We start from the raw sequence: 101,474 nt of genomic DNA, 5'->3' as shown, positions 1-101,474 counted from the left end.
GGGAAAGAACCCGGACCACCAGCTAAGGTCCCCAAGTGTATACTAAGTTGAACTAAGGTAGTTCAGTTGCCGAGACAGCCAGGATGTTGGCTTGGAAGCAGCCATTCATTTAAAGAGTGCGTAACAGCTCACTGGTCGAGCGACAGAGCATCGATGATAATCGGGCATTAAGTATACCACCGAAGCTGTGGACTGAATTTATTCAGTGGTAGGGGAGCATTCTATTGGCGGCGAAGCAGTAAGGTAACTTATTGTGGAGCAAATAGAAAAGCAAATGTAGGCATAAGTAACGATAAGGCGGGTGAGAAACCCGCCCACCGATAGACTAAGGTTTCCTGATCAACGCTAATCGGATCAGGGTTAGTCGGGACCTAAGGCGAACCCGAAGGGGGTAGTCGATGGACCATGGGTTAATATTCCCATACTACCGATACCAGTGATGGGGTGACGGAGTAGTGAAAGGCACGCGTGCTGACGGAATAGCACGTTAAAGGGTGTAGGTATTGGGACCGTAGGCAAATCCGCGGACCTAGCTGAACCTGATAGTACCACAATCCTTCGGGAGCGTGGATAGTTGCCCTAATCAGACTTCCAAGAAAAACCTCTAAACTTATGGTATTGGTACCCGTACCGCAAACCGACACAGGTAGTCAAGGAGAGAATCCTGAGGTGCTCGAGTGATTCATGGCTAAGGAACTAGGCAAAATGGCCCTGTAACTTCGGGAGAAGGGGCGCTTACTCTGCAATAGTAGAGAAGCCGCAGTGAAAAGATCCAGGCGACTGTTTAGCAAAAACACATGGCTATGCGAAATCGAAAGATGATGTATATGGCCTGACACCTGCCCGGTGCTGGAAGGTTAAGGGGGGGATGTTATCCTTCGGGAGAAGCATTGAACTGAAGCCCCAGTAAACGGCGGCCGTAACTATAACGGTCCTAAGGTAGCGAAATTCCTTGTCGGGTAAGTTCCGACCTGCACGAATGGTGCAACGATCTGGATACTGTCTCGGCCATGAGCTCGGTGAAATTGTAGTAGCGGTGAAGATGCCGCTTACCCGCAACGGGACGGAAAGACCCCATGAACCTTTACTATAGCTTAACATTGACATTGTGTAAATGATGTGTAGGATAGGTGGGAGACTATGAAGCGGCCTCGCCAGGGGTTGTGGAGTCATTGTTGAAATACCACCCTTCATTTACGTGATGCCTAATCCCAACCATGGGAGACATTGTTTGGTGGGTAGTTTGACTGGGGTGGTCGCCTCCAAAAGAGTAACGGAGGCTTCCAAAGGTTCCCTCAGCACGCTTGGTAACCGTGCGAAGAGCGCAATAGCATAAGGGAGCTTGACTGTGAGGCCAACAAGCCGAGCAGGGACGAAAGTCGGGTATAGTGATCCGGTGGTTCCGCATGGAAGGGCCATCGCTCAAAGGATAAAAGGTACTCTGGGGATAACAGGCTGATCTCCCCCAAGAGCTCACATCGACGGGGAGGTTTGGCACCTCGATGTCGGCTCGTCACATCCTGGGGCTGGAGAAGGTCCCAAGGGTTGGGCTGTTCGCCCATTAAAGTGGCACGCGAGCTGGGTTCAGAACGTCGTGAGACAGTTCGGTCCCTATCTGTTGTGGGCGTAAGAAATTTGAGAGGATCTGTCCTTAGTACGAGAGGACCGGGATGGACTGACCTCTGGTGTACCGGTTGTAGTGCCCGCTGCACCGCCGGGTAGCTATGTCAGGAAGGGATAAGCGCTGAAAGCATCTAAGCGCGAAACCCACCTCAAGATGAGATTTCTTTATAAGGGACGTTATAGACGATGACGTTGATAGGCTGCAGGTGTAAAGACAGAGATGTCAAAGCTGAGCAGTACTAATTACCCGTAAACTTTCTCTAGGGCCTATGCCCGTTATTCTTTCACAACAATATGTCATGATTAGTCGATGAGACTAAAAGAAATAAGGGTGTTGTTGAAAATGTTCAGCATTCACCGGGTAGAGATACCGAAGCTTTTATGGTGATCCCGATATTATCGGGACAGGCTAACAGGCCAGCCATTACGATTTTATGGTGACTATAGCGTAGGGGTCCACCTCTTTCCATTCCGAACAGAGAAGTTAAGCCCTACAGCGCCAATGGTACTGCAATAACATGTGGGAGAGTAGGTCGTTGCCAGACTTTATCAACTAAACCCTGTCTATATCAGACAGGGTTTTTTGTTTTATATACCTATTAATGTTTTTCAATTCTGCATTTAAGCCTTTTTTATATTACTTTGCGGGAAAATAAGAACTTTGTGAGAAAAACAGCAATAGTCATCACCATCGGAATAATTTTACTCATAGCGGGTTATTTGCTTTATGAGAAATGGTACAGCAGTGAATCCACAGGTTTATGGAATAATGTGCCGGGTAATGCAGTGTTGGTTTTTGAATCTAAGAACGCGGTTGCATCCTGGAATGACCTTCTTGAAACTTCTTTATGGAACTCTCTGAAGAGTATAGAAGCATTTAAAAACATACAAGCGGATCTTGCTGCCTTGGATAGCGTTGAGTCGGGTAGTGTTGCCAATCTCTTGCAACAGAATAACCTGATATCCATGCACGTTACTGAAAAAAATGACTTTGATTTTATATTTTATATAGATTTTAGCGAGGAGAAGAATCAGCGCACGGCTGGCAAATTATTAGATTATTTCAAGGATAATCCCAATGTCAGGTTTTCAGAAAGAACTTATCAGGATTTTAAGATATCAGAGTTAATATCAAAAGATCACACGTTTACTTACTTCATTAATAAAAACGTTTTTGTAGGAAGTTTTACTTCCTTTTTGGTAGAGGACGTTGTTCGTTTGGTAAATGATGGCTTTAAGAGTGGTTTTAAACTTAACAATGCCCTACTTTATGATATGCCGAAATTGGCTAATGACGATGGGAATATTTATATAAATATGGAATCAGCTTCCCTGTGGCTGAGTTCATTTATGGGCGCTGAACATAGAAAATCTATAAAAGAATTGGGGGCATTCAGTAAATCCACTTTTTTTGATTTGGATGTTTCAGATGCTAAAATATTGTTGAATGGGTTTACCCTTTCAGATGCAAGATCTGATTTTTTAAGTACTTTTAAAGCACAGACGCCCATAAAGAGCAGTCTTAAATATTACATTCCTAACAGGGCCGCAACTGTTTATCGTTTTGGGGTTTCGGATGGTGAGCAGTGGCATAAAGAATTGGTTAATTACTGGAAGAACAGTGCTCCCAACTTTTTGTCCGCTCGAAATAAATTTGAACAACAGTACAGTTTTAGTTTTTCTGATTTGTATGGCTGGATGGGGAATGGTCTCAGTTTGGTTCAGTTAGAAGCTTTTAGGGGTTCCGGTGAAGAGAAACTGGCATTTATTCATACAAGCGATGCTCAGGAGGCTCTAAATCAGTTTAACACATTCTCGGAGTCTTTGGCTCAGGCAAATGGGGATTCTGTTTACGTAGAGTACTTTTCTACTTATGAGATTAGGGAATTAGAGGTAGTTGATTTTCCAAAACAGGCTTTTGGATCCTTATTCGATGGGTTTAACGAATGCTATTTTATGTTATTAGGAGACTATATTGTGATAGGTAATAGTATGTTAACGCTCAAAAGCCTTATAGAAGATATAGAGAATGAAAACACGTGGGGACGTTCAGTTGCATTCAATAAGTTTTTAGAAGGTAATCTTGAAGAGTCGAATGTTTCTGTGATCTTCAATACAAGAAGGATTTGGGAGGATATTGTTGATGAGCTTGATCCCAGATGGAAGGAATTTGCTATAAAGTATACAGGTCAGATTAAAAGCTTTGATTTGGGATCTATTCAGTTTAGTAAGCTTGATGAAAGTTTTTACACGAGTATTGCAATTCAGTACGAGGAGCAACCTGTAATAAAAGAGAAGCAATCATATGAGGCATTGAAAAGTGCATCATTAAACAACAAGATTGTTACAAAACCATATGTAGTGAAAAATCATGTTGATGGTAGTCTGGAGGTTGCTGTTCAGGATTCCGCATATAATTTTATACTTATAGCTCAGGATGGAAATGTGCTATGGAAAGATTCATTAGGGCAGCCTATTATATCTGATATTGAACAAGTTGATTACTATAAAAATGGTAAACTTCAGTATTTCTTTGCAACCAGGTCCGCGCTGCATATTGTTGACAGACTGGGTAACTATATTGATGGTTATCCTGTAACGGTTGATGCAAATCTTAAATATGCTTCGGTTGTAGACTATGATAAAAGTAAGAGATATCGATTTTTCCTGGCTGATGAACGTGGTAATTTGTACTTATATAATAAAGATGGCGTTAGTCTGGAAGGCTGGAACCCCAGAGAACTTACAGGCAAACTGGCGGTAAAACCTTTTCATCTCAGGGTAAGAGCGAAAGACTGTATGGTAGCGATACAACAGGATGGTGTGATAAACATAATGAATAGGAGAGGGGAGATGATGCCTGGGTTTCCGCTACAACTCGATGCGCGTATAGGCACCAATCCTTTTATTAATATTGGCTCTGATTTTGAAAAAACAATAATTACTGTACTCAGTAAGGAAGGTAGATTAATTAACTTTAACCTCAATGGAAAAGTTTTAAGTACGGAGCAGCTTTATAAACCCGCAAAGGATACCAGATTTCAATTAGTCCCGGATGCGCTTGGAAAAAATTATATAATCTCACGGCAGGATCTGACCAGGCTTGTATTGCTTACCCCGGATAGCCAGGAAATATTAGCTAAGGATTACCTGAGCTCCGATCACCTTAACGTTCAGTATTATGACTTGGGATCAGATCATAAAATATATGCTGTTACGGATGTGGCCCAGAGCTTTACCTACATTTATAATAAAGAAGGACAGCTTATTAACTCCAGACCATTCGATAGTGAGCAGGAGATTGCACTTATTTATTTTGATACTACCAAAAAGCATCATGTATATACAATTTCCGGTGATACCTTTAAAGTGATAACATTCTAATTATCTGTAATGAAAATCTCAACTACCTTTATACTATTCCTTTTTCTCATTTTTAATTCTGCGTACGGTCAGGAAAATACCCGGGATACTTTAGAGTATAGTTTAGTTACGCCATATAATACAATACTTACTCATTTAGGCTATTTGCAGGATGATAACTACCATCCTGGCATAGCGGCCAAAGCGCTTAACCCTGAATATGCAAAAGGTGAGAAGGCGGAAGAACTTGCAATAATGCTGAAACAGATCCTTGATGGCAGAGGAATAATGATAGATCTGGACGAGGTGCCTCGAAAAAGCGACTTTGTCGATACCGTTACAAATAAAAGGAGATATTATTTAACTAAGCAATTTCCGGAGCTTTATGTTGAAAAGGCAGGTAAGAGATGGTATTTCTCGGGTAGGACAATTAAAAGCATACCAAAATGGCATAAGGAAGTTTATCCCTTTGGTACAGACAAATTATTAAAACTTTTGCCATCTCTGGGGACAACAAAAATATTGGGACTATATGTTTGGCAACTCATGGGAGTCCTTATTTTGATTCTTCTATCGTTCTTGCTCCATAAGTTATTTACATTTCTTTTTGAAAAGCTTATCATTCAGCTACTCTTAAAATTAGGATACCAAAAGCTGGCAGATGAAGTAGTTATACCCATTGCCAAACCTATAAGCTTTCTGGTAATATTTCCGTTTCTCATCGTGTTAGTTCCTGTCTTACAGCTTCCTATTACTATGAGTGAGTATGTGATATTAACACTTAGAGCGGTATGGCCAATATTTGCAATAGTATTTTTCTACAGACTTGTAGATATAATCAGCATTTATTTAAGTAAGCTGGCAGATAAAACCGAAAGCACACTGGATGATCAATTAGTGCCACTGCTAAGAAAAGTCTTGAAAACTTTTGTAGTAGTCGTTGGCGGTCTATTTATCCTGGATAATCTGGAGTTTGATATTACCGGATTAATCGCCGGTTTATCCATAGGAGGTTTGGCATTTGCGCTGGCTGCTCAGGATACAATAAAGAATTTCTTTGGGTCATTAATGATCTTTGTAGACAGACCCTTTCAGGTAGGTGATTGGATTACGTCAGGTGACGTTGATGGATCCGTAGAAGAAGTAGGTTTTCGATCAACCAGAATCAGAACCTTTAGAAACTCTCTTATGTATATACCAAATGGGGTTATTACCAACCAAATGATCGATAACCACGGGTTAAGAGTTTACCGCAGGTTTATGACCACTATTGCTTTAACGTATGATACACCTCCTGATCTTATCGAAGTTTTTGTAGAGGGATTAAAAGAAATAGTGAAGAACCACCCAAATACCAGGAAGGATTATTATGAAATCCATTTTAATGATATGGGGGATTCATCCCTGAACATATTGTTTTATATATTCTTTCAGGTACCTTCCTGGACTGAGGAACTCAGGTCAAGGCATGAAGTCTTGCTTGACATTATCAGACTGGCGGAGAGAATAGGGGTGAACTTTGCATTCCCTACTCAAACTTTACATGTAGAAACTTTTCCTGAAAAGAAGGGTAACTCACCTGTATACACTAAAAATACAGCCGAACTGAAAAAGACTGTTGAAGATTTTTTAGCCTCGAAAAAAGCAAAAAACTAAAGCGTACTGAAGAATTCCTCTATCGCAGTATAAACTTTAGTGAGATCATCGTCACTTATGATATACGGTGGGATTACATATATGAGATTGCCTAATGGCCTTAGAAGTATGTTCCTTTCCAGGAAGAACGGATAAAGGCGATTTCTCATTTCACTGAAGTAAGAACTGTCGCTTTGGGTTTCGAACTCAATGGCCAGGATGGTTCCAAGGGAACGGATGTCTTTTAATTTAGGTGTTTGCCTGTGCTTTTGCCTGAAGCATTCGTGTTGTTCAGTGATACGTTGAATATTGCCCTGGCATTCGGGTGTGACCAGTAATTCGAAACTTGCGTTTGCTGAAGCGCAGGCTATGGGATTGGCTGTAAATGAGTGGCCATGAAGAAAGGTTTTATGTAAGTCTTTCGACATAAAGGCATCAACTATAGCATCGGTACACGAAGTAACACCAAGTGCCATAGTACCACCGGTTAAGCCCTTTGAAAGGCATATGATGTCAGGCTTATGTGTTAGGTAGTCTGATGCAAATAATTTACCTGTTCGTCCAAAGCCGGTCATTACCTCATCTGCAATACATACGACATTATGATTCTGAGCATATTGTATCATTTTATCGAGAAGGGAAGCATTGTAAATGCGCATTCCGGAGGCTCCCTGAATGATAGGTTCAAAAATGAATGAAGCAACGTCATCTGAATCTATCAAGTCTTTAAATCGATCAAATACGGATGATTCATTGGTCGTTGTTGGAAAATCCACAAACTCTACTTCGAATAGGTGCTCCGCAAATGGTTTAGTGAAATCACTTCTTTCTCCAACTGACATAGAGCCGAATGTATCACCGTGGTATGCTCCATCAATAGCGATAACCCTTTTTTTATTCTGACCCTGATTATACCAAAACTGAAATGCCATTTTTAATGCCACTTCAACAGCAGTGCTTCCATTATCCGAGTAGAATATTTTTGACAGATTTTCTGGCAATATGGAGAGTAAATTTTCAGCAAGCTCTATCGCGGGTTTATGGGTAAAGCCTGCAAAGATCACATGTTCCAATGTTTTAGCCTGTTCTGCTACTCTTTCCGCAATGTACGGATGTGCATGCCCATGCAAGTTTACCCACCAGGATGAATTAGCATCAATGATCTTTCTTCCGTCTTCAGTGTGCAAATATACTCCGCTGGCAGCTATGATGCAGAGGGGATCATCAACACCGAGAAGCGGAGTAAACGGATGCCAAATATACGCCTTGTCTTTATCCTGCCATGTCATTCCAGTTTGTCCTAAGCTCCTTTGCATACTCATTAATCACTTCTTTAGTTATATCTTTTTCATTCTTAATATGAAGAAGGCATTTTACACCTGCATAATTCTCAATGATCCGCTTGGTTTCATAGTTCTCAGGACCATTGAAAATCAGGCCCTTTAAAGTGTACCCTCGGGATTTTATAAATTCTAATGACAACAAACTATGGTTAATGCTACCTAAATATATATTGCTGACTAATATAATTTCAGCGTGAAAGCAGGGGATCATATCAGCAATTATTTCCCTGTCATTAACAGGGACCATCAGTCCACCGGCTCCTTCAATAATCAAAGGCCTGTCAGTTTTGGGAATTGATAAATTCTTTATTTTGATTTCTATATTGTCAATTTTAGCCGCTGCATGCGGAGACATAGGTGATTTTAACAGGTACTGCTCAGGGTGAACGATTCGATGAGAAGAAACTAATTCCCGAATAGTATTACTGTCCGTTGGTGTTCCTGCCTGAACAGGCTTCCAGTAATCGGCCCCCAGAGCTTCTATTAAAATAGCTGAGGCAATCGTTTTTCCGCTGTCCGTTCCTATCGCCGTTACAAAATATCTCATATCAGATTTGCTAAGCTATTGATCAATCCTGAAATATCATCGTCAGAATTGAAAGTATGGAGGCAAATTCTTAATCTTTCCTCACCGACCTTTACCGTAGGGGATAAAATAGGTCTTACGTCATAACCAGATAACTGCAGATGCCGGGCCGCGGCTTTAACCTGATCATTGCCGGGGATAATTATAGCCTGAATGGGATGATCACATGCAGGTCTTTTTAATTGATCTCCAATTTTATTGGTGAATAATTTATTGAACAATTTAACCTGATCTTCAATTCTTCGTTGAAGACTTTCATGCTTCTCTAAATACGAAAAGGCGTTGCTGATCGAAAGTATGCTGTGAGGTGATAGTGCCGTAGTATAGATAAATGGTCTTGCGAAATTTATAAGGTATTCTTTTAAATAATTATCACATGCTACGCAGGCTCCATGTATACCCATAGCCTTACCAAAAGTGTAAATACGAACAAGAACATCTTTTTCAAGGCCAAGTTTTACAGCAAGCCCCCCGCCTGATGCTCCAATTAAACCGGTTGTGTGTGCTTCATCAAGAATAATATGTGAATCGTATTTTTGGGAGAGTTGCACCAGCTCTTGCAAAGGGCAAAAATCCCCATCCATGGAGTATGCCGATTCTACGGCTATAAATACATTGCCCTCTGCAGATATTATCTTCTGTTCCAGATCCTTGAGGTTGTTATGCCTGAAGGATAACCTTTTTGCCAGACTTAACCGGATACCATCTTTAATGCTGGCGTGTGCGAGTTCATCATATATAATAGTATCACCTCGCTGAGGGATACTTGAAAGTACAGCCAGGTTAGCGCTATAACCGGAGTTAAAGATTAGTGATCCTTCAGATGCGAATATTTTACAAAGTTGTGCCTCCGTTGATTCTGTGAGAGCTGAGTTACCAGACAGTAAACGAGATCCGGTAGAGCCGTTTTTGTGAGTCCTTTCATTTTGCGAATTTATTAAATAAGCTAACTCAGGAGACCTTGCAAGCCCAAGATAATCATTGGAAATAAAATCAATCAGGTTTTCTGATAATGTAAGCGTCCTATAGGATTGATTTTGCTTTCTTGCTTCAAGCTGTTTGTCAAGCCTTTCCTTCAAATTCATTCTGCTTTAATTTAATGGCTAAGTTAATGAGAAATGATTGTGAACAATGAAATTACTGAGTGTTTGGAACGGTGGTATTACCTTTTTAGGGAGCCGACAAGTAAAAAAATAAAGACAATCAGGTTCTCAAGCTTGCTGTTTGAAGTGAATATGAAAAGTAAGGGAGAAGCTTTACCATATCAATTAAACAGGCAAAGCTCCTTGTGGTTTAATAGTTGATTAACCTAACACGGTCATTCTTCTATTCTATATTTACTTTTTTCCTCTCATTTTTTCCAGTTCATCCCACATCTCATAAGGAACTTCCTCTAAGGCATTAAATTCTCCAGCTCCTTTAATCCACTCTCCGCCATCTATCGTTACCACCTCTCCATTGATGTAAGCGGCATAGTCCGACATAAGGTAGCCGGCCAGATTGGCCAATTCCTGGTGTTCGCCAAAACGGCCAAGAGGTATTCTTTTTAGCGGATCTATTTTTTCTGCCACTTCACCGGGAAATAATCGTTTCCATGCTCCTTCAGTGGGGAATGGCCCCGGAGCTATCGCATTTGAGCGGATTTTATATTTGGCCCATTCTGCGGCCAGAGACCTCGTCAGCGCTAGTACACCGGCTTTGGCACAGGATGAAGGAACAACATAACCTGATCCTGTCCATGCATAAGTTGTAACTATATTTAAGAATGTGCCAGGTTGTTTTTTGTCGATCCAGTTTTTGCCGGTAGCCAGTGTGAAGTTGTAGGTGCCGCGAAGTACAATGTCTACCACAATATCAAAAGCCCGGTGTGAGAGCCTTTCTGTAGGACTGATAAAATTTCCTGCAGCATTGTTCAATACTCCATGAATTTGGCCAAATTTACCTTCTGCCTCCTGGAGTACATTCTCTATTTCTTCATATTTTCTGATATCACAAGCAACGGGTAATACCTGTCCTCCTGTTTCTTGTTCCAGTTCTTTGGCGGCTTTTTCAAGTACATCCATTTTTCGACTCGATATCACAAGGTTGGCACCCAACTCAAGGAAATACTTGCCCATGGAACGACCAAGGCCTGTGCCTCCTCCGGTTACTATGATTGTTTTATCTTTTAAGGCATTTTCTTTGAGCATTCCTTCCATGGTTTTTTTATGTTTTTGATATGATGTTAAAGATAGAGATTCCTGAAAAAATATAAATAGATTTGAAATTATATCCTCATATAAATTAAGCAACTGAAAAAGTAAACATGATGAAATATTTAGTAGCATTATTTATTCTTGTTGTTGCCATCTCGTGTGTGACTCAGAAGAAGTATGATGACTTGCTGTCGGAAAAAATTCAACTGGAGTCGGATTTAGCAAATTGTAAAGATAGTTTGGAGTCTGCCACCGCCAGGTCAGCCAGGCTAAGTTCCACTATTGAGAAGCTGGAGGCTGATACCATGGCTCTCGGGCAGAAAATAAGAACCACTGAAAAATCTTTATCAGATTTGAAAAAAGAGCATGAACAATTGGAAACTTATTATAACAATTTATTAAATAACAGTGGGAAGCTGACCCGTGATCTGGCCCGGCAACAGGAGCACTTACTAACGCTGAAAGAAAATCTTGAACAAACTAAAAGGCTTAATGAAAGCTTAAGTGCGGATTTGTCTGAACGCGAGAAAAAAGTGAAAGAGCTTGAAACTATACTTGAAAATAAGGACAAGGCGGTTCAAGAACTCAAAAAGAAAATTACCAACGCTCTTTTAAGCTTTAAAGAAAATGATCTTACAGTAGAAGTTAAGAATGGCAAAGTTTACGTGTCATTGGCAGAGCAGCTTCTTTTCAAGTCCGGTAGTACCGTGGTTGATGTCAAGGGTGTGACAGCCCTGCAGCAACTAGCAAAAGCGCTTAAGGATCAGAAGGATATACACGTAATGGTGGAAGGGCATACGGATAATGTACCAATATCACGCACCAGCCAGTATATGAAGGATAACTGGGACTTAAGTGTGCTAAGAGCTACTTCTATAATCAGGATATTAACGGAAGCAGGAGTGGTGTCAAGCCAGATAACGGCTGCGGGAAGAGGAGAGTTTTCTCCCGTAGAAAGTAATGATTCTGCCGGTGGCCGGCAAAAGAACCGGAGAACAGAAATTATTATAACTCCGAACCTTGACGAGCTATTTAAAATACTGGAAGCAAATTAAAACAAAGAGGGCCGATATCAGCCCTCTTTGTTAATTTTAGTTACTGCGCCTTACCAGGGTGCCACTGCCACTGCTATTGCTGCGTCCTTTTTTTTCTGATCTTCCTTTATAACTTCCGTGTCCATTGCTTCTTCCTCTGTCGTTATCACGTTTCTCTTCATGATAGGTACCCCTTCGTTCTCTATAGTTAGTTCCAGAGTTATGATTTGATCTGGAATCGTAACGGTCTCGCTTGTGATTATCATGCTTATGATACGAATCTCCCTTATACACATAATGAGTTGTATGTTTATGACTATGCCCATGACAGTTACTATGTCCGTGCCCATGTACAACTACCGGACGATTTACATATACTACGTGATTATGTCCATGGTGACTATGGCTATGGCAGGCCCTGTAGTGCGTACGATAGTAAGTAGCATGGTACCCGCAGTAGTTACTGCAGATATGGTCATGCAAAGGGTAGTAGTCATGATGAACCCTTTTCATGATATAGCCATCATGCCTTACGTTTACTTCAACAAAGATATCACCTCTTTGAAGGACAACATCAAAAAATAATCCACCCCCTCTTCTTATTTGTGTAGCGTGAACTACATCATACCCGTAATAATCATGGCTGATTACTCTGGTTACATGTACAGGTACATCCCAACTATGGGTAACTCCGAATGATGCTGTAAAATGTTGTGCCTCGCCCTTCAATGAAACCACAACAATTAATGTTAAAATTAGTAATATCTTTTTCATGGCACTTAAAAATTTGGTTATGTAAGTGGAATATCAAGGATAGTGCCAATTCTTATTTTTAATATTAACTTACTGATTTTTAGTTGTTTATGATTCTATTTCGGGGCGATGATTAATTTTTGTGTTTGGAGCAAGCCGTTAGTATTTGATTGAAGGTAATAAATACCCGGAGGAATACCGTTGGTGTCAAGAACAGTTCTGTGTCTATCAGCTTTGGATACAGAATACTTCCTGACAGCCAGTCCTGAACTATTTATCAGCACCAGGTCCATATTGGATTCGCCGATTCTGTTCTCATAGATAAATGAATTGTTTACAACCGGGTTGGGATATATTTTGCTGTTACAATCATTATTCACGCGGTTTAAGTTAATGATTTTGGATAAATCCTGTTTTCCGTCAAAGTCAATACTTCGAAGCTGATAATAGAGTTTTCCGCAAGGTGCGCCTTCAACGGAGTATGTATAATAGTTGATCTCCTGCTGATCTTTTACCGGGGGTACCTCTGCTATCTTGTGCATTGATTTTGCATGTCCGATTCCCTGATAAATTTCAAAGTGGCTATTATTAACCTCTTCAGATGTAATCCAACTTAGAATCACTTTGTCGTTAGCTATAGAAGCTGAAAAATCCAGAAGGTTTATGGGTAGAGGGCCGTTGGAGTAGGTTAAAGTTACTTCGTAAGAGATACCCTGATCCAGTTCATTCCGATCTCCATATGCAGTAGCAGTTATTGTGTGTTGACCTGGAGTGGGTACGTACGACTTGTGATTGTTATTACCTATAGAATAGTTAGTATTTATATTGTTGTCATTCAGCGAGGTGAAATTATGATTATTATTGAGGCTGAAGCGGACGCTTGCTCTTGAGTTTAGGTTATTGGTTGTTGCTATTATGTCCAGCAGCGTGGCATCATAGCTATCTAGGTTTACTACCTGGTTATTGGTTATTGGCCCTAAGTCGGTATCGCCATGATACAACCTTAATCCGGTGATTTGAGGAGTTGAGCCTGAACTACTCAAGACATTTACTTCCATCTGGTCACTATTCATGTTACCTTCATTATCAGTAACTGTCAGGGTAACGATATAATTGCCAGGAGTACTGAGGTTAACCGTTAAGTTAGGCTGCCCGCTGAGTGTGGTTTGGGCAGGGCCATCAACATCCCAATCATAATTAACAATTGTTCCGTTTGGGTCATAGGTAAAGCTTTTGATGCTGAAAGAATGAGGTGGGTTTACGAAGGATTTATCCGGTCCCAGATTCACTAAGGGAGTATAATCGGTTGATATATTCCTTTTTAGACCTAATAACCATTCATAAATATTATATCCGCTGCTGAGGTCATAAACCTGATCCCATCCATTATGACCTTTTGATGTTAACAAAGTAATGTATGCGGGGATATATGGTTCATCATCACAACTGTTCAACTCATCAACTAAGGTTTGAGAACCTTTGCGATCGGTTCCTCCTGTAGGCGGAATAGTGCCATCTACTTCGCCATGGAAAGCCCACACAGCCACTTCGTCAAGTGTGCAAATATTTTCAATCGGAGCATTGCCACTGAATGGGACAATACCGGCCATTCTATCAGGGTGTGCCAGTACGTAATCCCAAAGACCTTTGGCTCCAAGGCTGATACCACTGCCGAATATTCGACTTTCGTCTATATTATAATTGCTTATGATATGATCAATGACATTATTGACCATATCAGTATTCCATTCATAATCATTATTTGCCAAATTACTGCATCCTCCTGCCTTTTTAACATGCGGTGCAACTATAATCATGGGAATGTTATTGAAAAAATTGTTATTCTTTATAGCCCCCGGGAGCCCCTTGCCCACGGAGCATGATATATCTGGCCCGATTGCCTGGGCACCATGAAGATAAACTAGCAGTGGATATGCCTCAGAACCGTTATAGCCGGGAGGGGTAAAAATGAGATATTCTACCGTATCGGCAGATTCAACATCCATATTTAAGGCAAAGGATGAAGAATATGCCAGTGTAAAACAGATGGTTAGTTTAATAAATAGCTGCATAATCGTAGTTGGTTTATTTATAACAGATTGATTATGCCAATGTTTAGGTAAGTTTTGGTTATTTTGGCTGAATAAGTTTACCTGTCACAAGGGTTAGTAAATATAAATAATTTTATATTAAAAATTCATATTCTAAATCTTAACTTTCATTCAACTAGTCGATTTATAAATTTGCACTTTAAATATTCTTAGCTTAATTTTTTGCAATGTTTAGGAAATAACTTACATGGCAGAACTTTCGTTCCATATTTTTTAGAAATCTATGGTGCTTATTTATAACAGATTGTGGTTATCGTATTTGTCCTTTAAATGTGTTTTTACTGGTATTTTGACAATAAAAGGAAGTTATTGGTGATGATTGAAACATAGGCAAATAGAGTTTGACTCATATTCTCTTTTAGCTCTTTAGAGTATTTGTATTGTAATATTTTTAATAAAAAATGAATAAAATCTAATGACTTTAGGTTTTTAGGGTATTTAGTTGAATAAATATTGAGAACTGAGCATAACCTTTTTTATATTTAATATAGTGCTAAACATTGTGTAGAGTTGGTTTTTTGTTAGATGAAGAGACTTATCATTATTATCGCCCTTTCTTTGTCAACCATTCCCGGCGTGATTGGTCAGAATATTTCGCAAATAGATAGCCTTTATTCTGTATTGAAAAAAGTTAAGGGTGTTGATCAAATTGACATTTATAATGCTCTTGCCTGGGAGTATAGAAAATCTCATCCCGATAGTACTCTTTACTTTAGCGGCAAGGCCATTGATTTAACCAGGACTTTAAAAATTGAGGGAAGAATAGCCCAATCTCTTAATTATATGGGTGTGGCATATCATTATAAGGGAGATCAGGTAAAATCTTTTGATTACTACAATATGGCTATGGAGGCAGCCATCAAGCACAATGATTCATCTCAATATGCACATTCACTCAATAGCCTGGGGCGCTTATTTGCCGCGCAGGGAGACTTTGTTAAATCCTACGACTATTATTTCACCGCGCTCGAAATTTTTGAAAAACTTAACGACAAAGAAGGGCTGAGTTACTGTTATAAAAGTTTGTCAGAGCTTTACCAGACACAGAATAATTATAAAAAGGCTCTGGAAATGTCTCAGCGGGCCCTTGATATCAGACTGGCTACTGATAATATTCCGGGGCAGGTTTCTATGCTGCTGGAGATGGCCCAAATTCAGGAGCACAACAGGAACTATGAAAAGGTTTTTGATTATTACCTTCAGGCAAAAGTAAAAGCAGAGTCTATAGATGATGTCATCAACATTGCAAATATCAATATAGGCATATCTAACTTATATTATATTCAGGATAAATTTCCAGAAGCATTGATTTTTGCTCAGAAAGCTTCGAATATGGCTGGTAATACAGGTAATCTTAATCTGCTTAGCAGAATAGATACCCAATTGGGTAAGATATATTTTGTGGAAAAGGATTTTGATAAAGCCAGGTATTATTTCAACAAGGTGTTGAATACGGCCTCGCGCTCCAGAGAACTGATGCTTCAGGAGGACGCCTACTTTTACCTTGCAGAGATTTGCGAGGTAAAGGGTAATATTAATTGTGCATATGAAAATTTTCAACGCTTTGCAGAGGTAAGGCAGGCACTGAATAATGCAGAGATGGCCCGCGCCATTGAACGTTCCGAAGCAAGGCTTGAGATTGAGAAAAAGGATAAGGAAAATGAGTTGCTGCTGGCTAACCAGGCTCGTGATCAGGCAGTAATAGACAGACAACGAACTTATAATACGGCTCTTGCCATAATCGTAGGAGCCGTATTGATATTAGTTGTTAATCTCTGGTTTACGAGCAGGAGGAGGCGGAAAGCAAATGAAAAACTACAACAGAAAAATGCTTACATCGCTAAACAGCAGGAAGAGATCAGTGAGCAAAATGATATGATCAACGCTCAAAATAAAGTTTTGCACAAGCATAATGTGGATTTGGCGGAGCTCAATAATGAAAAGGATACTTTAATGAATATTGTTGCTCATGATCTTAAGTCCCCTTTTAACAGAATTAAAGGTATTGGGGAGCTTTTGCTGCTCTCTGGCCTTGCCGAAGAACAGCGAAACTATGTATCCCTGTTAAAGAGTATTTCGCAGAGCGGTATTGACCTGATCCGTGATTTACTTGATGTGAATGCTTTTGAGTATGACAAGCGTAAACCGGAGATATCAAAGGTTGACATCTACAGCTTACTGCTAGATAAAGTAAAGGGCTTTTATGCAGATGCCAAATCAAAGCAAATTGAGTTGCGGCTTGAGGGAGGTGAGTCCCATATATTCATTAATTCGGATAAGGTTTATTTGTCGAGAATTCTTGATAACCTAATATCCAATGCTATAAAATTCTCAGACCCGGGTAATCCGGTTATTCTGAAAGTAGGCAGAACAGAGAGTTATACATTTATTTCCGTAAAGGATTTTGGACAGGGATTTACGGAAGAGGATATACAAAATATTTACAAAAAATTTACAAAACTTAGTGCCCAACCAACCGCCGGAGAGAGCTCTAATGGGCTTGGGCTTGCCATCGTAAAAACTTTGGTAGGTAGGTTAGAGGCAGAGATAGAATTGGAGACGGAAATGGACAAGGGAAGTGAGTTTGTAATTAAATTTCCTTTGAAAGTTACAGTTACTTCTGAAAAAATCACTTCATAATTTTTAGCAGTTAAACCTAAGTTTTCTGACGTCAAAGTATTGAAAATTTTAAATGCTACTTTTATGAAAAAGATGATTTTCTTCTCAGCTATACTTTTTATGTTTCACTTTGGCATGTATGGCTCAAACCAATACCGGAAAAGGTTGATGCCAGACAGTCTGTTCAACATGTGAGAATAGCGGAGGATAAAGCTTCCGGAGAGCTAACAAAGAAAGAAACCAGGCGCTTAGAGCAGCTCCATATTAGAAAGGCAGAGCGTAAAGCAAAAGCAGATGGCGAAGTAACACCTAAGTAAAAATTGAGGTTCAATAAAACGCAAATTCGAGCCAATCGTCATATACGGCAGAAAAACGATGCTCAGGACAGAGATAATAACTATTGAGATTGTGTACATATATACTCCTCAACCCCCTCTTCCAAATCATGAAATTTCTTTGAATATCCAATCCCTCTCAACTTATCCATATTGGCTTCAGTAAAATACTGGTATTTGTCCCTTATATCTTCTGGGGTATCAATGAAGCTGATGTTTTCCTCTTTACCCATGGCTTTGAATACAGCCTTTGTCAAGTCAAGAAACGTTCTGGCTTTACCGCTTCCCAGGTTATAAATGCCTGAATCTTTTCTGTGATGCATAAGCCAGTAGCACACATCAACAACATCCTTCACATATACAAAGTCACGCATCTGCTCTCCATCTTTGTATTGAGCATTGTGAGAACGGAATAACTTCATTGCACCTGTATCCTTTATTTGGTTATAAGCATGCCAAACAACAGACGCCATTCGTCCTTTATGGTATTCATTTGGACCATACACATTGAAGAACTTTAACCCTGCCCAGTAAAATGGTTTTTCTGACTGTTTCAGAGCCCATGTATCAAAATCTTGCTTCGATTGACCGTAAGGATTAAGAGGTTTGAGGCTTGGGATATGTTTTTCATCGTCATTATAGCCATGCTCGCCTAAGCCATAGGTAGCGGCAGAGGAGGCATAAACAATTGGGATTTGGTATTTTACGCACCTTAACCAGAGGTCCTTTGTGTATTGAGTGTTTAGCCTGTTTAGAAGTTCTTCATCAAATAAGGTAGTATCTGTTTTGGCCCCAATGTGAAAAATAAACTCTACTTCTTCGTAATTAACTTCAAGCCACTGGAGGAATACATCCCGATCTACTTTCTCAAGTATTTTTAGGCCCTCGATATTCTTGTTTTTAATCGGGTTGTCAAACTTGTCAACAGCAATAACATTGTTGAAATTTTCAGAATTTAGTTTTTCAATAAGCTGGCTTCCTATAAACCCGACGGCTCCGGTTACTACTATCATATATGTGAATTTTGAGCAAATTAACCCAATGATTTCTTTAAAACGAAGTAGTACCCTCAAAATCTGTTCTCTTTCGTATATTTGCAAAAGATTTTAATGAGCTGAAAATGGTTTTTTTAAGTAGACAGGAACATTTTAATGCAGCACACAAGCTGTATAACCCCAACTGGTCTGAGGAGAAGAATATTGAGGTGTTTGGCCCATGTGCGAATGCAAACTGGCACGGACATAACTTTGAAATGATTGTCACTGTAAAAGGTGATCCCGACCCAGATACAGGATTTGTTGTCGATCTTAAAAAGCTAAGTATATTGATTCGTAAAGAGATAGTAGATAAGGTTGACCATAAAAACCTCAACCTTGACGTTGATTTTATGCAGGGAAAAATGGCCAGCACTGAAAACCTTGTCATAGAGTTTTGGAGGATACTAAGTGAAAAGCTTCCTAAGATCACTTCATCGGCTCAAATGCATTGCATAAAGCTTTATGAAACACCCAGAAACTATGTTGAATACTATGGTTAAACTGGGCTGATGAAATACTTTGTAATTGCAGGTGAGCGGTCGGGCGATTTGCACGCAGGAAATCTAATTAAGGCCCTTAAAGCATATGATACTGAAGCTTCTGTCAGGGGATTCGGTGGGGATTATATGACAGCAGCAGGAGCCGAGATACTGGTGCATTATCGTGAGCTGGCCTTCATGGGTTTTTTAGAGGTGGTGAAGAACCTCAAAACTATAAAAGGACTGCTAAAGCGCTGCAAAGAAGAAATTGATCAGTTCAAGCCGGATGTCATCATTCTAATAGATTATGCAGGGTTTAATCTGAAAATAGCAAAGTACGCAAAGGAAAAGGGAATTGCGGTATACTACTATATTTCTCCTAAGGTTTGGGCATGGAATCAAAAACGAGCTTTGAAGATCAAAAGAAGAGTGGATCACATGTTTGTTATAATGCCCTTTGAAGAGGAGTTTTATAGGAAATATGATTGGAAAGTTGATTATGTAGGTAATCCCGTACTTGATGCGGTTAATGATTATCGGCCAGATATAAAACGTACCAGGCTTGAGGGAGATTACGTAGCTATTTTGCCGGGTAGTCGTCAACAGGAACTACTTAATGTTTTTCCCGTCATAAATCAAACGATAAGGCAATTTCCTGACCAAAAATTTGCCGTTGCAGCGGTAGATAACCTTCCGGGAGAGCTTTATGAGTCAATTAAGAGTAATCGTAATGTTGAACTGGTTTTTGGATATACTTACGATCTGTTGGCGCATGCTAAGGCTGCAATAGTAACTTCGGGAACTGCTACACTGGAAACGGCCATGTGGGAGGTGCCTCAGGTAGTTGTTTATAAGACCAGTGGTATTTCTTATAAAATAGCAAAATGGTTAATTAAGGTGCCTTATATATCCCTTGTGAACCTAATAGCCAATAAGGAAGTAATTAAAGAACTCATTCAGGATGATCTTAATCTTAAGAATCTCTCAGCTGAGTTGACGAAGATTATAAATAACAAGAACTATAGGAGTGGCATCATTGAAGAGTATCGGCTAATGAAGCAACAACTTGACATAGGCCGCGCTTCTGATAATGCTGCAAGGCTTATGGTTAAATATTTGGAAGGAGCAAAAAGAGAAACTGGAAATACTATGAAAAGAGATCTATAAATTCCTTCAAACCATTGATCCAACAAAAAAAAAAGCCCGTTTTTCATTTCACGGGCTTTCACTTTCTACATCTTCGCTAAACTCTCTTCCAATACCTTCAGCTTAGCTTCGGCATCGGCTTTTTTCTTCTTTTCCATCTCCACTACCTGGGGAGGAGCGTTGTTTACAAAGCGCTCATTCCTAAGCTTCTTGTCGACAGAAGTAAGGAAGCCACGGGTGTATTCCAGCTCCTTTTGCAGTTCTTCTCGCTCCTTGTCCAGGTCAATGCTACCTGCCAGGGGAATGAAAAATTCATCACCTTTTAAAACGAAGCTGGCTGCATTGTCTTCTTTTTGGTCAGTAGACTCTATAGCCTCAAGGTTGGCCAGTTTGAGTATTACCGGGGTAAAGGTGCTGAACTGCTCGAAGTTCTCAGACTTTATTTTAAGTGTAAGTAAGTCCTTTGGAGAGATCTGCTTTGAGTTTCTGATATTTCTGATGTTTGTGATGATCTCAAAAGCCTGCTCGGCCGAAGCCAGTATTTTTTCATCGTACTTGCCGGCTTTTGGCCATTCGGCTACGATAATGCAGTCTTTGCTATCCCTTTCCTTTAGCTCGTGCCATAGCTCTTCTGATATGAATGGCATGAACGGATGAAGCATCTTCATCAGTTTCTCAAAGAAGTTAATCGTGCTTTCCAGCGTTTTAGGGTCTATCGGCTTTTGATATTCCGGCTTTATCATTTCCAGGTACCATGAACAGAAGTCGTTCCAGATCAACTTATAAATTGACATCAGGGCATCAGAGATCCTGAATTTTGAGAAGTGGTCTTCAACTTCCATTAAAGTCTGGTCGAAACGGGCCTGGAACCAGGCAATAGGAGCCTCATTTTGGACGCCACCAAGGTTTTCATCTACTTCCCAGCTCTTTACCAGCCTGAATGCATTCCAGATCTTGTTGGCAAAGTTTCTGCCCTGCTCGCAAAGCTTCACGTCAAACGGTAGGTCGTTACCGGCAGGAGAACTAAACAGCATACCAGTTCTAACGCCATCAGCACCATACTCTTTAATAAGATCAATCGGGTCTGGTGAGTTACCTAACGATTTGGACATTTTTCTGCCCTGCTTGTCTCTTACTATACCGGTAAGATAAACATTTTTGAAAGGCTTCTCACCTTTATACTCATACCCGGCTATGATCATTCGGGCAACCCAGAAGAACAATATTTCAGGGGCTGTCACCAGGTCATTGGTAGGGTAATAGTAGTTAATGTCCGGATTATCCGGATTTTTGAACCCATCAAATACCGAAATGGGCCATAGCCATGAAGAAAACCAGGTGTCCAGTACATCTTCATCCTGAGTAAGCTGTTCTATGGTTATATTCGGGTCAAGTTCTTTGGCCTTCTCCAATGCCTTCTCTTTGCTTACGCCTACTACATATTTGCCATTAGGCAGGTAATAAGCCGGGATTTGGTGGCCCCACCAGAGCTGGCGCGAAATACACCAGTCACGAACGTTCTCCATCCAGTGGCTGTAGGTATTCTTAAATTTCGGTGGAATAAGCTGAATTTCATCATTCATCACGTTTTCCAATGCGGGCTTTGTGATGTCTTCCATTTTCAGGAACCACTGCATGGAAAGTTTCGGCTCTATTACCGCATTAGTCCTTTCAGAGAAGCCAACATTATTGGTGTAGTCTTCAACTTTCGAAAGCTGACCAACGGCATCAAGTTCCTTGGATATTTTCTTTCTTACTACAAACCTGTCCTCACCTACAAAAATCTGGGCCTTTTCATTAAGCGTACCATCGTCATTGAGGATGTCGATTGACTCCAGGTTGTGCTTAATGCCGAGTTCGTAGTCATTGATATCATGGGCAGGGGTTACTTTCAGGCAACCGGTACCAAACTCCATGGATACGTATTCATCTTCTATAATAGGAATAGACCTGTTGATCAAGGGCACCAAAGCTCTTTTTCCTTTCAGGTGCTGGTGCCTTGGGTCATTAGGATTAATACATATGGCAGTATCACCCAGTATAGTTTCAGGACGGGTGGTGGCCACGGTTAAGAAGGTGTCCTCGCCTTCTATTTTATAATTTACATAGTACAGTTTCGACTGTACCTCCTTATGGATTACCTCATCGTCAGACAATGCAGTCTTTCCCTGTGGGTCCCAGTTTACCATTCTTACGCCACGGTAAATGAGGCCTTTGTTATGCAGGTCAACAAATACTTCGATTACAGCCTCAGACAGGCTTTCCTCCATGGTGAAGCGTGTCCTATCCCAATCGCATGAAGCACCAAGCTTTTTCAATTGCTCCAGGATGATGCCTCCATACTTCTCTTTCCATTCCCAGGCATATTTCAGAAACTCTTCTCTTGTAAGGTCTTTTTTGTTAATACCCTTTTCCTTCAACATAGCCACTACCTTGGCTTCCGTAGCAATCGAAGCGTGGTCTGTTCCGGGTACCCAGCAGGCTTCTTTACCTTCCATACGGGCTTTTCGGATCAGTACATCCTGAATGGTATTGTTAAGCATGTGGCCCATGTGCAGCACACCGGTGACGTTCGGTGGAGGGATGACAATGGTGTATGGTTCTTTATCAGGGTTTGGTTCCGAATGGAAAAATTTGTTGTCCATCCAGTGCTTGTACCATTTGTCTTCTACCGCAGACGGGTCATACTTAGTTGAAAGTGACATATGTTTTTCTGGTTGCTTTAAAAATTTTAAGTCTGCAAAATTATGAAATTAAACCTAATTGAAGGCCTTTAGAGGTCAAAAATAAGACAGCTAAGGGTGCTACACCCCGGGCTTATTTCCTTACTCTTAGCGCCGTGGAATGCTTGCTTCTGGACAGCACAAAAGAGCTTTGTACATGGGCAATATTGGTGTTGACGGATAGTTTGGTCAATAAAAAAGCTTCATAGGCTTCCATGTCTTTGATGATTACCTTGAGAAAAAAATCAAATCCCCCGGCCACGTGGTAGCATTCTGTTACTTCATCAAATTTATTCATTTCATCAATAAAGCTTTCCAGGTATGAGCGGGTATGGTTTTTCAGGCTGATGAAAATAAAAACCGTCAGTTTGATGTCGAGCTTCTTCTGATTGAGCAACGCTACATACTTATCAATGATCTTCTCACGCTCCAGACGTTTGATCCTTTCATAGACCGGTGTAGTGGAAAGCTTGAGCCGGTCAGCAAGAGCTTTGGTGGTGATCCGTCCTTCCTTTTGAAGGATTTCCAGGATCTTAATGTCTGTTTCGTCTAATTTAATGTCCATCGAAATGCTCTTTTTCTGTATTTGAGATGAAATTTATTATTAAAAAGAAAAATCATCTACAAATCTATGTTTAAAAATGTGAAAACACCAGAATAGGGAAAAATTGCAGGACTTCATGATGTAAATCATTGTCAACATGCGACATTTGATATTAGAGTATAAAAATTACCAGAAAACATAGATGAAAGAATTACTTGAGAAGTTTGAAAATAAAAGGCCTGAAGTGGTTTTTGAATGGTACGATGATGAAACCGGCGCAGAAGGCTGGGTGGTGATCAACTCACTGCGTGGCGGTGCAGCCGGAGGAGGTACCCGGATGCGAAAGGGACTGGATAAGCGTGAAGTGGAATCCCTTGCCAAAACCATGGAAGTAAAATTTACTGTTTCCGGGCCTGCCATTGGCGGAGCAAAATCCGGAATAAACTTCGATCCTAACGACCCTAGAAAACCTCAGGTTTTAAAAAAATGGTTTGCTGCAGTTAAGCCGCTTTTAAAAAATTACTATGGTACAGGTGGAGACCTGAATGTGGATGAGATCCATGAAGTGATCCCTATTACCGAAAACAATGGTGTATGGCACCCGCAGGAAGGTGTATTTTCAGGTCATTTTAAGCCTTCGGAGGCCCAGACCATTAATCGAATCGGCCAACTCAGGCATGGTGTGATCAAGGTGCTGGAAGATGAAAAATATACGCCTTCACTGGCCAGAAAGTATACCGTAGCGGATATGATCACTGGCTATGGTGTTGCAGAGGCTCTAAGGCACTACTACGACATCTGGGGCGGTGATATTGCTACCAAAAAAGCTGTGATACAAGGCTGGGGCAATGTAGGTGCGGCCGCAGGTTTTTATCTGGCTCAAATGGGTGTGAAAGTAGTTGGAATTATAGACCGTGAAGGCGGTGTTATTAACGAAGATGGTTTCTCATTTGATGAGATAAAGGCCTTTTTCCTGAACAGAAAGGGCAATCAACTCGTTGCTGATAATATAATCCCTTTTGATGAGATTAATGAAAAGATCTGGGACATGGACTATGAAATTTTCGTTCCCGCCGCAGCTTCAAGGCTGATCACCAGAGATCAGGTGGACAGAATGATTGCTTCTAACCTGGAGGTATTCTCTTGTGGTGCCAATGTGCCTTTTGCAGACAAAGAAATATTCTTCGGTCCGATCGGTCTTTTTGCAGACCAGAGGTGTTCGGTTATTCCTGATTTTATCGCCAACTGCGGTATGGCGAGAGTCTTTGCTTATCTGATGAGTGATGAGGTGAGCCTGGAAGATGAGGCTATTTTTAATGATACCTCAAACATCATTCGCAAGGCTTTGGAGAAGGCGCATGCCGCCAATAAGGAGAAAACCAACATTGCCAGCACTTCTTTTGAAATAGCCTTAGAACAGTTAGTTTAACCTAAACAACAAAGCGTTATGCCAATATATCACCAACTAGGAAAAATTCCCCACAAGCGGCACACGACTTTCAAGAAGCCGGATGGGTCGTACTATTACGAAGAGCTGTTTGGTACCATAGGGTTCGACGGCATGTCGTCTCTGTTATACCATGAGCACCGGCCTACTCAGGTAAAGGAGATAATGAACAAAAGGTCAGTCGCTCCTAAAATAGCCAGAGAGAACAACATCCAATCTTACAGGCTTCGCGGTTTTCAGATCAGGCCGGAAGATGACTACCTGGACAGCAGGAAACCTGTGCTGGTCAACAGCGATGTGTCCATTATCCTGGCTGCCCCGAGAAAATCGGTAAGGGATTATTTCTATAAAAATACGGATGCAGACGAGCTGATCTTTGTGCATAAAGGCTCGGGCAAATTGAGGACTTTTATGGGCAACATTGACTTTAAGTATGGTGACTATCTTCTGGTGCCAAGGGGGATGATCTATATCATGGATTTTGATACCGAGGATAACAGACTGTTTATTGTAGAGTCGAAAAGACCTATTTATACGCCTAAGAAATACCGCAACTGGTTTGGACAGCTTTTGGAGCATTCGCCATTTTGCGAGCGCGATATCAGAAGGCCGTCTGAGCTGGAAACATATGACAACAAAGGCGACTTCATTGTGAAGGTGAAAAAACAGGGCGACCTTTTTGATATGGTGTATGCCCGTCACCCTTTCAGTGTAGTAGGTTGGGATGGTTATAACTATCCTTATGCCTTCTCAATCCATGACTTCGAGCCCATTACCGGCCGCGTTCATCAGCCACCGCCGGTACACCAGACTTTTGAGACTGATGCTTTCGTAGTTTGCTCATTTGTGCCCAGAATTTACGATTACCACCCTGAATCTATACCTGCTCCATACAACCACAGCAACATAGACTCAGACGAGGTGCTTTACTACGTAGACGGCGACTTCATGAGCAGAAACGACATCGAAGCAGGACATATTTCACTACACCCTGCAGGAATCCCCCACGGCCCGCATCCCGGAGCCATGGAAAGAAGCCTCGGTAAAAAAGACACCCAGGAACTCGCCGTAATGGTCGACACCTTTAAACCCCTGATGGTGACTGAGGAAGCCATGGCTATCGCCGATGAGAGTTATTATAGGTCGTGGCTGGAATAATTTAAGCAGGAAGTCAGAAGACCGAAGTCGGAAGGTATGGATATTATATAAAAAATAATGGGATTTAAGTTTGAGAACCTGATAATATGGCAGAGAGCAATGGAATTAGGTGAAAATATAAATGGATTATGTGGCAAGTTCCCTAAAGAGGAAATTTATAACCTTTCATCTCAATTGAGGAGAGCAGGTGACTCTGTTGCTTTTAATATTTCTGAAGGTGCAATCGGTCAATCCAATGCAGAGTTTAAGAAATTCATGGGCTATGCCATACGTTCACTTGCTGAGGTCGTTACCTGTCTTCATAAAGCCGAAAGGCGGGAATATATAACAAAAGAAGAGTTTAAAATACATTATGACTATTCGTACAACCTGATGAATATGATGGTTGCTTTTAAAGAAAAAATACGTTGAGATAGCTGAATTGAAAAGCGGAGTCTATTCTGGATCTGTATCCCACTTCGGGCTTCCGTCTTCGGACTTCGGACTCAACTACAAAATAAGTTGGAATATTAAACCTCGAAAAAATGTCACAAGTAGAAAACACTGAAATAAAGAAGATTTTCAAAGACGCAGAAGACTTCCTCCCACTTAATGGTACAGACTATGTCGAACTGATAGTAGGCAATGCCAAACAGGCAGCGCATTTTTACAAGACGGCTTTTGGCTTTCAGTCGCTGGCTTATTCAGGGCTGGAGACTGGTGTGAAGGACAAAGCTTCATATGTGCTGGTGCAGGATAAGATCCGTCTGGTATTGACCACTCCTTTGGGACAGGGGGGCGAGTATAACAAGCATCTGGACCAGCATGGCGATGGTGTAAAGGTTGTCGCCCTTTGGGTAGATGATGCTACCAAATCATGGAAAGAGACTACTGCCAGAGGCGCTAAGTCATATATGGAGCCTACAAAAGTGGAGGATGAAAACGGGCACATCATCAAATCCGGTATTCATACTTATGGTGACACCATACATATTTTCATTGAGCGCAAAAACTACAATGGCGTGTTTTTGCCCGGCTATAAGAAGTGGGAAACTGTCTACAACCCTGAGCCTGTAGGGCTTCGCTATATAGACCATATGGTAGGTAATGTAGGCTGGAATGAAATGAATAAATGGGTAAACTTTTATAAGGATGTCATGGGGTTTGCCCAGTTGGTATCTTTTGATGATAAAGATATTTCTACTGACTACACTGCCTTGATGAGTAAGGTAATGACCAACGGCAACGGTAGGATCAAATTCCCAATCAATGAGCCGGCTGAGGGCAAGAAAAAATCCCAGATTGAAGAATACCTTGACTTCTATAATGGTTCCGGTGTGCAGCACATTGCCGTAGCCACCAACAACATTATAGAAACAGTAACAGCATTGAGAGACAGAGGGGTAGAGTTTCTTAGAGTGCCAACTACATACTACGATACTGTGCTGGACAGGGTAGGAGAGATCGATGAGGATCTGGATCCGCTAAAAGAGCTTGGAATACTGATTGACAGGGATGATGAAGGTTATCTGCTGCAAATCTTTACCAAGCCGGTATGTGACAGGCCTACTTTGTTTTTTGAAATTATCCAGCGAAAGGGTGCTAAGTCTTTTGGAAAAGGTAATTTTAAGGCCTTGTTTGAAGCCATAGAAAGAGAGCAGGAGCTGAGAGGTACACTGTAATTTATAACTGTAATAAACACCCTCGATCCCCTTTCCTTAACAAAGAAGGGGATTTTGGTTGTTTTGTTGAATTCAAAAAAACCGTTTTAATAAATATGATAAAAGCGAACGACCCATCTCTGAAATCGTGGGTGGAAGTACCGGAAAATTCTGATTTTCCTATACAAAACCTACCTTTTGGTATTTTTAAAACCGATTATATGGAGGCGGGTGCAGGAGTCGCCATTGGCGATTATATCCTCGACCTTACATACTTGCATGAAAATGGCTTTTTAGATGGGCTTGGATTGCCTTCGGGTGTGTTCAATCACCATTATCTCAATCATTTTATTGGCCTGGGCAAGGAGAAGACCCGCGAGGTCCGCAACAGGATCTCCGAACTGCTTGAGGCTGGTAACGATGAATTGCGTGACAATAAGCCAGCCAGGGAAATAGCACTTGTGCCTATGGATGAGGCTGAAATGCTGATGCCGGTGAAGGTGCCCAACTATACTGACTTTTATAGCAGTGAAGAGCATGCGACTAATGTCGGTACCATGTTCCGTGATCCGGACAATGCTTTGCTGCCAAACTGGAAGCACATCCCAGTAGGCTATCATGGCCGGGCTTCTTCTATTGTAGCTTCGGGTGTGGATATTCATCGTCCGAAAGGGCAAACCAAAGCCCCGGATGCAGATAAGCCGTCTTTTGGTCCGTGTAAAAGACTTGATTTTGAACTTGAAATGGCCTTCATTACCTGCAAGGAAAATGGCCTCGGCAACAGTATACCTACAGGCAAAGCTGAAGATTTTATATTTGGTTTTGTGCTGTTCAACGACTGGTCAGCGCGTGACATCCAGGTATGGGAATATGTGCCATTAGGCCCCTTCCTAGCTAAAAACTTTGCTTCATCTATTTCTCCATGGATTGTTACCATGGATGCCCTTGAACCTTTCAGGACCAAAGGCCCTGAGCAGAAGCCGGAAGTACTTCCATACCTTGAAGTAAAAGGTGCTAAAAACTTTGATATCAACCTCCAGGTGTTGTTACAACCGGAGGGTGGTGAAGAAAATGCGATCTGTAACAGTAATTTCAAATACATGTACTGGAATGTGAACCAACAACTGGCACATCATACCATAAATGGTTGCAACATCCAGGTAGGTGATATGTATGCCTCAGGTACTATCAGCGGGCCTACACCGGACTCATACGGATCAATGCTTGAACTGGCCTGGAAGGGTACAAAGCCTATTAAACTTTCTGATGGCTCAGAGAGGAAGTTTCTCGAAGATGGTGATACCATTATCATGAGAGGATATGCCGAAAAAGATGGCTTGAGAATAGGTTTTGGAGAAGTGAAATCAAAAGTTTTACCTGCAAAATAATATGTTGAGAATAGATCCTAAAGAAGTATCTGTTGGAAAAATGCATGGCTATTTGCTAGGCGCCGTGGCACCCAGACCGATTGCATTTGCCAGCACCATAGATAAAGAAGGCAATGTAAACCTCAGTCCCTTTAGCTTTTTCAATTGCTTTAGTGCCAACCCGCCCATATTGGTATTTTCTCCGGCCAGAAGAGGTCGTGACAATACCACCAAGCATACCTATGAAAATGTGCTTGAAGTAAAAGAGGTTGTGATCAACATTGTTAACTATGACATGGTGGAGCAGATGTCCCTGGCCAGTACGGAGTATGGTAAAGGGGTTAATGAGTTTGAAAAAGCTGGCCTTACTCCTGTAGCTTCTGAGATCGTAGGGCCTCCGAGAGTGGGCGAAGCCCCTGCAGCTTTTGAGTGTAAAGTAATAGAAGTGAAGCCATTGGGTAGCGAAGGTGGCGCAGGTAATCTAGTAATCTGTGAAGTACTGCTGGCCCATATTAAAGATGAAATACTTGACGAAAATCAGGTAATAGACCCCTTTAAGCTGGATGCAGTGGCCCGAATGGGGGGTAACTGGTACTGCAGGGCACAGGGCGAATCTATTTTTGAAATCCCAAAACCATTGACTACTCTTGGTATGGGTGTAGATCAGATCCCTGAGCGGATCAGGTATAGCAAAGTGCTTACCGGTAACAACCTGGGACGCCTGGGCAATACCGAAGTGCTGCCTACTGACGATGAAGTGAAGGCTTATGCGGTTAATGAAGAAGTAGGAAAGATATTGACAGGTTCATCAGATGTTGAAGGTGATTTACACAGGTTGGCTCAACAACATCTGGAAAATGGAAATGTCAAAACTGCCTGGAAAATTTTACTCCAGGACTATTAGACCTAAGGTCTGTTAAATCAAGACTTCTGAGGTTTTGGACTTCGGAAGTCTTTTTTTATGCAATTCTATTTTTCTGGTTTACTGCACTCTCGGTCTCTACATCCGGAGCGGCGATCTACATATGGTTTCGGGTCAGTTATTTGGACTTGCTCTTCATATTTTTCTTTACCCGGACATAGATCAGTTTGGTGCGTCCACCCGCTGTCTCTCGTTGCTCAACCTCAAAGTTTTTAATAGACTTAATAAGCGGTGTTAATTTCTGGAACCCGTAATTCCTCGAATCAAAATTTGGTTGCTTTTTTTGCAAAAGTCCACCAACATCACCTAAAAATGCCCATCCGTCTTCGTCTTCAAGATCAGAAATGGTGGAAGATATAAGCCGGATCTCTTTTTGGGTTATCTTATCTACATTACTTTTCTTCTGCGATGTTGTTTCAGAAACATCCGATGAACTTTCTTCCTGTTGGTTTTTAAGTATTTCTATGTATATAAATTTGTCGCAAGCTACAATGAAAGGATTCGGGGTCTTTTTTTCTCCTATGCCGAACACTTGCATTCCTGCTTCGCGTAACCTTGTAGCCAGCCGTGTGAAATCACTGTCGCTGGATACCAGGCAAAAACCATTGACCTTGCCCGAGTATAGGATATCCATGGCATCGATGATCATGGCAGAGTCTGTCGCATTTTTGCCCGTTGTATAACCATATTGTTGAATAGGAGTAATGGCATTCTCCAGAAGCAGATTTTTCCATCTGGAAAGGTTGGGTTTTGTCCAGTCCCCATAGATCCTTTTGATGGTTGGGTTACCATATTTGGCTATCTCCTCCATCATTTCTTTCAGGTAGGCAGAGGGTATGTTATCGCCATCAATAAGTACTGCAAGGTTTAGGTTCATAGTTTTTAATGTTCTGTCCCTTTTTGATGAAGAGGCACAAAATTAACGGTGTTTGCCTGGTTTAGTTATAGCATCTCATACATTTGCGGGCTCTATCAGGTCCCATAAGTTTCCATACAGGTCCTCAAATACAGCCACCGTACCATAGAGTTCTTTTGAAGGCCCTCTCACGATTTTAATATCATTTGTTAAAAGGTTCTGATAGTCCCTTTCAAAATCATCGGTATGCAGGAAAAGGAAAACCCGTCCACCGGTTTGGTTACCGATTCTTGATCTTTGTTCGTCATCAGCGCCCTTCGCCAGCAATAAGCTGCAATTGCCGGAGCCTTTTGGTTTTACAACTACCCATCTCTTGGTTTCACTCATTTTTGTGTCTTCGATCAGGTCGAAATGAAGCTTCCTGGTATAGAACTCAATGGCGGCATCATAATCTTCTACGACCAGAGCAATTTGAACAAGTCTTTGATTCATTTTATGGAAAGTTAATAGCTAATTCTCCCAAAGGTATCCGCTTTGATGAAAAAACCATTTTTAATGAGCATTTTAAATTCTTTCAGGGTTGGGTTGATCAGGTACTCGTCCTCACCAATTTTAATAAATTCAGTGATTTTGTAAAAATCTTTTAGTTCAGCTTGATATTTGATCTTCCCGTCACGGTTAGTTTCAGTTTTAAAGTTTCCCACAGACCAAATACAGATATCCCCGTTTTCAAACTTCTCTATGAGATAGGTGTTCCAAACTTCTTTGTTGTCCTCCCTTTCATTGAGTACCCAAAAGCGATCGTAGGCTTTGAGCACCAGCGAATCTGAGAGCACCTGCGATACACGGAGCATAACCTTGTAATGGAGCGTATCCTTGGTTATGTGATACTTAAATCCCGTTTTATATAGTGAAGACTTATCGTAAATAAGGCTGTCCTTTACTGTAACGGAAGAGGAAGAGTTGATTTCGGCCTGAGTAATAGATCTATCAAAGAGATCAGTATAAGTAAATTCAAGCTCCTTAATATAGAAGGTGTCATTGTCAGCCAGATAAGCACCCCTGATATCTTTCGGGAAAGCTGTTAACGCTTTAGCCCCCAGAGGCTGAGGTTGCTCAAAATATATTCTGGTGCAACTACAGGTGAGTATAATTGCGAATAGAAAAAGACATGGTTTCATATCAGGTCATTAAATAAGGGCACATTACAAGATACGGTTTTTATTTCAGAGTAAGTATCAGGCCGTTTTAATCGTCATTGCGACGACGGTAGGAGGAAGCAATCCCCTGTTCCGAAGGGTGAACTGATCGATAATTCGGATTGAGTTTGTCATTCATAATAAGGGTATTGCTTCTTCGCTTCCCGATAGCTTTCGGGACAAGCTGTACCTCGCTTATCGCAATGACGGTCAATTTGAACGGTTTGCTCAGATCACAACACCAGCAACTGCAATCACTACATTAGTCATCCGATGAATTTACCTAAATATGAAATGCTATCTGAACGGTTATTACATACTAACCTCGAAATTCAACAGATGACTTTAGTCACAATTCACCGATTACCAAAACACCGACCACCGATAACTTCTGCGGTGACCCGTAAGGCATGCTAACCGCTGTCACCCTCAGCGACAACCTCATCAAATAGCCTCTTCACCTGCAGGTCTCCATAGCCATAAATGCTTTCTCGTTTGCAAAACTCCTGGAAAATGGTTCCAAAATTATTTGTTTGCAGCTCAGTCATTATTGTTTTTAATGAAGCTTTTGGCCTTCCGGGAAAATCACCCTGAGGTTGCCGGTCGATGTGGGCTTGTACGGCATTTTTAATAAAAGGATATTTTGATTCCAGCTCCCCGGCTAATTGTAACAGGTTCGTGGAGTCATTAGCTTTATAAGCCTCCCAAAGCTGTGCTATTTTACCGGTCTCCGTAATAGTGAACCTTTCTTTAAAAGCCACCTTTAGGGCAGCGGTGTCCAGCCCTCCAAAGCCATACCGGTTGTGGTGTGGAGGCCTGACCAAGAAAAGCTGAATGTTCTTCTGAAACAACAGGCTGGTAGCAAACCAAAAATTTACCTGACAAAACAGGTCATCTTCAAACCACAAGGTTACGTCACTATTATCGGGTATTGCCGGTATTTTTTCCAGCTCAGGCACTGTTTTGTCATAATAAGCACTTTCTGAGATGTCGGAATCGAGCTTGGATATAAATTTTGCTCTGACAGTGTAAAATTCATCAGGAGTCTTGCCATGAACAGGACCATCCATAAGACATTCCCTTAGTACAATGATATCTCCCGGTAAGTCGGCAGGAAATTGCTCTTTTAGAGAGTCACCGTTGAGTATGTGGTATCTTTTTAGCATTTAGACATGTATTCTTGATTAACTCTCTCAATTCTCGTGTAATTGGGTGAGTCGAAAATATAGAAGTTGGGTCGGTTGAAGGCATAAACATAACTACTTTGCCAAACGGGGTTTCCGTTCTGAAGGTTATCCAAATAGGATGATAGTTTAATAACCAGGTATCATCTACCTCTTGCAAATCTGTAATTGGTACCTGAATGGTTTTAATATAATTCGATATGTAAATGTATTGATTGTCAATGGATACTCTTTTTAATCGCACTAATCCCATATAGATAAGCGGACTGAAAACTAATAATGCCAGAAAAGCGCCAAGTACTCCATCATATTGTCCGCTTGATGTCAGCCCGATAATAGCACCTGTAATACCTGTAACGAAGAGTCCGGGTAATATTACTTTGGCAATGAATGTCAGATTAGAGGATAGTTGTTTTTTATACATTGATCAGAAGGGATAATAACAAAACTACTGATAATCTGTTGATTATGGTCTTGTTGCTATAGAATTCCATTACTCTTTCTAAATCAGGTAAACGGTTTATATTCAAAAAATACTCCAACTGCCATTTTTGGGTCTGCTTTGCTTGTTCGCTTTTCACTTCGTCCCAGGGTGGATAAACCCTGATAGCCCTTTTACCTTCTTTCGCGTCTGTTGAAACCATTCCTTTTTTGATCAGCACCGATTTTGGGAACACAAATTGCCCCAACTTACCTTCGTATTCAACATTCACCATATAAAAATCGAAGGCATCGGTTTCATGGAAAGGTTCGATAGGTCCATTGTCCTTTCTTTTCCAAAAGGTAACGAATTGCCCGGTTTTTTTTGGTGCTACCTTCGCACTTCTGCAAATGATGCTTAGCCCATTAAGTTTAAACCGGCAGGCATCGTACTCTTTGCTTTCCGGTTCGTCACGATAACCGGTCACCTGTAGTGAGCATTGGTCATAAACCTTGTTTTTGAGATCAGTGAGCAGTCTGTTCAAACCTGGATCATTTTAATTCTTTTCCTGATAACTCTTCAAGCTTCTTCCTTTCCCGGGCAGTTAATGAGTCTATTCCCTGACTGCTTATTTTATCCAGCAAATCATTAAGCTCTTCCTCCGGGCTCTTATGAGGTTCAAAAGCCTTTTTTTTCGTTTTTATAAATGGCTTTAAAGATGCACTTTCAACCAGCAAATATTCAGGGTTCCTGTAAACAAATATGAGAAAAATGAGACAGGGAGCCATCAATAGAATAAATATCCAGTAGTTGATAGACAATAGCTCAGGGTCAATGACTATGGTGGTGACCATGCCTGAAATGGCACCTCCCAGATGTGCATCATGGCCAATGTTATCGCTACCCTTTTTAATGCCCCAGACAGTATATGCAACGAAGGCAATGCCAAATGCCCATGCGGGGAAGCCGTAAGGGATAAATAGAAGGGATACTTCAGAAGTGGGAGAGATCAATATGGTGGAGAAAACAATTCCGGAAATAGCTCCGGAAGCACCCAGGGCGCGGTAATCGCTGTGGTTTCGATGAAAATACAAACTGAGTAATCCACCTCCAATTAAGCTGATAAGGTATATTGAAATGAAGTTTTTGATACCATAGACTACCAATATAAACCCACCAAAAGATGACAGAGCCAGCATGTTAAATATCAAATGATACCAGTCGCCATGCAAAAAGGCAGAAGTAAAAACCCTGTAGTACTCCTTGTGTATGAGGATGTGATCAACATCAAAAATGTACTTTTCCCGAAAAGTCGTATCTCTAAAGCCCTGATAAGTAACCAGAAATATGATAGCAATCAAAAGGTAAATAACTGATTCCATTCGGGAGCGGATTAAAAAATCAATTTAATACTTTTTTGTGATAAAAATGTTGCTTTTGTAGAGCTATGATGAACAACCTTCTTATTTTATTTTTTACGTATCAGTAGTGAATGCTTATCAAGGAGAGTCAACTGCAATACAATTCTTTTTCAACCACCATTTCCGGGTGGAGTCTCTTGGCAAAGGACTCCGGGTCAATACGGACACGCTAAAAGTAGGAAACAGATATTTTTGTCGTGGTGAATCTGCTATAAAAGTCATCTTTTAAACCATGATCTGCTTAAGATGATACTCCAGGTGATCAATATAATCATCGATCAGAAATCTCAAATCATTCTCTTCTCCATTGGGCAATAAGAGCGAATAATTTAATGATACTTCTGTTTGCTGTTTTATTATTTCTTTTATCCTTGTATTTAAGGCTAGCCAAACATTAAGCAACTCACTAATATCAGCACTTTGGTATGCATTGGCTTTGACTAGCAGGTCTTGCTCGTAAGGCCTTACCTGATAAGGCTGTTTTGAGAACTGGATTTCAGTAAAGCGCTGTAAATTATTAATAGCGGAATCTATGAGGTGCCCCAGTATTTCTTTTTTTGACCACTTAACAGGAGAGGGTTTGATATCAAATTGTGAAAGCGAATTACTTGTGATGTAATTGGAGGCTTCGGTTAGCAGTTGCTCAAGTCGGAGTGTCGTCTGGTGCATATTTTAAAATTATTAAGAAAGGTTGAATGTAAACTATGAAATTATGGGGAAAGCAAAAATAGCCAAAGATTTTAGAAAGGAGTGAACTCCTTGGCTTTTACGGAGGATCATATTGCTTCACTTTCCGACGGACCTATTGCAAACGCCTTCGTGTCAAATTTTACTTCCCAGCGGAGTCGCTTGGCAAAGACTTCGCGTCAATCCTGGTACCGTAGAATTAGGAGAGACTGAGTTACTGTTAGAAATGAAGGTCATCCGATGAGTTTACCTGGTAGTGGGTGATATAGCACTGGCACACTCTGTTTGCACGCTCACCGGACGACTTATTCAGAACTTATACTATATCCGCCGGTACCGTTTTTGCAATTTCAGAAAAATAATCACGAAGCTCTGCGGCAAATGCTTCTGGTTGCTCCATGGCTGCAAAGTGGCCACCTTTGTTCATTATTTTGAAATTTTGAACATTAGCCATACGCTCCGCCCATGCTTTAGGGAACTGAGCTTCCTTAGGAAAAAGAGATACACCTGTAGGTACTTCAACATGCTGAGATGACTGTAGACCGCCCATGTATCCGGCACGGGCATTTTCTGCGTAAGTTCTTATCGATGAGTTGACAGACTGACTTACCCAATAGATCATAATATTTGTGATTAACTCATCTTTGGTAAAGCAGTTTTCAAGGTCACCGTCATTGTCGCTCCATGCGTAGAATTTTTCGATGATCCATGAAGCCAGACCCACCGGGCTATCGTTGAGCCCGTAACCTAAGGTTTGAGGTTTTGTGGACTGGATCATGTTAAACGCCCCCTCAGTAAAGAACCACTGTTGGATCTGTTGCCCGAATTGTTGCTCGGCAGCAGTCATTGTGCTCCAGTCTTCGCTGCCATTCGGATAACCTACATCGGTTAAATGTATAGCCTTAACCCTTTCCGGGAATTGTACTGCCAGGGATTTAGTGATCAAGGTTCCCATATCACCACCGGCTGCAAAATAGTTGTTGTACCCCAGTACGTCAGTCATCAGCTTATTGAAAAGTTCTGCCGTTTTATCGCTGTTTAAAGCAGTTTGTTGCGAAAACCCAAATCCTGGTATTGAAGGGATTACAAGGTCAAAAGCCTGTCCTCCGGCTGTGGGATTAGTTAGTAGCGGTATAATTTTCAAAAAACGATAAAATGAATCAGGCCACCCATGGCTCAGTATCAGTGGCGTGTTTTTCTCACCTTTCCCTTTTATGTGAATGAAGTGAATGGTTACACCTTCAATATCGGTTTTGTATTGAGGGAATTGGTTGATCTCAGCTTCATGCTTTCTCCAGTCATACTCATTTTGCCAATATGTTACCAGGCTTCGGAGGTATTGTGGGTTGGTACCGAAATTCCAGCCTGCATTATCAGGCTCGTCAGTCCATCGGGTTTGCTTTAATCTAACTGATAGATCATTTAATACTTCCTGGGGTACGTTAATTTTAAAAGCTTTCATATCTGTTTTGATTATTTGTTTGATACAAAGCTAGTGACGCCATGGCAGCGGTCATTGTAAAAAATTTACCTCTCGCCACTGCCCGGTTTATCTTCCGGCGGGTTCAGGATCATATCAGATACTAAATTGTTTTCTTCCAGCATTTGCTGTGATTTAAGGTACTCCATCGGCTTTAAACCTGTAAAATGCGAGAAATCTTTAATCAGGTGAGCCTGGTCATAATAACCATGCCTATGTACTATGGTAAACCAGTCAATGCTGTCTTTGTGTTTCTGGATCTCATTTACCACCTGGTGGAACCGATAGATCCTTTGCAGGTATTTCGGAGAGAAGCCAGTATGTTTTTTCAGTAGGTGGATTACATGCTTTTGAGAGAAGCCTGACTTATGCATCAGCCAATCAATCGGCTTATCGATGTTCTGGCCTATAAACCTGACAATGTCATGTTCCATACTCTCGTCTACCGAATACTGCAAAAAGTACTGCTCTATCAGGTCAAATTTTGATGCGATGTCTGGCACACTCAGAAGTTGCTGATAAAAATCGCGGAAGGAGTTGCCCAAGATAGCTTCTGCTTCAATGCCCGCATGACCTATGGCGGTAACGGGTATTTTGGTGAGGGAAAAGAAACCTCCTGTAGTAAAGCGGATGCTGATAATTGTTGAGTTCAAATTGTTTTTGTACACTATTGCCTGCTTTTGTACCCCTGAGATCCAAGCGTGTTTCATTTCAATTTTGCTCCCTTTCTTGTCTGGAAATACCGTATTTAAAGTTTTGTCATTAAGCTCTATAACCAGGTTAATACCACCTTCCGGAAGTTCTTTGATATAAGGTACGGGTATTGATCCGCTTACATAAACGATATGTTGGATGAAATTTGATAATGGAAATTCAGGAATACGTTGGTGTACAAGCATAAATAGCAATTGGGCTTTGGTGCCGAAAACTTTAGCACCGGGCTTTTCATTTTTACGTTAAGAGACCTTGAGAGGTTCAAATTACCCATACTTTCACCTCATCAGGCAGAGTTACCAGCAAATAGTAACCAATTGCCACATTACCACAATTTGCGCTCTTCCCGAAAATACCTACTTTTAGCGGTTATAAGCTAAAAATAATATTGTTGAAACTACACAACCCATATCTTGTCTCAGTTCTTTTTGTTATTGTGGTGTTAACCACTTCACTGCCCTCAATGGGGCAGCAGTCCGATACTGTGCGGCGCCAGAAAAAACTGAAGATAACACCTCTTCCGGCCTTATTTTATACTCCAGAAACCCGGTTAGGTTTTGGAGGACTGGTGTCGGGTGTGTTTAACCTGGGAGACCGTAAGACAACCCGCAACTCCAATGCGGAAGTACTGGCGGCTTATACATTGAATAATCAGATTATTCTGCGTACCAGAAACAATCTCTTTACGAAAGATGAAAAGTATGCCCTTTCCGGAGAGCTGAGCTTTTACGACTTCCCGATACTTTACTACGGCGTGGGTAACGATACTGACAAAGACCTTGAAGAAGAGTTGGGCTATAAAGTCTTCATATTTCAGGAGCGTGTACTTCGGCAAGTCAGGAAATCTTTATTTATCGGTCCCCAGTACCGTTACAATTATCTGTATGACATCGAGTATGAGCCAGAAAACCTTGTTGATGATTCACCTTTCATCTACAGCGGAGCCGGCACCAATTCAGGTTTAGGGTTTTCCACAATATATGATACTCGTAATAATGTACTTAATGCTTCCAAAGGAGTTTTCCTCCAGTTTTCAACCTTCTTTCATGGAGAAGCTTTAGGAGGTGATTTTAATTTCAACAGATATACGGTAGACCTGCGAAGATACTGGATGCTTAAAAACGGAGATGTCATTGCGGCCCAGTACTTTGGTGAATTTAATACCGGGAAAATTCCTTTCCGTGAAATGGCGCAATTGGGCGGAGAGAATATTATGAGGGGTTACTATAATGGTCGTTTTCGCGATGACGAGCAAATGGCCGTGCAGGTTGAATATAGAAAACAGGTCATCCCCTGGCTTGGTTTTACGGCTTTTGGTGCTTATGGAGACGTATCAGACGATATAGGAAATTTCGAAATTGGCGACTTTAAGTATGCTGTTGGAGCCGGACTGCGCATTATGGTCAATAAAGCCGACAGACTCAATATCAGGATAGATTATGGTCTTGGGGATGACACCAGTGGGTTTTATTTTGCTATAGCCGAGGCTTTTTAATATACAAATAGTGAATATAACGTAACCTTTACATTTGTATGTCGTTTATTACTAATGGTTTACAGGTTGAAATTAAATGCTGATTATTGAAAATGCCGGACAAGTTCCCGGCATTTTCTTTTTAGCCTCTTATGCTCATTTCAAACTCAGGCTTGCAACATGAACCTCGCCATTGAAATCAGTAATTTCGGGATCAAACCTAAAGCCTGTGGAGTAAATGGATTGGAAAGTAAAACAAGTAATGTGAAACTTGCTGCTGAAAATCAGTAAACCGCGCTTATTGTTATATTATTTCCCTTTGCCTACTGCTATTAAAAATTGCCTGTTAGCAAAGATGCGAAAATTTTAAGGTCTTCCCGGAAATTCCGTTTGAACCCAATTTCGTTCCTATTGCCGGTTTAGTAGGTCGCTAACTGCTATTAAACAGCTTCAAAATGTCGTATATCATCATTAGTTCGACCTGGCCCGGTCTCTTCCCAACATTTTTCAACCGGACAACGTTAATCAGGTACATATTTTAACTAAATAACACATCATGAAAAAATACAACCTAACTTTCTTATTGGCTGTTATAGCCTTAATAGCTTCACCGCAGCTATTTGCACAAAAAAAGATGAAAAGTCCTCCGGCCCAGGCAAAAGGCCAGATCAGTGGGGCTAATGTAGTTATTGATTACCATCAGCCATCAGCCAATGGCAGGACAATATTGGGGGATTTGGTGCCATATGATGAGGTATGGAGAACGGGAGCCAACAATGCCACTACATTCGAAGTAGACAAAGATGTGAAAATAGAAGGGCAGACATTGCCAAAAGGTAAATATGCATTGTTTACTATACCGGGAAAGGATGAGTGGACGATCATCTTCAATAAAAACCATAACCAGTGGGGTTCTTCCAACTATGACGAAGCAGAAGATGCACTGAGAGTTAACGTGAAACCAACAAAAACCAGCAAGTTTGTAGAAACATTCACGATCAATCCCGAACAGGATGGAGTAGTCTTGTCATGGGAAAACACCAAAGTGAAGTTTAAAGTAGCAGATTAAATTCTTTCACCGATATTCGCAGCCGGATCAACCTTTGTTCCGGCTTTTTTTATTATATTTTTTTAGCACTATATTACCTGTTTATTCATATTGTTTTAAAATGAGGGAAAAACAAATTATCGGCCGCTATGATAAAATTGACCTGCCAGATCTGCATCTTTTTGAACTGGATGCGAAAATAGATACAGGAGCATATTCATCGGCCATTCATTATCATCATGCGGAGGTTATCGAGAAAGACGGGAAAAAAGTATTGCACTTTACACTTCTGGACCCTACCCATCCGGACTACAATGATAAGAGCTTCTATTTTGATAAATTTGAGGAAAGAAATATTAAAAACTCGTTTGGTGATTCGGAGAGGAGGTTTGTGATCAAAGCGACCATTACAATTTTCGGCAAGAATTATGAAACAGATTTTTCACTGAGTGACAGAGGCAGTCTTAAATTTCCTATTTTGCTGGGGAGAAAACTATTGCAGAAGGGGTTTGTTGTTGATGTAGCCAAGTCTAACCTATCATACAAATTAAAAAACAAGAAATAATGCAAATTGGCATACTATCTAGAAACTCTGACCTGTACTCTACCAAAAGGCTTGTGGAGGCATCTGAGCAAAGGGGGCATCAAGTTGAAGTAATAGATCATTTAAAATGCACCATTGTAATGGAGCAAAATAAGCCCTCCATTCTTTATCACGGGCGTTCATTGGATTATATTGATGCTATTGTTCCGAGAATAGGTGCTTCGGTGACGTTTTATGGCTCGGCGGTAGTCCGGCAGTTTGAAATGATGAAGGTTTTTACTGCTGTGGAATCGCAGGCACTCATCCGTTCGAGAGATAAGCTTAGGAGTTTGCAGATCCTTTCCAGGGCAGGGCTGGGGTTGCCCAAAACCGTGTTTACCAACTATTCTCGTGATACTGACGATATCCTGAATGCTGTAGGTGGAGCGCCGGTAATTATTAAACTTCTGGAAGGCACTCAAGGTTTAGGCGTGGTATTAGCAGATAACAGAAAATCTGCTGCATCTGTAATAGAAGCATTTCATGGACTGAAAGCGCGGGTGATCGTACAGGAATTTGTAAAAGAAGCAGGAGGGGCCGATATTCGGGCCTTTATAGTAGACGGGCAGGTTGTTGGAGCTATGAAAAGACAGGCTAAGGAAGGCGAGTTCAGGTCTAATCTGCATCGTGGAGGTACCTCAAGTATAATTAAACTCTCCAGGAAAGAAAAAAGCACAGCTATCGAAGCTGCAAAAAAAATGGGGCTGGGTGTAGCAGGTGTGGATATGCTGCAATCATCACGTGGACCACTTATTCTTGAGGTAAATTCATCTCCGGGCCTTGAGGGTATTGAGAATGCGACGGGGGTAGATATTGCCGGAAAGATAGTAGAATACCTGGAACGCAATGCAGGAAAGAAAAAAGGTAAAATACAAAAGGATAAAGTGAATGCCTGAAATTGTCATAGATGGACATAAAGTTGCCAGGGGCGAAGAACTGCAGATCAACGCTCTGATTGCTCGTTTACCTACAAGAACGCCCATAAACATACCAGTGTTTGTAAGCAGAGCCAAAAAGGCGGGGCCTACACTGCTCGTTATGGCTGGCGTTCATGGAGACGAAACCAACGGTATAGAGATCATGCGGAGGATCATCCGCAATAAATATTATAAACCCACATGTGGTACGGTGATAGCCATACCGGTTTTTAACGTTTACGGGTTTATTAACCATTCCCGGGGATTACCCGATGGTAAGGATCTTAACCGCTCATTTCCCGGATCTAAAAACGGCTCACTGGCAAGCAGAGTGGCCTATTTTATGACGAATGAAATACTGCCCCAGGTAGATTTTGGAATAGACTTCCATACCGGAGGTGCCAGTCACAATAACTACCCTCAGATCAGGGCACATTTTCAGTCAGAAGTAGAGTTTGAAATGGCCAAGGCCTTTGGCGCTCCTTTTATTATTGAGTCTCCGTTCAGAGATAAATCACTAAGGAAAACTGCGGCACGTGCAGGAAAACCAATATTGGTTTATGAGGGAGGGGAAACACTGAGACTCAGGAAGCAGGTACTGGACGTGGGAGTATCAGGTATGCTGAGGGTAATGAAGCACTTAGGCATGCGCGATGATGCACCTGAACCTGTTCATGATCCCATATTTATAAAATCATCGGTTTGGGTGCGCGCCAAACATGCAGGGCTACACCACGCCCATGTGCGTAATGGCAATAAAATTGAAAGAAACCAGAACCTGGGGCTAATAACAGATCCATACGGACAATTTGAAAAAATTATAAAATCGCCGGTCAACGGCTATGTAATAGGTATCAATAATTACCCTGTAGTAAACATGGGTGATGCTTTGCTCCATATCGGAAGCGAATAACGGGCACAAGGAATGAATACTGAGCTAAAAGATCAATATAATAAGTTTAAGCTTATCGTTGAGGACGACTTTGTGGCAGTACTCCATGCGAAGATCGAAGCTCAGGTTAGTTTTCTTGAAAAGGTTGAAGCACTGCAAAGAAAAATTGCAGGAGAAAGACTAAAGGCAGATCTGATTTCCGATGGCCTCAGAAAAACCTGTACCTACAAGCGTGCCCTGCTGGACCTTGTGGAACAAAGGTTTGAATTACCGGAGAGGGCCAATTTTGATAGCGATTTTACTTCTTTTAACCTCCACGCCGAAGAATATACAGACCAACTTGCAGAGGTGGTCGATCTACCTCAGAACATAAAGCGATTTGAGCCTCAGCAAGGTGATTCAGCACTGCTCAGGTTTGGTAAATGGTGGAAAAGATTCTTTTACACTATTTCAAAATGGCCGGAAAAAACACGTAATGGCTTTCGAAGGCTTTTCAAAAAGCAAACCGTTCCGTTAAGGCCTTGGCGTCATCGGGTGAGGCTGAGAAACCTAACCACATACTACTTAAAGGAGAAACTGCCAACAGAATTGCAGGTACTTCTCACCAGGATGTACCAGGACTTTTCCATATCGTCAAAAGTTTGCTGGGAGGTTGACAGTAAAATAGATAGAGCCTTTGAAGCTTATTTACATGGGGAGGAGCATGCCTATATAGTAGATGAGACAATCGTTGCACGCATCCATGATGTAGTGGCTCACCTTCGTAAGCTGAAAAATGAACTACAGGAAGAGGCAGACGCTATATACACCCGTATTTTTGAACAGTACTCGACGGCCTATGAAAAAACAGGGACTATTGAGATATCCAACGGAAGATTCCGTTCACGGAAGATAAAAAAACAGCACAGATCGCTGAAAAGCCACTATAGGTCGCTGGTTAATGGATGGAATAACACACTGCTGGTCTTGTCTGATGATTGGGAAATAGACCTTGAGATTTATGTTATCATTTATACCAGCCTGGAGGTATACTACAACACCCGGGAAAACCTGAAAACAAGGCTTGAAATAGTTACTTCCCGCAAACTGAATGAAATTAAATCGGTACTTGAAGATACAAGAATGCACCTTCGAGACCATCAGAAAGGTGAGGACTTAAAAGAGCTAATTAAAAGTGAGCTGGGTAACCTCAGAGAACGGTTAACACCCTCTCTTCTGCCCGAGGCCAACGATCTCATACTTGCCCAGGATTTCCCTGCGTTAGTAAATAATCTGGAATCGGAAACAGATCGGCTCATCCAGGGTATCTCTACCCGCAGGTCCGTAATGAAGGGTGAGGCTTATGACCAACCCATAAGAACGAACGCATTAAACTTCGTGTCTCCGTATGAGTTGATCAATTTTGAGTCATGGCCACTATTCCAAAAAATACTCAAATCAGTTAAACTGTCGATTACAGACAACCTCAATGAGGTCCAGAATGATATTATAGATGTAGGGCAGATAGCTGAATTTAACCTGGAGTCGGCGCTGTCACTATTTGATGACGATGCGAGGTCTGACGACCCGGCCCGGATAGCAGCAGAGGGGATCGAACGGACTATTGAAAAAGTAGAGACAATCTCGGATAAACTAAAAGGGCTACAGCAATCCATTGATGACGATCTTTACAGAGGACTTGAAAAGTTTAATGGCAGCCTCATCAAGTTTACCAACAATGAGAATATTTATGACATACGCGTACGGATAGCTAAGGGCAAGGCCCTGGATCGCAGTACGCGGTTTAAGGAAAAGCTGGTACATAACATCAGGAATTTCCTTCCCACGGTTATGATCTATATCAGGACCAGGTACAGAAAAGTGGCTGCTTTTGTGATGGAGACGTCCAAAAAGATTGGTATAACTGGTCAGCAAAAGGATATTTCCACCGAGCTGGCAGACTTCCTCGCCGAAACTGAAAAATCCATAGGAAAACTTCCCTTTGTTTATCAAAGACTCTTCAGAACTGACCCGCTGACGGATGTTAACTTCTTTGAGGGGAGAAAAACGGAGATGCTGCAACTCAACAATGCGTATAACAACTGGACCAAAGGACGTTTTGCTTCGGTAGTAATAACCGGAGAAAAGGGTAGTGGAGTTACAACCCTGCTGAATTTTTTTCTCAATGACCTGACCACCAGTAGTAAGGTATACCGTTTTTCTGTTGAAGGTCATGTGGAGACTCCCACTGAAATGCTCAGCTTCTTTTCCTTGCAGTTCGATAGCAAGTTTGATACGTTCGATAAATTGATCGTTTTCCTTAACCAGCAAAAGCGCGTGGTAGTACTTGAGAATATTCAAAAGCTTTACCTGAAGCGAGTAAGTGGTTTTGCTGCATTAAGGCTATTTTCCGAGTTGATCTCCCATACCAGCAAATATACCTTTTGGGTGGTGGGTGGAACCCGGTATGCCTGGGAATACCTACACAAAACAATTAATTTATCTGACCATTTCAGTTACCATATACCGCTTAAGGATTTTGATAACCAGGCAATTGTTAACATGATCAATAAACGACACAAAGTAAGCGGTTATAACATACGGTTTGAGCCGGCACCATCAGACCTTAACCAGAGAAAGTTTAAAAAACTAAGTGATACCGAACAGCAGGCGGGTTTACGTGACAGCTACTTCAATAATTTGAATAAAATAGCCAAGAGCAATGTAAGCCTCGCTTTAATATACTGGCTAAGGTCTGCCAAGGAGATTACGGGAAACACTATAGTGATAGGCTCCATGAAGGACAAAGACTTTTCGTTTATGAATAATCTGCCTGCCAATAAGGTTTTCGCTCTGGCCAGCCTGTTGTTTCATGATGGCATGAGTGAAGAAGGGTTTTGTAAGGTTACTGGCTATTCGCCAGGGAAAGCCAGAGCTGTTTTGCAGCCCATGTTTGAAGATGGGATTATAGTACTGAATAAAAACGAATATCAGATTAACCCATTGCTTTACAGACAAACAGTGTCGATGTTAAAAATGAAAAACATAATTCATTAGCAACGTGAAAAGATTGATCATACTATACTTTCTGCTGATTGCATTCGGCATTAGCGGATTTGCCCAGGAAGAGAATGATACTGTTTCCAGGGCTTTGGTTGTGGTGCCGGTTGATAGTGTGGAAGTGAAAATTGTAAAGGCTGATTCTTCTGAATTAGACCAGGTAGAGAGGGATGTGGTTGAAGGTGTAAAAGATGACCTGCCACAGATCTCAAAAATTATCTCTTTGGGGAAAGTATTCTGGACCATCATATTTATCCTCATCGGTTTTGTCTTTGTAAGGTTTTTAGGCTCTATACTGGAAAAGCTTGCCGAGAAAAGCACTAATTACAGAATTACAATCAAAGGGCTGATCCCGGTGGTGAAGATATCGATCTGGCTTTTCGTAATCTTTATTGTTATTGCAGGCATCTTCAGGCCTAAAATTGCTACTGTTCTGGCTGTTACCGCATCTATCGGTATTGCTGTTGGCTTTGCCGCTCAGGATATTCTGAAAAATGTATTTGGAGGCATTATGATCCTTTTTGACAGACCCTTTCAGGTAGGAGATAAAATTGAAGCAGGGGAATATTATGGCGAAGTAGTGGAAATAGGGCTGAGGTCAACCCGGATAGTAACGCCGGATGATTCGCTGGTGAGCATACCGAACGGGGAGCTGATGAACAAGTCAGTATCCAACTCCAATAGCGGTGCTGCAGACTGCCAGGTAGTGGCGGAGATATATTTGCCGATAACGGTAGATACCGAAAGTGTGCGCCAGATAGCTATAGAAGCAGCCCAGGTTTCCAGGTTCATATATCTAAATAAACCTATCGTAGTACTCTTTTTTAACGAGGTAAAAGAGCGCAGGTCATACCTGAAAATGAGATTAAAAGCCTATGTTTCTGATATTAGAAACGAATTTGCTTTCAAAAGTGATATGACGGAGATCGTAATGCGGGAACTGCTGCGCAATAAACTCGTAGACCCTGATGACCTGAAATAAGTGTCGTCACACGTTTTTATCCTCCGGAAGCACAACCTATTATCAGTGGCCAGGCCTCCATTTGCTCCCCGCAAAAAATATTATTACAGGATGTTACTACATACCGGCCCTAGTGTATTCATGAGCATATCTTTTGAGTTTTTTGAAATATTTTTTGCAAATGGAAATTATTTTTCCTTTGCTGTCGTTGCAGTCAAGGTTGGCGGATCGTTTCAAATTAAGTACTATTAAAGTTGTATTCCTCTATGAAGAAAGTTTTAGTTCTCACCGGCTTGGTGCTCCTGCTAGCGGGCAATTCTTTTTCCAACAGTATCAAACTTGATGAAAACATCTCCTCTTTAAGCAGTTTTATTCAAAACAGCTACAGCAAACTTCAGTTTGAAGGTAAAAAACCAGACTTCGATATTTACAAAAAAGGGCTTATAGGTTACCTGAACCTGAAAAAGCAAAACAGGCTTTCCAATTCGGGATTGCTTACACTTATTGATTTTCGCTTATCTTCCAACAAAAAGCGTCTTTGGATCATAGATCTGAAGCAAAGCAAAGTGATCCATCATTCACTGGTAGCGCACGGACGAAATACCGGAAATGAATTCGCAACCAAGTTTTCCAATGTGCCTAATTCCAACAGTTCCAGTCTCGGCTTTTACATTACAGGAGAGACCTATTATGGTAAGCATGGTCTTTCTTTAAGGCTTGACGGTATTGAGCCGGGCTTCAATAATAATGCACGTGAGAGAGCGGTGGTCATGCACGGTGCTGACTACGTTGACCCATCATATACCAAGAGCTATGGAAGAATAGGGAGAAGTTTCGGATGCCCTTCCATACCTATGAAAGGGCATAAGGAGATCATTAAAAAGCTGGCTAATAAAAGCTGCATGTTCATTTATTATCCGGACAAAAATTACCTGGCAAATTCAAAGCTGGCCAACGAGGCCTCTGCTTATGATGTACTAAGCCAGGCTGATTTTTCGCTATAATATTAAATGGAAGGCGGGCCTTGCTGCATGGCCTTCCACAATACACCATCTCGTTCATAAATATCTTTCCTGAAATTTATCCGGTCATGTTCGTCTACAAATGATGTCCAGTAAAGCAGATGGACATAGATCTCCTCGGAGAGCATAACGGTAAGGTTTTTCTCTTTGCCGACTGTTTTGTCGATTTTTTCCCTCGTCCATCCCGCAGGATGGTGTTTCAGCACATACTCTGCCATATCGATAGGTTTTGATAACCTTATACAACCGGAGCTCAGGGCCCTGTCTGTTTTGCTGAATAATTCGCGGTGATTGGTGTCATGCATGTAAACGTTGTAAGCATTAGGGAATATAAACTTTACCTGTCCCAGGGCATTGTTAGGCCCGGGGTCCTGCCTGATCTGGTAAGGAAAATTTTTGGGGGTTACCTCTGCCCAGGCAATCGAAGAAGGGTCAATTTCAGTGTCTCCGCTAATAACTTTCATATTCTGTGTTCTGAGATAGCCTACATTTTTCCTGATAGCCGGCAGCACATCGTTGGCAAAAATGGTGGGTGGTACCGTCCAGTAAGGATTAAATACGAGGTACATCATTTTATTGCTAAAAACAGGTGTTTTGCGATAGGGTTTACCAACTACCACCGACATTTCCATTTCCAGTTTGCCATTTTTAATTACTTCCAGCTCATAGTTGGCAATATTTACCAAAATATAATGTTCACCAAGGTCAAGGGGTAACCAGCGGCAGCGCTCCATATTTAAAATAATCTGCTCTATTCTTTTTTCTACAGGCTCATTGAGTATGGCCAGAGAACTTTTGCCAACAGCTCCATCAGGCTCCAGGCCGTGCCTTCTCTGAAATGTTTTAATGGCTTCCTCAATAGTGCTGTCAAACAAATTAACGCTATCGGTATGGGTAGTGCTGATATCGCCGGTGACAAAAAGGCGATTCCTTATTTGCTCAACTCTGGGGTCTGTCATACCTGTCCGCAATGTTTCTCCTCCCTCTATTACGGGCCATCCGCCTTTTGTCTCAATTTCCCGATACAGCCTGAGGGCTCTTTTTAACCTGACGTATGTTTTGTACTTAGGTTTTAAACCGTTCAGGCTTCTGGCAATTTCAATATTTTCAAGAGACCCGCTTAAGAGAATCTTGAGGTCTGTCTCTTTCCTGTTTACCTGCCATTCCGCAACGATTTTTTCGGGATTAACCTTACCGGAAAGCAGGTGAGAGGCATACAGCAGATAAGCATCAGTAAGCAACACATCCAGAGCCGGGGTCATGCTTTTCAGGCCTTTGAAGTTCTCCTTAAGATACTCGTAATGATAATCCTCGGTTTGTAACCCCTCCTCCGAAGCCAGCTTGATCTGTTCTATTAGCTCATTAATGTTATCTTCATGTGTCCATGCACGCTCAAAGCCTCGGCTATAGTAAAATTCAGGCAGGGTCTTTTTGCAAAACAATGGCTGTCCATCGATGTTGTATTCTTTGTTCTCGATGATTTTACGCAGGCCTTCGTCTGGCTGGGCCTGAGTATGAAAGGGCAAGAGTAAATAAATGGCAATAAATAAAAGGGTGTAAATACCAGTTTGTTTCATTTCTATTATTGATAAACGTCACCTATGAAATTAATCATCACAGGTTTACGGTGAAAGGGATATTGACAATAATGTTTAATAGGCAAAGGTTTGCTATTCGGTAATGCTGATTACACGGAAGAGAGAGTAACAGCCAAAATCTATTTGGATTGATCTACTATAAAATAAACCTCCTGAATCTTTCCTTCACTTACCTTATATATAGCAATAGCTCTCATGGCCGGTTTAGACTTATCGAAAATCACATTTTCGTGGTCTATTACCGTATGGCCTTCCACTATCCGGTTGACCAGCTCACAGTGTAGGTCTGGCATCTTGTCAAACATATCACTGTATCTTTTTTGCATATTTTCCTTCCCTGTATAAAGTAGTGTAGCCGGGAAGTTGTAGACTTTTACAGAGTCGCTGTAAGCAGAAAGAAAGGTCTCAATATCACGGTTGTTATATCCATCCAGTTGGAGGTCTGCAAGTTCTTCAGGAGTCTGTCCGTAGGTTAAGGTAGCGGCCGTGAGGACAACGATAAGGATAAGGATTGATTTCATCTAATCTTTACGGCTAAAGCCATTTTTTACGTTTAAAATAAATGATCATGGCGATGCTTGTGGCAATCATAATGCCCCAGACTGCCGGGTAGCCGTATTTCCAGTTTAGCTCAGGCATATGCTGGAAGTTCATGCCATAAACACCGGCTATAAAAGTGAGCGGAATGAAGATTGTAGCCATGATGGTCAAAACCTTCATAACTTCATTCATTTTATTGCTTATGCTGGTCATGTACATATCTGTAAGGTTGGTGACCAGGTCTCGATAAGTTTCAAGGGTTTCGATAACATGTATCGTGTGATCATAAACATCGGAGAAGAAAGGCAAGGTGTCTTTTTTGATGAGGTGGTATTCTCCCTTTGTGATCTTGCTCAATGCTTCCCTCAATGGGTATACGCTTTTTCTCAAAAAGATCAGCTCTCTTTTCAATTGCTGGATATCGTGGAGAGTCTTTTTGGTAGGCTCATCATACACCTCATCCTCCAGGATGTCTATACGCTCTCCAACCTTCTCCAGTATGATATAGTAGCTGTCTACAATCGTATCTATGAGCCTGTAAAATAAATAATCGGCGCCTCTGCTGCGGGCCCTGTTTTTGCCTGTGCCCGTTTGTCTCAAGCGGTCCCGGAAACCTTCGAAAAGGTCACCTTCCTTTTCCTGAAAGGATAAGAGGTAATCTTTGCCCAATACAAAGCTGATCTGCTCGTATGTAATATTCTCGTCAGTTAAATTATAAAGGGTTTTTAGTGTAAAAAATATCTGTTCCTGATATTCTTCAGCTTTAGGGCGGTGTTCCGTATTAAGTACATCTTCCATCAAGAGAGGGTGGAGTTTAAAATGTTCACCAATCTCCTCTATTAATTTCACATTGTGAAGGCCGTCAATGTTTACCCAGTTTACCTTGCCGGAGTTAAGCTGTTCCAGTACATCTTCCGAGCTTTTACTGCAGAACTCTATAATGTCCTGGCTATCGTAGGATATCAGGTCTACCTGCGATTTTTCAGTGAGCTTATCGCCCATGAAAATGAGAGTGCCCGGAGGCATTCCTGCTTTTGCCTTAGGGTTTTTAATACCTATGAGTTTGGTAAGCTTGTTTATTCGTGGAAGTTGCATCAGCTTTCTTTTTTCTCTTTGTAAACAATAGTACGATGCGGAAAGGGTATTTCTATCCCTTCTCTGTCGAACCGCTCTTTAATGGATTTGTGCAGGTCACACTTCATAGCAAAACCATCGGAAGGGTGGTTTGCCCATACAGAAGCCCGAAGATTAACGGAACTGTCTCCGAAGCTTAGTAACCTGACCACCACATCGGGATTGTTGTTGTCAATCTCCTCCTGCGTTCGGTTATCAATATGTAAGGGGTGTGCCATGGCTTCCTCCTGCATTATTTTTATAGCCAGGTCAATGTCAGAATCATAGCTGATGCTCATTAAAATAAACATGCAGGTCTTGTCATCTGTAAGTGTTGAATTGGTAATGGTCTGCTCACTGATAATGGAGTTGGGGATCACTATCCGGCGATTTTCAAAATTTCTGATTATGGTATGCCTCAACGTGATGTCCTCTACAGTGCCGGCATGTGTCTCCCCGATGTTGATGAGATCGCCAACACGAAAAGGTTTGAAAATGACAATGAATATACCACTGATAATATTAGAAAAGGCTGATTGTGAGGCAAAACCTACAATGGCAGCCAATATACCGGCACTGGCAAAGAGCGTAACTCCGTAGGCACGCAGGGCAGGGATGGTTTGGAATATTACCACCACCGCGAGCGTAAAGATTACAAAACTGACGGCGTTTTTAAGGAAATTGTATTTTGTAGGGTCTACATTGAGCTTAGATGAAGCTCCTGTAACGAATCTGTTTAATAACGCTCTCAATATCTTTGATAAGATGAAAGCGATCACAAGTATTAAAAAAGGAATGACAACATATTCTATTAATTTAGAATCGCTGTCCAGTAGTAGAGTTTTTATGTTCATATATTTCTTAAGGATTCAAAAAAATCAAGCGTGCGATCAAACGCCAGTTGAGCATGATAAGGTAGTTTATCTTCATTAAAAGGATGACTTGCCCCAAATACATGGTTTGCCTTGTCAATTAAAAGCAGTGCCGATTCTTTAGCCAGCTCATGTATTTTTTCTGCATCATTAGCGTTTACAGTTTCATCATCGGTGCCATGTACCACGAGTACAGGTTTTTTCAGGTTACTTACGGCTTTGCTTATGCTTAACCGGTCATGGTTTCTTTCAAGGTCCTCTACAATCTGGTATTTCATGGGCATTTCCTGTCCTGTACGGCCATTCAGAATATATTTAACTTCTTCTTGCTGCCAATCCTTTAACACCTCTTTTGTCCATCTGTTAAAATCAGCAACTGCTGCCCAGGTGACCACCGCCATTACCCTGTCGTCTTCGGCGGTTTTCAACAAAGCCAAACCTCCACCCCGGCTATGACCCATCAAAAATAGTTTATTGGTATCCATTTCAGAAGAGGATATGGTACAATCTGCTGAAAATAAATAATCTATGACCGTGCCGGCATCATCCAGCTCAATACTGAAGTTATTTTCACTAAAAGCATCAAGATCAACAAAATCTGACGGATGTTCGGGGGTGGTTCCATTATGGGAAAGATTGAACTTCACAAACACATAGCCAGCTCTTGCCATTTCATCTGCCAATACATTGAAATGGCCCCAGTCTTTAAAACCCTTGAAACCATGTATGAAAAGTACTACCGGTTTTTTGTGGTGATCATCCGTGTACCGCACATCGACCAATATCTTTTTTTTATGATGCCGGCTGTCTAAAACAATATCACCATGGATTTTCAGAGAGTTAGTCATTTTAATATTTTGATTAGGGTTATTTCGTCAGTATTATTGTACCTCATTCGTCCATATGGCTTTAAAACTACGAGATATCAAGGCCCCAATAGCTTCAGAGATGGAGGAGTTCGAAAAGAAATTCCGTGCCTCTATGAAGACTAAAGTATTGTTGCTTGACAAAATAATGAGTTATATCGTAAAGCGCAAAGGAAAGCAAATGCGACCTATGTTTGTTTTTCTCAGTGCCGGCACGTGTGGCAGCATTTCCGAATCGACTTACCGGGGTGCATCATTGATAGAACTCCTGCATACCGCAACACTTGTACACGATGATGTGGTAGATGATGCCAATTATCGCAGGGGCTTTTTTTCAGTAAATGCCTTATGGAAAAATAAGATAGCGGTACTTGTTGGTGATTACCTGTTAAGCAGAGGTTTACTCCTTTCCGTAGATAATGGTGATTATGATCTGCTGAAAATAGTATCGGATGCAGTAAAGTTGATGAGCGAAGGTGAGCTGTTGCAAATGGAGAAGGCTCGTCGTCTGGACATTACTGAAGAAGTATACTATGAGATCATCAGGCAGAAGACGGCTTCTTTAATTGCATCATGCTGTGGCGTAGGTGCGGCTTCGGCTGGAAATCAAAACGGTGCCGTGCAGAAGATGCAGCTCTTTGGGGAAAAGGTTGGCATGGCCTTCCAGATTAAGGATGATCTTTTTGACTATGGAGAAACAGAAGTGGGCAAGCCACTGGGGATTGATATAAGAGAAAAGAAAATGACCTTACCTTTAATTAAAGCGTTGGAGCGGGCATCATGGATGGAGAAAAGAAGGATATTAAACCTGGTTAAAAACCACAACGACAATACCCGGAAGATCAACGAGATCATAGATTTTGTAAAAGCCTCAGGAGGGCTTGAGTACGCTCAGGAAGTGATGCAGCAGTACTATCATGAAGCTATGGAAATATTGAATGATTTTGAAGACTCCCAATACAAGACCTCATTGAGCCAGCTTGTACAGTTTACTATTGAAAGAAATAAATGAAGTTAGAGCATAAAACAGCCATAGTAACCGGTGTAAGTAAAGGAATAGGACTGGCTACAGTAAAAATGCTGCTGGAAAGAGGTTGTAAGGTAGCAGGCTGGGGAAGAACGGCACCTGATCTGTCTGATGATAACTTTCATTTTTATAAAACTGATGTCAGGAATATCAAGGAGGTAAATGATGCCTACGAAGCTACAGTGAAAGATCTGGGCGATGACATTGCAATACTGATCAACAATGCAGGCCTGGGTTATGAAGGAGGAGTAGAAAACCTTGATCCGGCACTTTGGCGGCAGATGTTTGAAACCAATGTTGATGGTATATTTTATTGTAGCCGGTTGGTGATCCCTAAAATGAAAAGCAATGATGAAGGACATATTATCAATATTTCATCTATAGCCGGGAATACCGGGATACCGCATATGTCGGCCTACTGTGCTACCAAACATGCTGTAACAGGGTTGTCGCACTCCATGTACAAGGAGTTAAGAAACTTTGGAGTAAAAGTCACCTGCATTTATCCCGGCTCCGTAAAGACCAATTTCTTCGACAAAATAGACTCAGTGCAAGTTAATGACGGTATGATGATGCCCGAGGATATTGCTAGTACCATCATTCACTGCCTGGAAACACAGGCCAACTATCACCACGTGGATATTGAAGTGAGACCGCTTAAGCCAAAGAAATGATGCGTTACCAGTGATGACCGGTATGAAAATGCAACCAATACTTACTTCTTTCCCTTAGTTATATTAAGCCTGCCAAGTATCTAACTCAGTTTCTTGCCTTAACAGAATAGTAAGCAGTAACCTGCTTAGCTAAGTACTTCCTGTTATCAAGGGTGGCCTGCGGGGTATATTCAAAGTGGATATGCCCGGTACCGCGGCTTGGTTATAAACTAAATGGGATTCACCCCGCTTTCAGGTGTAAATACGGCAAATCGACGGGTTGATTGCGACACAGGTGTTTTGTAGCTTTACCTTTATGAAAATCATGTGAATCATACTTAAACCATACTCCTATGAAGCATATTTCCATTCTCATTCTCAAAGGGCAAACAAGCCTTGTGAATATTGAAGGTACCCATCAGATATTTTCAATGGTCAATCACTTTTTGCACGAAATGGGCAGGCCGCCGTTATTCAATGTGCACCTGGTAGGTCTTGCCAGGGAAACCAGGCAGGCGAGTGGATTATTTACCATCAACCCCGATACGTTGCTTAAAGATGTAAAAAAGACGGATCTCATTGTGATCCCTGCAATTCATGGAGATCAGCAAAAAGTGCTTCTTGACAATGAGGAGTTTATTCCGTGGGTCATACAGCAATATAAACACGGGGCGGAAATTGCCAGCCTTTGCATAGGTGCATATTTTCTTGCAGCTACCGGCCTGGTTGACGGTAAGCAGTGTGCTACACACTGGCAACATGCCGAAAATTTCAGAAGGATGTTTCCCGAGGTGGAGCTGGTAGACGATAAAATCATGACGGAAAGTGACGGGATCTACACCAGCGGAGGTGCTTACTCTTACCTCAATCTGCTGTTGCACCTGATCGAAAAGTATGCAGGCCGTGAGATGGCGGTATTGACATCAAAGGCATTTATGATTGATATCAATAAAACCAGCCAGTCGCCATTCATTATTTTTCAGGGACAGAAAACCCATGAGGATGAAACTGTCAAAATGGCCCAGGAATATATCGAAGATAATTTTCAGGATAAAATTACTGTAGATCAGTTGTCAGGGATGTTTGCTTTAAGCAGGAGGAGTTTTGAAAGAAGGTTTAAAAAGGCTACCTGCAATACCATTACGGAATATATTCAAAGGGTAAAGGTGGAGGCTGCCAAGAAGAGCTTTGAAACCAGCAGAAAAAACATCAATGAGGTGATGTTTGATGTAGGGTACTCTGATACAAAAGCTTTTAGAACAGTCTTTAAAAGAATAACCGGTTTATCGCCTATTGAATATAGAAACAGGTATAACAAAGAAGCTGCCGTAGCGTTTGCTGTTTAATTTTTTTCTTTGGAAAAATATGAGAGTGTGGTATGGTCAATTGAGGGAATTATATCAGGTAAAACTTCAGCGTTATAACCTGCGGCGCTCAATAATTTTATGAATTGGTCAGGTTGGATTCCTGCGTCATTATACTGTATCCTGAGTATATGATCGCAGTCATCCAGATCAAAATTGGCCATTACATCCGTGAAAGTATCGTGGATCAGGGTGATTAAAGCGTCTGCTTCCTGCCGTTCTTTCACACTGGTTTTAAAAACTTCTACCATATTAATAAATCGTTGTAGGAAAACTTATTCGCCTTCTATTACGGATAGAATATTTCCTGCCGGGTCTTTGAACCAGGCGATATTTGGGCCTTGTCCTCGAAAGATGCCCTTTTCATCGGTTTTAAGTTGTCCCTCATATTGCTCAAATCTGATTCCTGCCTGGCTTAACTGGTCTACTGTTTTTTCAATATCGTCAACAGGAAAGTTAAGCACAGTAAAACCAGCTGCAGAGTGATCTGGCTTAGGGTATATTATTACCTTATGCCCGTCGGCAATATTTAGCTCTATGAAACCCATGCTGTCTTCAGAAACATCCAGTCTCAACGTTTCTCTGTAAAATTCTTTTGCTGCATTAAGGTCATTGACTGAAAAACTACTGAAAGCTGTATTGAACATGATTAGAATATTTAGGTGAAAAATGATAATTAGGAGCCTGTCTGATTATTGATAACAAAATTTTAAGGTATACAATTTTCACAGGCCTGATTTTTATGATATAAACAAAGCTATATGAATTTATTGACCTTTGGAGGGTGTAAATACGGCAATCAGAAGGGGCAAATGAGTCAATACATAATAGGTAGCTGTTAGAGTTTAAGTACACTCAGGCTAACCTGTTTTTAGAGAATATTACCAATGGGCGTGGACTTGCTATGGTACCACTGATCTGGCTTTCTGTTTTACTAAGCCCTTCAGAACTAGTAAAGCTTCGTTCATTGTCAATGAACCTCCATGAAGGGGAATGCTTAGTTGGAGTTGTACATTCTCTGGGAAATGGTGCTTATAGAGTGTGGAATGTTGCTGTCAGGAGACAGCAACAGGTGGGAGAATTTTTTTTGTGGTTACAGGTTGTTGGAAATTCCTCTCAACAACGGGTTCCTTTCATTTTAATCCCACTCCAAGTTGATATGCCTGCTTTAGCCATTTGTCACGCTGCGCCTGATCTGAAGTCTTGACAATACCAAAAGAGGACACTGCAACAGGTTTTACACCACAATACTCCAGCGTACTTTTCTTCAACATGTTGATGCTGGGACGTCCGTAAACCAACCAATAGTACCAACCCGGCTGATCCATGGTGGTAATGATGCGGGCGGTTTTACCTTTTAGCAGTTTATCCCACCACACTGAGTTTGGTTTGGGTTGATAGGCCATACCGGGCAGAAAAAGTCTGTCAACGAACCCCTTGGCTTTGGCCGGCAAGCCGCCCCACCAGACCGGATGAACCCAAACAAGGTGGTCAGCATTTTTGATTTTTTGCCATGCTTCCAGCAGGTCATCCTCAAGTTCCATCCTTTCCCTATAGCCATTTTGCAGGTTGGGGTCAAAGTTTAAATCTGATATACACACTTCTTCAACTTTGGCATATGAAGCCAGGGCGCCTTTTTTATAAGCTTTTGCCAAAGCTGTATTGAAACTTTCCTTGTCTGGATGCGCATTAATAATTAGTATTTTTTTCATCTTTTGCTCTTTATCTACAGAGGCAAAAGTATGGCGGAGTTTTTCCTTTCTTCAGGACAAATGTCTATAAACTCAACTCCTTGCGTATCCTGCTTAAGTGACGTGGTGTAATACCCAGATAGGAGGCCAGGTACTGCAGCGGTATGTGCCGGATATAGTCGGGATGCTCATTGATCAGTTCAATATACCTTTCGCTGGCCTTTTCTTTCTGGTAAGAAAATATCCTTCTCTCCATCTCCACATACTGTTGCTCTGCCAGGTGTCTTAATAATTTCATCCAGTTCAGGTTATTTTCTGACATTCTTTCAACGTCCTCCTTTTTCAGTACAAGGAGTTCAACACGGGTTAAGGCTTGTATGCTTTCTGGGGATTTCTGACCGGTGATGTATGACGAGTATGCGGTGGTAAGGTTGTTTTCAAAAGTGATGCAGTAGGTAATTTCCTCACCGTTATCTTTGGTGTAGAAGGATCGTAGAATGCCACTTTTTACAAATGCAATTTCACTGCACATTCTGCCCTCTTTTATAAAATACTCTCCTTTTTGTAATGTTCTGGCTTTAAGGTACCTGTTTATAAGGTTGAGTTCGTCATTCGCGAGTAGATCAAAAGATTTGAGAAAGTTCAGCATAAACTAGTTTTTATGAGTATTCAGTACATGCCCTACGCTGATCTCAATATTTGCATTCCAGATGTCATATGACAAATCTTTATTTTTGAAATTGGTTATGGCATGGTTTCTAATATGAGGCTTGAACCTGAAGTAGAAATTGTCAATATATGTATGTACACCTAATCCTGCCTCTAATCCCAATCCGAATTTATCAATTTCGGGTAGCGAAGAATTCCCCGGAGAGAAATCAATTCTCGCTCCTGCGCATAGGAAAAACCACTTTCCAAAGGTAAGGTCGGCGGAGAGAGGCAGGGTAAAATAAGAAATTTCATAGTAATTAATAAGCGACGGCAAAGGACGATCGTGCCTAATGCGGGTTTTGAGATCGTAGTGAGAGAAATACACGCCTGACTCTAAAGTTAGCTTTTTGGTTATGAAATGGCTGTAGGTAAAGCCTAGCTGCAGGTTTCTATGGCCGGTGTAATCATCTTGTTCCTCACCTGCCGGATAGCCTCCTAATGGTTCCCATCCATTATTTTCCCAAACACCAGTCGCTCCGATTGAGTAGTTTATAGCGATTGTTTGAGCCCGCAGGTAAAAAGCTGGTGCCATAATACAAAGGCAAACCAGAAATTTTATTTCACACCGCATCTGAGTTAAATTAGTTCAATCAATTGCATTAAAGCATTGATATCTTTGTTTTTGAGCAACAGCTGTCCCTTAATATTAACAGCTTCTCCTGCCTGTGAAGCATTAATGTTTAAAGTTCTGAGGTTTTTCAGGTATTCGAGTTTAACGGACAAAGGGTTTTCTGAAGCCATACGCTGAAAATTGGCATAAAGCATAAAAAAGTCCGAAGAACCGGCTAAGTCTGCTTCGAATTGGTCATCGATATTAGTGAGTACTAATTCAGACGTTCCCTTTGTCTTGATATTCATGTCCAGTAAAGGAAATACCGTTCTGTTAAGCTTGTTATTGAGCACGACCTGGTTTTTTTTCAGCACTTCCATCATGGGGATTGCTTTTCCTCTGACCAGTACTTTTACTCCCGGCACTTGGCTTTCGTTCAAAGTTTTTACTTCCACTTTTTCGAAATCATCATTATAGTCGTACGTAATAATGGTATCATACTGAGTAGCTGTTCCTGCTATCCGCAGGTCAAGATAGCCTTCGTAATCCTTTGCCAGGCTGTCCAAAGGTATGGTAATATGGTTGATCTCGTAATTTTTCAGGTATTGATCGGGCACTTTGCCGGCAAGTCCAATATGAATTGAAGCACTGGTGTCCGGTTTGGTCAAAGACGAAGTTGAGGGAAGCTCTATTTCCGGGGCAAGGTTCAGTATTCCTGACAAGGTAACTTTACCGTTGTCAAAGTCTACGTTGGTTATATTTTGATCTTGCATAATTACGGCATCGCCATCTGCATCCTTTAGAATAGCTATAATTTTGCTGTCAGCGTTAATAGTTTTGGTTTGAAAGAGGATATCCTCCAGTGTAGCTTGTACATCCTTGCCGGTGAATGTGTAAGCCAGAACTATCCTCTGGTGGTCAAATGCAATGTGTATCTTCCCGTCGTCAGAAGCCGCATAACTATATTTTTCAGAAGTTGTAAAGCGGTTTATCTCCAGGTTTTTTTGAATATATGATCTTAATGCAGATGAATCGTTTACTTTCAACGTAGTATAAAAAGTCTTTAAGTCTCCTTTAAGGGTGTAAGCAAAAAGATTAGCGGGTAGGGTAAAGCCTCTGCCATCGTCGTCATCTTCATCGGCGTTCAAGCTGTCTTGTTGTGAAGGACTAAAGTAATAAGAAGGGTTGGAAAGCGTATTGAATGCTATTTTTCGGATCAACTGATCACTGTTGATCTTAATGATCAGGTCAGCGTTTTCGTGGATTATGCCATGATAGGAGTCATACTGACGGTACTTTAAAAAGCCATAAAAAACGAAGAGCAGCAGTAGGACCACTACTGCTGCTCTCATTATAAATTTTAAAAAACCTGATCTGCTCATTAATTTTCTATGTGTTCAATAAAATCCAAAAGGTAGGATAATGTGTTTTTATGGTTTGCCGGCACTTCCATAACCAACTCACTGTGCATCTTTTTGTTTTTGATCTTTGAGGATTTCAAATAGAGATCCGATGCATTTGCCAACGCATACCTGGCAAACTCCATATTAGGCATATTAGTACCAAGCGGAAAATCTTTTCCGAATTTTTTTCCGTTAAAGAAGGCTGAGAAATTCCCCTGTTTGATCATTTTCTTATGCTTACCGGAGAGTTTGGCAGTGTACCTGTCGTTTACAATGTCGCCCATGTCCTGAGCGGATGTGCTTAGAAAAAAGATGTCGTTTTTAATGGCGAAGTACAGTTCCAAGGGCAGGTCGCGCTGCTTATGGATCACCTTATAGTAACCATTCTCAGCTACAGCCATTTCCTTTTTTACAAGATAGTTTATAAGCTTATCAGTAAGGTCCATTTCCTTAGTCGATGCCATAAAAACGAAATCAGGAAGTTTTTCCTTTTTTGTTTTTTCTACAGCAGTGTAATTGTAATCTTCATCATACTCATAATCCGTATAAGTTACCTCTTTTTCGTTAATGCCCGTGAAAGCCAGTATGGCATCTCCTTTAATAAGTTTGGCAACAGCTTCTTCATCGAGTAGTAATGAAAAGAGGTCTGCACCAATAGCTATTTCATCCTGCATTTTGCCTTCAAGAAGTGGGCCGTAGGTGCTGGCCAGGAGTTTAGGGTACTCTTCAAGTGTATTTCTGCTGTTAACATTGTAGCTGATATACCCTAAAAACTTATCTTCATTAAGATATTTGAAGAATTTTGAATTGATCTTTTGATCACCCATCCGCTCATAGATCTCAGCGAAGTCGCCACTCAACCCCATGTCCACACTGATGCGTGCCTGGTGTCCCTCCAGATAAAGATTGGCAGATAGCTCTCCGTAGCCACCCATCATTTCGTCCAGGCTTTTTGGGTATCCTTTAAGAGCAGTATACATGCCAGCGTATATTTCTGACATAGTGTTTCCCAGATGATTGTTCCAGATATTCACTACTGCTTTGCTGTCAAACTGATTAGTATACTGTTTGTTTGCAGCAATAGATTTTTGAGCCGGAGTCATAGCCTGATGTAGCATAAATTCTGTCCAACGAGATTCCAGAGCCCTTTTTTCATCATAATAATCAAGGAAGACCAACGGATCGTCGTATTGGCTTTTATAAATCTTAAAAGTTTCGCTCAGGTATGTTGCGTCTTCAGCAAGCTTCAGTGCACGTTCCCTATCTTTTGCGTCTTTAAAATTGGAAATAGCCTGTTTTAGGAAGTAAGCCCTGTTGGAGATATAGCTGTCCAGGTTTTCAGGGTCAGGGTTGCTGATGCTGTCAACCTCGGCAACATAATTTTTAAGCTGGTCCACCTGAGTTTGCAGTTGTTCTAATACATCTGGATTATTGTTTTGAGCAGCTGCTTTCAGGTCTTCGGAGAAATAATAATAATTACTGGCATAAAGGTGCAGAGAGTAGTTGTACAGGTAAGGCAGGTCATCATAGGTAAACTCCCGGACTGGTTCTTCAGTAGCTTCTACAGTCTCTACTATTGCCTCTTCTTCTGTGGCTTCTACTACCTCAGCATTTTCCGCCAGTTCAGCTTCAATCGATGAAAAATCGTAGTCAGCAAAGTAGGCTTCATTATAATTGCCCAATACGAAGACCATTTTGCTGTTGTCCCATGCTACATATACACTGTTATCAACTTTGGTATATTTGTAGTTACCCTTTTGAGTAATTTCACTGTCTTTATAAACTTGCTCCAAAAATTGCGATTGGCTAAGTGGTGCAAGCATTACGGTATAAGAAAGGCTGTCGGTTTGATAAAAATAGAAGTAAGTAGTAGCCTGGGTATTTATTCCTATATCTTCGATTGTGGAAAGCTCCTGACCTGTTTTTTTAGAAAAGGCCTTTAACATTTCTTTCCCTAATTTGGAATTATCCAGCTCAGAGATAGCAACAGACTCCAGCAGTTTGCTGCCGTCAATACTCCCGACAAAGGATGCATTCGAAGGAATGTGGTCTCTGAGGTCTTGCGCCCGGATTATTGAAAAACTGACAAGGGCACAGATTAATAAAAGATATTTCATGTTGTTATTTTAATTGTACTTTGTTTGTAAGATTGATATTTCCGTTAATTACATCCAGCGCTGAAGCTCTCAGCATTACAGCCTTTTTTGATTTTGATATTTTCGCAGCGGTATTGGAAGATGATGCTACTTCATTTTCAAACCTGAATATTGAGGTGTAAGAGGCGTCGTTAAACACCTTCTTGTCATCACTTTTTAGTTTTTCGTATTCAGCTTTGGTCTCAGGTTTATACGTATAATTCTTTGAGAAGGTCTTTTTTGCGGCATTAAAATCATAAGATACCAGTAATGGCTTGAATTTCAGGTTTTTGGTGATTTCCTGAAGCAGGTTGTCAATATTATTTACAGACTTGAAATGGCAACTTATGGAGAATACATAATTGTCAAAATCAGCCTTTTTACTGACGTTTGAGATACCCTCCGAGTTCTTTAAATAATTTACAGCTTCGTTGAGAGCGTGCTCAATATCTTCACGGGCAGGTACTTTATGGCCGTTGACACTATCAAGCAGCATGATGGAGGCAAGCTTTGTTTTGCTCTTGCTCAGGTTGGCCGTAAGTGTTATTTCTCCGGAGCCATCAGCATTTACAGTGATCTCATCGATAATGTCAAAGCAGGAAGTAAGTGTGCTCAAAAGCACAAAAATAAATATAACCGATAGCTTTCTTTTAATTGTGGTTGTCATGAAAAATAGTTACGTGTATAGCCTTATTGACCTGGTCTGTTTATACACAAAGAGCCAAAAGTGTAAACGTTTTTATTTCGACTCTTTATCAAATAGGGCGCAAATCTAAATAGATATTTGATTATCGAACAATTATTTGCAGTAATTTTAATATTTTTGACCTGTAAAAAGGACGATAGGTGATTGCCACAGTTTGATTACGTAGTAAAGCAAGAGGTAAGTTATGAAAACAATAAAGATGAATGCACCTTTAGCAGTGTTTTTCAAAATTTATAGCTCTCACTTGAATGGTACGGTACATAAACTCAGGTGAGGGCGAAACTTCCTATTTGGATTTATTGACGTCGATAGTCCAGAACTATACCTGTTCCGGTTATACCAATACCGGTTGCAAGAATAACTGCACCGAAACTGCCCTGAGCGTCTCCCTCACAGTTGCCATTAGTACAATTGTAATAAGTAGCATCTGCATTGATACCATTATCCCTCCTAATATGGCCAGAGGAACACCTATGAATGTAAGTACTTTCCCCGTTTTACTAATGGATGTTTGTGCTTCGACTCTTCCATTACTTTGCTGAAAAAAATAGCAGCATAATCTGATGTTGGCTGAAGATGCTTCTGAGTAACAGGATCGGTTTTTGAAAACTACTTAAAGTGTCGCTGGAAACAGAAAGTGTGTTTTAAGCTCTTGCTATAGAAGGGAAAGCTGTAAAAATTAAAGCAACTAAGATTTTTTTGAAACATTTGTAATACTTTAAAAGTACAGGAAAATAGAGTTTTGGTATGAGCAAAGAGATAGATATTTGATTATAAGACAATTTTTAATACCCTCTCACAGTAAAACCAGTGACTACTTTTTCTGCTTTTTCGTCATTGATGTCAGAAGCGTTTACGTGTAGGCCAAAATGTTTTTCAGTGGTTGTGTTGTACGAAAATGTGGCTTTGATAGTATCACTTGTGCCTGTCAAGACTCCTGAATGTTTACTATAATAACCTGGCCAAAGGTTATTGATTATTTCATAACTGTAAGCCTTAAGTTCTGTTTCAGACGTTACTACAATTGTAATGTCTACTGGCTTATCACTCGAGTAGGGACCGGTATGTGGTGAAATAACGGTTATTTCAGGTTTCTTGATTTCAACGATCTCGTCATCTTCACATGAAAAAAGAATAATCAGGGGTAATAAGAATAGCTTTAATTTAGATTTAACAAAAATGGTGTGCATTTGAAATAATTTAATAATGGCGTTTCAAAGGTTTAAAAAATAGTTGCTAAAAACATCACTAACCTTCTAATAGCCGATGTAAATAAAACTGCAAGTATAGTTCTTTTCTAAATATGACAGAGAGGTATCTTGATTTATTTTTTGCTATTGCTAACTATAATTTTCAAAATAAGGTTTTACACCCTTATGAAATGCCCTTGCTAATGTATAAAAATGTGAACTTATCAATACAAGTAAAATACACCCAAGAGCATAGCTGCCATCCTGTATGAATACCCAGGTTAGCAATGGGGATAAAAACATTGCAATTGAAGCGGTGTAGATCAGATAGATTAAGGTGTATGAAAAGTACTTCACAGGGTTATAATACCAGGTCTTTTTAAAGGCATCATTCTTTCTTATGAAAGCCTCAAATTGCATTCTGGCATACTGTTGTGCTCTTTCTCGACGGAGTTCCTCTTTGCTGTTGACTGTATCTTCAAAACCTGTATATGAATAGCCCTTTTCGGTACCAAAGCCTTGCATAAGATATTGATAGGCTTCGGTAATTTCAATAAACATTTCCTCCGCATTATCTTCTGTACTTATGTCAGGATGATACTGTTTAGCCAGTTTCCTATATGCATTTTTGATTACACTCTTTGACGCACCTTCCCTTATTTCGAGAATGCTGTGGTAAAAACTCATAAATCAATATCGTATGAAGTTACTGAATAACTGGGTTTATATGAGATAAATCTTAATGAAGAGGAAAAAGTAACTGCGGTGTTTTTTGATTAGATATTCTGTTTATCAAAGTAGCCTCATTTCTCAACCTTATTCGTCATTTCATACACAATCTCACCACCATTCATGAGGTGCTCATGGGAGAGTTGCGTACTTTCAAGCTTTTCTCCATTTACGGTAACTCCGGCAACATACACGTTTTCTATGCTTTGGTTGTTGGCTATGATTTTCAGCGTTTTACCATTGCTCAACTTTAGAGTGGCTTCTTTTACCAGAGGGCTTCCCAAGGCATAGTAAGGCGACCCGGGTGTAACAGGGTAGAAGCCCAGGCTGCTGAAAATATACCAGGCGCTCATTTGTCCGGCATCGTCGTTTCCGCATAAACCTTCAACCGTTGGGGCATACATGGTATTCATAATCATGCGAACACGTTCCTGGGTTTTATCAGGGTGGCCGGTCCAATTATACAAGTAAGGTATATGATGGCCGGGTTCATTTCCATGCACATAGTTGCCAATAATACCATCACGCGTGATATCCTCATGTTTTTCAATATGCTTGTCGTCGATTTCCATAGTGAAGAGCGAGTCAAGATGTTCTGTAAAACGATCTTTGCCACCCATCATATTGATCATGGTATCGATGTTTTGTGGTACATACAGACCATAGTTCCATGCATTGCCTTCGATAAAGCCCTGGCCATGGGTATCCATCGGGTCAAAATTTTTGCGGAAGGTACCGTCAGCGAGTTTAGGCCTCATGTAGCCCGTCTTGTAGTCATACACATTTTTGTAATATTCCGATCTTTTTAAAAATTCGGTTTCTGTTTTACCTTGTCCTGTATTTCTGGCCATTTGTGCAATACACCAGTCATTATAGGCATATTCCAGTGTTTTAGATACCGAAGAGTGGCTTTTATCATCGGGCACATACTGGTAGGAGATATAATCGCCCAGTCCGTCAAAATATTTAACATTTGCAGTATTTACAGACGCCTGAAGAGCCCGTTCATGATCAAAATCACCCACATTTTTTGCCATGGCATCGGCTATCACGGAAGTAGCATGGTAGCCTATCATACACCAGTTTTCATTGGCATAGTGACTCCATATAGGAAGCATGTGGTGCACACTCTGGTCGTGATGCGCCAGCATAGATTTGATCATGTCATTGTTACGATCAGGCTGTATGATATTGAAAAGCGGATGCAGCGCCCGGTAAGTATCCCACAGTGAGAAAACAGTGTAGTTTGTAAAACCATCGGACTGGTGGATATTTTGATCCAGCCCTCTGTATTGTCCGTCTACGTCTTCATATATGACCGGAGAGAGGCAGGTGTGGTACAATGCAGTGTAGAAGTTTATCTTGTCACCTTCAGTTAAAGTGTTCACCTCAATTTTGGATAGCTCACTGTTCCATTTAGACTTTGCTTGCTCCTTTACCTTATTGAAATCCCAGTGAGGTACCTCCGCCTGCAAATTCTTCATTGCTCCGGCTGTGCTTACCGGTGAAAGAGCAAATTTGACCATGATCTTTTCAGCCTCAGTTGTATTGAAATTGAAATAAGCACGGATATCCTTTCCTGCCATTTCCGGGAAATTTTCAGATTGATCGAATCTTCTGTAGAAACCATCATATTTGACTTCGTCGTATTTTTTGTGTCCATAGCTCACGAAGGGTTTTGAAAACTGCATGGCAAAAAACACCTTTTTTGTTCTGGCCCATCCCTTGGTTTGCCTGTATCCGGTTACTAACGAGTCGTTTTCCACTCTGATGAATGTCCAGACATTCTTATTATCGTGGTGGTATACATTATAAACCAGGTCCAGAATAATATGTGCGTCTTCAGATTCCGGGAAAGTGTATTGATGAAAACCTACTCTTTCCGTAGCAGTCAGCTCAGCTTGAATGTCATAGCTATCCAGGTGTACTTTGTAATACCCGGGAGTTGCCCGTTCCTTGTCATGATTAAAGGTAGAGTAAAACCCCTTTGAGCCTTCGTCTGTTCTTATGGGCTCGGTTATCAGCTTGCCTGTGGTGGGCATTATGAGGAAGTCACCCAGGTCGGAGTGGCCGGTGCCACTAAAGTTAGTATGTGCAAAACCGATGATTGTAGAGTCTCTATATTGATAGCCCGCGCAGTATTCGTAAGTTTTGCGGTTATAGTTGCCGTTAGCATCGTACATCACCTCAAAGTTGGTCTGCGGACTTAGCTGTACCATTCCAAAAGGTGCGGTTGCCCCGGGGAACACATGTCCCATTTTGCTTGTGCCGATCAGAGGGTTTACATATTGAGTATAATCTGCTCCTGAACTTTCTGCAGTATCGGCAGAAGCGACGTCTGACGCTGTCTTGTTGCAGGATGTGATGAGAATGGCCGATACTAATGTTAGGATGTAAATCTTCATTTGTTGCCGGTGTTGGTTTGTATTGAGTAATATATTTTGCGAGATCGTTGATAGAGGAATTCTACAATTGGCCAAAAAAGGATATTTTAAAGGCTTGTATGGCTTTACCTTTCCGATAAGGCCAGCTTTATGCCCAGAAGGATGAATATTCCGCCGGTTACTCTGTCGAGCCAAAGCTTAATCTTATAATTTTTTCTTATCTGATCTGATAGCCTTGATGCAAACAATGCTAAAATAAGGCACCATACGGTTCCTGTAAATAGAAAGGTTAACCCCAGTACGAGGAATGAAATAGAGCTTTGAGCATAATTGGGATCAATGAACTGAGGTAGAAACGCCAGGAAAAACAATGCGACTTTTGGGTTTAAAATATTGGTCAGGATTCCTGACATATATATACGCATATTTCCGACACGCAAGGTTTTTGTTTCGAGGTCTAATTTGCTATTTGCTTTAAAACCAAGTGACTTGAACCCGAGATAGATCAGGTATGCAGCCCCCAGGTACTTAACGATCAAAAAAGCCATAGCTGACTTTGCGAGTATAATAGACAGGCCTAATGTAGCAAAAATAATATGAAAAATTGATCCGGTAGAAATACCCAGAGCTGACAGGATACCTGCCTTCTTACCCTGAGATATCGATCGACCGAGTATATACATGGTATCTGCACCGGGAGTCAGGTTCAATAAAATTCCTGCAATAAGAAACGTCTCGAAGTTGATAATTCCAAACATAGCTATGGGGCTTGGTTGTGACCCGAGGCGGGCCTGTTTCATAATTGGGTGAATCTACTATAATCCGCTGAACAATAGAATCAACAGGGAATTTATTTATTTCCATAAGGTGAAAAAATCTATCACCGGAATAAAATGGCTATGAAAGGCGTGGGAAAAGTAAAAAAATGCATGCCAAAATGTATGGCATGCGCAATGGGATTAGTGTATGCTCTCAATGATACAACCGGGATCATTGTCCCGGTCGAATTTATTAAACGTAGAGGATTTCAAAGGTACAGCCAGCTTATGCTACTCTTTCCCTTCCTGCTTCCATTACAGCATACTCTTTCATTTTTTTGAAGTCGTTATCATTCATGGTTTCGACTGCTGTACCACTGGTTTCCAGAGAGTAGTTACCCTCATTCTCCCACCAGGTACGGGCATGCTTGCGGGCCTCTTCTTTATTTACTTCGAAAAGCTGAATATATGAGTCAGAGATTATCCAGGATTTGTCCTGAGTGCTGTATTTCTCAAAGATCATATTCCGCATTTGGGTTGCAGTTTTATCCTGATTTTTGAAGTGAGAAATCGTATATGACATGGTTTCAGGTTCAGTCATTACATTATCCCAGAATCTTTTAGAAGAAACGATCTGGGAAGTGGTAAGTAAGTAACCAAAACCTTTTTCCACAGGCTCTTTGCTGATATCGCAAGTGGCTTTAAAGGCTTTTTTCTTTTTGCCGAATAGATTGGATATAAAGGACATAATGTTGTTATTTAAGTTGTTGACCTATTTTTTGAACGTGTGTAGTTACAAAAAGTTTTTCAATTCTCCTCTTTTCTCCGGGCTTCCATTTGCTCATATCTCGTCAGAAAGTCTTCAAGCTTTTCCGCCGGTACTTTCTTTGCTATAATTTTCTTCTTCTCATCCAGTACATAAATAGTAGGTGTGGTGAGGGCATCATAGAGTTTTTGATAGTGTTCGGTATAGGTACGCGGGCCGTTTACAGTAACCCAGGGCTCCAGGTGCATATCTCTGATATAGTCTTTCATTTTTGTCATGGAAGTGTCGGCGGACACAGCGAATACACTGATATCAAAAGAGGTCTCTTCTGTAAATTTCTTCAGTTTAGGCGTTTCCTTTTTGCAATGCCCGCAGTCAGGGTCATAAAAGTATATTACCGTATATTTGTTTTTGAGGTCGTAAAGAGATTTTGCCTGCAGGGCTTCATCGAGCATGATAAGGTTAGGGGCCTTCATGCCTATCAGGCTTAACCTCAGCTGATCGGCTCGTTCTTTCAGGTTCTTCTTGAGCTGGTCATTGGCCCAGTAATCCATTTCTCCACTGGCAAAGTAGCTGTCATATATATTGACAAACACCTCGTCCAGCCCCATGATTTCAGGGTTTTGATATTTGATAGTGACTGTCCAGGTAAAATACTTGTAAGTGTCCTGGTTTGCCCGGGCTATTTGTGCCAGCCTGTTTATGGCTTTGGTAAGCGTATCCGGGTGCTGGATCAGCAGTTTGTCCAAATAATCTTCAACTCTCTTCCTGTAAATGGGTTCGGAAAGCCGGATCATAGCGGGGTCAGCAAGATCGAAATTATCCCAATAATGGTCCTTGTAATATCGATAACTAAAGGTAGAGTCAATTACTCCATTATCGAGTATTGGAGCTTCCGGAACGTCTATTTTCTTATTGGCAGTTAAAATTCGTGACAAAAGGCTTTTGGGATGTTTGCTGATGAGCTGGTCCTGATGAGTCATTACTTTTTTGTTGAGTTTTTCCAACTCAGCTCTGGCAACTGATCTGGATGCCTCAGAGCTGGTACTGTCCCTCAATACCTGTACATAAGGCTGAGCCTCTTCGTTACGGGCACTGTTGTAGAGCAGGTTAGCGAAAAACACTTCGTTCTCCACATCACCAGCTACCTTCATATGGGACACATACTCAGGGTGCGTTGTTTGCATGGCAAACTGCTGGTCAGTACTGATCAGGATGTCAAATAGCCTCGTCTTGTTTAATACAATGAAGTAAACACCTTCCTCCAGTGCTTTTTTTCCGGTAAAAACAAACTCTCCGTCTTTATTAACATGAGCAGTATCTTTTACATAGGTACTTTCACCGAAAAAGTTGCCCAGATAAACCGTAGTATCTGCCAGGCCTTCTATTTTGAATTTAAGCTCATAGCCCTTTTGAGCAGAAAGAGAGCCACCGATAAGGATAAATAGTATATAAAACAGGAATTTCTTCATCTGGATCTTTTTTCAAACCAATGCGAAAATTATCAACATAAGGTAATAGCACAAAGTTCTTTAACAAATCTTTAACAAAAAATATGCATTTGGAAAAAGACAGATATCTGGGGCATGTATAACTTCGCCCGTCAAACTATGGACAAGTGTATTGTGAATGCGTTGGGCAATATGTCCTTTCGACCAAAAAATGTTGCCATAGTTGTATCAACTTGATAGCTTTGCCGTTCAATAAAAGCTATGTCGATAAAGGTCAAAAATTTAACCAAGGTATTCGGGACGCAAAAGGCCATCGATAATATCTCTTTTAATGTTAAGGAAGGTGAGATTCTCGGCTTCCTGGGGCCTAACGGAGCAGGAAAATCCACAACCATGAAAATAGCTACTTGCTATCTGCCACCTGATGAAGGAGCGGTAGAAGTTAGCGGGTATGATGTAGTGGAGCAATCTATGGAGGTGAGAAAGCAGATTGGCTACCTTCCGGAGCATAATCCGCTCTACCTTGAAATGTATGTGAGGGAATACCTGGGATTTATAGGTAAGCTTCATGGATTACGAGGAATCCATTTAAGGGCTAAGGTTGACGATATGGTGCAGCTTACCGGGCTCACCCGTGAGCAAAATAAGAAGATCGAGGCACTGTCAAAAGGGTATAGGCAACGGGTTGGGCTTGCCCAAGCGCTGATCCATGATCCGAAGGTACTCATACTGGATGAGCCTACAACAGGCCTTGACCCTAATCAGATCATCGAGATCAGAAACCTGATCAAAAATATAAGCAGAAACAAAACCGTTATTTTTTCAACACATATCATGCAGGAGGTCCAGGCCCTTTGCGATCGTGTAGTGGTGATCAATAAAGGTAAGATTGTGGCTGATGATGCCATAGGCCAGCTTAAGACATCAACAACGAAAGTAAGGATAATCACCGCGGAGTTTTCTGAAAATGTGGAGATAAACCAACTCAAAGCTATTGAAGGTGTGCTTGACGTTGAGGCTGGTGCAAATCATAAGTATGAAATAAAAACGGATGCCGCCATAGATGCACGTCCGTCCATATTCAAGTTCGCCTCTGATAACGGCCTTACACTTTTGGGGCTACAACAGGAGGAGGTTACCATGGAAAATGTGTTTCAGGAGCTGACGAGAAAGGAGAAGGGTGAATGATACAGGTATTTGTAAAAGAACTTAACAGCTTTCTCAATTCCCTGATCGCATACATTGTTATCAGTGTATTCCTTACAGGAATAGGCCTTCTGATGTGGGTTTTTCCCGAAACGTCGGTATTGGAATATGGCTATGCTGACATGGAAACCCTTTTCTCCCTGGGACCATACGTTTTTATGTTTTTAATACCGGCGATTACTATGCGTATGTTTGCCGAAGAGAAGAAGGCAGGGACTATTGAAATGCTAGTTACCAAGCCACTAACTGACTGGCAGATTATTTTTGGCAAATTCCTGTCGGGGTTTGCTCTTGTTATATTTTCTGTTATTCCTACGATCATTTATTATTGGTCAGTTTATCAGTTAGGTAACCCCATCGGGAATATAGATACAGCAGGTGTGCTGGGTTCTTATATTGGTCTGATTCTCTTAGGAGGGGTTTTTACCTCTATCGGGATCTTCTCATCGGCGATCAGCACAAATCAGATTGTATCATTCATAATAGCCGTTTTCTTCTGTTTTATTGTTTATTCCGGCTTTGAATCCATTGCTTCAATCAATGATTGGGGAGTATTATCTTCATTCATTGAACAACTGGGCATACTTTACCATTACGCAGCAATGAGCAAAGGTCTTGTTGATACAAGAGACGTTATCTATTTTCTCAGTGTGATCACCGTTATGTTATTATCCACAAAACTGATATTGAGCAGTAGAAAATGGTAAACCTGAAAAGTAGAAAATTAGAGTCATTCCTCCGGTTCCTCATTGGGTTGGTTGCTGTAATATTGCTTAACATTCTGGCATCTTCATATTTTCACAGGTTTGACCTCACTGAAGAGGGGAGATACTCTATAAAACAACCTACTAAAGAGATGCTCCGTGAGTTGGATGATGTGGTCTATGTTGAAGTATTTCTTGATGGGAAACTTAACTCCGGATTCAAGAGATTACAACGTTCTATCAGGGAAACCTTGGAAGAGTTTCGGGTGTACTCTGGCGACAATATTCAATATACCTTTAACGATCCAAGTGCGGCAATGAGTGAAAAGGCCAGAGGAGAGTTTATGAGGGCGCTGATGGCTAAGGGTATACAGCCTACAAATATTATAGACGAACAGAACGGCAACAGAGTGGAGAAGCTGGTCTTTCCAGGTGCTATTGTTTCTTATGGTGGTGCTGAAACGGGAGTGATGTTGCTGAAGGGTAACAAGGCGGCTACTGCGGAGGAGAAGCTTAACCAATCCATAGAGGGAATAGAGTATGAACTGGCATCTGCTATCAGAGGTATGACCAGCCTGGAAAGAAAAAAAAATAGCCTTGGTTAAAGGACATAGAGAGCTTGATTCTCTTGAAATAGCAAGTTTTGCATCAGCTTTAGCGAACTTATATGATTTAGAGATTGAAAATTTACAGACTACACCTTCTGATTATGATGCGCTTATCATTGCCAAACCGACCCGGGCATTTTCGGAGCAGGAAAAGTATCATCTTGATCAATATGTAATGGGTGGTGGTAAGGTATTAATGCTAATAGATAAACTACAAGCTGATATGGACAGCGCGTCCGCTGTTTTTAATTATGCCTTCCCTTACGACCTCAATATTGATGACCAGCTTTTTAAGTACGGCATCCGTGTCAATAGTGATCTTTTAATGGATAACAGTGCTGCAGGCTATCCTGTGGTGGTAGGAAATATGGGGGATCAGCCGCAGATCAAACTTCAGAACTGGCCTTTTTATCCTATTATCAACCGTTTTTCCGACCATGCCATTACCAGAAATATGGGTGCGGTGCTGTTGCGATTTGGCAGTTCAATAGATACGATCAGGACCCCCGGTATAAAAAAGACACCTTTAATGTTTAGTTCGCAATATAGCCGGGTTGTTTCAGCTCCAGTCAATGTTTCAGTACAGGATCTGAGGACAAATATGACTTCGGATAAATTTGACAAGCAGTATTTGCCTGTTGCGTACCTGCTCGAGGGAAAATTTGAATCCTTATATAAAAATCGCTTTAAGCCTGAAAATATAGATGATTCGAATTTTATAGAAAGTGCTAAAACCGGAGCTAAACTGTTAGTGGTGAGTGACGGAGATATTGCGCGTAATGAAATCAATACCAGGAACAATTCTCCGCAACCCTTAGGATTTTATCCGTTCTCTCAAAACACATTTGCCAATCAGGATTTTCTGATGAATGCCATAGCCTACCTGATTGATGATGAGGGTATTATTACCGCCAGGAATAAAGAAATAAAGATCAGGCCTTTGAATAAGGTTAAAATAAGCAAGGAAAAAACCAAATGGCAGATTATCAATATGGCTATACCGGTTTTGTTGCTCATTGTCTATGGAGTGGTAAGGTTCTACTGGAGAAAAAAGAAATATACCGGATTTGGTACTGAATAGACTCATGCAAAAGAAAAGAAACATTAAACTTATTTTCATTCTGGTAGCTCTTATGCTTTCGGCGGTATCGGCTTACTTTGTAACCCGACCTGCTGATAAATTAAAAGTGAGCAGAGACATCTTTTCATACGATGATCCTCAGGCTATTGATAAGGTAGTATTTTCGGGAGCCTCAGGCCAGCACCAGCTGACTTTCGATGGCAGCAACTGGAAGGTGGGGGAGGTGCATAAGGCCGATCCACAGCGGGTTAGTGTCTTGTTTGCTATTTTGAAACAAATGAGGGTCAGAAGGAAAGTCTCCAGGCAACAAAGTGATGATATTGCAGAAAGGCTGCGGGAGGCAGGCACAAAGGTTACCTTTTTTGAAGGTGCCGGAGAAGTTCATGAGTTTTATGTATGGGGAGATAAGGATAGCGGACTTACCTATCTGGCCGATACGCCGGAGAGTCAGGCCTATATTGTAGAAATACCCGGTTACAGGAGCTTTTTGGCAGGTATATACCAACTGGATAAAAACGGGTGGCGAGATCCGCTTGTGTTCACCCTCAACTGGTCTAATCTAAGTGATGTACATGTGATCTATCCTGGCAATGAGGAGCTTGGGTTTACAGTGGAGTATGCTGACCGCTTCTACGCTATTGCTGAAATACCGCAAACAGACTCAGTTAAACTGACTGATTTTCTTGATGATGTATCACTTTTATTCGTGAATGATTTTCTTAACAAAAACGAACAGCAACAATACAGTGAGATTATTAATGATCAACCACAGGCACTGTTTAAAGTTGAGGATGTAGGAAAAAATGTGTACACTCTGGAAATATATGGCATGTTACCGGGTGGGAAGGAAATTATAGGCAGAATTGACTCCACTGACTATGCAGTTTTTGATGTTGCTAAGGTCAGAAAGATCATGAGGCCAAAAAGTTACTTTATTAAAAAAGAAACTGCGGATATAAAGTAGCATCGCGTTTCCAAAAAATGATTTTATTTTTAACTTTACCGAGTTTTAAACTTAACCTTACGTAATCATTATCAGTAATGAAATTTATCGTCTCTTCATCAGCACTTTTAAAGCAACTTTCCGGTATCAACGGTGTAATTACCACTAACCCGGTGGTACCAATTCTAGAAAACTTTCTTTTTGAAATAAGTGAAGGCAAGTTGACGGTTACAGCTTCTGACCTGCAAACTTCTATGATTACTGAACTTGAGGTGGAGTCTAAAGAAAACGGAAGTATTGCCGTACCGGCCAGAATACTTTTAGAAACACTTAAAAACCTTCCTGAGCAGCCCGTGACCTTTACCATAGACGAGGAGACCTATAGTGTAGAGATCAGTTCCGATAATGGCCGATACAAGCTTGCGGGTGAAAATGCCACGGATTTTCCAAAGGTGCCTGCAGTGTCTGATGATTTCTCAGTTGATATGTCAACCTCAGTGCTGAGTGCTGCTATTAACAATACCATTTTTGCTACCAGCAATGACGAACTGCGGCCTGCTATGACAGGGGTTTACATGAACCTGACAGACACCAATACTACTTTTGTGTCAACTGATGGACATCGACTGATCCGCTATAGAAGGGTAGATGTGGCATCTGATAATGGTAATGCTATTATTATCCCAAGAAAAGCGTTGAACCTGCTGAAGTCTACATTACCAACGGAAAATACCAATGTAACGGTTGAGTTCAACGTATCTAATGCCTTCTTCAAGTTTAACAATATAAAAATGATCTGTAGGCTTATTGATGAACGCTTTCCTGATTATGAAAACGTAATACCTACAGGTAATGACAATAAAATGACCATTGATCGTTCTGAATTTTTAAGTTCTTTGAAAAGAATTGCGATCTATGCCAATAAAACTACTCACCAGGTGAGATTGAAAATTACCGGTAGTGAGCTTCAGATATCTGCTGAGGACCTTGATTTTGCAAACGAAGCTAATGAGAGGCTTTCGTGTGAGCATGATGGAGGTGATATTGAAATCGGCTTCAATGCTAAGTTTCTGATCGAAATGCTTAATAATGTGGATTCTGACAAAGTACAACTTCACCTTTCAGAGCCAAATAAGGCAGGACTCCTCATACCAACAGAAAAAGATGATAACGAAGACATTCTTATGCTGGTAATGCCTGTTATGTTGAATAACTACGTTTAATACAATCAGAATAAAATAAAAATGGAAGAGGCAGTACTTAAAAGTGCTGCCTCTTTTTTTGTTTGTGCCTTTGTGAAAAAATCACTTACCGTTTTGAGTTCTTACAACGACAATCCACGCCCCGAACACTTGTATAGCAATTGTCAGGGCATGAATTGTTGTGATTACATTTTTGCACATACCGCCTACGCCTTTACCAAAGGCTCATTCATCACCTGCGTTTGCTGGCTTATAGACTCCTTGTGAATAATTCTCAAAAGTTTGTCGGCAAATTCTTCGCTAAGCCCCAATGCAGCGGCAAGACTCTTTCTCTGTTTGATAATAGTGTCCCATCGGTTTACCTGAAGAATCGTTACCTGATTGTCACGCTTGTACTTTCCTATCTCTACAGCTATTTTCATCCTGTTGCCCAGCTTCTGAAAAATTTCCTCATCGATTTCATCGATTTGGTGTCTTAACTCATCTAATCTGGTTGTAAATTCCTGATTTTCAGTTGTTTTATTACGCACAATCAGCTCGCTGAGCAAGCGGTTGAGCGTGGCTGGCGTTACCTGTTGCTTGGCATCACTCCATGCACTGTCAGGAGACATATGGCTCTCAATCATTAAACCATCCATCTCCAGGTCAAGTGCTTTTTGAGCTATCATCCCCAGTAGGTCTCTGTTGCCGGCAATATGACTAGGATCGCAAATGATGGGTAATTCAGGGAACCTTCGTTTTAATTCAATAGGAAACTCCCATTTAGGTACATTTCGGTAAGACGTCTTTTCAAAAGAAGAAAAACCACGATGAATGGCAGCAATACGGGTAACACCGGCCTGATTGATCCTCTCAAGAGCTCCTATCCAAAGCTCGAGGTCTGGGTTTAAAGGGTTTTTTACCATTACGGGGATGTCGACACCCTTAAGCACATCTGCTATTTCCTGAACAGAAAAGGGGTTTACCGTAGTTCGGGCACCAATCCACAGAATATCTATGCCATGTTTCAGCGCCTCTTCAGTATGCCTGGCGTTGGCGACTTCAGTCGAAACAGGGAGCCCTGTTTCTTTTCCGGCAGCTTTGAGCCATTTGAGGCCTTCCTCTCCAACACCCTCAAAAGAATTAGGCCTGGTGCGTGGTTTCCAGATGCCTGCTCTTAATACATCTACCCTGCCAGTGGCAGCCAGTGATGTAGCGGTGGAGATCACTTGCTCTTCAGTTTCAGCGCTGCAGGGACCACTGATTATTGCAGGTCTGCTGCCTTTGGTTAGCCAGGATAGATCGCTGGAGATATCAAGTTGTTTTTTCATGTTCAATAATGTTTTTGTTTTCTTCTTTTACTTTACCGTCTAAAATTCTTCTGATATCATTGGCTTTAGTCATAAGCTGATGGATATCTTCTTGCTTGTTATGTTTTAAGAATGTTTTAAAATCATGTAACTGATCAATGTACTCATCAAGTGCACGCTCCAGGTATGCAGAGTTATGCTGGAATATCGGCTTCCACATATCGGGCGAACTCTTGGCCAAACGAACCGTTGAGCTGAAGCCTGACCCTGCCATATCGAATATATTTTTCTCACTTTCTTCAATATTCAGTACAGTTAAGGCTAGTGCAAAGGAACTGATATGTGAAAGGTGCGAAACATAAGCGATGTGCTTATCATGCTCGTCTGCATCCATATAGTTAAGGTTCATTCCCAATAGTTTGTACACATTTTCGACGATCATTAATGCATCATCATCAGATTCATGTCTGTTACATATAATGCCTGTTTTGTTTTGAAATAGTCCTTCTATGGCTGCTCCGGGACCACTGTTCTCAGTTCCTGCAATTGGGTGCCCTGCGACAAACCGACCTCTCATAGGATGGTTTTTGACTACCTCACATATCCCTCCTTTTGTCGAACCCACATCAGTAACTATCTGAGTCGTATTGATGCTGCTAAGGATATCTAAGACGACACGTTTTGCTGCATCAACCGGGATTGAAATAATAATAAGATCTGCTTTTGAAAGTGCTGCGTCCAATTCAACGACCTCATCTACCAATCCTGACATTAAAGCTTCCTTACCGTGATCCGGATTAAGATCTACACCAAAGATCTTGTCGATGTAGTTTCTCTTTCTAAGATCTTTAACCATACTTCCGCCAATCAGGCCTATACCTATCACCGCTATGTTCATACTGCTTCTTTCCTTTCTTTCAGCGCCATTTTAAAGGCTTTTATTCTGGTTAATGCCAGCTCTATATTTTGTTCGTTGCTACAAAGTGAAGCTCTTAAATAACGTTCACCATTTTTGCCGAAAATTTTACCTGGAGTGATGAATACCTCTGCATTAAAGATCAGGTCATCCACCAGTTCTTCTACATTGTCTATATGGTCAGGTATTCTGGCCCATACAAATAGGCCTACCTGATTGGGGTTATATGTGCAATCCAGTTGATCAAATAATTTAAAGATCAGGAGTTGCCTTTTTCTATATTGTTCGTTCAAATCTCTGAACCAGTCTTCACCCAGCAATAATGCTTTGGCGGCGGCCATTTGCAGAGGGTAAAACATGCCGGAGTCTGCATTTGACTTGATGCCAAGAATAGTATCGATGTACGTCGATTTTCCGCTTACCCATCCTAACCGCCAGCCAGCCATGTTATGTGACTTGCTTAGAGAGTTTAGTTCGAGGGCCACCTCTTCTGCTCCCTCTACCTGGAAGATGCTGAAAGGCTTGTCAATGAGTATCCTGCTGTAAGGATTGTCATTAATGATCAGGAATTTGTACGCTTTTGCAAGCTTTATCAAAGTTCTCATCACCTCGGGATCGGGTTCAGCTCCCGTAGGCATATGTGGAAAATTTATCCACATTAGTTTTACTTTGCTCAAATCCAGTTTTCTCAAGCTTTCTATATCAGGCTGGTAATTATTCTCCTCCAACAGGTCGTAAACCTCAATATTTGCACCGGCAAGCTCTGAAACTGAGCGGTACGTAGGATAGCCGGGATCAGGGATCAATACAGTATCACCAGGATTGATGAATGCCTGTGTGATATGGGTGATCCCTTCTTTGGAACCCATTAATGGTAAAATTTCATGCTTGGGGTCCAGTGATACACCATAAGCAGATTGATAATAAGTGCTAATTGCATCTCTCAGAGTATCAATGCCTTTGTAGCTTTGATAACCATGGATTCCATTATTGATTGCACCCTGCGTGAGTGTTTCCACTACGGTTTGATGAGGAGCCATGTCAGGACTGCCGATAGCCATATTGAGGATATCCATGCCCTTATCGTTAAGCTCCTTGATCTGACGTAGCTTAGAGGAAAAGTAGTATTCCTTCACGCTGTTTAGTCTTTCTGCTTTGCTGATGATCATGATTATTAGTTATTGATTTAATTCAAATGTTGATTTTTTATACTCTCCAAGCAGGCTCAGCGAATGTGTTTTTGCACTGACCTCTGTAAGCGCACTTTGATATCTTGCATAGTCGGCCCACTCTACATCGATATGAAAATAATATTCATAAGGCATGCCCACTATAGGGATGCTCTGGATCTTTGTCAGGTTCACATCATTGTCCTTGAAGGCAACCAGCACACTGGCCAGGCTGCCCACCTCATGCCCCAGTTGAAGGCGGAGAGAAGCTTTATTGTTGTCAAGGCTTTTGTCATTTTCCCGTCCCAATACAAGGAATCGGGTAAAATTCTGCTTATGGGTTTCAATGCCTTCTTCTTTTATCTCCAGTCCGTAAAGTCCGGCACAAATTTTTGATGCGATTACAGCTTTAGTTGAATCTCCGGCAAGGGCAAGGTCCCGGGCACTTTCTGCTGTATCATTAGATTCTTTGCAAGTGGCATTCAGGTTTTGGTGAATGTACTCCTGGCACTGCTGAAGTGCAATGGGGTGCGACTCTACCACCTTAATATCTGAAAGCGCAACTCCCGGAATAGTCATCAGGTTCATTTTAATATTAAGGTATACCTCTCCAAGCACATGAAACCTGTATTCATGGATTAAAGCGTAGTTGCCCAGGATGCTGCCGGCAATGGTGTTTTCAATAGCCATCAGGGCACTGTCCGCATCGCCAACCTTGAGAGTTTCGCACAGCTTTTTAAATGTGCTGCATTCTACGATCTCAATGTGGTCGCCGAAATGTTTTTTGGCCGCTGCTTCGTGGAATGCTCCTCTTATGCCTTGAATTGCTATTTTCATTTTCTGTTTTATTGTTTTTTTAAATCGGGCAAAAAAAAAGCCCTTCGGTTAAGAAGGGCTTTTAGATGTTATATGTCATTAAGAGTTTACATATATCTCCAGCCCTTCTTCTGCAGATAGAAAAAGAAATAGCTAAAGTATATGGTAAACGTATTGTTCATTTTTTGCTCTTGTTAAAACAAATGTAGTTAGATTCTTTTCTTAAATGCAAGTGATATTTTAAAAAATAGATTAAATTTTTTCTGCAACCGTTTGAAATAAGCAGAATTTATGATATAAAAAAGGCCTCCGGTTTAGATTCAGAGGCCTTTTTGATTTCTTGAGCTTTTAGGTTCATTTTTCATTATAAATATGCACATCTCTTTGAGGGAAAGGAATGGAGATGCCATTTTTATCAAATTCAAGCTTTACGCGTTCCTGAAAATCCCAATATAGAGACCAGTAATCAGCTCTGTTTACCCAGGGGCGTACATTGAAGTTTACCGAACTGTCACCCAGACTTGCTACGGTTACTGTGGGTTCGGGCTCACTTAACACGCGCTCGTCATTTTTAACCATGTTTTCAAGTATCTCCTTGGCCTTTTTAATGTCATCACCATAGCCTATGCCAAATACAAGGTCCACTCTTCTGTTATCATTGGCAGAGTAGTTTTTGATGGAGTCATTTGAAAGCTTCCCATTCGGGATTACGATCTGTACGTTGTCAGGGGTTGCCAGAATTGTGTTGAAAATCTGTATCTCTTTAATGGTACCTGAATGGCCACCACCTTCGATGTAGTCGCCTACTTTGAAAGGTTTGATAGTGAGAATGATAACTCCACCAGCAAAATTTTGAAGGGTGCCTTGAAGAGCCAGTCCAACAGCAAGACCTGCAGCACCAATGATAGCTACAAATGATGTCATCTGTATGCCGAGTGTGGCCAGTACACTCAGTATAAGGAGTACCAGTAAAAGGTTGTGAAATAAACTTCTGAGGAATGGGGTGAGCGAGGCATCGGTATCTCTTTTTTCCAGAAACTTGTTAAATCCTCTGGAAAGAAATCTGACCACCTGCAGACCAATTACAAGTACCAGGACTCCTTTAATAATTGCCAATCCTATTTCCGTACCTTGAGTGGCCAGAAACAGTTTAAGCTGTTCAATATATTCCATTATTTGATCGGGTTGATTTAGTTAATAAGTTAGTTACTTTTTTATTAACAAACTTACTTTTCTATTGTTCAAGCCTCTGAATATCTGCTCCCAAACGGTTTAGTCTTTCATCAATATTCTGATAGCCACGATCAATCTGCTCAACGTTGGATATTACACTTTCTCCATCAGCCGAAAGAGCCGCTATGAGCAATGAAACACCCGCTCTGATATCAGGAGAAGACATTTTTATACCTTTAAGCTGTTGTTTTCTATCAAGGCCGATGACGGTAGCCCGGTGAGGGTCACAAAGGATAATTTGTGCTCCCATGTCGATCAGTTTGTCTACAAAGAATAACCGGCTTTCAAACATTTTTTGATGTATAAGTACAGTTCCTTTGGCTTGTATGGCTGTTACCAGTACTATACTTAGCAAATCCGGTGTAAAACCCGGCCATGGAGCATCAGCTACGGTAAGTATTGAGCCGTCAATAAATGTGTCGATCTGGTAGTTTTTTTGCTCCGGAATGAAAATATCATCACCCTTTATTTCAAGCTTTATTCCCAACCGCCTGAATACATCAGGAATTAGGCCAAGATGCTCAACGCCTGCACTCTTCACTGTGATCTCAGATTGGGTCATAGCAGCCAGTCCTATGAAACTACCCACTTCGATCATATCTGGCAGCAGGGTATGGACAGTGCCTCCCAGTGATTCAACACCTTCGATCGTAAGCAGGTTTGACCCGATACCGTTGATATTGGCACCCATTCTGACCAGCATTTTGCTAAGCTGTTGAATATAAGGTTCACAGGCAGCATTATAGATAGTTGTTTTCCCTTTGGCAAGTACAGATGCCATAAGTATGTTGGCGGTACCTGTAACCGAAGCTTCATCGAGATGAATGTAGCAACCCTGAAGGTTTGAAGCATCAATTTTGTAGAAGCTTTCCTTTGAAGAGTAGTTGAATTTTGCCCCCAGCTTTTCAAACCCAAGGAAGTGTGTGTCGAGCCTTCGCCTGCCTATCTTGTCACCCCCTGGGCGAGGTATCTTTGCGGCCCCGTAACGGGCCAACAGTGGGCCAAGGATCATAATTGAACCTCTGAGCGATGCTGCTTTCGTTTTAAACTCATCTGATTCCAGGTAGGCTACATCTATTTCCTTTGCCGTAAACCTGTACGATTCCGAGTCAAGCTTTTCAACAGTAGCTCCGAGGTCGCCTATAAGTTCGATGAGTTTATTAACATCCCTGATGTCAGGTATCCTGTGTATTGTTACAGGTTCTGGGGTAAGTAGTGTTGCTGCTATGATCTGCAAAGCCTCATTCTTAGCGCCTTGCGGAATAATATCCCCCTTTAGTTTTTTTCCTCCCTGGATCTTAAAAGAACTCATTAATTTCTTTTTCTTCTATTTCGGTTGCTACTTTTTCTATCGCTTGATTTGCCGGAAGCAGGTCTGGCGCTTCGTCGTTTGTTGGAGTAAAGTTTTTCAAACAGGTTGTCCTCCTTAACCTTATCAAGGTCAATGGTTAGTTCTCCTTTTGAAATAGTTTTGATGTTTTCCAAGATTACCGAATCATCAATAACCTCTTTGTTCCAGCTGCTGTAGAAACTTTTCATGAGTTTGCCTATATATATAATGGCATCTTCGCGTTCAACAGGATCTTCCTTTTTAATGGCTTCTTTTATTAGCAACTCGATGTTTTTGCCGTAGTGTTTAAATTTTACGTCATGCTTGGAGTAATCCAGTCTTTTAGGCTTTTTGTTCAGCACTTCCTTTTCAGGCATGGGATAGGGGGCATCCAAGTCCAGATCAAAGTTTGACATGATGTAAAGGTCATCCCACAGCTTTTGGCTTGTTTCCGGTGTTTCTTTCACTGTTGGGGTCACCTGTTTCATCAACTCAATAAGAGTCTCGGCACTCTCAGTTCTTTTGTCTTTATCCTGAATAGTTTTTATGTATTCAACAAGTTTCTGAACATTCCTTCCGTATTCTCTTAAGATCAAAGGAGGTTGACTAGTGTTATATTCCATATAAAGGGTGGTTTATACTCCTAATTAGAGTGTATCTTTAATTTAGCAAAACTAAGTAATAAAGTCTTTTCTCCAAAGTCATCAAAATTAACTTTGGCCTTTCGGTTTGCTCCGCTTTCATCCATTTCCATGACCATACCATATCCAAATTTAGGATGTTCTACCTTCATCCCTGCCTGTAAACCTGAAGTGTCGCTGGGTTCAAAATCTGCTGACGGTTTATAGTTGGTTCTTTTTACAACGGGTTGAGAGGTCGTGGTCTTTCTCATACCACTAACAAAACTTTTGGTGTAATTGTTAGTGTCCACTACAGGCTCATTCTTACTGTATTTTTTACTTACTTTAATAAATTCCGGATCGATTTCATCAATGAAACGGCTAGGTTCACAGTTCTTTAAGCGCCCGAAACGATATCTGGACAAAGCATATGACATAAAAAGCTTTCTTTCCGCACGAGTAATGGCTACATAGAACAGACGGCGCTCTTCTTCCAGGTCCGCGCGGCTACTGAGCATCATTTGGGAAGGGAAGAGGTCTTCCTCAAGCCCGACAATGTAAACGTTCTTAAACTCCAGTCCTTTTGCCATGTGTATGGTCATAAGAGTTACCTTTTCATCATCATCGTCTTTGTCATTGTCCACGCCGGTGATGAGAGCAATCTCCTGGAGGAAAGCCCCTAAAGACTTGTCTTCCTTTTCGGGATCATCCACATACTCCTTTACTGCATTGAGTAATTCCTGCACGTTTTCATAACGGCTCAGGCCCTCAACAGTCTTATCTGCATACAGTTCTTTGAGTATACCCGAACCCTTGGCTATAAGTGAGGCTGCTTCATAAGCATCTTTGCTTTCAATATCGTACTTAAACCTCTTTATAAGTGCAACAAAATCAATAACAGCATTTGCTGCTCTACCGGGAAGAAATGAGCTGATGTTGTTTAATACATCCCAAAGGCTCATGTCATGGTCATTGGCGGCTACGATTATTTTATCCACACTGCTGTCACCGATGCCTCGTTTGGGATAATTGATGATTCTCCTTAAGGATTGCTCATCGTTATGGTTGATTGCAAACCGAAGGTAGGCCATCAGGTCCTTTATTTCTTTTCGCTGATAGAAGGAGAGCCCGCCAACAATTTTGTATTTGATATTCATGCGTCTAAGGGCTTCTTCCATAGCCCTGGACTGACTGTTGGTGCGGTAAAGAATGGCAAAATCACTGTTTTTTAATTGATTCTGCATTTTTTCTTCGAATATAGAGGATGCAACCAGCTTTCCTTCTTCGTTATCAGAGGTAGCTTTAAGCAGTTCTATTAAAGTACCGTCATCGTTATCCGTCCATACATTTTTTTTGAGCTGGGCCCTGTTTTTGCCAATGATTGAATTGGCCGCATTTACAATGGTCTTGGTAGATCTGTAATTCTGTTCCAGCTTAATAATCCGCAAGTCGGAATAATCCTTTTCAAAATTCAGAATATTTTGGATGTCTGCACCCCGGAATGCATAAATGCTTTGTGCGTCATCACCGACAACGCAAATGTTTTGCCTTACGGCTGATAATTTTTTTGTTATAAGATATTGGGATACGTTGGTATCCTGAAACTCATCTACCATCACATAATGGAAGCGTTGCTGGTACTTATTTAATACATCCAAATGATCTTTGAAGAGCACATTGGTGTTAAATAACAGATCATCAAAGTCCATGGCTCCGGCTTTAAAACATCTCTCTGAGTATATTTTATATATCCTTCCAAGCTCAGGTTTCATGTTACTTTCATCATCTGCCTTATATACCGGGTTTCTTAAATATTCTTTCCATGATATAAGTCTGTTCTTGGCACCTGATATCCTGTTAAAAACGACGTTAGGTTTATAGATTTTGTCGTCAAGGTTTAGCTCTTTGACAATTGTTTTGATCAACTGCTTGGAGTCATCAGCATCATAGATAGTGAAATTGCTGGGGTAGCCGAGTTTATCGGCCTCTGCTCTTAAGATCCGGGCAAAAACGGAGTGGAAAGTACCCATCCAAAGATTTCTTGCTTCAGTACCTACTACCTTTTCTATTCGGTTACGCATTTCTTTGGCAGCTTTATTCGTAAAGGTCAATGCCAGTATATTAAAGGGGTCAACCCCTTTTTTTTCCATCAGATAGGCAATACGAAATGTAAGTACTCTTGTTTTTCCTGAGCCGGCACCTGCAATGATCATGGTAGGACCGTCTGTATTTACCACCCCCTCGTACTGCGGCTCATTAAGGCTTTTAAGATAATCCATTCTCGAACTTTAATCGACACACAATGTAATCCGCAAAGGTCAGAAATAAAATTAATAACCAAACAATTAAACGCCTTCTAATCAATTAAAAATTCCTGTATCTCACACGAAATTTCTCGGGGATTCGGAAACCTTGAAATTTATATCAGATATTCATAAGGCTTTGATGATCTTTTTATTGATGAAATATGTTGGTGCAGTTTAATGGTATTATATTTTATCTTTGCAGCATGATTGAATTGGGAAATGTGTTACTGTCGGATGATATCAAAGAGAAGTTCTTTGTTTGCAATCTGGAGAAATGTAAAGGGGCGTGTTGTGTGGAAGGTGATCTGGGCGCACCTCTCGAGAATGATGAGCTCATAAAGTTAGTAGAAGTGTATGAACATGTTGAACCATATTTGTCTGAAGAGGGGAAGAAAGCCATAGAAGAACAGGGGAAGTATGTGTTAGACGAAGATGACGAATATTCAACGCCTACTATTGAAGGGAAAGAATGTGCCTATGCTATCTATGATGACAGGGGCATTTTGAAATGTGGGATTGAGCAGGCTTATCTGGATGGTAAAATAAGCTTTAAAAAACCTATAAGTTGTCATTTATACCCTATACGATCTACTAAATATGATCAGTTTGAGGCTCTCAACTATGACCGATGGAGTATTTGCAGCCCTGCATGTAGTTTGGGAGAGGAGCTTCAGGTTCCCGTTTACAAATTTTTAAAAGATGCCCTGATACGCAAGTATGGCGAGCAATGGTATAATGATCTGGTACAGCTTATAGAAGCTGAAAGTCTATAGTTTCTTATTGGAGAGGAATGAAAAAGGCAAACCTGAAGGCCACTATATTATCATTGTTGCTGCTATTGCCTAAATTACTAATGTTATCCAGATAATCGGTTATGGTGTTGTAGTAGCCTGCCTGTAATGACACGCCGTATTGATTAGGGAGTACATATATAGCTCCTATACTGGTGGGAAGCATTAGTGATTCCTGTCTGTATGTTTCCTGCTCGGCGCGTGTCTGCGGCAAATCGGCAAGATCATTACCTTCATCATCCTTTGGAGAGAAACGGATCATTCCAATACCCTGGCTTATATAAGCAATGAAATTTTTCTTCTTTATGATATTGTAATGCAGGTCATAGTTGATATAGAAAAAGCTGGTTTTAAAAAACTTATTAGGAGAGGGGAGAGGCGTCTGATTTGAGTCAAATGTAAAATCCCGATCTTCTCCATTAAGTGTACCTGCACCAATATTAATATTGCCGTTGAGTCTTTTCTTTTTGTTAAGCTGAAGCCCGAGATGAAAGGATGAAGTATACTTCTTTTTCCCTTCGAGATCTCCATTATATGAGTTTATACTTGTTCCGAAATGCAGCCACATACGCGTGGAGTCCTGGGCATTGCACCATAACATGCTGAGCATTAATGAAGTAAGAAGTAAGTATTTCATACGGGATCAGTTTCAGGTATCAAAGTAATTCGAATCGGATAAAAAAGCTACTTAATTAACAGTATTTAGGGGGAAAAGATAAATAGCGGCAATAAAAAAAGCTACTCAAATTCAATCGAGTAGCTTTTAATCTGGTAGTTATACTTTTATTTCAGGTCGGTGAAGTCAAAAGTTTCGAGGAACTTTGTAGTAAAGTTGCCATCCTGGAACTGCTTGTCATCCATTAGTTTTAAATGGAAAGGAATGGTCGTCTTTATTCCTTCAATTACAAACTCTGACAGTGCACGCTTCATCCTTGTGATTACTTCTTCCCTTGACTGGCCGCTTACAATAAGTTTGGCAATCATGGAATCGTAGTTAGGCGGAATGGTATAGCCGGCATACACGTGGCTATCCACTCGTACACCATGGCCACCAGGCATGTGCAGGTTTGTGATCTTACCCGGAGAGGGACGAAACCCATTTGCCGGATCTTCTGCGTTGATCCTGCATTCCATCGCGTACAGATTAGGGAAGTAATTCTTTCCTGAGATTTCAACACCTGCAGCTACTTTTATCTGCTCTTTGATCAGATCGAAATCAGTTACTTCTTCGGTTATCGGATGCTCTACCTGTATCCTTGTATTCATTTCCATGAAATAGAAGTCGCCATGTTTATCAACAAGAAACTCTACTGTACCAGCCCCTTCATATTTAATGGCTTCAGCTCCTTTAATGGCAGCCGCTCCCATTTTTTCCCGTAACTTTTGACCTACGATAGGAGATGGTGTTTCTTCAACAAGTTTTTGATGCCTTCTTTGAATAGAGCAGTCGCGTTCCGACAAGTGACAAACCCTTCCATTTTTATCTCCTACTACCTGAATTTCAATGTGTCGAGGTTCTTCAACGAATTTTTCAAGATAAAGTCCGTTATTTCCGAAGGCAGCAGCAGATTCTTGCCTGGCATCATCCCATGCTTTCTTAAAACCTGACTCATCCTTCACAATACGCATACCACGACCACCACCACCGGCAGTTGCTTTAAGTATGATAGGGTATTTGATCTTTTCAGCAATCTTCATTCCCTCCTCCACACTTTTTAAAAGTCCTTCGGAGCCGGGAATAGTCGGCACACCTGCTTTTTTCATTGTAGCCTTGGCGGTGGCCTTGTCACCCATTTTATTGATCATGTCTGGAGATGCACCAATAAATTTGATGCCATATTCCTGGCAAACAGCACTGAATTCCGCATTTTCTGCAAGAAATCCGTATCCTGGATGGATGGCATCAGCATTAGTGATTTCTGCTGCGGCGATCAGGTTAGGAATGTTCAAGTATGATTCACTACTTGGCGCTTTTCCGATACAAACGGCTTCATCTGCAAATCGAACATGAAGGCTGTCTTTGTCGGCAAGAGAGTAGACTGCCACGGTTCTAATATTCATCTCACGGCATGTCCTGATTATTCTTAGCGCGATCTCTCCTCTGTTGGCTATTAATATTTTTTTAAACACAATAATCTAGTTTAGACTTACGATTAATTAATAAAGCTGTCCATTAAGGATTCTCTCTTAGAATCGTAAATTATCAGGACGGATCAACAAGGAATAATACCTGGTCGTATTCTACTGGTGAAGCATTGTCAACCATTACTTTTACAATAGTTCCTGATACTTCAGTTTCTATTTCATTAAATAGCTTCATAGCTTCAATGATACACACAGGCTGTCCTTTTTCAACTTTGTCGCCTACTGCAACAAAAGGAGGAGAGTCAGGGTTTGGAGACCTGTAGAAGGTTCCTATCATAGGGGATTTCACTTCAACATAGCTTGAGGTGCTTTCTGCTTTAGGGGCTTCACCACCACTTGTTGCCGGAGTAGCTGCTACCTGCTGTTGTACAGGGGCGGCAGCCACGGTTTGAGGAGCTACTGCCGGGGCACTGGCTTCTACAAAACGTGTCTGAACGTCAGCTTCTCTTTTTACTGATAGCTTCAACTCTTCGGTTTCTATGTTTACCTCATTAAGTCCCGTTTGGGATATGAAGTCGATAAGGTCTCTGATTTCTTTTGTCTTCATATGGAGAAATTTTCTTCGGTTAGTTTATTCCTTTACTCTTTCTGAGTAAGAGTTGGTTCTTGTATCAATTTTTATTTTATCACCTTCATTAATAAATAAAGGCACCTGAATTTCTGCTCCGGTTTCCAGAGTAGCCGGCTTTGTGGCATTTGTTGCCGTATCGCCTTTAATACCGGGTTCCGTATAAGTAATTACCAGCTCTACAAAGGCAGGCAATTCAAGCCCTATAATTTTCTCTGCTTCAGCGTGGTATAGTATATCAACTTCCTGTCCGTCTTTGATCAGACCGGTGTTTTCGATAAGATCTTCGTCTACTACAGCCTGTTCAAAAGTACTGCTATCCATAAAATGGTAGCCAAGATCATCTTTGTATAGAAACTGGTGAGGCCTTCTTTCAATTCTTGCTGTAGTGATCTTATGTCCGGCTGAGAACGTATTCTCAACAACCTTACCGGTGGTCAGGCTTTTTAATTTTGTTCTTACAAAGGCTGGTCCTTTGCCGGGTTTAACGTGCTGAAACTCTACAATGGTATAGAGCCCATTGTTATACTCTAAGCATAAACCGTTTTTAAAGTCGGCCGTTGTTGCCATGTCAGAATAATTTTAAACTAATTTACAAATGAACTTAAGAATAACAATAAAAGATTACTTGGGATCGTATGCCCATTTGAGATAAATGGCTCCCCAGGTAAATCCACCTCCAAAAGCGGCCATCACAAGATTATCTCCTTTTTTTAACTGGGACTCATAATCCCATAATAACAATGGAATAGTACCGGATGTTGTATTGCCATACCTCTCTATATTCATCATTACCTTATCCTCGGTAAGTCCCATCCTTTGGGCAGTGGCATCAATGATCCTCTTATTTGCCTGGTGAGCGACAAGCCAGTCTACTTTTTCAGCAGTCAGGTTATTTCTTTCCATGATCTTGGCTGCATAGTCTGCCATGTTGGTTACTGCAAATTTAAATACAGTGGCCCCGTCCTGACGTGCATAATGCTCTTTTGCGGTAACTGTTTCAACTGTAGCCGGGTACCTGCTACCCCCTGCTTTCATATTTAAGAATTCAGCACCTTTTCCATCTGCTTTGTGAATAGCGTCTATCAGGCCCACATCTTCGGTGGTAGGCTCCAGTAGTACTGCTCCGGCACCATCACCAAAGATGATGCAGGTCGTTCTGTCGGTGTAGTCAATAATAGATGACATTTTATCTGCCCCTATTACCAACACTTTTTTATATTTTCCTGTTTCTATGAACTGGCTGCCCGTAGTAAGTGCATAAAGAAATCCGGAGCATGCTGCTCCGATGTCATAACTGAATGCATTAACGGCTCCGATTTCTGCTGAGATTACATTGGCTGTAGCCGGGAAGACCATGTCGGGTGTTACCGTTGCGCAGATGATCAGATCAATATCTTCAGGATTAGTGCCGGTTTTTTCCAGAAGGCCCTTAGCTGCCGCAGCGGCCATTACCGATGTTCCCTGGCCTTCACCTTTCAGAATTCTTCTTTCTTTTATACCAGTTCTGGAGGTTATCCATTCGTCACTGGTATCCACCATAGTTTCGAGTTCCTTATTGGTAAGTACATAATCAGGTACATAACCCTGAACTCCCGTTATAGCGGCTCTTATGTTGGCCATAATTTTTTCGTTTATTCTCCTAAGTGCTCTTTAATTTTTAAATGAATATTGGACTCAGCCATCTTTACAGAAAGCAAAATCATATTCTTTATGGCTTCAGGGCTGGACACTCCGTGGCCTATCACAACATTGCCATTAATACCTAAGATCGGACTGCCACCAATGGCTTCATAATTAAACCTATCAAAATAGTCATCCTTAATGTTCCGCTTTTGTAACAAATCAAAGAAAGACTCTGCCATTTTGAGTATTACATTTCCTGTAAAACCATCACATACAATAACGTCGGCTTTATCATTAAAGAGGTCACGACCTTCTATGTTTCCTACGAAATTTATCCTGTTGCTGATTTTGAATAATTGATAGGCAGCCTGTGTTAGCAGGGTTCCTTTTTGCTCTTCTTCACCCAGATTCATCAGGCCCACTTTTGGCTTTTGCATGTTAAATACATGTTTGGCATACAACGACCCCATTTCGCCGAATTGATATAATACATCCGGTTTACAGTCGGCGTTTGCTCCAACATCCATAATAACACCAAAATCTCCTGATTCTTTCGGGATAAAGCCTGCTATTCCGGGCCTGATTATGCCTTCAATAGCTTTTATGGTAAACATGGCGCCGACGTGCATGGCTCCGGTGTTTCCTGCGCTGCAAAAAGCCTTAACAGCTCCTGATTTTAGCAACCCATACCCTACAGGTATGCTTGCCTTAGGCTTTTGTGAGAGGGCTTTGGTTGGGTGCTCACCCATTTCAATCACATCGTCGGCATGAAACACCTCAATACTTGGATTGTTGATGTTGTGCTCACGCAGCTTGGATTGAATAATATCTTCGTTACCTACCAGTACGATTTTTATATCGTCCGGGATCTCTTGTGAGGCCAATTCTGCTCCCTTGACTGTACAGTCGGGAGCAAAATCACCACCCATTGCATCTAATGCAATTTTCACAAGCTAAAACTTAAGCTAATACTTCCTTCTCCATTACAACTTTACCTTTATAGTAAAGTTTGCCTTCATGCCAGAAGGCTCTGTGGGGTAGGTGAAACTCTCCAGTTGTAGGACATATAGCAAGTTGTTTAGCCTCTGCTTTATAATGTGTCCTTCTCTTGTCTCTTCTCGTTTTTGATATCTTTCTTTTAGGATGAGCCATTTTAACAAATATTTAAATTTAATTCTTACTTCAATTTTTTAAGTTTCTGCCATCTGGGATCAATATTATCATCATCATCGCCCTGATCGTTATTATCAGTGGAGTCAGCCTCGGAACTGTCAGATGAATACACAAGTTCATCATCTTCAGTTTCATCGCTGAATCTCGGATGTAACTTTTTCATTGGAATTGATAATCCAATGAATTCGTAAATATATTGCGCCAGATTTATACGCTGTTTATCACGAGGAATAATACTGATCTCGTCATTTATCTCTTCCTCATCATCTCCAAATTTCAGCAGCAGGGTATTTTCGGAGTTTACAGGGTAGTCAAATACGTCAAGACTACGGTCACACTCCAACTCTACTGTAGCGTTAATCCGGAAATTTAACCTGATAAAGGTGTCCGTTTTTTCTAACTCGAGATCAACAGTACCCTTACCTTTTTCTACAATACTATTTTCATAAGCTTCAAAAAACGAATTACCAACTTCAAATTGGTAATTATGAGTTCCATTGGGAAGCTTATATATATCAATATTAAACTTATCTAACTCGTGCACAGCCATTCCCACTAAATTAAGGTCGCAAAGTTAAGAAGATAATTCTAATAATTAAAAAAGAAGTGTAAACGTTTTTGTGTATTAAATTATGTGTACCTCTCAAAAACTATTTGTTTCAATGTTGCCATTGGATAGCTGTGGATCTCATCTTTGAGAAACGTAACAACGTCCTTTTTAAAACCCAGCTTGATGGCGATGTCAATGCAAAAGATCAACTCGCTATCAAAAATTTTCTCATCAATGAGCATGAGATCAATACAACTATAAAGGTAATCAAACTTCTGGTCATTCGATAAAGCCCCAAAAGATCCTATTGGTTCAGGGTTCTGGATCAACTCTTTAACTCCTTCTATGGGGAAGTTCCGCTTGGCTGCAATTTCATAAATACGGTCGCGCTCTAAAACCGAAAAATGTTTATCAGCCTCTGCGAGTTGAATGAGTATATTTAGCTGTTTCCGTGTGACGATATCCATCAGCGTTCTTATAATTCTCTGAAAGTTAATTGTTTTCGACAAATAAACATAGGTTGGCCTCAGATAGTTATAAAGTGAGGCTAGTTAAATGTCCACTTTTAGGCAACAAGTAAAGATATTATTCTGTTAATTGTTCTTTTCTGTTTTTGTATATATCTCTGGCAAGATAGATGGCCTGGCGCATTGAAGTTTCCTGGGCTTCATTTTTTCCAGCTATATCATAAGCTGTACCATGGTCCGGTGATGTTCTGATAATGGATAGTCCGGCTGTATAGTTAACCCCATTTTCAAAAGCCAGTGTTTTAAAAGGTATTAGCCCCTGATCATGGTACATGGCCAGTATACCATCAAACTTTTTGTAATCACCTTTTCCAAAAAATCCATCGGCAGGAAACGGACCAAAAACCAGTTTGCCTTTTTGTTTAAACTCTTTTATGGCGGGTTCAATAACGTCTATGTCTTCTTTGCCCAGTAAGCCTCCTTCGCCGGCATGAGGATTAAGGCCCAAGACGGCAATTTTCGGTTTTTTAATGCCAAAATCTACCCTTAGCGAGTGCTCCATAATGCCCAACTTGCGCGAAATCAATTCACTTGAAAGGGTTTTGCTAACCTCTTTTATTGGGATATGGCCTGTTACCACCCCAATTTTAAGGTCGTCTGAGGTCATAAACATCAGGCTGTCTTTAGCATCAAAATGTTGTGTGAAGTATTCCGTGTGACCTGCAAATTTAAAATCATCACTTTGAATATTATTTTTATTGATTGGTGCGGTGACTACGGCATCTATCAACCCCGACTTCAGGTCTTCAGTGGCCTTCTTAAGAGCCTGGAAAGAAGCTTTTCCCGCTTCCGGGGTCACTACCCCTGTATTGATCTCAACCATTTCCGTCCAGCAGTTTACCACATTTACTTTTCTGAAATGAAACTGGCCTGACTCCTTTACATGGCTATAATTAAAATCATCCATGCGCAGTGCCTTTCGGTAATACGAAAGGGTTTTAGAAGAACCATAAATTACCGGTGTAATGAAGTTAAGTATCCTGTTATCCCGTAACGCTTTGATTGTTACTTCTGGGCCTATGCCGTTGATGTCTCCTATGGTAATGCCAATTACAGGTTTATCTTCTTGTTTTGAATTACTGCTCATTATATTTTAATAACTTTACCCACCCGGATATTTGCCGGTAGTTTTACTTTTCTGAACGCAAGTTAAAGTATTTTCTAATCATTGAAAAAAGCATGGTTAAACCGAAGAAGCATCTGGGGCAACATTTTTTAAAGGATCAGAACATAGCACGGAATATTGTTGATGCACTGAGTGTCGATAATGAGCAGAGGAAGATATTGGAAATAGGCCCGGGAACTGGTGTACTTACACATTTTTTGGAAGAAAAGTATGCAGAAAACCTGGTGCTTATTGATATTGATACAGAATCAATTGCCTATCTGAAAAAGAACTTCCCGGATTTAAATAATAAAATTCTCGAGGGAGATTTTCTGAAAATGGACCTTAACCATGCTCTTGGTGGTGAGTATGCCATTATAGGTAATTTTCCTTATAACATTTCCTCCCAGATATTCTTTAAAATACTAGAAGAGAAAGATCAGGTTATAGAAGTGGTTTGTATGTTGCAAAAAGAAGTGGCGAAGAGGCTGGTATCGCCACCCGGCAATAAGGACTATGGGATATTAAGCGTATTGCTTCAGGCATACTATGATATGGAATACCTTTTTACGGTAGATGCTTCGGTGTTCGATCCGCCTCCTAAAGTTCAGTCAGGTGTGATAAAGCTCAGGCGTAACGGCCTTAAAAAGCTGAATTGTGATGAGGTACTTTTTAAGCAAGTGGTTAAACAGGGATTTCAAAACAGGCGAAAAACATTGCGTAATGCTCTGAAACCCTTAAACCTGGCTGAAGAAGTCAGAGAGCAGGACATACTGAACAGACGGGCTGAGACCTTATCAGTTAATGAATTTGTAAAACTTACAAATGATATAGCAAGTGGAGGAAATACTAAAGTTTGAATTATCTAACGAATTTCGTCAGCGTTTTCAACATGCTGTTGATGAGAGGGATGAGGGTTTTATAAAAGAAATCCTGGAAGGGGTGAATCCGGCTGATATTTCCGCACTTTTACATGAGTTTGATACCGAGGATTCCAAGTATGTCATTGACTTGCTTCCGTCTGAAACCCGAGCCGAGATTATCAATGATCTTGATGAAGACATTAGAGAGCGTTTTCTGAAGGTTTTTCAACCGGGTGAAATTACTGAAATTGTAAACCATCTTGATTCCGATGATGCTGTTGATATCCTCAATGAATTGCCGATCAAAGAGCGAGAAGAGGTTATTGCCAGTCTGGATAACGAGGAGAAGGAAGCTAACATTCTTGACCTGCTAAGGTACGAAGAAGATGTGGCCGGAGGACTAATGGCCAAAGAACTTATAAAGGCCAACGTTAACTGGTCAGTGGTACAGTGTATCGAAGAGATCCGGCGACAGGCAGAAAACGTCCAAAAACTCTATTCTGTATATGTAGTGGATGATAATGACCGCCTGTTGGGCAGAGTATCTTTGAAACGGATCATTCTGGCGGGAGATAAAACCCAAATCGCAGACATATATGAGCCGGAGCTTATTTCGGTGGAGACCTACATGTCTGAAGAAGAAGTAGCCATGGTGATGCGTAAGTATGATCTTGAAGCGGTGCCTGTTGTTAACATGCAGGGGAAGCTGCTGGGACGCATCACTATTGATGACGTAGTAGACGTAATTACCGAGCAGGCAGAAGAAGAAAGACAGATCATGTCAGGTATTTCCGGTGATGTGGAAGAGGATGACAGTGTATGGATGTTAACCAAAGCCAGGCTACCCTGGTTGGTAATAGGAGTATTTGGTGGGTTTATAAGTGCAATGCTTATCGGGGTATTTGAAGATGAGCTGTTAAGAATAACGGCCATTGCCTTTTTCATCCCCTTGATACAGGCTACCGGGGGAAATGTGGGTATTCAGTCCTCATCCATCGTGGTGCAGAGTCTGGCTAATCCCTCCGCATTTAGCGACAGCCTGGCGAAAAGACTCATAAAAGTTTTTATGGTGGCCGCACTAAACGGTGCCGTACTGGCGGTGCTTGTTTATGGAGGTAACGTTATTTCCGGAGGAACTCAGAACCTCGCGGTGGTAGTTTCGATAGCGCTTTTTTGCGTAGTGCTTATAGCATCTTTCATGGGAACTATCACGCCTTTAATATTAAATAAGTTCGGTTTCAACCCGGCGTTGGCTTCCGGTCCTTTTATTACCACGACTAATGACTTGCTAGGTCTTGCAATATATTTTTATACCGTACATCTTATGTTATAATGAAGTGTCTTATTGTTGATTACATGTATGATAATATCGAGGAACTCCTTTTGGCTGCAGGCCTGGAGCCTGATTATCAACCTACCATTGCCAGGGACGGGATTATGAATATTATCCATAATTATGAAGGACTGATCATCAGAAGTAAAACCCGCGTTGATGAAGCACTCGTGACGCAGGCAAAACAACTGAAATTTGTAGGTAGGGCGGGAGCCGGTATTGATAACCTTGATGAAGAGGCGTTAAACAGGCGTAATATAAAAATACTCAATGCTCCCGAAGGTAATAGAAATGCCCTCGGTGAACATTGTATGGGATTGCTTTTGGGACTTCTTAATAATATAGTTAAATCTGACAGAGAGGTTAGGTCAGGGGTTTGGGACCGTGAGGGTAACAGGGGGTATGAGTTGAGTGGCAAAACGATAGCATTGGTTGGGTACGGCTATATGGGTACTGCATTTGCTGAAAAGTTGAGAGGGTTCGGCTGTGAAGTGCTCGTCTTTGATAAATATAAAACAGATTGTACGGATGACTTCGTACGGCAAACATCCATGGGTGAAATATATGAGCGTGCAGATATATTTAGTTTGCATATACCACTGACAAAGGAAACCAGGGGTCTGGTAGATTTTAATTACATTAATAAATTCAGGAAGAAAATTTTTTTGATTAATACGGCAAGAGGGGAGATAGTCTCTCTCGCCGGTTTGTGCCAGGCTATAGAATCCGGTAAAGTAATTGGAGCCGGTCTGGACGTACTTGAGAACGAAAAAATCAGTAATCTTACTTCTTCCGAGCAAAAAATGTTTGAATATTTAGTAAATTCGAACAAAACCATACTCACCCCACATGTAGCCGGGTGGTCCTATGAGTCATATGAAAAGATTAATAATGTACTTATCGATAAAATAAAGAGGGAAATAAACGGAATTCAATGAAATTTATTACATATTGTAGCCAAACTTTATTGTGGTGTAACCTTTAATTTTAGCCGCGTTTTTATTAATATAGTTAAATGGAGTACATTTTTTCGTTGTCTTGTCGATGCAGCTAAAAACTCAAACAAAAAAATTCAAAGAGTACGTAAACTCTATTATTGAAAAACCCATACTAACCTCTGCGATAGTACTCGTAGTGCTGTCGATTATAGTATTGGGGTTGAGTATGCCCTATTATCTGGCAGATTTTAATGCATTTTTTAGTCAGGTGCTAGCAGAGGCCCACGGTATGATCTTTGATATTGCCGTAATCGGTATGCTCATATTCTGGCTGAATAAAAATGGAGAGGTACGCCAGCGAATACGAACCTATAAAGATGAAATTGATGATTTCCGTCTGTGGGAGTCTGAAGAAGCTGCCTTTAGGACAGTGGGTAATATAAAAAGGCTGAACAGGCATGGTATACATGAGATCAACCTTGTGAACTGCCATTTGGCTCGTACAAACCTTAACTATGTTAATTTGGCAGGCTCTAACCTTAACTCAGCAGACATTTCCAATGCTTTTTTGATAGAGACCAATCTGGAGAATACAAGGCTGAACCAGACCAATCTGGAAAATTCGAACCTGAATCAGGCCATGTTGAAGGGAGCTTATGCCAGTGGCGCAAACTTCAAAGATGCCTATTTGATCAAGGCACAACTAGAGAATGCATTTTTGATCAAGTCTAATTTTAAAAATGCATTTTTAATGGAAGCGAATCTGACAAATTGCTATCTTACAGGTGCCAACTTTGAAAATGCAAGTTTATACAAAGCAGATTTGCGTGGAGCAAAGGGGTTGACTTTTGAACAACTGACTAAGGCTAAAACACTATATTTGGCTCAGTTTGATGATGAAATCCTCAACCAGATAAAGACAAACATACCCGAACTCGTCGGCAAGTAGTTAGGTCGATTGTTTTGAACATGAGTTAGAAACAGTTACCTTTGTAGAAGATTTAAAGGAAAAATGATCATAAACGGTTTCATACCAGAGACCGTTATTTGTTTTTTATAGAGCTAATAAAATTAAAGAATATGGGAAAGGTGGCATATTATACCAAGGAAGGATTAGATAAGCTAAAGGCCGAGTTAAACGAGCTGAAAACAAAAGGAAGAGCAGATATAGCTAAGCAGATTGCTGAAGCCAGAGACAAAGGAGATTTAAGCGAAAATGCTGAATACGACGCTGCTAAGGATGCTCAGGGCCATCTTGAGGCTAAAATTGCCCAGCTGGAAGAAGTCGTTGGAAATGCCCGGGTTATTGACGAAAGTACTATAGACACTTCAAAAGTCTCTATCCTGTCGAAAGTGAAGATCAAAAACACCAAAAACGGTGCGGTATTCACTTATTCCCTGGTGTCTGAGGAGGAGGCTGATTTGAAAGCCAGCAAAATATCCGTTCAATCACCAATAGGAAAAGGTCTTTTGGGCAAAAAGGCGGGAGACTCTGCCAGAATCCAAACCCCGGGTGGTGAAATAGAATTTGAAATTATAGAAATAGGTATCTGATGGCAAGTATATTTACCAGGATTATTAACAGAGAGATTCCCGGGCACATTCTGGCTGAGGATGATAATTATATAGCATTTTTGGATGTTAGCCCCTTAGTTGAAGGTCACGCGCTTGTAGTTCCCAAGAAGGAGGTTGATTATATGTACGATCTCGATGACGATACGCTCGGAGGGCTGCATGTTTTTGCAAAAAGTGTGGCCAAAGCTATAGAAAAAACCATACCCTGTAAGCGTATCGGTGTAGCAGTGATAGGTATCGAAGTGCCTCATACTCACGTGCATCTGGTGCCTTTGAATACTATGGACGATATTAATTTTACAAGACCTAAGTTACACCCATCGCAAGACGAGCTTAAAGTCGTCGCAGAAAAAATCAGAAGTAACTTTTAAAATGTAAATTTTAGTACCTGGATAAACAAAGAGGGGCTGCAACTTGCAGCCCCTCTTTGTTTATCAGGGATTTGACCGCTAATAAAAATTTCAATCACTTAACTTAACAGACATTACAGGAAGTCTATGTCTACGTTATAGGGATATCGCATTAAAAGTTGCAAAGCTTTGTCAACAGTGAGTCCTTCGAACAATACCTCGTAAAGAGCCTCAGTGATAGGTGCTCTGAGCTTGGCAGTGTCTATGAATTTTTTGGCTATTCGTACTGTATTTACGCCTTCGGCGACCTCTTCCATATTCGAGAGTATCTCTTCGAGAGTTTCGCCTTTGGCCAGGCGGTGACCTACAGTAAAGTTCCTGCTCAAGGTACTGTTACAGGTAGTAACCAGATCACCAATACCTGCAAGCCCGACAAAAGCTTCAACCTCTCCTCCCATAGCTTTTCCAAGGTGTATCATTTCTACCATACCACGGCTAATGAGAAGACCTTTGGCATTCTCACCCAAACCAAGTCCGCTGAGAGCCCCTGAAGCAATGGCAATAATGTTTTTAAGCACACCGGCCAACTCGATACCAATAAGGTCGCTATTGCCGTAAACCTGAAAACGATCATTGCGGAGTAGCTTTTCGCCTTCTCTGATCACTTCTTTATAATGGCTGGCCACAACGGTGGCTGCGGGGTGGTTTGCGGCCATCTCCTTGGCCAGGTTAGGCCCTGCAAGGCAGCCTATCCGTATTACCACACTCTCATCCATGATCACCTCACTCATAGTTCTGATATTTTCCCGGGTCAGGAAAGGGACCGAGTCAATCGTTTCACCTGGCGGCAGGGAAATATCCAGCCCTTTAGTGCCATGGATAAGTATGTGGTAGGGGTGGAGGTAGGGAGACAGTTGCTGCATCATACTCCTAAAGGCTGAGGAGGGTACAATGGGAAATATGATGTCGCAGGAATTGGCAAGGTAACTCAGATCTCCGGTGGGAGTGACATTGGTATGTAGCTTATGACCCCGGTTTTCTTTGTTCTCAGCTATTTTTCTGACCGTGTTACTGTCACGGGCATACAGCAGAACCTCACTTTTCTCAGCAAGTATGTTGGCAATGGCCGATCCGAAGCTTCCTGCACCGATTACGCCAACTGGCTTTTTAGATATACTTTTCGAGGTCATAGCCATTCATACGGTTGTGATAGTAATACAAAGTATTAAGGTCTTTGGTGATAATGTTACCAGCCTTGTCTGTAAGCAGCGGGCGTTTACTGTGGTACATGCCCACATTGTCGATACCCATTTTAATAACATCATCAATATTCCCTTTCAGGTGAGCGGCAACATTGACCTTATTTTGTTTTTTTAGTTTGAATACATGCTTTCTTGCTTTCTTGAACTGGGTTTTAAATTCATCATAGTTGATCACCATTTCTTCTTCAGGCAGCCTCAGAAAGTCATACAGATCAAGCTTGTAGTGCTGTTTCCTCCATAATCTGAAAGCCGTGAATGCAACCAGATGACTTGCGAAAACCCTGTTTATTTTATGGTATTCTTTAACTATGATCTGGCTTAGGCGCCTCGTGTATTCTTCTTCCCGTTGCTTATCAGCATTGATCTCCCCGTTCGATGTGAAATAATCACGGGTGTTAATAAACCTGCCATGCTTATCAATACTATTTCCATCATCATCAACATAGTTGCCCAACAGGTCCATACCTCTGCCGATGGATACTGATATATCAGAACCTTTAGTGAAGAACTTGATCAGGAATTTGATCATATTATATGAAGTGGAGTACTCATCACTCTCCACATAATACTTTTCACCTCCCTGTCGTTCGAGGTGTTCGTTAATTAAAGACGGTGCTTCTAATACGAAGTTATAATTGATTGTTACCGGAACTATAAAAATCTTTTTGCCGTCACCGTTCGGATGTTTCATGTAAATGGATCTTTGAGCTTCCATTGCAGTGCCCAGCAGCCCCAGTTTTAGCGAACTTTCTATTTCTCCAGATCGTGATCTTGTTCCAC

The 101,474-nt window shown here is 41.1% G+C and carries 95 protein-coding genes and 2 rRNA genes (2 of these 97 only partly in view); 39 read left to right on the top strand and 58 right to left on the bottom strand.

Annotation, left to right across the window (positions count from 1 at the left end; translation table 11 throughout):
* The 4 genes from LVD17_RS01930 to LVD17_RS01915 all read left to right on the top strand — a co-directional run.
* Nucleotides 1–1,886 (top strand): 23S ribosomal RNA (locus LVD17_RS01930); it begins 1,006 nt to the left of the window's first position.
* Between the two features lie 170 nt (nt 1,887–2,056).
* Nucleotides 2,057–2,168 (top strand): 5S ribosomal RNA (rrf, locus tag LVD17_RS01925).
* 118 nt (nt 2,169–2,286) lie between these two features.
* Nucleotides 2,287–5,007: a hypothetical protein gene (locus tag LVD17_RS01920; protein WP_233764419.1), complete on the top strand. Its 2,721-nt coding sequence runs from the start codon at nt 2,287–2,289 to the stop codon at nt 5,005–5,007.
* Nucleotides 5,008–5,016: 9 nt separating this feature from the next.
* Complete coding sequence (locus LVD17_RS01915) at nt 5,017–6,642, top strand: mechanosensitive ion channel family protein (RefSeq protein WP_233764418.1); 1,626 nt, start codon at nt 5,017–5,019, stop codon at nt 6,640–6,642.
* Here LVD17_RS01915 and bioA read toward each other — a convergent pair.
* The 4 genes from bioA to LVD17_RS01895 all read right to left on the bottom strand — a co-directional run bounded on the left by bioA (nt 6,639) and on the right by LVD17_RS01895 (nt 10,748).
* Nucleotides 6,639–7,937, bottom strand: coding sequence for an adenosylmethionine--8-amino-7-oxononanoate transaminase (gene bioA / locus LVD17_RS01910; RefSeq protein ID WP_233764417.1), 1,299 nt, complete (start codon nt 7,935–7,937; stop codon nt 6,639–6,641). The genes LVD17_RS01915 and bioA overlap by 4 nt on opposite strands.
* Complete coding sequence (gene bioD / locus LVD17_RS01905; RefSeq protein WP_233764416.1) at nt 7,894–8,511, bottom strand: dethiobiotin synthase; 618 nt, start codon at nt 8,509–8,511, stop codon at nt 7,894–7,896. Before bioD ends, bioA begins: the two co-directional genes overlap by 44 nt.
* A complete protein-coding gene (locus LVD17_RS01900) occupies nt 8,508–9,635 on the bottom strand; it encodes an aminotransferase class I/II-fold pyridoxal phosphate-dependent enzyme (RefSeq protein WP_233764414.1) in 1,128 nt (375 codons plus the stop codon). The genes bioD and LVD17_RS01900 overlap by 4 nt, the downstream gene beginning before the upstream one ends.
* Before the next feature lie 252 nt (nt 9,636–9,887).
* Complete coding sequence (locus LVD17_RS01895; RefSeq protein WP_233764413.1) at nt 9,888–10,748, bottom strand: SDR family oxidoreductase; 861 nt, start codon at nt 10,746–10,748, stop codon at nt 9,888–9,890.
* Between the two features lie 107 nt (nt 10,749–10,855).
* On the opposite strand from LVD17_RS01895, the gene LVD17_RS01890 reads away from it, so the two are divergent.
* Nucleotides 10,856–11,800 carry an OmpA family protein gene (locus LVD17_RS01890; RefSeq protein ID WP_233764411.1) on the top strand — a complete coding sequence of 315 codons (945 nt, stop codon included), beginning with the start codon at nt 10,856–10,858 and terminating at the stop codon, nt 11,798–11,800.
* A 36-nt stretch (nt 11,801–11,836) separates the two neighbouring features.
* On the opposite strand, the gene LVD17_RS01885 is transcribed toward LVD17_RS01890, so the two are convergent.
* Nucleotides 11,837–12,553, bottom strand: coding sequence for a hypothetical protein (locus LVD17_RS01885; RefSeq protein WP_233764410.1), 717 nt, complete (start codon nt 12,551–12,553; stop codon nt 11,837–11,839).
* Nucleotides 12,554–12,648: 95 nt separating this feature from the next.
* Nucleotides 12,649–14,604, bottom strand: coding sequence for a PKD domain-containing protein (locus tag LVD17_RS01880; protein WP_233764409.1), 1,956 nt, complete (start codon nt 14,602–14,604; stop codon nt 12,649–12,651).
* A gap of 564 nt (nt 14,605–15,168) precedes the next feature.
* On the opposite strand from LVD17_RS01880, the gene LVD17_RS01875 reads away from it, so the two are divergent.
* Both LVD17_RS01875 and LVD17_RS28445 read left to right on the top strand, forming a co-directional pair.
* On the top strand, nt 15,169–17,283 hold the full coding sequence (locus LVD17_RS01875) for an ATP-binding protein (protein WP_233764408.1): 2,115 nt from the start codon (nt 15,169–15,171) through the stop codon (nt 17,281–17,283).
* A 170-nt stretch (nt 17,284–17,453) separates the two neighbouring features.
* Nucleotides 17,454–17,579, top strand: coding sequence for a hypothetical protein (locus LVD17_RS28445; RefSeq protein WP_255702554.1), 126 nt, complete (start codon nt 17,454–17,456; stop codon nt 17,577–17,579).
* Between the two features lie 80 nt (nt 17,580–17,659).
* Here LVD17_RS28445 and rfaD read toward each other — a convergent pair whose 3' ends face one another.
* Entirely contained in the window at nt 17,660–18,610 is a 951-nt protein-coding gene (rfaD, locus tag LVD17_RS01870; protein WP_233764406.1) for an ADP-glyceromanno-heptose 6-epimerase, read from the bottom strand.
* 107 nt (nt 18,611–18,717) lie between these two features.
* Here rfaD and LVD17_RS01865 point away from each other — a divergent pair, with 107 nt between their 5' ends.
* Together LVD17_RS01865 and lpxB are read left to right on the top strand one after the other, a co-directional pair.
* On the top strand, nt 18,718–19,134 hold the full coding sequence (locus LVD17_RS01865) for a 6-pyruvoyl trahydropterin synthase family protein (protein WP_233764404.1): 417 nt from the start codon (nt 18,718–18,720) through the stop codon (nt 19,132–19,134).
* 9 nt (nt 19,135–19,143) lie between these two features.
* Nucleotides 19,144–20,280 (top strand): lipid-A-disaccharide synthase, encoded by a 1,137-nt coding sequence (gene lpxB / locus LVD17_RS01860; RefSeq protein ID WP_233764397.1) that lies wholly within the window; start codon nt 19,144–19,146, stop codon nt 20,278–20,280.
* A 65-nt stretch (nt 20,281–20,345) separates the two neighbouring features.
* On the opposite strand, the gene LVD17_RS01855 is transcribed toward lpxB, so the two are convergent.
* Together LVD17_RS01855 and LVD17_RS01850 are read right to left on the bottom strand one after the other, a co-directional pair.
* Complete coding sequence (locus LVD17_RS01855; protein WP_233764396.1) at nt 20,346–22,964, bottom strand: valine--tRNA ligase; 2,619 nt, start codon at nt 22,962–22,964, stop codon at nt 20,346–20,348.
* Nucleotides 22,965–23,076: 112 nt separating this feature from the next.
* The gene (locus LVD17_RS01850) at nt 23,077–23,547 is read right to left on the bottom strand and encodes an Lrp/AsnC family transcriptional regulator (RefSeq protein ID WP_233764393.1); all 471 of its coding nucleotides are present in this window, start codon (nt 23,545–23,547) and stop codon (nt 23,077–23,079) included.
* Between the two features lie 181 nt (nt 23,548–23,728).
* Here LVD17_RS01850 and LVD17_RS01845 point away from each other — a divergent pair, with 181 nt between their 5' ends.
* The 6 genes from LVD17_RS01845 (at nt 23,729) to LVD17_RS01820 (ending at nt 30,042) form a co-directional block, all read left to right on the top strand.
* Nucleotides 23,729–24,955: a Glu/Leu/Phe/Val dehydrogenase dimerization domain-containing protein gene (locus LVD17_RS01845; protein WP_233764392.1), complete on the top strand. Its 1,227-nt coding sequence runs from the start codon at nt 23,729–23,731 to the stop codon at nt 24,953–24,955.
* Nucleotides 24,956–24,973: 18 nt separating this feature from the next.
* Complete coding sequence (locus LVD17_RS01840) at nt 24,974–26,131, top strand: homogentisate 1,2-dioxygenase (RefSeq protein ID WP_233764391.1); 1,158 nt, start codon at nt 24,974–24,976, stop codon at nt 26,129–26,131.
* A 57-nt stretch (nt 26,132–26,188) separates the two neighbouring features.
* Nucleotides 26,189–26,542, top strand: a complete 354-nt coding sequence (locus tag LVD17_RS01835; protein WP_233764390.1) for a four helix bundle protein — start codon at nt 26,189–26,191, stop codon at nt 26,540–26,542.
* A gap of 113 nt (nt 26,543–26,655) precedes the next feature.
* Nucleotides 26,656–27,792 carry a 4-hydroxyphenylpyruvate dioxygenase gene (gene hppD, locus LVD17_RS01830; protein ID WP_233764389.1) on the top strand — a complete coding sequence of 379 codons (1,137 nt, stop codon included), beginning with the start codon at nt 26,656–26,658 and terminating at the stop codon, nt 27,790–27,792.
* 95 nt (nt 27,793–27,887) lie between these two features.
* On the top strand, nt 27,888–29,159 hold the full coding sequence (gene fahA / locus LVD17_RS01825) for a fumarylacetoacetase (RefSeq protein ID WP_233764387.1): 1,272 nt from the start codon (nt 27,888–27,890) through the stop codon (nt 29,157–29,159).
* 1 nt (nt 29,160) lies between these two features.
* Nucleotides 29,161–30,042 carry a flavin reductase family protein gene (locus LVD17_RS01820; protein ID WP_233764385.1) on the top strand — a complete coding sequence of 294 codons (882 nt, stop codon included), beginning with the start codon at nt 29,161–29,163 and terminating at the stop codon, nt 30,040–30,042.
* Between the two features lie 136 nt (nt 30,043–30,178).
* Here LVD17_RS01820 and LVD17_RS01815 read toward each other — a convergent pair whose 3' ends face one another.
* The 10 genes from LVD17_RS01815 to LVD17_RS01770 all read right to left on the bottom strand — a co-directional run bounded on the left by LVD17_RS01815 (nt 30,179) and on the right by LVD17_RS01770 (nt 38,207).
* The gene (locus LVD17_RS01815; RefSeq protein ID WP_233764384.1) at nt 30,179–30,937 is read right to left on the bottom strand and encodes an NYN domain-containing protein; all 759 of its coding nucleotides are present in this window, start codon (nt 30,935–30,937) and stop codon (nt 30,179–30,181) included.
* Nucleotides 30,938–31,012: 75 nt separating this feature from the next.
* A complete protein-coding gene (locus LVD17_RS01810) occupies nt 31,013–31,408 on the bottom strand; it encodes a VOC family protein (RefSeq protein WP_233764383.1) in 396 nt (131 codons plus the stop codon).
* 11 nt (nt 31,409–31,419) lie between these two features.
* Nucleotides 31,420–32,097, bottom strand: coding sequence for a hypothetical protein (locus LVD17_RS01805; RefSeq protein ID WP_233764382.1), 678 nt, complete (start codon nt 32,095–32,097; stop codon nt 31,420–31,422).
* Nucleotides 32,098–32,528: 431 nt separating this feature from the next.
* Nucleotides 32,529–33,281: a DUF1835 domain-containing protein gene (locus tag LVD17_RS01800; RefSeq protein WP_233764381.1), complete on the bottom strand. Its 753-nt coding sequence runs from the start codon at nt 33,279–33,281 to the stop codon at nt 32,529–32,531.
* Entirely contained in the window at nt 33,250–33,723 is a 474-nt protein-coding gene (locus LVD17_RS01795) for a hypothetical protein (RefSeq protein WP_233764380.1), read from the bottom strand. The genes LVD17_RS01800 and LVD17_RS01795 overlap by 32 nt, the downstream gene beginning before the upstream one ends.
* Nucleotides 33,716–34,264, bottom strand: a complete 549-nt coding sequence (locus LVD17_RS01790) for a MepB family protein (RefSeq protein WP_233764379.1) — start codon at nt 34,262–34,264, stop codon at nt 33,716–33,718. Before LVD17_RS01790 ends, LVD17_RS01795 begins: the two co-directional genes overlap by 8 nt.
* A 7-nt stretch (nt 34,265–34,271) precedes the next feature.
* Nucleotides 34,272–35,102: a rhomboid family protein gene (locus LVD17_RS01785; RefSeq protein ID WP_233764378.1), complete on the bottom strand. Its 831-nt coding sequence runs from the start codon at nt 35,100–35,102 to the stop codon at nt 34,272–34,274.
* Nucleotides 35,103–35,366: 264 nt separating this feature from the next.
* Entirely contained in the window at nt 35,367–35,810 is a 444-nt protein-coding gene (locus LVD17_RS01780; protein WP_233764377.1) for a DinB family protein, read from the bottom strand.
* Between the two features lie 334 nt (nt 35,811–36,144).
* Entirely contained in the window at nt 36,145–37,290 is a 1,146-nt protein-coding gene (locus tag LVD17_RS01775; RefSeq protein ID WP_233764375.1) for an epoxide hydrolase family protein, read from the bottom strand.
* Between the two features lie 65 nt (nt 37,291–37,355).
* Complete coding sequence (locus LVD17_RS01770) at nt 37,356–38,207, bottom strand: helix-turn-helix domain-containing protein (RefSeq protein ID WP_233764373.1); 852 nt, start codon at nt 38,205–38,207, stop codon at nt 37,356–37,358.
* A 206-nt stretch (nt 38,208–38,413) separates the two neighbouring features.
* Here LVD17_RS01770 and LVD17_RS01765 point away from each other — a divergent pair, with 206 nt between their 5' ends.
* The 8 genes from LVD17_RS01765 to LVD17_RS01730 all read left to right on the top strand — a co-directional run bounded on the left by LVD17_RS01765 (nt 38,414) and on the right by LVD17_RS01730 (nt 47,940).
* Nucleotides 38,414–39,517, top strand: a complete 1,104-nt coding sequence (locus tag LVD17_RS01765; RefSeq protein ID WP_233764372.1) for a BamA/TamA family outer membrane protein — start codon at nt 38,414–38,416, stop codon at nt 39,515–39,517.
* A 535-nt stretch (nt 39,518–40,052) separates the two neighbouring features.
* Nucleotides 40,053–40,565 (top strand): DUF2911 domain-containing protein, encoded by a 513-nt coding sequence (locus tag LVD17_RS01760; protein WP_233764366.1) that lies wholly within the window; start codon nt 40,053–40,055, stop codon nt 40,563–40,565.
* A gap of 100 nt (nt 40,566–40,665) precedes the next feature.
* Nucleotides 40,666–41,109 carry an ATP-dependent zinc protease family protein gene (locus LVD17_RS01755; protein ID WP_233764365.1) on the top strand — a complete coding sequence of 148 codons (444 nt, stop codon included), beginning with the start codon at nt 40,666–40,668 and terminating at the stop codon, nt 41,107–41,109.
* Complete coding sequence (rimK, locus tag LVD17_RS01750) at nt 41,109–42,023, top strand: 30S ribosomal protein S6--L-glutamate ligase (RefSeq protein WP_233764361.1); 915 nt, start codon at nt 41,109–41,111, stop codon at nt 42,021–42,023. The genes LVD17_RS01755 and rimK overlap by 1 nt, the downstream gene beginning before the upstream one ends.
* Nucleotides 42,016–42,957 carry a succinylglutamate desuccinylase/aspartoacylase family protein gene (locus tag LVD17_RS01745; protein ID WP_233764360.1) on the top strand — a complete coding sequence of 314 codons (942 nt, stop codon included), beginning with the start codon at nt 42,016–42,018 and terminating at the stop codon, nt 42,955–42,957. Before rimK ends, LVD17_RS01745 begins: the two co-directional genes overlap by 8 nt.
* A gap of 12 nt (nt 42,958–42,969) precedes the next feature.
* Entirely contained in the window at nt 42,970–45,972 is a 3,003-nt protein-coding gene (locus tag LVD17_RS01740) for an ATP-binding protein (protein WP_233764359.1), read from the top strand.
* Nucleotides 45,973–45,976: 4 nt separating this feature from the next.
* Entirely contained in the window at nt 45,977–46,957 is a 981-nt protein-coding gene (locus tag LVD17_RS01735) for a mechanosensitive ion channel family protein (RefSeq protein ID WP_233764358.1), read from the top strand.
* A 245-nt stretch (nt 46,958–47,202) separates the two neighbouring features.
* A complete protein-coding gene (locus LVD17_RS01730; RefSeq protein WP_233764357.1) occupies nt 47,203–47,940 on the top strand; it encodes a murein L,D-transpeptidase catalytic domain family protein in 738 nt (245 codons plus the stop codon).
* Between the two features lie 2 nt (nt 47,941–47,942).
* On the opposite strand, the gene LVD17_RS01725 is transcribed toward LVD17_RS01730, so the two are convergent.
* The 5 genes from LVD17_RS01725 to LVD17_RS01705 all read right to left on the bottom strand — a co-directional run bounded on the left by LVD17_RS01725 (nt 47,943) and on the right by LVD17_RS01705 (nt 52,929).
* On the bottom strand, nt 47,943–49,535 hold the full coding sequence (locus LVD17_RS01725; RefSeq protein ID WP_233764356.1) for a L,D-transpeptidase family protein: 1,593 nt from the start codon (nt 49,533–49,535) through the stop codon (nt 47,943–47,945).
* Nucleotides 49,536–49,675: 140 nt separating this feature from the next.
* On the bottom strand, nt 49,676–50,077 hold the full coding sequence (locus LVD17_RS01720) for a nuclear transport factor 2 family protein (protein ID WP_233764353.1): 402 nt from the start codon (nt 50,075–50,077) through the stop codon (nt 49,676–49,678).
* 13 nt (nt 50,078–50,090) lie between these two features.
* Nucleotides 50,091–51,191, bottom strand: a complete 1,101-nt coding sequence (gene corA / locus LVD17_RS01715; protein ID WP_233764352.1) for a magnesium/cobalt transporter CorA — start codon at nt 51,189–51,191, stop codon at nt 50,091–50,093.
* A complete protein-coding gene (locus LVD17_RS01710; RefSeq protein WP_233764350.1) occupies nt 51,191–52,063 on the bottom strand; it encodes a mechanosensitive ion channel family protein in 873 nt (290 codons plus the stop codon). Before LVD17_RS01710 ends, corA begins: the two co-directional genes overlap by 1 nt.
* Nucleotides 52,060–52,929: an alpha/beta hydrolase family protein gene (locus LVD17_RS01705; RefSeq protein ID WP_233764349.1), complete on the bottom strand. Its 870-nt coding sequence runs from the start codon at nt 52,927–52,929 to the stop codon at nt 52,060–52,062. The genes LVD17_RS01710 and LVD17_RS01705 overlap by 4 nt, the downstream gene beginning before the upstream one ends.
* Nucleotides 52,930–52,984: 55 nt before the next feature.
* Here LVD17_RS01705 and LVD17_RS01700 point away from each other — a divergent pair, with 55 nt between their 5' ends.
* The 3 genes from LVD17_RS01700 (at nt 52,985) to LVD17_RS01690 (ending at nt 55,973) form a co-directional block, all read left to right on the top strand.
* The gene (locus LVD17_RS01700; protein ID WP_233764348.1) at nt 52,985–53,959 is read left to right on the top strand and encodes a polyprenyl synthetase family protein; all 975 of its coding nucleotides are present in this window, start codon (nt 52,985–52,987) and stop codon (nt 53,957–53,959) included.
* The gene (locus LVD17_RS01695; RefSeq protein ID WP_233764346.1) at nt 53,956–54,648 is read left to right on the top strand and encodes an SDR family oxidoreductase; all 693 of its coding nucleotides are present in this window, start codon (nt 53,956–53,958) and stop codon (nt 54,646–54,648) included. Before LVD17_RS01700 ends, LVD17_RS01695 begins: the two co-directional genes overlap by 4 nt.
* A 332-nt stretch (nt 54,649–54,980) precedes the next feature.
* Entirely contained in the window at nt 54,981–55,973 is a 993-nt protein-coding gene (locus tag LVD17_RS01690; protein ID WP_233764345.1) for a GlxA family transcriptional regulator, read from the top strand.
* On the opposite strand, the gene LVD17_RS01685 is transcribed toward LVD17_RS01690, so the two are convergent.
* The 14 genes from LVD17_RS01685 to LVD17_RS01620 form a co-directional block, all read right to left on the bottom strand.
* Nucleotides 55,970–56,242 (bottom strand): hypothetical protein, encoded by a 273-nt coding sequence (locus LVD17_RS01685; RefSeq protein WP_233764344.1) that lies wholly within the window; start codon nt 56,240–56,242, stop codon nt 55,970–55,972. The genes LVD17_RS01690 and LVD17_RS01685 overlap by 4 nt on opposite strands.
* Before the next feature lie 24 nt (nt 56,243–56,266).
* Nucleotides 56,267–56,638, bottom strand: a complete 372-nt coding sequence (locus LVD17_RS01680) for a VOC family protein (RefSeq protein ID WP_233764343.1) — start codon at nt 56,636–56,638, stop codon at nt 56,267–56,269.
* Between the two features lie 486 nt (nt 56,639–57,124).
* On the bottom strand, nt 57,125–57,703 hold the full coding sequence (locus LVD17_RS01675; protein ID WP_233764342.1) for an NAD(P)H-dependent oxidoreductase: 579 nt from the start codon (nt 57,701–57,703) through the stop codon (nt 57,125–57,127).
* Nucleotides 57,704–57,767: 64 nt separating this feature from the next.
* Entirely contained in the window at nt 57,768–58,331 is a 564-nt protein-coding gene (locus tag LVD17_RS01670) for a Crp/Fnr family transcriptional regulator (protein WP_233764341.1), read from the bottom strand.
* 3 nt (nt 58,332–58,334) lie between these two features.
* Nucleotides 58,335–58,925 carry a hypothetical protein gene (locus LVD17_RS01665; protein ID WP_233764340.1) on the bottom strand — a complete coding sequence of 197 codons (591 nt, stop codon included), beginning with the start codon at nt 58,923–58,925 and terminating at the stop codon, nt 58,335–58,337.
* A 44-nt stretch (nt 58,926–58,969) separates the two neighbouring features.
* Entirely contained in the window at nt 58,970–60,295 is a 1,326-nt protein-coding gene (locus LVD17_RS01660) for a hypothetical protein (protein ID WP_233764339.1), read from the bottom strand.
* Between the two features lie 29 nt (nt 60,296–60,324).
* Nucleotides 60,325–62,463, bottom strand: coding sequence for a DUF4836 family protein (locus tag LVD17_RS01655; RefSeq protein WP_233764338.1), 2,139 nt, complete (start codon nt 62,461–62,463; stop codon nt 60,325–60,327).
* Nucleotides 62,464–62,467: 4 nt separating this feature from the next.
* Complete coding sequence (locus LVD17_RS01650; RefSeq protein ID WP_233764337.1) at nt 62,468–63,148, bottom strand: hypothetical protein; 681 nt, start codon at nt 63,146–63,148, stop codon at nt 62,468–62,470.
* 824 nt (nt 63,149–63,972) lie between these two features.
* Complete coding sequence (locus LVD17_RS01645) at nt 63,973–64,377, bottom strand: hypothetical protein (protein ID WP_233764336.1); 405 nt, start codon at nt 64,375–64,377, stop codon at nt 63,973–63,975.
* 150 nt (nt 64,378–64,527) lie between these two features.
* Complete coding sequence (locus tag LVD17_RS28755) at nt 64,528–65,064, bottom strand: DnaJ domain-containing protein (RefSeq protein WP_233764335.1); 537 nt, start codon at nt 65,062–65,064, stop codon at nt 64,528–64,530.
* A 116-nt stretch (nt 65,065–65,180) separates the two neighbouring features.
* Nucleotides 65,181–67,511: a GH92 family glycosyl hydrolase gene (locus LVD17_RS01635; protein WP_233764334.1), complete on the bottom strand. Its 2,331-nt coding sequence runs from the start codon at nt 67,509–67,511 to the stop codon at nt 65,181–65,183.
* 104 nt (nt 67,512–67,615) lie between these two features.
* Nucleotides 67,616–68,248, bottom strand: a complete 633-nt coding sequence (locus tag LVD17_RS01630) for a LysE family translocator (protein ID WP_233764333.1) — start codon at nt 68,246–68,248, stop codon at nt 67,616–67,618.
* Nucleotides 68,249–68,534: 286 nt separating this feature from the next.
* Entirely contained in the window at nt 68,535–68,996 is a 462-nt protein-coding gene (locus LVD17_RS01625) for a hypothetical protein (protein WP_233764332.1), read from the bottom strand.
* Nucleotides 68,997–69,055: 59 nt separating this feature from the next.
* A complete protein-coding gene (locus tag LVD17_RS01620) occupies nt 69,056–70,486 on the bottom strand; it encodes a redoxin domain-containing protein (RefSeq protein WP_233764330.1) in 1,431 nt (476 codons plus the stop codon).
* A gap of 240 nt (nt 70,487–70,726) precedes the next feature.
* Between LVD17_RS01620 and gldA the strand changes: the two genes are divergently transcribed.
* The 6 genes from gldA (at nt 70,727) to dnaN (ending at nt 76,230) form a co-directional block, all read left to right on the top strand.
* Nucleotides 70,727–71,653 carry a gliding motility-associated ABC transporter ATP-binding subunit GldA gene (gene gldA / locus LVD17_RS01615; protein ID WP_233764328.1) on the top strand — a complete coding sequence of 309 codons (927 nt, stop codon included), beginning with the start codon at nt 70,727–70,729 and terminating at the stop codon, nt 71,651–71,653.
* Entirely contained in the window at nt 71,650–72,378 is a 729-nt protein-coding gene (gene gldF, locus LVD17_RS01610) for a gliding motility-associated ABC transporter permease subunit GldF (protein WP_233764327.1), read from the top strand. Before gldA ends, gldF begins: the two co-directional genes overlap by 4 nt.
* Nucleotides 72,372–72,980 carry a DUF7088 domain-containing protein gene (locus tag LVD17_RS01605; RefSeq protein WP_233764326.1) on the top strand — a complete coding sequence of 203 codons (609 nt, stop codon included), beginning with the start codon at nt 72,372–72,374 and terminating at the stop codon, nt 72,978–72,980. The genes gldF and LVD17_RS01605 overlap by 7 nt, the downstream gene beginning before the upstream one ends.
* Nucleotides 72,973–74,064, top strand: a complete 1,092-nt coding sequence (gene gldG, locus LVD17_RS01600; RefSeq protein ID WP_233764325.1) for a gliding motility-associated ABC transporter substrate-binding protein GldG — start codon at nt 72,973–72,975, stop codon at nt 74,062–74,064. The genes LVD17_RS01605 and gldG overlap by 8 nt, the downstream gene beginning before the upstream one ends.
* Before the next feature lie 4 nt (nt 74,065–74,068).
* The gene (locus LVD17_RS01595; protein ID WP_233764324.1) at nt 74,069–75,028 is read left to right on the top strand and encodes a DUF4340 domain-containing protein; all 960 of its coding nucleotides are present in this window, start codon (nt 74,069–74,071) and stop codon (nt 75,026–75,028) included.
* 77 nt (nt 75,029–75,105) lie between these two features.
* Nucleotides 75,106–76,230 (top strand): DNA polymerase III subunit beta, encoded by a 1,125-nt coding sequence (dnaN, locus tag LVD17_RS01590; protein ID WP_233764322.1) that lies wholly within the window; start codon nt 75,106–75,108, stop codon nt 76,228–76,230.
* Nucleotides 76,231–76,415: 185 nt separating this feature from the next.
* Here the strand turns inward: dnaN and LVD17_RS01585 are convergent, their stop codons facing one another.
* The 8 genes from LVD17_RS01585 to LVD17_RS01550 all read right to left on the bottom strand — a co-directional run bounded on the left by LVD17_RS01585 (nt 76,416) and on the right by LVD17_RS01550 (nt 85,861).
* Nucleotides 76,416–77,519, bottom strand: coding sequence for a chorismate mutase (locus tag LVD17_RS01585; RefSeq protein ID WP_233764321.1), 1,104 nt, complete (start codon nt 77,517–77,519; stop codon nt 76,416–76,418).
* Entirely contained in the window at nt 77,503–78,396 is an 894-nt protein-coding gene (locus LVD17_RS01580) for a prephenate dehydrogenase (RefSeq protein WP_233764320.1), read from the bottom strand. Before LVD17_RS01580 ends, LVD17_RS01585 begins: the two co-directional genes overlap by 17 nt.
* The gene (locus LVD17_RS01575) at nt 78,393–79,583 is read right to left on the bottom strand and encodes a pyridoxal phosphate-dependent aminotransferase (protein ID WP_233764318.1); all 1,191 of its coding nucleotides are present in this window, start codon (nt 79,581–79,583) and stop codon (nt 78,393–78,395) included. The genes LVD17_RS01580 and LVD17_RS01575 overlap by 4 nt, the downstream gene beginning before the upstream one ends.
* A gap of 9 nt (nt 79,584–79,592) precedes the next feature.
* A complete protein-coding gene (locus LVD17_RS01570; RefSeq protein ID WP_233764317.1) occupies nt 79,593–80,420 on the bottom strand; it encodes a prephenate dehydratase in 828 nt (275 codons plus the stop codon).
* Between the two features lie 333 nt (nt 80,421–80,753).
* The gene (locus tag LVD17_RS01565; protein WP_233764313.1) at nt 80,754–81,572 is read right to left on the bottom strand and encodes a mechanosensitive ion channel family protein; all 819 of its coding nucleotides are present in this window, start codon (nt 81,570–81,572) and stop codon (nt 80,754–80,756) included.
* A gap of 61 nt (nt 81,573–81,633) precedes the next feature.
* The gene (murA, locus tag LVD17_RS01560; RefSeq protein ID WP_233764305.1) at nt 81,634–82,944 is read right to left on the bottom strand and encodes a UDP-N-acetylglucosamine 1-carboxyvinyltransferase; all 1,311 of its coding nucleotides are present in this window, start codon (nt 82,942–82,944) and stop codon (nt 81,634–81,636) included.
* Nucleotides 82,944–83,585 (bottom strand): DUF4290 domain-containing protein, encoded by a 642-nt coding sequence (locus LVD17_RS01555; protein WP_233764303.1) that lies wholly within the window; start codon nt 83,583–83,585, stop codon nt 82,944–82,946. Before LVD17_RS01555 ends, murA begins: the two co-directional genes overlap by 1 nt.
* Nucleotides 83,586–83,605: 20 nt before the next feature.
* Nucleotides 83,606–85,861 (bottom strand): ATP-dependent helicase, encoded by a 2,256-nt coding sequence (locus LVD17_RS01550; protein WP_233764301.1) that lies wholly within the window; start codon nt 85,859–85,861, stop codon nt 83,606–83,608.
* Nucleotides 85,862–86,091: 230 nt separating this feature from the next.
* Here LVD17_RS01550 and LVD17_RS01545 point away from each other — a divergent pair, with 230 nt between their 5' ends.
* Nucleotides 86,092–86,661: a DUF3109 family protein gene (locus tag LVD17_RS01545; protein WP_233764299.1), complete on the top strand. Its 570-nt coding sequence runs from the start codon at nt 86,092–86,094 to the stop codon at nt 86,659–86,661.
* Between the two features lie 4 nt (nt 86,662–86,665).
* On the opposite strand, the gene LVD17_RS01540 is transcribed toward LVD17_RS01545, so the two are convergent.
* The 10 genes from LVD17_RS01540 to pdxA all read right to left on the bottom strand — a co-directional run bounded on the left by LVD17_RS01540 (nt 86,666) and on the right by pdxA (nt 94,355).
* Nucleotides 86,666–87,316 carry a hypothetical protein gene (locus tag LVD17_RS01540; RefSeq protein WP_233764298.1) on the bottom strand — a complete coding sequence of 217 codons (651 nt, stop codon included), beginning with the start codon at nt 87,314–87,316 and terminating at the stop codon, nt 86,666–86,668.
* A gap of 146 nt (nt 87,317–87,462) precedes the next feature.
* Nucleotides 87,463–88,809, bottom strand: coding sequence for an acetyl-CoA carboxylase biotin carboxylase subunit (gene accC / locus LVD17_RS01535; protein ID WP_233764297.1), 1,347 nt, complete (start codon nt 88,807–88,809; stop codon nt 87,463–87,465).
* A gap of 73 nt (nt 88,810–88,882) precedes the next feature.
* The gene (accB, locus tag LVD17_RS01530) at nt 88,883–89,371 is read right to left on the bottom strand and encodes an acetyl-CoA carboxylase biotin carboxyl carrier protein (protein ID WP_233764296.1); all 489 of its coding nucleotides are present in this window, start codon (nt 89,369–89,371) and stop codon (nt 88,883–88,885) included.
* Between the two features lie 24 nt (nt 89,372–89,395).
* On the bottom strand, nt 89,396–89,962 hold the full coding sequence (gene efp / locus LVD17_RS01525; RefSeq protein ID WP_233764294.1) for an elongation factor P: 567 nt from the start codon (nt 89,960–89,962) through the stop codon (nt 89,396–89,398).
* A gap of 54 nt (nt 89,963–90,016) precedes the next feature.
* Nucleotides 90,017–91,015: a beta-ketoacyl-ACP synthase III gene (locus LVD17_RS01520; RefSeq protein WP_233764293.1), complete on the bottom strand. Its 999-nt coding sequence runs from the start codon at nt 91,013–91,015 to the stop codon at nt 90,017–90,019.
* An 11-nt stretch (nt 91,016–91,026) separates the two neighbouring features.
* Complete coding sequence (gene plsX / locus LVD17_RS01515) at nt 91,027–91,968, bottom strand: phosphate acyltransferase PlsX (protein ID WP_233764291.1); 942 nt, start codon at nt 91,966–91,968, stop codon at nt 91,027–91,029.
* A 10-nt stretch (nt 91,969–91,978) separates the two neighbouring features.
* Nucleotides 91,979–92,170 (bottom strand): 50S ribosomal protein L32, encoded by a 192-nt coding sequence (gene rpmF, locus LVD17_RS01510; RefSeq protein ID WP_233764290.1) that lies wholly within the window; start codon nt 92,168–92,170, stop codon nt 91,979–91,981.
* Nucleotides 92,171–92,195: 25 nt separating this feature from the next.
* Nucleotides 92,196–92,741 (bottom strand): YceD family protein, encoded by a 546-nt coding sequence (locus tag LVD17_RS01505; RefSeq protein ID WP_233764289.1) that lies wholly within the window; start codon nt 92,739–92,741, stop codon nt 92,196–92,198.
* Between the two features lie 80 nt (nt 92,742–92,821).
* Complete coding sequence (locus tag LVD17_RS01500; RefSeq protein WP_233764288.1) at nt 92,822–93,250, bottom strand: TerB family tellurite resistance protein; 429 nt, start codon at nt 93,248–93,250, stop codon at nt 92,822–92,824.
* 76 nt (nt 93,251–93,326) lie between these two features.
* Entirely contained in the window at nt 93,327–94,355 is a 1,029-nt protein-coding gene (pdxA, locus tag LVD17_RS01495) for a 4-hydroxythreonine-4-phosphate dehydrogenase PdxA (protein ID WP_233764287.1), read from the bottom strand.
* Nucleotides 94,356–94,447: 92 nt separating this feature from the next.
* Between pdxA and rsmA the strand changes: the two genes are divergently transcribed.
* The 6 genes from rsmA to LVD17_RS01465 all read left to right on the top strand — a co-directional run bounded on the left by rsmA (nt 94,448) and on the right by LVD17_RS01465 (nt 99,453).
* Entirely contained in the window at nt 94,448–95,233 is a 786-nt protein-coding gene (gene rsmA / locus LVD17_RS01490; protein WP_233764286.1) for a 16S rRNA (adenine(1518)-N(6)/adenine(1519)-N(6))-dimethyltransferase RsmA, read from the top strand.
* Nucleotides 95,211–96,569, top strand: coding sequence for a magnesium transporter (mgtE, locus tag LVD17_RS01485; protein WP_233764285.1), 1,359 nt, complete (start codon nt 95,211–95,213; stop codon nt 96,567–96,569). Before rsmA ends, mgtE begins: the two co-directional genes overlap by 23 nt.
* Nucleotides 96,569–97,507, top strand: a complete 939-nt coding sequence (locus LVD17_RS01480; RefSeq protein WP_233764284.1) for an NAD(P)-dependent oxidoreductase — start codon at nt 96,569–96,571, stop codon at nt 97,505–97,507. The genes mgtE and LVD17_RS01480 overlap by 1 nt, the downstream gene beginning before the upstream one ends.
* Nucleotides 97,508–97,613: 106 nt before the next feature.
* A complete protein-coding gene (locus tag LVD17_RS01475; RefSeq protein WP_233764282.1) occupies nt 97,614–98,456 on the top strand; it encodes a pentapeptide repeat-containing protein in 843 nt (280 codons plus the stop codon).
* A 131-nt stretch (nt 98,457–98,587) separates the two neighbouring features.
* Nucleotides 98,588–99,061 carry a transcription elongation factor GreA gene (greA, locus tag LVD17_RS01470; protein WP_233764280.1) on the top strand — a complete coding sequence of 158 codons (474 nt, stop codon included), beginning with the start codon at nt 98,588–98,590 and terminating at the stop codon, nt 99,059–99,061.
* Nucleotides 99,061–99,453, top strand: a complete 393-nt coding sequence (locus tag LVD17_RS01465) for an HIT family protein (RefSeq protein ID WP_233764278.1) — start codon at nt 99,061–99,063, stop codon at nt 99,451–99,453. The genes greA and LVD17_RS01465 overlap by 1 nt, the downstream gene beginning before the upstream one ends.
* A gap of 113 nt (nt 99,454–99,566) precedes the next feature.
* On the opposite strand, the gene LVD17_RS01460 is transcribed toward LVD17_RS01465, so the two are convergent.
* Complete coding sequence (locus tag LVD17_RS01460; RefSeq protein WP_233764276.1) at nt 99,567–100,622, bottom strand: NAD(P)H-dependent glycerol-3-phosphate dehydrogenase; 1,056 nt, start codon at nt 100,620–100,622, stop codon at nt 99,567–99,569.
* On the bottom strand, nt 100,600–101,474 hold the 3' portion of the coding sequence (locus LVD17_RS01455; RefSeq protein ID WP_233764274.1) for a 1-acyl-sn-glycerol-3-phosphate acyltransferase. It continues 808 nt past the right edge of the window; only the last 875 of its 1,683 coding nucleotides appear in the window; its start codon lies beyond the right edge, outside the window; the stop codon is at nt 100,600–100,602. Before LVD17_RS01455 ends, LVD17_RS01460 begins: the two co-directional genes overlap by 23 nt.

It is taken from the genome of Fulvivirga ulvae, assembly GCF_021389975.1.
Lineage (GTDB): Bacteria > Bacteroidota > Bacteroidia > Cytophagales > Cyclobacteriaceae > Fulvivirga > Fulvivirga ulvae.
The sequence above is the reverse complement of the archived record's forward strand: the minus strand, read 5'-3'. Positions and strand labels throughout refer to the sequence as shown.

Coding starts and splice junctions, on each gene's coding strand:
- LVD17_RS01710 (WP_233764350.1), bottom strand. CDS start 52,063: ATGAACATAAAAACTCTACTACTGGACAGCGATTCTAAATTAATAGAA.
- LVD17_RS01655 (WP_233764338.1), bottom strand. CDS start 62,463: ATGAAATATCTTTTATTAATCTGTGCCCTTGTCAGTTTTTCAATAATC.
- LVD17_RS01875 (WP_233764408.1), top strand. CDS start 15,169: ATGAAGAGACTTATCATTATTATCGCCCTTTCTTTGTCAACCATTCCC.
- LVD17_RS01810 (WP_233764383.1), bottom strand. CDS start 31,408: ATGAATCAAAGACTTGTTCAAATTGCTCTGGTCGTAGAAGATTATGAT.
- LVD17_RS01635 (WP_233764334.1), bottom strand. CDS start 67,511: ATGAAGATTTACATCCTAACATTAGTATCGGCCATTCTCATCACATCC.
- gldA (WP_233764328.1), top strand. CDS start 70,727: ATGTCGATAAAGGTCAAAAATTTAACCAAGGTATTCGGGACGCAAAAG.
- LVD17_RS01705 (WP_233764349.1), bottom strand. CDS start 52,929: ATGACTAACTCTCTGAAAATCCATGGTGATATTGTTTTAGACAGCCGG.
- LVD17_RS01835 (WP_233764390.1), top strand. CDS start 26,189: ATGGGATTTAAGTTTGAGAACCTGATAATATGGCAGAGAGCAATGGAA.
- bioA (WP_233764417.1), bottom strand. CDS start 7,937: ATGCAAAGGAGCTTAGGACAAACTGGAATGACATGGCAGGATAAAGAC.
- LVD17_RS01840 (WP_233764391.1), top strand. CDS start 24,974: ATGCCAATATATCACCAACTAGGAAAAATTCCCCACAAGCGGCACACG.
- LVD17_RS01520 (WP_233764293.1), bottom strand. CDS start 91,015: ATGGCCAACATAAGAGCCGCTATAACGGGAGTTCAGGGTTATGTACCT.
- murA (WP_233764305.1), bottom strand. CDS start 82,944: ATGAGTTCTTTTAAGATCCAGGGAGGAAAAAAACTAAAGGGGGATATT.
- LVD17_RS01625 (WP_233764332.1), bottom strand. CDS start 68,996: ATGTCCTTTATATCCAATCTATTCGGCAAAAAGAAAAAAGCCTTTAAA.
- LVD17_RS01820 (WP_233764385.1), top strand. CDS start 29,161: ATGTTGAGAATAGATCCTAAAGAAGTATCTGTTGGAAAAATGCATGGC.
- LVD17_RS01755 (WP_233764365.1), top strand. CDS start 40,666: ATGAGGGAAAAACAAATTATCGGCCGCTATGATAAAATTGACCTGCCA.
- LVD17_RS01660 (WP_233764339.1), bottom strand. CDS start 60,295: ATGAGAGCAGCAGTAGTGGTCCTACTGCTGCTCTTCGTTTTTTATGGC.
- LVD17_RS01475 (WP_233764282.1), top strand. CDS start 97,614: ATGCAGCTAAAAACTCAAACAAAAAAATTCAAAGAGTACGTAAACTCT.
- LVD17_RS01650 (WP_233764337.1), bottom strand. CDS start 63,148: ATGACAACCACAATTAAAAGAAAGCTATCGGTTATATTTATTTTTGTG.
- LVD17_RS01800 (WP_233764381.1), bottom strand. CDS start 33,281: ATGCTAAAAAGATACCACATACTCAACGGTGACTCTCTAAAAGAGCAA.
- LVD17_RS01545 (WP_233764299.1), top strand. CDS start 86,092: ATGATTGAATTGGGAAATGTGTTACTGTCGGATGATATCAAAGAGAAG.
- LVD17_RS01465 (WP_233764278.1), top strand. CDS start 99,061: ATGGCAAGTATATTTACCAGGATTATTAACAGAGAGATTCCCGGGCAC.
- LVD17_RS01605 (WP_233764326.1), top strand. CDS start 72,372: ATGGTAAACCTGAAAAGTAGAAAATTAGAGTCATTCCTCCGGTTCCTC.
- LVD17_RS01675 (WP_233764342.1), bottom strand. CDS start 57,703: ATGAAAAAAATACTAATTATTAATGCGCATCCAGACAAGGAAAGTTTC.
- LVD17_RS01880 (WP_233764409.1), bottom strand. CDS start 14,604: ATGCAGCTATTTATTAAACTAACCATCTGTTTTACACTGGCATATTCT.
- fahA (WP_233764387.1), top strand. CDS start 27,888: ATGATAAAAGCGAACGACCCATCTCTGAAATCGTGGGTGGAAGTACCG.
- LVD17_RS01745 (WP_233764360.1), top strand. CDS start 42,016: ATGCCTGAAATTGTCATAGATGGACATAAAGTTGCCAGGGGCGAAGAA.
- bioD (WP_233764416.1), bottom strand. CDS start 8,511: ATGAGATATTTTGTAACGGCGATAGGAACGGACAGCGGAAAAACGATT.
- LVD17_RS01480 (WP_233764284.1), top strand. CDS start 96,569: ATGAAGTGTCTTATTGTTGATTACATGTATGATAATATCGAGGAACTC.
- LVD17_RS01900 (WP_233764414.1), bottom strand. CDS start 9,635: ATGAATTTGAAGGAAAGGCTTGACAAACAGCTTGAAGCAAGAAAGCAA.
- LVD17_RS01540 (WP_233764298.1), bottom strand. CDS start 87,316: ATGAAATACTTACTTCTTACTTCATTAATGCTCAGCATGTTATGGTGC.
- greA (WP_233764280.1), top strand. CDS start 98,588: ATGGGAAAGGTGGCATATTATACCAAGGAAGGATTAGATAAGCTAAAG.
- LVD17_RS01550 (WP_233764301.1), bottom strand. CDS start 85,861: ATGGATTATCTTAAAAGCCTTAATGAGCCGCAGTACGAGGGGGTGGTA.
- LVD17_RS01570 (WP_233764317.1), bottom strand. CDS start 80,420: ATGAAAATAGCAATTCAAGGCATAAGAGGAGCATTCCACGAAGCAGCG.
- LVD17_RS01645 (WP_233764336.1), bottom strand. CDS start 64,377: ATGCACACCATTTTTGTTAAATCTAAATTAAAGCTATTCTTATTACCC.
- LVD17_RS01665 (WP_233764340.1), bottom strand. CDS start 58,925: ATGGCACCAGCTTTTTACCTGCGGGCTCAAACAATCGCTATAAACTAC.
- rsmA (WP_233764286.1), top strand. CDS start 94,448: ATGGTTAAACCGAAGAAGCATCTGGGGCAACATTTTTTAAAGGATCAG.
- efp (WP_233764294.1), bottom strand. CDS start 89,962: ATGGCAACAACGGCCGACTTTAAAAACGGTTTATGCTTAGAGTATAAC.
- LVD17_RS01565 (WP_233764313.1), bottom strand. CDS start 81,572: ATGGAATATATTGAACAGCTTAAACTGTTTCTGGCCACTCAAGGTACG.
- dnaN (WP_233764322.1), top strand. CDS start 75,106: ATGAAATTTATCGTCTCTTCATCAGCACTTTTAAAGCAACTTTCCGGT.
- LVD17_RS01815 (WP_233764384.1), bottom strand. CDS start 30,937: ATGAACCTAAACCTTGCAGTACTTATTGATGGCGATAACATACCCTCT.
- LVD17_RS01630 (WP_233764333.1), bottom strand. CDS start 68,248: ATGTTTGGAATTATCAACTTCGAGACGTTTCTTATTGCAGGAATTTTA.
- LVD17_RS01855 (WP_233764396.1), bottom strand. CDS start 22,964: ATGTCACTTTCAACTAAGTATGACCCGTCTGCGGTAGAAGACAAATGG.
- LVD17_RS01555 (WP_233764303.1), bottom strand. CDS start 83,585: ATGGAATATAACACTAGTCAACCTCCTTTGATCTTAAGAGAATACGGA.
- LVD17_RS01680 (WP_233764343.1), bottom strand. CDS start 56,638: ATGTTCAATACAGCTTTCAGTAGTTTTTCAGTCAATGACCTTAATGCA.
- LVD17_RS01690 (WP_233764345.1), top strand. CDS start 54,981: ATGAAGCATATTTCCATTCTCATTCTCAAAGGGCAAACAAGCCTTGTG.
- LVD17_RS01895 (WP_233764413.1), bottom strand. CDS start 10,748: ATGGAAGGAATGCTCAAAGAAAATGCCTTAAAAGATAAAACAATCATA.
- LVD17_RS01685 (WP_233764344.1), bottom strand. CDS start 56,242: ATGGTAGAAGTTTTTAAAACCAGTGTGAAAGAACGGCAGGAAGCAGAC.
- lpxB (WP_233764397.1), top strand. CDS start 19,144: ATGAAATACTTTGTAATTGCAGGTGAGCGGTCGGGCGATTTGCACGCA.
- LVD17_RS01740 (WP_233764359.1), top strand. CDS start 42,970: ATGAATACTGAGCTAAAAGATCAATATAATAAGTTTAAGCTTATCGTT.
- LVD17_RS01845 (WP_233764392.1), top strand. CDS start 23,729: ATGAAAGAATTACTTGAGAAGTTTGAAAATAAAAGGCCTGAAGTGGTT.
- gldF (WP_233764327.1), top strand. CDS start 71,650: ATGATACAGGTATTTGTAAAAGAACTTAACAGCTTTCTCAATTCCCTG.
- LVD17_RS01620 (WP_233764330.1), bottom strand. CDS start 70,486: ATGAAGAAATTCCTGTTTTATATACTATTTATCCTTATCGGTGGCTCT.
- LVD17_RS01670 (WP_233764341.1), bottom strand. CDS start 58,331: ATGCTGAACTTTCTCAAATCTTTTGATCTACTCGCGAATGACGAACTC.
- LVD17_RS01730 (WP_233764357.1), top strand. CDS start 47,203: ATGAAGAAAGTTTTAGTTCTCACCGGCTTGGTGCTCCTGCTAGCGGGC.
- LVD17_RS01785 (WP_233764378.1), bottom strand. CDS start 35,102: ATGGAATCAGTTATTTACCTTTTGATTGCTATCATATTTCTGGTTACT.
- accB (WP_233764296.1), bottom strand. CDS start 89,371: ATGAAGACAAAAGAAATCAGAGACCTTATCGACTTCATATCCCAAACG.
- rfaD (WP_233764406.1), bottom strand. CDS start 18,610: ATGATAGTAGTAACCGGAGCCGTCGGGTTTATAGGAAGCCAGCTTATT.
- LVD17_RS01595 (WP_233764324.1), top strand. CDS start 74,069: ATGCAAAAGAAAAGAAACATTAAACTTATTTTCATTCTGGTAGCTCTT.
- LVD17_RS01805 (WP_233764382.1), bottom strand. CDS start 32,097: ATGAAACCATGTCTTTTTCTATTCGCAATTATACTCACCTGTAGTTGC.
- LVD17_RS01775 (WP_233764375.1), bottom strand. CDS start 37,290: ATGAAAGCTTTTAAAATTAACGTACCCCAGGAAGTATTAAATGATCTA.
- rimK (WP_233764361.1), top strand. CDS start 41,109: ATGCAAATTGGCATACTATCTAGAAACTCTGACCTGTACTCTACCAAA.
- LVD17_RS01720 (WP_233764353.1), bottom strand. CDS start 50,077: ATGAAATCAATCCTTATCCTTATCGTTGTCCTCACGGCCGCTACCTTA.
- LVD17_RS01505 (WP_233764289.1), bottom strand. CDS start 92,741: ATGGCTGTGCACGAGTTAGATAAGTTTAATATTGATATATATAAGCTT.
- LVD17_RS01865 (WP_233764404.1), top strand. CDS start 18,718: ATGGTTTTTTTAAGTAGACAGGAACATTTTAATGCAGCACACAAGCTG.
- LVD17_RS01915 (WP_233764418.1), top strand. CDS start 5,017: ATGAAAATCTCAACTACCTTTATACTATTCCTTTTTCTCATTTTTAAT.
- LVD17_RS01850 (WP_233764393.1), bottom strand. CDS start 23,547: ATGGACATTAAATTAGACGAAACAGACATTAAGATCCTGGAAATCCTT.
- LVD17_RS01780 (WP_233764377.1), bottom strand. CDS start 35,810: ATGCACCAGACGACACTCCGACTTGAGCAACTGCTAACCGAAGCCTCC.
- corA (WP_233764352.1), bottom strand. CDS start 51,191: ATGCAACTTCCACGAATAAACAAGCTTACCAAACTCATAGGTATTAAA.
- LVD17_RS01725 (WP_233764356.1), bottom strand. CDS start 49,535: ATGAAACAAACTGGTATTTACACCCTTTTATTTATTGCCATTTATTTA.
- LVD17_RS01580 (WP_233764320.1), bottom strand. CDS start 78,396: ATGAACATAGCGGTGATAGGTATAGGCCTGATTGGCGGAAGTATGGTT.
- LVD17_RS01460 (WP_233764276.1), bottom strand. CDS start 100,622: ATGACCTCGAAAAGTATATCTAAAAAGCCAGTTGGCGTAATCGGTGCA.
- LVD17_RS01770 (WP_233764373.1), bottom strand. CDS start 38,207: ATGCTTGTACACCAACGTATTCCTGAATTTCCATTATCAAATTTCATC.
- hppD (WP_233764389.1), top strand. CDS start 26,656: ATGTCACAAGTAGAAAACACTGAAATAAAGAAGATTTTCAAAGACGCA.
- pdxA (WP_233764287.1), bottom strand. CDS start 94,355: ATGAGCAGTAATTCAAAACAAGAAGATAAACCTGTAATTGGCATTACC.
- LVD17_RS01585 (WP_233764321.1), bottom strand. CDS start 77,519: ATGAAAAAACAACTTGATATCTCCAGCGATCTATCCTGGCTAACCAAA.
- LVD17_RS01760 (WP_233764366.1), top strand. CDS start 40,053: ATGAAAAAATACAACCTAACTTTCTTATTGGCTGTTATAGCCTTAATA.
- LVD17_RS01890 (WP_233764411.1), top strand. CDS start 10,856: ATGATGAAATATTTAGTAGCATTATTTATTCTTGTTGTTGCCATCTCG.
- LVD17_RS01575 (WP_233764318.1), bottom strand. CDS start 79,583: ATGATCATCAGCAAAGCAGAAAGACTAAACAGCGTGAAGGAATACTAC.
- LVD17_RS01795 (WP_233764380.1), bottom strand. CDS start 33,723: ATGTATAAAAAACAACTATCCTCTAATCTGACATTCATTGCCAAAGTA.
- LVD17_RS28755 (WP_233764335.1), bottom strand. CDS start 65,064: ATGAGTTTTTACCACAGCATTCTCGAAATAAGGGAAGGTGCGTCAAAG.
- LVD17_RS01695 (WP_233764346.1), top strand. CDS start 53,956: ATGAAGTTAGAGCATAAAACAGCCATAGTAACCGGTGTAAGTAAAGGA.
- LVD17_RS01700 (WP_233764348.1), top strand. CDS start 52,985: ATGGCTTTAAAACTACGAGATATCAAGGCCCCAATAGCTTCAGAGATG.
- rpmF (WP_233764290.1), bottom strand. CDS start 92,170: ATGGCTCATCCTAAAAGAAAGATATCAAAAACGAGAAGAGACAAGAGA.
- LVD17_RS01885 (WP_233764410.1), bottom strand. CDS start 12,553: ATGAAAAAGATATTACTAATTTTAACATTAATTGTTGTGGTTTCATTG.